Source organism: Gemmatimonadota bacterium (genome assembly GCA_040388535.1).
GTDB lineage: Bacteria > Gemmatimonadota > Gemmatimonadetes > Gemmatimonadales > GWC2-71-9 > Palsa-1233.
In genome coordinates, this window is the sequence record JAZKBR010000009.1 from 7,736 (window position 1) to 123,078 (window position 115,343).

116 protein-coding genes and 2 tRNA genes (1 of these 118 cut by a window edge) are annotated in these 115,343 nt (G+C 66.2%); 107 read left to right on the forward strand and 11 right to left on the reverse strand.

Annotation, left to right across the window (positions count from 1 at the left end; genetic code table 11):
• Positions 1–206, reverse strand: a 206-nt coding sequence (locus tag V4558_15905; GenBank protein ID MES2306986.1) for a hypothetical protein, incomplete at its 3' end; no start/stop codon positions are given.
• A 762-nt stretch (positions 207–968) separates the two neighbouring features.
• Between V4558_15905 and V4558_15910 the strand changes: the two genes are divergently transcribed.
• Both V4558_15910 and V4558_15915 read left to right on the forward strand, forming a co-directional pair.
• A complete protein-coding gene (locus V4558_15910) occupies positions 969–1,430 on the forward strand; it encodes a hypothetical protein (GenBank protein MES2306987.1) in 462 nt (153 codons plus the stop codon).
• Positions 1,431–1,477: 47 nt separating this feature from the next.
• Positions 1,478–2,062, forward strand: coding sequence for a hypothetical protein (locus V4558_15915; protein ID MES2306988.1), 585 nt, complete (start codon positions 1,478–1,480; stop codon positions 2,060–2,062).
• Positions 2,063–2,151: 89 nt separating this feature from the next.
• Here V4558_15915 and V4558_15920 read toward each other — a convergent pair whose 3' ends face one another.
• Positions 2,152–2,427 carry a hypothetical protein gene (locus tag V4558_15920; GenBank protein ID MES2306989.1) on the reverse strand — a complete coding sequence of 92 codons (276 nt, stop codon included), beginning with the start codon at positions 2,425–2,427 and terminating at the stop codon, positions 2,152–2,154.
• Between the two features lie 297 nt (positions 2,428–2,724).
• Positions 2,725–3,426 (reverse strand): hypothetical protein, encoded by a 702-nt coding sequence (locus tag V4558_15925; protein ID MES2306990.1) that lies wholly within the window; start codon positions 3,424–3,426, stop codon positions 2,725–2,727.
• A 324-nt stretch (positions 3,427–3,750) separates the two neighbouring features.
• Between V4558_15925 and V4558_15930 the strand changes: the two genes are divergently transcribed.
• From V4558_15930 to V4558_16070, 29 genes are all read left to right on the forward strand, one after another.
• The gene (locus tag V4558_15930; GenBank protein ID MES2306991.1) at positions 3,751–4,152 is read left to right on the forward strand and encodes a hypothetical protein; all 402 of its coding nucleotides are present in this window, start codon (positions 3,751–3,753) and stop codon (positions 4,150–4,152) included.
• A gap of 654 nt (positions 4,153–4,806) precedes the next feature.
• Positions 4,807–5,079 carry a hypothetical protein gene (locus tag V4558_15935; protein ID MES2306992.1) on the forward strand — a complete coding sequence of 91 codons (273 nt, stop codon included), beginning with the start codon at positions 4,807–4,809 and terminating at the stop codon, positions 5,077–5,079.
• Between the two features lie 296 nt (positions 5,080–5,375).
• Positions 5,376–6,515, forward strand: coding sequence for a hypothetical protein (locus tag V4558_15940; protein ID MES2306993.1), 1,140 nt, complete (start codon positions 5,376–5,378; stop codon positions 6,513–6,515).
• A gap of 2 nt (positions 6,516–6,517) precedes the next feature.
• Positions 6,518–7,636, forward strand: a complete 1,119-nt coding sequence (locus V4558_15945; GenBank protein MES2306994.1) for a 6-bladed beta-propeller — start codon at positions 6,518–6,520, stop codon at positions 7,634–7,636.
• The gene (locus V4558_15950; protein ID MES2306995.1) at positions 7,633–8,127 is read left to right on the forward strand and encodes a hypothetical protein; all 495 of its coding nucleotides are present in this window, start codon (positions 7,633–7,635) and stop codon (positions 8,125–8,127) included. Before V4558_15945 ends, V4558_15950 begins: the two co-directional genes overlap by 4 nt.
• 278 nt (positions 8,128–8,405) lie before the next feature.
• A complete protein-coding gene (locus V4558_15955; protein ID MES2306996.1) occupies positions 8,406–8,897 on the forward strand; it encodes an RDD family protein in 492 nt (163 codons plus the stop codon).
• A complete protein-coding gene (locus V4558_15960; GenBank protein MES2306997.1) occupies positions 8,894–9,547 on the forward strand; it encodes a hypothetical protein in 654 nt (217 codons plus the stop codon). Before V4558_15955 ends, V4558_15960 begins: the two co-directional genes overlap by 4 nt.
• Positions 9,548–9,752: 205 nt before the next feature.
• Complete coding sequence (locus V4558_15965) at positions 9,753–10,916, forward strand: hypothetical protein (GenBank protein ID MES2306998.1); 1,164 nt, start codon at positions 9,753–9,755, stop codon at positions 10,914–10,916.
• A 3-nt stretch (positions 10,917–10,919) separates the two neighbouring features.
• On the forward strand, positions 10,920–11,501 hold the full coding sequence (locus V4558_15970) for a hypothetical protein (protein MES2306999.1): 582 nt from the start codon (positions 10,920–10,922) through the stop codon (positions 11,499–11,501).
• Between the two features lie 40 nt (positions 11,502–11,541).
• A complete protein-coding gene (locus V4558_15975; GenBank protein ID MES2307000.1) occupies positions 11,542–11,937 on the forward strand; it encodes a hypothetical protein in 396 nt (131 codons plus the stop codon).
• A gap of 4 nt (positions 11,938–11,941) precedes the next feature.
• Entirely contained in the window at positions 11,942–12,331 is a 390-nt protein-coding gene (locus V4558_15980; protein ID MES2307001.1) for a VOC family protein, read from the forward strand.
• A gap of 593 nt (positions 12,332–12,924) precedes the next feature.
• A complete protein-coding gene (locus tag V4558_15985) occupies positions 12,925–13,176 on the forward strand; it encodes a DUF3565 domain-containing protein (GenBank protein MES2307002.1) in 252 nt (83 codons plus the stop codon).
• A gap of 100 nt (positions 13,177–13,276) precedes the next feature.
• Positions 13,277–14,371, forward strand: a complete 1,095-nt coding sequence (locus V4558_15990; protein MES2307003.1) for a YCF48-related protein — start codon at positions 13,277–13,279, stop codon at positions 14,369–14,371.
• Positions 14,372–14,451: 80 nt separating this feature from the next.
• Positions 14,452–14,853 (forward strand): hypothetical protein, encoded by a 402-nt coding sequence (locus V4558_15995; GenBank protein MES2307004.1) that lies wholly within the window; start codon positions 14,452–14,454, stop codon positions 14,851–14,853.
• Between the two features lie 57 nt (positions 14,854–14,910).
• On the forward strand, positions 14,911–15,972 hold the full coding sequence (locus tag V4558_16000) for a hypothetical protein (GenBank protein MES2307005.1): 1,062 nt from the start codon (positions 14,911–14,913) through the stop codon (positions 15,970–15,972).
• Positions 15,962–16,837 carry a carboxypeptidase-like regulatory domain-containing protein gene (locus V4558_16005; protein MES2307006.1) on the forward strand — a complete coding sequence of 292 codons (876 nt, stop codon included), beginning with the start codon at positions 15,962–15,964 and terminating at the stop codon, positions 16,835–16,837. The genes V4558_16000 and V4558_16005 overlap by 11 nt, the downstream gene beginning before the upstream one ends.
• A 135-nt stretch (positions 16,838–16,972) precedes the next feature.
• Entirely contained in the window at positions 16,973–17,377 is a 405-nt protein-coding gene (locus V4558_16010) for a hypothetical protein (GenBank protein MES2307007.1), read from the forward strand.
• A 32-nt stretch (positions 17,378–17,409) separates the two neighbouring features.
• The gene (locus V4558_16015) at positions 17,410–17,811 is read left to right on the forward strand and encodes a hypothetical protein (GenBank protein MES2307008.1); all 402 of its coding nucleotides are present in this window, start codon (positions 17,410–17,412) and stop codon (positions 17,809–17,811) included.
• Complete coding sequence (locus V4558_16020) at positions 17,795–18,211, forward strand: SgcJ/EcaC family oxidoreductase (protein MES2307009.1); 417 nt, start codon at positions 17,795–17,797, stop codon at positions 18,209–18,211. The genes V4558_16015 and V4558_16020 overlap by 17 nt, the downstream gene beginning before the upstream one ends.
• A 115-nt stretch (positions 18,212–18,326) precedes the next feature.
• A complete protein-coding gene (locus V4558_16025; GenBank protein ID MES2307010.1) occupies positions 18,327–18,767 on the forward strand; it encodes a Clp protease N-terminal domain-containing protein in 441 nt (146 codons plus the stop codon).
• 11 nt (positions 18,768–18,778) lie between these two features.
• Positions 18,779–19,180, forward strand: a complete 402-nt coding sequence (locus tag V4558_16030) for a VOC family protein (protein ID MES2307011.1) — start codon at positions 18,779–18,781, stop codon at positions 19,178–19,180.
• Positions 19,177–19,869: a hypothetical protein gene (locus tag V4558_16035; GenBank protein MES2307012.1), complete on the forward strand. Its 693-nt coding sequence runs from the start codon at positions 19,177–19,179 to the stop codon at positions 19,867–19,869. The genes V4558_16030 and V4558_16035 overlap by 4 nt, the downstream gene beginning before the upstream one ends.
• Complete coding sequence (locus V4558_16040; GenBank protein MES2307013.1) at positions 19,870–20,394, forward strand: DinB family protein; 525 nt, start codon at positions 19,870–19,872, stop codon at positions 20,392–20,394.
• A 44-nt stretch (positions 20,395–20,438) separates the two neighbouring features.
• Positions 20,439–20,870: a hypothetical protein gene (locus V4558_16045; GenBank protein ID MES2307014.1), complete on the forward strand. Its 432-nt coding sequence runs from the start codon at positions 20,439–20,441 to the stop codon at positions 20,868–20,870.
• A 39-nt stretch (positions 20,871–20,909) separates the two neighbouring features.
• On the forward strand, positions 20,910–21,299 hold the full coding sequence (locus V4558_16050) for a hypothetical protein (protein MES2307015.1): 390 nt from the start codon (positions 20,910–20,912) through the stop codon (positions 21,297–21,299).
• A gap of 136 nt (positions 21,300–21,435) precedes the next feature.
• Positions 21,436–21,753: an HPF/RaiA family ribosome-associated protein gene (locus V4558_16055; protein ID MES2307016.1), complete on the forward strand. Its 318-nt coding sequence runs from the start codon at positions 21,436–21,438 to the stop codon at positions 21,751–21,753.
• A 108-nt stretch (positions 21,754–21,861) separates the two neighbouring features.
• On the forward strand, positions 21,862–22,161 hold the full coding sequence (locus V4558_16060) for a hypothetical protein (GenBank protein MES2307017.1): 300 nt from the start codon (positions 21,862–21,864) through the stop codon (positions 22,159–22,161).
• Between the two features lies 1 nt (position 22,162).
• The gene (locus V4558_16065) at positions 22,163–23,347 is read left to right on the forward strand and encodes a hypothetical protein (GenBank protein ID MES2307018.1); all 1,185 of its coding nucleotides are present in this window, start codon (positions 22,163–22,165) and stop codon (positions 23,345–23,347) included.
• 9 nt (positions 23,348–23,356) lie between these two features.
• Positions 23,357–23,872, forward strand: coding sequence for a GNAT family N-acetyltransferase (locus V4558_16070; GenBank protein MES2307019.1), 516 nt, complete (start codon positions 23,357–23,359; stop codon positions 23,870–23,872).
• Here V4558_16070 and V4558_16075 read toward each other — a convergent pair.
• On the reverse strand, positions 23,869–24,345 hold the full coding sequence (locus V4558_16075; protein ID MES2307020.1) for a DUF1203 domain-containing protein: 477 nt from the start codon (positions 24,343–24,345) through the stop codon (positions 23,869–23,871). The genes V4558_16070 and V4558_16075 overlap by 4 nt on opposite strands.
• Positions 24,346–24,452: 107 nt before the next feature.
• Between V4558_16075 and V4558_16080 the strand changes: the two genes are divergently transcribed.
• Together V4558_16080 and V4558_16085 are read left to right on the forward strand one after the other, a co-directional pair.
• A complete protein-coding gene (locus V4558_16080; GenBank protein ID MES2307021.1) occupies positions 24,453–25,967 on the forward strand; it encodes an FAD-dependent monooxygenase in 1,515 nt (504 codons plus the stop codon).
• A 17-nt stretch (positions 25,968–25,984) separates the two neighbouring features.
• Positions 25,985–26,992 carry a glycoside hydrolase family 43 protein gene (locus V4558_16085; protein MES2307022.1) on the forward strand — a complete coding sequence of 336 codons (1,008 nt, stop codon included), beginning with the start codon at positions 25,985–25,987 and terminating at the stop codon, positions 26,990–26,992.
• On the opposite strand, the gene V4558_16090 is transcribed toward V4558_16085, so the two are convergent.
• Positions 26,922–28,421 carry an alpha/beta hydrolase-fold protein gene (locus V4558_16090; protein ID MES2307023.1) on the reverse strand — a complete coding sequence of 500 codons (1,500 nt, stop codon included), beginning with the start codon at positions 28,419–28,421 and terminating at the stop codon, positions 26,922–26,924. The two genes, V4558_16085 and V4558_16090, sit on opposite strands and share 71 nt — an antisense overlap.
• A 106-nt stretch (positions 28,422–28,527) precedes the next feature.
• Positions 28,528–29,673 carry a GGDEF domain-containing protein gene (locus tag V4558_16095; protein ID MES2307024.1) on the reverse strand — a complete coding sequence of 382 codons (1,146 nt, stop codon included), beginning with the start codon at positions 29,671–29,673 and terminating at the stop codon, positions 28,528–28,530.
• Between the two features lie 146 nt (positions 29,674–29,819).
• On the opposite strand from V4558_16095, the gene V4558_16100 reads away from it, so the two are divergent.
• From V4558_16100 to V4558_16130, 7 genes are all read left to right on the forward strand, one after another.
• Positions 29,820–30,647 carry a class I SAM-dependent methyltransferase gene (locus V4558_16100; protein MES2307025.1) on the forward strand — a complete coding sequence of 276 codons (828 nt, stop codon included), beginning with the start codon at positions 29,820–29,822 and terminating at the stop codon, positions 30,645–30,647.
• A 23-nt stretch (positions 30,648–30,670) separates the two neighbouring features.
• Positions 30,671–30,901: a DNA-binding protein gene (locus V4558_16105; GenBank protein ID MES2307026.1), complete on the forward strand. Its 231-nt coding sequence runs from the start codon at positions 30,671–30,673 to the stop codon at positions 30,899–30,901.
• A 99-nt stretch (positions 30,902–31,000) separates the two neighbouring features.
• Entirely contained in the window at positions 31,001–31,252 is a 252-nt protein-coding gene (locus V4558_16110) for a hypothetical protein (protein ID MES2307027.1), read from the forward strand.
• 49 nt (positions 31,253–31,301) lie between these two features.
• A complete protein-coding gene (locus tag V4558_16115) occupies positions 31,302–32,138 on the forward strand; it encodes a 3-keto-5-aminohexanoate cleavage protein (GenBank protein MES2307028.1) in 837 nt (278 codons plus the stop codon).
• A gap of 1 nt (position 32,139) precedes the next feature.
• Positions 32,140–32,784: a GNAT family N-acetyltransferase gene (locus tag V4558_16120; GenBank protein MES2307029.1), complete on the forward strand. Its 645-nt coding sequence runs from the start codon at positions 32,140–32,142 to the stop codon at positions 32,782–32,784.
• 102 nt (positions 32,785–32,886) lie between these two features.
• Positions 32,887–33,366 (forward strand): polymer-forming cytoskeletal protein, encoded by a 480-nt coding sequence (locus V4558_16125; protein ID MES2307030.1) that lies wholly within the window; start codon positions 32,887–32,889, stop codon positions 33,364–33,366.
• Positions 33,363–33,710, forward strand: coding sequence for a hypothetical protein (locus tag V4558_16130; GenBank protein ID MES2307031.1), 348 nt, complete (start codon positions 33,363–33,365; stop codon positions 33,708–33,710). Before V4558_16125 ends, V4558_16130 begins: the two co-directional genes overlap by 4 nt.
• Positions 33,711–33,715: 5 nt before the next feature.
• On the opposite strand, the gene V4558_16135 is transcribed toward V4558_16130, so the two are convergent.
• Entirely contained in the window at positions 33,716–33,994 is a 279-nt protein-coding gene (locus V4558_16135; protein MES2307032.1) for a GNAT family N-acetyltransferase, read from the reverse strand.
• A 127-nt stretch (positions 33,995–34,121) separates the two neighbouring features.
• On the opposite strand from V4558_16135, the gene V4558_16140 reads away from it, so the two are divergent.
• The 59 genes from V4558_16140 (at position 34,122) to V4558_16430 (ending at position 101,530) form a co-directional block, all read left to right on the forward strand.
• A complete protein-coding gene (locus tag V4558_16140; GenBank protein MES2307033.1) occupies positions 34,122–34,490 on the forward strand; it encodes a hypothetical protein in 369 nt (122 codons plus the stop codon).
• 87 nt (positions 34,491–34,577) lie between these two features.
• On the forward strand, positions 34,578–35,141 hold the full coding sequence (locus tag V4558_16145; GenBank protein ID MES2307034.1) for a sigma-70 family RNA polymerase sigma factor: 564 nt from the start codon (positions 34,578–34,580) through the stop codon (positions 35,139–35,141).
• Between the two features lie 2 nt (positions 35,142–35,143).
• Positions 35,144–35,782: a hypothetical protein gene (locus V4558_16150; protein MES2307035.1), complete on the forward strand. Its 639-nt coding sequence runs from the start codon at positions 35,144–35,146 to the stop codon at positions 35,780–35,782.
• Positions 35,783–35,793: 11 nt separating this feature from the next.
• On the forward strand, positions 35,794–37,428 hold the full coding sequence (locus V4558_16155; protein MES2307036.1) for a HEAT repeat domain-containing protein: 1,635 nt from the start codon (positions 35,794–35,796) through the stop codon (positions 37,426–37,428).
• A complete protein-coding gene (locus V4558_16160; GenBank protein ID MES2307037.1) occupies positions 37,425–38,522 on the forward strand; it encodes a UPF0147 family protein in 1,098 nt (365 codons plus the stop codon). Before V4558_16155 ends, V4558_16160 begins: the two co-directional genes overlap by 4 nt.
• 115 nt (positions 38,523–38,637) lie before the next feature.
• A complete protein-coding gene (locus V4558_16165; protein MES2307038.1) occupies positions 38,638–41,136 on the forward strand; it encodes an ABC transporter permease in 2,499 nt (832 codons plus the stop codon).
• A gap of 132 nt (positions 41,137–41,268) precedes the next feature.
• Positions 41,269–41,868: a DinB family protein gene (locus V4558_16170; protein MES2307039.1), complete on the forward strand. Its 600-nt coding sequence runs from the start codon at positions 41,269–41,271 to the stop codon at positions 41,866–41,868.
• Positions 41,869–41,962: 94 nt separating this feature from the next.
• Positions 41,963–44,236, forward strand: coding sequence for a hypothetical protein (locus V4558_16175; protein ID MES2307040.1), 2,274 nt, complete (start codon positions 41,963–41,965; stop codon positions 44,234–44,236).
• On the forward strand, positions 44,233–45,219 hold the full coding sequence (locus tag V4558_16180; protein ID MES2307041.1) for a hypothetical protein: 987 nt from the start codon (positions 44,233–44,235) through the stop codon (positions 45,217–45,219). The genes V4558_16175 and V4558_16180 overlap by 4 nt, the downstream gene beginning before the upstream one ends.
• Positions 45,216–47,612, forward strand: a complete 2,397-nt coding sequence (locus V4558_16185) for a hypothetical protein (GenBank protein ID MES2307042.1) — start codon at positions 45,216–45,218, stop codon at positions 47,610–47,612. The genes V4558_16180 and V4558_16185 overlap by 4 nt, the downstream gene beginning before the upstream one ends.
• Positions 47,609–48,373: a DUF4159 domain-containing protein gene (locus tag V4558_16190; protein ID MES2307043.1), complete on the forward strand. Its 765-nt coding sequence runs from the start codon at positions 47,609–47,611 to the stop codon at positions 48,371–48,373. The genes V4558_16185 and V4558_16190 overlap by 4 nt, the downstream gene beginning before the upstream one ends.
• A gap of 15 nt (positions 48,374–48,388) precedes the next feature.
• Entirely contained in the window at positions 48,389–49,423 is a 1,035-nt protein-coding gene (locus V4558_16195) for a MoxR family ATPase (GenBank protein MES2307044.1), read from the forward strand.
• A gap of 7 nt (positions 49,424–49,430) precedes the next feature.
• Positions 49,431–50,333 (forward strand): DUF58 domain-containing protein, encoded by a 903-nt coding sequence (locus tag V4558_16200; GenBank protein ID MES2307045.1) that lies wholly within the window; start codon positions 49,431–49,433, stop codon positions 50,331–50,333.
• Positions 50,333–52,393: a BatA domain-containing protein gene (locus tag V4558_16205; GenBank protein ID MES2307046.1), complete on the forward strand. Its 2,061-nt coding sequence runs from the start codon at positions 50,333–50,335 to the stop codon at positions 52,391–52,393. Before V4558_16200 ends, V4558_16205 begins: the two co-directional genes overlap by 1 nt.
• The gene (locus V4558_16210; protein MES2307047.1) at positions 52,390–56,034 is read left to right on the forward strand and encodes a DUF4175 family protein; all 3,645 of its coding nucleotides are present in this window, start codon (positions 52,390–52,392) and stop codon (positions 56,032–56,034) included. The genes V4558_16205 and V4558_16210 overlap by 4 nt, the downstream gene beginning before the upstream one ends.
• A gap of 118 nt (positions 56,035–56,152) precedes the next feature.
• Positions 56,153–56,929 (forward strand): sigma-70 family RNA polymerase sigma factor, encoded by a 777-nt coding sequence (locus V4558_16215; protein MES2307048.1) that lies wholly within the window; start codon positions 56,153–56,155, stop codon positions 56,927–56,929.
• A gap of 88 nt (positions 56,930–57,017) precedes the next feature.
• The gene (locus V4558_16220; GenBank protein MES2307049.1) at positions 57,018–57,899 is read left to right on the forward strand and encodes a hypothetical protein; all 882 of its coding nucleotides are present in this window, start codon (positions 57,018–57,020) and stop codon (positions 57,897–57,899) included.
• The gene (gene fahA, locus V4558_16225; GenBank protein ID MES2307050.1) at positions 57,896–59,191 is read left to right on the forward strand and encodes a fumarylacetoacetase; all 1,296 of its coding nucleotides are present in this window, start codon (positions 57,896–57,898) and stop codon (positions 59,189–59,191) included. The genes V4558_16220 and fahA overlap by 4 nt, the downstream gene beginning before the upstream one ends.
• Positions 59,188–59,706, forward strand: a complete 519-nt coding sequence (locus V4558_16230; protein ID MES2307051.1) for a GNAT family N-acetyltransferase — start codon at positions 59,188–59,190, stop codon at positions 59,704–59,706. The genes fahA and V4558_16230 overlap by 4 nt, the downstream gene beginning before the upstream one ends.
• Positions 59,703–60,341, forward strand: a complete 639-nt coding sequence (gene pdxH / locus V4558_16235; GenBank protein ID MES2307052.1) for a pyridoxamine 5'-phosphate oxidase — start codon at positions 59,703–59,705, stop codon at positions 60,339–60,341. Before V4558_16230 ends, pdxH begins: the two co-directional genes overlap by 4 nt.
• 13 nt (positions 60,342–60,354) lie before the next feature.
• On the forward strand, positions 60,355–61,242 hold the full coding sequence (locus tag V4558_16240) for a cation diffusion facilitator family transporter (protein ID MES2307053.1): 888 nt from the start codon (positions 60,355–60,357) through the stop codon (positions 61,240–61,242).
• The gene (tilS, locus tag V4558_16245; protein MES2307054.1) at positions 61,239–62,552 is read left to right on the forward strand and encodes a tRNA lysidine(34) synthetase TilS; all 1,314 of its coding nucleotides are present in this window, start codon (positions 61,239–61,241) and stop codon (positions 62,550–62,552) included. The genes V4558_16240 and tilS overlap by 4 nt, the downstream gene beginning before the upstream one ends.
• A gap of 1 nt (position 62,553) precedes the next feature.
• A complete protein-coding gene (gene hpt / locus V4558_16250; GenBank protein MES2307055.1) occupies positions 62,554–63,087 on the forward strand; it encodes a hypoxanthine phosphoribosyltransferase in 534 nt (177 codons plus the stop codon).
• Positions 63,087–65,072 (forward strand): ATP-dependent zinc metalloprotease FtsH, encoded by a 1,986-nt coding sequence (gene ftsH, locus V4558_16255; GenBank protein ID MES2307056.1) that lies wholly within the window; start codon positions 63,087–63,089, stop codon positions 65,070–65,072. Before hpt ends, ftsH begins: the two co-directional genes overlap by 1 nt.
• Before the next feature lie 71 nt (positions 65,073–65,143).
• Positions 65,144–66,241 (forward strand): dihydropteroate synthase, encoded by a 1,098-nt coding sequence (gene folP / locus V4558_16260; protein ID MES2307057.1) that lies wholly within the window; start codon positions 65,144–65,146, stop codon positions 66,239–66,241.
• Between the two features lie 71 nt (positions 66,242–66,312).
• Positions 66,313–68,601, forward strand: coding sequence for a DUF2723 domain-containing protein (locus V4558_16265; GenBank protein ID MES2307058.1), 2,289 nt, complete (start codon positions 66,313–66,315; stop codon positions 68,599–68,601).
• Positions 68,602–68,644: 43 nt separating this feature from the next.
• Positions 68,645–69,328: a YggS family pyridoxal phosphate-dependent enzyme gene (locus V4558_16270; protein MES2307059.1), complete on the forward strand. Its 684-nt coding sequence runs from the start codon at positions 68,645–68,647 to the stop codon at positions 69,326–69,328.
• On the forward strand, positions 69,325–72,546 hold the full coding sequence (gene ileS, locus V4558_16275; GenBank protein ID MES2307060.1) for an isoleucine--tRNA ligase: 3,222 nt from the start codon (positions 69,325–69,327) through the stop codon (positions 72,544–72,546). Before V4558_16270 ends, ileS begins: the two co-directional genes overlap by 4 nt.
• Positions 72,543–72,926 (forward strand): TraR/DksA C4-type zinc finger protein, encoded by a 384-nt coding sequence (locus V4558_16280; GenBank protein ID MES2307061.1) that lies wholly within the window; start codon positions 72,543–72,545, stop codon positions 72,924–72,926. The genes ileS and V4558_16280 overlap by 4 nt, the downstream gene beginning before the upstream one ends.
• Positions 72,910–73,422: a signal peptidase II gene (lspA, locus tag V4558_16285; protein MES2307062.1), complete on the forward strand. Its 513-nt coding sequence runs from the start codon at positions 72,910–72,912 to the stop codon at positions 73,420–73,422. Before V4558_16280 ends, lspA begins: the two co-directional genes overlap by 17 nt.
• The gene (locus tag V4558_16290) at positions 73,419–74,417 is read left to right on the forward strand and encodes an RluA family pseudouridine synthase (GenBank protein MES2307063.1); all 999 of its coding nucleotides are present in this window, start codon (positions 73,419–73,421) and stop codon (positions 74,415–74,417) included. Before lspA ends, V4558_16290 begins: the two co-directional genes overlap by 4 nt.
• Positions 74,410–74,772, forward strand: a complete 363-nt coding sequence (locus tag V4558_16295) for a chemotaxis protein CheW (GenBank protein ID MES2307064.1) — start codon at positions 74,410–74,412, stop codon at positions 74,770–74,772. Before V4558_16290 ends, V4558_16295 begins: the two co-directional genes overlap by 8 nt.
• 20 nt (positions 74,773–74,792) lie before the next feature.
• A complete protein-coding gene (locus tag V4558_16300) occupies positions 74,793–75,158 on the forward strand; it encodes a response regulator (GenBank protein MES2307065.1) in 366 nt (121 codons plus the stop codon).
• Positions 75,155–76,657 (forward strand): chemotaxis protein CheW, encoded by a 1,503-nt coding sequence (locus V4558_16305; protein ID MES2307066.1) that lies wholly within the window; start codon positions 75,155–75,157, stop codon positions 76,655–76,657. The genes V4558_16300 and V4558_16305 overlap by 4 nt, the downstream gene beginning before the upstream one ends.
• Positions 76,658–76,746: 89 nt before the next feature.
• On the forward strand, positions 76,747–77,367 hold the full coding sequence (locus V4558_16310; GenBank protein ID MES2307067.1) for a chemotaxis protein CheC: 621 nt from the start codon (positions 76,747–76,749) through the stop codon (positions 77,365–77,367).
• A 1-nt stretch (position 77,368) separates the two neighbouring features.
• Positions 77,369–78,511 (forward strand): tetratricopeptide repeat protein, encoded by a 1,143-nt coding sequence (locus V4558_16315; protein ID MES2307068.1) that lies wholly within the window; start codon positions 77,369–77,371, stop codon positions 78,509–78,511.
• Positions 78,512–78,517: 6 nt separating this feature from the next.
• Positions 78,518–79,441: a DUF4388 domain-containing protein gene (locus V4558_16320; GenBank protein ID MES2307069.1), complete on the forward strand. Its 924-nt coding sequence runs from the start codon at positions 78,518–78,520 to the stop codon at positions 79,439–79,441.
• Positions 79,434–80,183 carry a hypothetical protein gene (locus V4558_16325; protein MES2307070.1) on the forward strand — a complete coding sequence of 250 codons (750 nt, stop codon included), beginning with the start codon at positions 79,434–79,436 and terminating at the stop codon, positions 80,181–80,183. Before V4558_16320 ends, V4558_16325 begins: the two co-directional genes overlap by 8 nt.
• The gene (locus tag V4558_16330; protein ID MES2307071.1) at positions 80,183–80,536 is read left to right on the forward strand and encodes a roadblock/LC7 domain-containing protein; all 354 of its coding nucleotides are present in this window, start codon (positions 80,183–80,185) and stop codon (positions 80,534–80,536) included. Before V4558_16325 ends, V4558_16330 begins: the two co-directional genes overlap by 1 nt.
• Before the next feature lie 20 nt (positions 80,537–80,556).
• Entirely contained in the window at positions 80,557–81,003 is a 447-nt protein-coding gene (locus tag V4558_16335; GenBank protein ID MES2307072.1) for a hypothetical protein, read from the forward strand.
• Positions 81,003–81,602 carry a GTPase domain-containing protein gene (locus V4558_16340; protein ID MES2307073.1) on the forward strand — a complete coding sequence of 200 codons (600 nt, stop codon included), beginning with the start codon at positions 81,003–81,005 and terminating at the stop codon, positions 81,600–81,602. The genes V4558_16335 and V4558_16340 overlap by 1 nt, the downstream gene beginning before the upstream one ends.
• A gap of 6 nt (positions 81,603–81,608) precedes the next feature.
• A complete protein-coding gene (locus V4558_16345) occupies positions 81,609–83,609 on the forward strand; it encodes a DnaA/Hda family protein (GenBank protein ID MES2307074.1) in 2,001 nt (666 codons plus the stop codon).
• A complete protein-coding gene (locus tag V4558_16350) occupies positions 83,609–85,231 on the forward strand; it encodes a DUF4388 domain-containing protein (GenBank protein ID MES2307075.1) in 1,623 nt (540 codons plus the stop codon). Before V4558_16345 ends, V4558_16350 begins: the two co-directional genes overlap by 1 nt.
• Positions 85,228–86,064 carry a tetratricopeptide repeat protein gene (locus V4558_16355; GenBank protein ID MES2307076.1) on the forward strand — a complete coding sequence of 279 codons (837 nt, stop codon included), beginning with the start codon at positions 85,228–85,230 and terminating at the stop codon, positions 86,062–86,064. Before V4558_16350 ends, V4558_16355 begins: the two co-directional genes overlap by 4 nt.
• A gap of 50 nt (positions 86,065–86,114) precedes the next feature.
• Complete coding sequence (locus V4558_16360; GenBank protein ID MES2307077.1) at positions 86,115–86,993, forward strand: hypothetical protein; 879 nt, start codon at positions 86,115–86,117, stop codon at positions 86,991–86,993.
• Between the two features lie 12 nt (positions 86,994–87,005).
• Positions 87,006–87,197, forward strand: a complete 192-nt coding sequence (locus V4558_16365) for a hypothetical protein (GenBank protein MES2307078.1) — start codon at positions 87,006–87,008, stop codon at positions 87,195–87,197.
• Between the two features lie 12 nt (positions 87,198–87,209).
• Positions 87,210–87,283 (forward strand) — tRNA-Val (locus V4558_16370).
• A 78-nt stretch (positions 87,284–87,361) separates the two neighbouring features.
• On the forward strand, positions 87,362–89,062 hold the full coding sequence (locus V4558_16375) for a hypothetical protein (GenBank protein MES2307079.1): 1,701 nt from the start codon (positions 87,362–87,364) through the stop codon (positions 89,060–89,062).
• Between the two features lie 48 nt (positions 89,063–89,110).
• Positions 89,111–89,184: transfer RNA gene (locus V4558_16380), tRNA-Asp, on the forward strand.
• A 57-nt stretch (positions 89,185–89,241) separates the two neighbouring features.
• Positions 89,242–90,156 carry a 16S rRNA (cytosine(1402)-N(4))-methyltransferase RsmH gene (rsmH, locus tag V4558_16385; GenBank protein MES2307080.1) on the forward strand — a complete coding sequence of 305 codons (915 nt, stop codon included), beginning with the start codon at positions 89,242–89,244 and terminating at the stop codon, positions 90,154–90,156.
• 13 nt (positions 90,157–90,169) lie between these two features.
• Positions 90,170–90,427: a hypothetical protein gene (locus tag V4558_16390; GenBank protein ID MES2307081.1), complete on the forward strand. Its 258-nt coding sequence runs from the start codon at positions 90,170–90,172 to the stop codon at positions 90,425–90,427.
• Positions 90,427–92,394: a penicillin-binding transpeptidase domain-containing protein gene (locus tag V4558_16395; GenBank protein MES2307082.1), complete on the forward strand. Its 1,968-nt coding sequence runs from the start codon at positions 90,427–90,429 to the stop codon at positions 92,392–92,394. The genes V4558_16390 and V4558_16395 overlap by 1 nt, the downstream gene beginning before the upstream one ends.
• Positions 92,395–92,405: 11 nt before the next feature.
• Positions 92,406–93,839 carry a UDP-N-acetylmuramoyl-L-alanyl-D-glutamate--2,6-diaminopimelate ligase gene (locus V4558_16400; GenBank protein ID MES2307083.1) on the forward strand — a complete coding sequence of 478 codons (1,434 nt, stop codon included), beginning with the start codon at positions 92,406–92,408 and terminating at the stop codon, positions 93,837–93,839.
• Complete coding sequence (gene murF, locus V4558_16405) at positions 93,836–95,191, forward strand: UDP-N-acetylmuramoyl-tripeptide--D-alanyl-D-alanine ligase (GenBank protein MES2307084.1); 1,356 nt, start codon at positions 93,836–93,838, stop codon at positions 95,189–95,191. The genes V4558_16400 and murF overlap by 4 nt, the downstream gene beginning before the upstream one ends.
• Positions 95,192–95,197: 6 nt before the next feature.
• Positions 95,198–96,325 carry a phospho-N-acetylmuramoyl-pentapeptide-transferase gene (mraY, locus tag V4558_16410; protein MES2307085.1) on the forward strand — a complete coding sequence of 376 codons (1,128 nt, stop codon included), beginning with the start codon at positions 95,198–95,200 and terminating at the stop codon, positions 96,323–96,325.
• Entirely contained in the window at positions 96,322–97,623 is a 1,302-nt protein-coding gene (gene murD / locus V4558_16415; GenBank protein MES2307086.1) for a UDP-N-acetylmuramoyl-L-alanine--D-glutamate ligase, read from the forward strand. Before mraY ends, murD begins: the two co-directional genes overlap by 4 nt.
• Positions 97,620–98,768: an FtsW/RodA/SpoVE family cell cycle protein gene (locus V4558_16420; GenBank protein MES2307087.1), complete on the forward strand. Its 1,149-nt coding sequence runs from the start codon at positions 97,620–97,622 to the stop codon at positions 98,766–98,768. The genes murD and V4558_16420 overlap by 4 nt, the downstream gene beginning before the upstream one ends.
• A complete protein-coding gene (murG, locus tag V4558_16425; protein MES2307088.1) occupies positions 98,765–99,859 on the forward strand; it encodes an undecaprenyldiphospho-muramoylpentapeptide beta-N-acetylglucosaminyltransferase in 1,095 nt (364 codons plus the stop codon). Before V4558_16420 ends, murG begins: the two co-directional genes overlap by 4 nt.
• Before the next feature lie 36 nt (positions 99,860–99,895).
• A complete protein-coding gene (locus V4558_16430) occupies positions 99,896–101,530 on the forward strand; it encodes a D-aminoacylase (protein MES2307089.1) in 1,635 nt (544 codons plus the stop codon).
• 1 nt (position 101,531) lies between these two features.
• Here the strand turns inward: V4558_16430 and V4558_16435 are convergent, their stop codons facing one another.
• Genes V4558_16435 through V4558_16450 form a run of 4 tightly spaced genes read right to left on the reverse strand, consistent with a single transcriptional unit; the run spans position 101,532 to position 105,896 of the window.
• Positions 101,532–104,090 carry a hypothetical protein gene (locus tag V4558_16435; protein MES2307090.1) on the reverse strand — a complete coding sequence of 853 codons (2,559 nt, stop codon included), beginning with the start codon at positions 104,088–104,090 and terminating at the stop codon, positions 101,532–101,534.
• Entirely contained in the window at positions 104,090–104,911 is an 822-nt protein-coding gene (locus tag V4558_16440) for a hypothetical protein (GenBank protein ID MES2307091.1), read from the reverse strand. The genes V4558_16435 and V4558_16440 overlap by 1 nt, the downstream gene beginning before the upstream one ends.
• Positions 104,908–105,363 carry a DUF4402 domain-containing protein gene (locus V4558_16445; GenBank protein MES2307092.1) on the reverse strand — a complete coding sequence of 152 codons (456 nt, stop codon included), beginning with the start codon at positions 105,361–105,363 and terminating at the stop codon, positions 104,908–104,910. The genes V4558_16440 and V4558_16445 overlap by 4 nt, the downstream gene beginning before the upstream one ends.
• 26 nt (positions 105,364–105,389) lie before the next feature.
• Positions 105,390–105,896 carry a hypothetical protein gene (locus tag V4558_16450; protein ID MES2307093.1) on the reverse strand — a complete coding sequence of 169 codons (507 nt, stop codon included), beginning with the start codon at positions 105,894–105,896 and terminating at the stop codon, positions 105,390–105,392.
• Positions 105,897–106,329: 433 nt separating this feature from the next.
• Here V4558_16450 and murC point away from each other — a divergent pair, with 433 nt between their 5' ends.
• The 8 genes in view from murC to ftsY are tightly spaced (at most 32 nt apart) and all read left to right on the forward strand, a layout consistent with a single transcriptional unit that may run on beyond the window.
• Positions 106,330–107,703: a UDP-N-acetylmuramate--L-alanine ligase gene (gene murC, locus V4558_16455; protein ID MES2307094.1), complete on the forward strand. Its 1,374-nt coding sequence runs from the start codon at positions 106,330–106,332 to the stop codon at positions 107,701–107,703.
• Positions 107,700–108,380, forward strand: coding sequence for an FtsQ-type POTRA domain-containing protein (locus tag V4558_16460; GenBank protein ID MES2307095.1), 681 nt, complete (start codon positions 107,700–107,702; stop codon positions 108,378–108,380). Before murC ends, V4558_16460 begins: the two co-directional genes overlap by 4 nt.
• Positions 108,377–109,633 (forward strand): cell division protein FtsA, encoded by a 1,257-nt coding sequence (gene ftsA / locus V4558_16465; protein ID MES2307096.1) that lies wholly within the window; start codon positions 108,377–108,379, stop codon positions 109,631–109,633. Before V4558_16460 ends, ftsA begins: the two co-directional genes overlap by 4 nt.
• A gap of 32 nt (positions 109,634–109,665) precedes the next feature.
• Positions 109,666–110,862, forward strand: coding sequence for a cell division protein FtsZ (gene ftsZ / locus V4558_16470; GenBank protein MES2307097.1), 1,197 nt, complete (start codon positions 109,666–109,668; stop codon positions 110,860–110,862).
• Positions 110,862–112,130, forward strand: coding sequence for a M23 family metallopeptidase (locus tag V4558_16475; GenBank protein MES2307098.1), 1,269 nt, complete (start codon positions 110,862–110,864; stop codon positions 112,128–112,130). The genes ftsZ and V4558_16475 overlap by 1 nt, the downstream gene beginning before the upstream one ends.
• A gap of 15 nt (positions 112,131–112,145) precedes the next feature.
• Positions 112,146–112,877: a 1-(5-phosphoribosyl)-5-[(5-phosphoribosylamino)methylideneamino]imidazole-4-carboxamide isomerase gene (hisA, locus tag V4558_16480; protein ID MES2307099.1), complete on the forward strand. Its 732-nt coding sequence runs from the start codon at positions 112,146–112,148 to the stop codon at positions 112,875–112,877.
• Complete coding sequence (locus V4558_16485; protein ID MES2307100.1) at positions 112,874–114,655, forward strand: hypothetical protein; 1,782 nt, start codon at positions 112,874–112,876, stop codon at positions 114,653–114,655. The genes hisA and V4558_16485 overlap by 4 nt, the downstream gene beginning before the upstream one ends.
• 15 nt (positions 114,656–114,670) lie before the next feature.
• A protein-coding gene (gene ftsY, locus V4558_16490; protein MES2307101.1) for a signal recognition particle-docking protein FtsY crosses the window boundary here: on the forward strand, positions 114,671–115,343 show its 5' portion. It continues 245 nt past the right edge of the window; 673 of the gene's 918 nt are visible here — the first part of the coding sequence; its start codon is at positions 114,671–114,673; its stop codon lies off the right edge, out of view.

Sequence of the window (115,343 nt, forward strand, 5' to 3'; positions counted from 1 at the left end):
CCACCGCCGTCGCCCGGGGTCGCCGAAACCCGGTGGTGCCGCGCTCGCGCGGCACCGGTTTCCGATTCGCGGGGAGTCTGTTCGCGCCGCACCTCCGTCGCTCCGGGCCTCACGCCGTGGGCTGCCTCTTCGCAGCTGTGGAGTCCCGACGGCGGTTCGAGCTGGCGACGGTAGAGCTGGTGCGCGGCGCCTCCAATGCTCCTCACGCTTCGCTCAGGACAAGTGCTGCGAGGCACCCACGACGCGAGGCCCGCGAAGATCTGTCGTGAGGGGAGCTGTCGCCCCGGACCGGTGACTTGGCGAAGAGAACCGGGTGCAGAGCCTGGCCCGCGCATCCTGGCCGGAGCGTGATACTAGGACTTCGTCGCGGGCCCTGGGGCCCCCGAAGTCGGATGGGCAGGACCGCAGACGAAGCACGCAGATCGACTCGCTCGGGCCTCACGCCGTGGGCTGCCTCTCCGCAGCTGTGGAGTCCCGACGGCGGTTCGAGCTGGCGACGGTAGAGATGGTGCGCGGCGCCTCCAAGGCTGCTCCGAGGCACCCACGACGCGACGCCCGCGAAACTCCGTCGCCCCGGACCGGTGACTTGGCGGGTGCATCGTGACGCGACGCCTGGGGCCTCCGAAGTCGTGTAGTCCCCGACACTCGCGTCGCGCAGCCAACTGCTCGGGCGTTACGCCGTGGGCTGCCTCTCCGCAGCTTGTGGAGTCCCGACGGCGGTTCGAGCTGGCGACATTAGGGCTGGTGCGCGGCGCCTCCAAGGCTGCTCCGAGGCACCCACGACGCGACGCCCGCGAAGCTTTGTCGCCCCGGGCTGTCGGCCCCCCCCCGGTGGTGCCGCGCTTGCGCGGCACGCAGGCCGGACCGCAGAGGGAACGCGCTGATCTGAGGTCTCCCCGAGTATTCTCAAGTGTCAGCCAGCGTTCCCAGGCCACTCCCCCAGGTGATCAGGTCCACGAAACATGAGGATGATCGCCGACCGCACCGTCGCCGTCGCTGCATTCGTCATCTCCGGTTACACCGTGAGCTGGTTCGACCACACCGGCGCCCAGCCGCGTCCGAAGCACACGCCGATGACGGCCATGGAGTTGGAATATCAGCGACGAGACGAATCAGTCTCCCGCGGTGACGCGATGCTGATGATGCTTTTCCTCGGCGCCGTCCACTTGGCGCTACTGTTGCTGTTCACTCGACGCTGGGCCGCGGTCGGCTTGTTCCGTCGGTTGGTGGCTTCGGCCGTGGCCGGTGCCGGTGGCTATCTGTTGCTGCTCGGCGCGATTCTTTGCTTCCGGCCGATCTATGCTGATCCGCTCCAGTCGATCTACCTCTTTGCCGTCCTGTTGGCGCTGCCGACAGTGGGGATGACGGTGCTGACGGCCGAAGGGCTACGTTGGCGCATGTGCGGAATAGCCGCGCTGGCCGACGAGTGAGATGGCAATGGTGTTCCCGATTTCTTGCGCGAAATGAGGCGCCTGCCGTGCTCGCCGCGCTCTGCTGCGCATGCGGCGGCGCACGCCCGGTTTCCGTGCCGCATCCAGACGGTGGTGTCCCGGATTCTGTGGCGTTCGAGCTCGCTGTTCGTCGCGTGTGGGAGAGTGCGGTCACCGATTCCGCCTCCCTCGAGGTCGCGGTGCCCCCGCTCGGTGGTGACTCCAATGCCACCGACCCGTTGCTGGTCGCGTCTACTGATGCCGCGACTGCCCGCCGGTTTGCCGAGGCAAGGCGACGAGTGCTTCATCGCCTCGGTGTCAGGGAAGGGGTGATCCCCTCCGCGGCGGATTGCCCCAGGATGCCGGTGGAGGCGGATCGGAAGACCAAGTGCCCGGGGACCGAACTACAATCACTTGTCGTCGGGATTCCTCGGAGCGGCGGGGCGTATTTCCCTTTTGGTGGGTATGACGAGCGCGAGAAGGGCCGACTGCTCGGCGAATGGGCCGTCCGCGTGATCATCGTCTATTCGACCCCAGGGGGGTCGCATCTGACTGGTGCTGATGTTGTTATCCGGCGTGAGAAGGGCCAGTGGATGTTCCAGCGGGTGATCGTGCTGTTCACCGACTTCTGACCGCGAAACATTCCCGTCGGGTTCGCGGCGACCGATTCGCTGATGGTCCGGACGGGAGTCGAAGCAGCGGAGGCAGAGCTCTCTACCTGCTACTTCGACCCCAGGACTCCACCAATGACGGCACCAACTCCTGCCCCAATGAGCCCAAATACAATCATTGCTCGTGCCGCAGAGGCATTCTCGGGCGCCTCTTCGTGCCAGATACGATGTCCCCCATACGCCCCGAGCGCTCCCCCAATCACCGCGCCGATGATCCAGCCGTTGTTACGGAATCGACGCACCGGCATCGATGGCGTCGTTGGTTGCCTCACTTCGGCCAGCGGGCGTAGCCCGACCGCCGCGGTGTGTGCACGGGGACCCGGCATCGATTGAGCGCCGAGCGGTTGGGACAGCACGACCGCGATCAACAGCAGCAGGCTGCTTCCGATGCCTCGGGAGTTGGTGGCGATACCGAATGACCTGAGCGTGAGCGAAGTCCGACGGAGGGTTGGGCCCAATGGTCCCTGCGAGAAGTGGGGGAAGTGTGAACCAAGGTCCGTCGTGCGGTGGTGTCAAGTGACGGTGATTGTCGCCGGCAAACGAGCGAAGGAGCGGAGGTTGAGCTCCGCTCCTTCGACTGCGCAGCCCGGTCGGGCTGCTGGCTCAGGATGACAGCGCGCTGACTACGCCGCCTTCTCCGCACCAGGCGCCGGCGCGGGAGTAACTGCCTGCGCCTCCTCCTTGCTCTTCTTCACAAACGGCCCGAGCACGTTCCGAGCACTCTCCCACGCCGCGAGGTTCTCGGCGTCGCCGTTGTAGCGCGTCGCCATCAGCCCATCGAGCACGCCGACCAGTGCGACACACTCTTCGGTGACCGCGGTGAGATCGGCGCGGGCACCAACGTGGCCGACGCGACCGCTGTGCGCCGTGCTGGTCGCGGCATCGAATTGTTCGATGGCCTTGGTGAGCTCGGGGATGAGGGTATCGCCGAGGCCGAAGGGGAGGAGGAGATCGGTGCGGGCGGTGGCGCCGGCGAGCATCGACTTGGCCGCGGTGAGGAAGGCGCGGTTGGGGATGTTGGTGCGCGGCATCACGATCTGCCCGGCGAGTTCCGGGTGGGCGCGGGTCGCGAGGCCGGCGACGCGGGCGAGGTGGCGGAGCAGCCGCTCGTGCATCGTGTGCCGGAGATCGGCGCGGCGGGCGACGGCGGCACTCTCACCACCGACGCCATCGAGCTCCTGGATGGCGAGGGTGTCGGCGCGAGCGACGCGCTCCTCGAGCCGAGTCACGATGGTGGTGTACCCGGCGTCGGTGGAGGCGTGGGTGCGCGCGAAGTCGAGCGCACGGGCCGCCATCGACAGCTTCCTGCGAATCTTGCCTTGCATACGATCCTCCTGGGGGGATGACACGCTCGTCGGGGGGCGTGGCCACGTCATTGAATTGAGAGGGATGCTGTCGGCGAAAACCCGACCGTCGTCGACGGCGGGAGGGAGTGCGACGGTCGTGCCACGCGTGCGCGGATGACGGACGGGGGGGCTAAGTCGTTGTGAGTATTGAGCAATGCGGCGAAATGGTTGGACAGGATGATGGATGGTGGATGATGGATGGTGGAGGGGTGAGTGTCCTTGACGAAGGACAGAGTGACCGGAACGATGGACAGGGTTGCGGTGACGAATGGGTCGAACAGAATGACGGATGACCGATGATGGATGACGGATCGGTCGGATCGGATGACGCGCGGGGTGGATCGCGTGACGGAACGCCCGGAATTGTTAGCGCGCGGGGTGGAATTGTTAGCGCGACGGGTGGATCGCGTGACGGACGGGGTGGTCGGCTTGACGCGGGGGCTGGGTTGCGTGACGCGCGGGGTGGTCGGCGTGACGAAACGGGTGGAATTGTTAGCGCGAGGGGTGGAATTGTTAGCGCGCGGGGTGGTCGGCTTGACGCGGGGGCTGGATCGCGTGACGGACGGGGTAGATCGCGTGACGGACGAGAGTGGCGGCGTGACGGACGGGGTGGTTCGCGTGACGAGGGAGGGTGGCAGCGTGACGGAACGGTTGGATCGCGTGACGAAAGAGGGTGGCGGCGTGACGGACGGGGTGGTCGCGTGACGGGAGAGGGTGGCGGCGTGACGGACGGGGTGGTCGCGATGACGGAAAAGGGTGGCGGCGTGACGGAGGGGGTGTTCGGCAGACGGAGGGGGTGGGTCTTGGGTTGGTTGGGAGTGTCGCGTTGTAGGGCGGTATAGCAGTATGGCCGAGGAGATCGAGGAAGGAGCCGTTGAGGTTCGCTCAATCACCGACCAGTCTACCTTTCCCGAGAGCCTCCCGGTCAACCCCACCAGGGACTGTAGAATGTCATTGTCCTTCACCGTGCTCCTCTTCCAAGTGATCGCTGCCGCTCCTGTTGCGAGCCCGGCGCGACTCGTTGGTGACACGCTGATCCTGAGCGACATCGGGGTACGCTTCACCGTCCCTCCACTTTGGATGGGCCGACCACCCGCGGGCGTGACCGGCTTTGCTCCCGGTCCAGGTCGGTGGGGTTGCCAACTCTCGGATCGGGGCCCGCTAGCTGAGAGAGTTCTAGTTCAGCCATCACGACTGCGCGAGCTCGGACGGGGCCTCTTCGGCCCACTGCAGTCATCCCAGAGCGCACTGGACTCGCTTGTTCCTCGATCTGCACTCGTCGCGCACGTTGGCGGATCACCGTTCAACGGTCAGTGTATCGCACCTCAAATTCACTTGTACGTTGTTGACTCGGCTCGCGTGACTCCGTCGACTTGGCTTGCACGGGCTGGTGCTGCAATCGGGGTCCGGATCAAGTCCGTTGAGCGCAGCCAGGCGGATTCTGCGGGCTGGCAGATTCTGCGCTTCTCGTGGGTGGAGGACGACACCGACTTCATTCACCCCGAGAGCATGCAAGTATGGATCCGGAGAGTTGGCGCACGCCTGTTGGTGCTCGGCATGATGGACCCCGAATTGCAAGCGCGTGGTGATGCCTTCGAGTTCGTCTCGTCGATGAGGGTGTCCGGCCCGTAGCATCTCACAGGCGCGTACACGCCGAGGGTAACTAGGGCCGCTCACGCTTGCGGTCCTATCGTCCGCTTCGATCTGATTGACCCACCTGGCCGCCTGATCGCGACGGCCATGGCACCCCTATGGCAACCATTGCCATACACGCCGATTGTCCTCCGAAATGACCCCATGCACTGGCTCACCGAAAACGAGTGGGGCGAACCAGCGGTGCAGGCCTTCCAAGTGGCGAAAACCCCATAGAACCTGTAGTCTGATTGCATCCCGCTGGTGAGGTGCGAGTCCCCCACTCGGAGTGCTGGATGCATTTGCCTGCTCGTCGCCTGCTCCTCGCGGCTCTCCTGACTGCCTCGCCCGCCGCGCTTCTGGCCCAGGAACTCGTCTGCCACGCCGGCGCGAAGAACGCAGCCGCCCCTACACTCGGCCGCGTCGAAACGTGGCCGGCGCTCAAGACCGAACTGTTCATCGGCCCCGACGCACGCGCAACGCTCTTCTCCGACGGCAGCGCCGCCATCATCGATCGCGCCCGGAGCGAACTGGTCCGCATCGACCGCAAGACTGGCCAGGTGAGTGTCCTCGCGCGCAAAGGCGAGGGCCCGCTGGAGATCAAGGCCGCCATCGCGGTGGTCGCCGGCCGCGGTGATTCCGTCGCCGTCATCGATCTCGGCAATCATCGCATCCTTCGCGCGACTCGCAGCGGTCCGCTCGCCACAACCCAACCTTACAAGTTTGCGGGCGCGACCGTGCTGCACGGCATACTCGGCACCGATCTCGTCGAAGTGATCCGGGGCCGAGGCACCCGCGGCAAGGCAGAAGCGGTGGAGCTGAACATTCGGTCGCTGGGAGCCGACAGCGCGCTGGCTCTTCGGACTGTCAAGCTGTCCGATCCGCCGAGCGACGTCGGCATCTTCACGCAAACCGGGATCGGTGCCCGCATCGGCACGTCGCAGCTCGCACTTGCCACGGGCGCGAGTGGCGATGTCAATCTCTTCGGATTGCGCAGCGGTCCGGACCGAGTGGTCCACCTCGAGATCGGCGCTCCGATTCCGACGAGCTCGAGCATGGCGACGCGACTGGTGACGCTGGCCTCCTCACAGTTGCCGGTGGCCTCCCGGCAGGCGATGGTTTCCGGGATCCTGCAGAATGTTCCCACCAACCCTACCTATCCGTTGTTCTCCCGGCTGGTGATCGGCACCGCCGGCAACTTTTGGGTGCAGCGCACCTTCGTCGGGGACGACGCGGGCACGGTGACACCACCAGTCACCTTCTCGCTCAATGACCTGAGTGGCTTTCGCTGGGAGCAGTTCTCCCCGACCGGAGCGCGGTTGGCCGACTGCACGATGCCGACGGACTGGCGAGTGCTGGCAGCAGATGCAGGGTGGGTGCTGTTCGCGCAGGACGACGCTGAGAACACGAGGCTCTTTACCTGGCGCGTGAGGTAGTGGTGCCGGCACGCTGCCAGGGAATTGCCGCTGTTGCGACTCTGCTCGCACTCGCCTCCTGCGGCAGCCCCAAGCTCTCCCCTGACGAAACCGTCGAGTGGCAGGCGCACCCTATATATGAGGTAGGCGCGGCGGGTGCCGGGTCGGTGGAGTTCGGTTCGGTCAGCTCGATCCTCCTTGGCCCCGATGGCGCGTTGTATGTCGTCGACCAATGGAAGTCGGCGATCTCGGTCTTCGATACCACCGGTCGTTTCGTCCGGAACATCGGCCGAGTGGGGGCAGGGCCGGGCGAGTACCGTGATCCGTATTCGATCGCGTGGATGGGGAAGAGTCTCGCCCTCCTCGATCCGCGCAACGCCCGCCTCGGGCTCTTCGACTCGGCAGGCAACTGGGTCACGTCGTGGCCGGCGCCGGGGATCTCGGGTGGGCAAGTCATCCGGCTCTACCGGACGCCGCCGACCGCGTGGCTCTTCGCGCCAGGACACGACGCCTTCAGCGGCACCTTCGTCCAGTACAGCGCCACGGGCTCCAGGGCCTCAACCCGTGTCCTGACGCTCGATGAGCCGCCGAGCCAGGGACGTCGGTGCGTACGCCCGGACAGCGGGACGAACTACTTCTCGCAGCCCTTTGGCGCGACACTCCTCCAGATCCCCGCGGGCGGCACCATCCGCGCACTCGCGCTCACGTCGGCCTACCGCATCGCCATCGTCGGCGCCCTCGGCGACACCCTCCGGGTGATTTCGCGCGACACGCCGCTCGCGCCGATTACCGATTCGGAGTGGACCGCAGCGAATAGCGACTGGGTGAAGTTCCGACAGGAGTGGCCGACGGCAACGTGCGATGTCGGGGAGTTCTCGCGACCGAGCGCCAAGCCGCCACTCGTTCATCTCTTCATCGACGATGTCGGTCGGCTCTGGGTCGAGCGCGCGACACCCACCGGCCCACGATACGATATCTTCTCGACGACCGGGATCCTGGTGGCCACGGTGACCGGGTTGCCGTCGTCAGAAGGGATCGATCCGACGGTGGCTGGTGACAGAATCGCGTTCGTGGGTCACGATTCGACGGACAATCCGATGGTGCGGGTGTATCGGGTGGCGACAGGAGTTCAGAAGCAATGACAAGTCTCACGAAGACGAAGGCCGTTGTTCGCATCAGTCTCGCATCGGGCGGGTTCTGGGCGGTGGGAGGCGCGTGCCTGGGGCTGGCGCTCGTCGTGGCCACGGGGCGACTCTCTGTAGGGGCGTTGCCGGGGAAGGTGCTGCTCATCGCCGTGTGCGCCCTCCTCGCTGGCATCGTGGGTACGCTCGGTGGCGCGTTGTTCTCGGTTGCGATCGCGGCACAAGCCCGGCCCGACAAAGGCGTCGTCCTCACGACGTGGCGCGCGTTGCTCGCCGGCGCCTTCGGCGGCCTCGCGCTGATGCTGCTCCTGCGGCTCGCCATCCGTCCGTTCATCACCATCCCGATCCCGCCTTCCACGGTCATCGGCACGCTGCTCTCGAGCGTGTTCTACGTGGGCTGCGGCGCCTTGACCGGTGGGGTGCTCCTCGGCGTCGCCCGGCGGGCCCGGGTGACGGCGGGGGAGGATGCGCAGGATCAGATAGGGCCGTAACAACCGGACGGACAGCCGGGGGCGACGAAATTCTGTCGCCCCGGGCCTTTCCTTTTCATCGAGTACCTCACACGCGACGCCTGGGGCCTCCGAGCCAGTCCAGTCCCCGACCGCAGACCAAGCACACAGGTGCGCGACACGAGCTTCGGGGACTACACGACTTCGGAGGCCCCAGGCGTCGCGTCTGCCAAAGGTCCTTCGACTTCGCACCCCTCCGGGGTGCTCCGCTCAGGATGACAACCCGGGGCGACGATCTTGCGGACAGGCTAGATATCAGCATGACAGATCCCGGTCCCGTATCACCCGCCGAGGCCGAGCGCTACTACGCCTCCTTCCCGCGCCGCCTCAATGCGCTCTCGATCGATCTCCTGATCCTGATCGCCTACAGCGCGGTGATCTTCGCGATTCTCCCGGCAGGTTCCGCCCAGTCGCCGCTTAGGCCGATTCTCGCCGTGCTCTGGTGGGGAGGAGTCTTCCTCTACGAGCCACTCACCGTGGCTTTCCTCGGCGGCACCTTCGGCCACCAGCTCCAGAACCTCCGCGTCGTCGATAATCGTACCGGCGGCAACATCGGCCTGCCCAAGGCCGTGGCGCGGACGCTCGTGAAGATGCTCCTCGGCATCTTCTCCTTCCTCTCGATGTCCTTCTCGAAACGACATCAGGCGATCCACGACATCCTGACGCATTCGTCGGTGCAGCTGCGCGATCCCGGCAAGGCACAGCCGACGCACTATGTCGTCGGCCCAAAGGCGGGGAGCAGCAGCACGTGAAGCGAGGGCTCCTCGTGCTGTTGTTCTTTGTGGCTTCAAAGCACCTGGCGGCGCAGCAATGCCCGCGCGGGATCGACTACGTGACAACCTTCGGCAGCGACACTATCAGCGTGGAGCACGGCGAATTCCGGAGTGACTCGCTGGTGGGAAGCCTGCTCGGCATGGGCGGCCCGAACCAGTGGAGTTTCGTCCGCTACGAGGCCGTCTTCGGCGCCGATGGAATGTTCCGCGCCTTCGGCCAGGCGATCTGGCCCATCGCCGGAGACAGCGTCAAGGCGCCGGCGCAGGTGAGCGTGGTCTCCTTCGGCCCGCGCACCATTACCGCCACCGTCACCGATGTCAGGCGCGGCGCACAGGTGCAGACCGATTCTGTTGCGGCCGGCACGCTCCCATATATGGACAACGTGCCGTTCTTTCTCGCTGCAATCGTGCGCAGGGTGGTGCTGCTGCAGCGAGACACGGTGCTGATTCCGACGCTCTGGCTGCACACGGGAGGGCATCAGGAAGTGTTCACCGTGGTGAAGCGCGGTGCCGATTCGCTCCAGATCACGACGCCACGGGTGAGTTGGCGAGTCGCCGTGAGCGATGGGCGGCTGCTGGGAGCGTTTCGGAGTGATAGTGTGAGTGTGGCGAGGGGGGCGTGCAGGTAGACGAGAGACGAGAGACTAGAGATTAGAGACTAGAGACTAGAGACTAGAGACTAGAGACTAGAGGTTGTCATCCTGAGCGAAGCACCCCGCAGGGGTGCGCAGTCGAAGGAGCGGAGCGACAGCTCAGCCCTAGCGAGCGCGACCTCTTTTTCGTATCGTGAACTGTCCCGTCACATCACGCGAGCCCCCCTGCTCGGAGCTTCGATTGTCCCTCGCTGCGTCCGCCTCATCGCTCCGCGCGAATCTTCTGCGCCACTCGCTCCTCCCCGCCATCATTGCCTTCGGCCTCCTCCAGCCCGCCTACCCGGTCATCAAGGTCACGGGCGAGCCACCGATCTGGCGCCTTGAGCCGCTGGCCCGTATCGTCTCCCCCGATGGCGTCGGCTTCACGCAAATCGGCAGCGTGCTGCTCGATCCGCGTGGCGGGCTGTTGATCGTCGATCGCAAGGAGCAGGTGATCTATCGCTACGATGATGGCGGCAAGATGCTCGGCACCATCGGCCGCGTCGGCTCCGGGCCCTCCGAGTTCAGGGTGCCGTATGCACTCGGCTGGCTCGGTGACGAATTGATGGTGTTCGACCCGGAGAACGCGCGGATCCTGCGCTGGACGCGCGAGGCGAAGTACCTCGGCCAGATCACGCTGATGAGCAGGGCGGCCGGGGTGACACCCGTCTTTCCGTCCGCCGATGGTCAAGTCTGGTTGCGGCAAAGCGGGCGCGGACCTTCGGGGAATCGTCAGCAGAATTTCACCCGGTTCCCGGGGACCGGTCGAGGCGACACGATCTGGCTGCCCTACAATCCTCCCACCAGGAGTCCCAAGGTACCGACGGGCGGGAACGGGTTTGTCGTCTGTAACATCGGCGGAACGACGACGGAATTCGGCTCGCCGTTCAGAGAGCCGATGGCGCATCGCGTGGTGAGCGGGCAGAGCGAACTCGTGGAAATCAACAGCGTTGGCTATCAGCTGGCGGTGATGAAGTCATCAGGCGATACCATCCGCGTGCTGGAGCACGTCGTTGCCCCGGTGCCGATCAGCGAGGCGGAGTGGCAGATGGGGTTGAAGGACTACAAGGAGTGGTCGGCTGAAAATCCCGCCGCAACGTGCACCGGTCGATTCATACGCCCGGTTGCCAAGCCCGCCATTCGCGATCTCGCCACTGATGACGGTGGTCGTGTCTGGGTCGAGCGTTACATGCGGACGGGCTTCCAGTGGGAGGCGTGGCAAGGGGACAAGATCGTCGGGGCGTTTGCGATGCCCGACAGCGCCAGCAACCTGAACACGGCATTCGGCGGCGATCGGGTGGCGTTCGTGCGGTACCGCGAGGAAGATGGCGGGAGTGAAGTAAGGTTGTACCGGATCCGGCGGTAGGCGATGCTGCAGCTTCTGCGTCAGATCAATGGTATCGCCGAGATGCTGTTCGCGGCGGGCATCGTACTCGTGGTGGGGGTCGGGATGATTGGCGGGCGACGCGGGCTGCGTAATCCGTGGGTCTACATTCCTTTGTCCTGGTCACTGACCGCGCTTTGCTTTGCCTTCTTCATGGCGTACCGGAATGATCTCCCCGACCCGGGTACGACATACCATCGACTCTACGCTTTCCCTGGCCTCTTCACGTTCGTCGTGAGCTCCATCCTGGTTGGGCCGCTTGTTGCGTTGTGGGCCGGGTTCCGTCGAGGTAGCCAGATCGACAGGTTGATCCACGCCCACGAGTTTCCGGTCGACCGCGAGCAATTCTTCGAAGACGCCGAGCGGTATCGTGACACCGTGCGAGCACGTGCGATCGGAATGGTCACCCGCGCCGATCTTGAGGCTCTCCTCCCGCTCGTGCGCCAGACCGGCGGTGCTCCAGGCTATGACTGGCTCACCGTGGACTGGGTGCAGGAGCAGCTGGCTGCGCTGCCGAGCCCGGATGCCGTCGCGGCGTTAGCGAGCCGCGCGAGGTTCAGCGCCTGAATCCGAGGCTATCTTCGAAGGCCACTCCCCTGGAGCCCCAATGAGTCGTCGCTTCCTTGTCGCCATGCTGATTTGTGCTGCAGTAAGCGTTGCCTGTTCCGACACCCCCACCGCGAGCGAGGGAGGCGTTGCGTTCATCCTCGTGACCGGACCGGTCAGCTCCGGGGCAATTGCCAAAGCGAGACTCGTCAACAACAGCGAAGCCAGAATCGAGGTTGGCGCGATCGGTTGCGAAATCACGACCGATCGTCAGGAAGCCGGAGGGTGGACTGAGGTGCCGCGCGGGGATGGCGTCTGTCCCCTGCCAGCGATCTTGATTCCGAGTGGACGCTCCTACTCGTTCGAGTTCGCGGCGCCAGCGACTGCGGGCACCTTTCGGCTGCGGACATCGTCGGGGGCCACGACGATCCTGTCACCACCCTTCCTCGTGAAGTAGGAGCATGAAACCCACCTTCGAAAAGGCCTTCGGTTACCAGGGCGACGCTCTGGATCTCCCCGTCGCCGATGTCGCGGCCGCGCTGCCGTTCTACACGGCGGTGCTCGGATTTAATGTTGCGTCCGAGAGCGACGGGCCGCCGAAGCGGGCCGTGCTTGAGCGAGATGGGATCCAGATGGCGATAGTCGAGAACGGCGGGGATCCTACGCAGGACGGCTGCGCCTTTCACGTGACGCAACTCGAGCTGCTGTTCGAGGAGTTCAAGGCGAACGGGCTCGACAAGGTGTCGGCCAACTTCGACTACGAGACGCACGACGGCAACCGCTTCAAGGTGTTCTATGTGGTGGCGCCGGATGGGCTCTGCTTCTGGTTCGGGGAACGCCAACCGGAGTGAATCCTTTGCGGGGGTAGGGTGAGATGCCGCACATGACGACTCGCTCGGGAGCCGAATGTACTGTTCGCGAGCCACAGGCGATCGCGAGTCGGTGGACGCTGCTGGGGCCGTCCCAATGATGCGAATGAGCCGACTCTTGATTGTGAGCCTCCTGTACGGATGTGCTCGCAACCCGGCACCGAGCGATATCCAGCCAAGCGAGCGTGCGGCAGCGGGGTGCTACTCGCTTGCGGCCGGTGAGTGGATCGGGTCGAATGAGGCACTACTGCGCGCGCCGGCATTGAAGTTCCCCTTGCCGCGGCGAATCCGACTCTATGCTCAGGAGAGCGAGGTGCCGCTTCTCGGTCACTTGCGTCTTGAGCCCCAGCCGCCAAGGGGCAGTGTTTACCAGTCGGCAACGTGGCGCGGGGGGCCGGACAGCCTGGTGCTTGAGTGGTCGATGGAGGGCGGGCTCGGAACCCCGCTATTGATTGTCACACTCGTTCCGCACGGAAAAGTGTATGAGGGGCGACAAAATGCCGAGTCCGACTACATCATTCCAGTGCCATACCGAATCGTGACTGCGCGCCGCACCTCGTGCGGCAGGTGAGCAGTTGAACCAGCCCATCAAGACCTTCCACCAGGACCACGAACAGCACTGGGTCGCCGAGTTGGCGTGTGGCCACAGCCAGCACGTGCGGCACGAACCGCCGCTGATGACGCGGACCTGGGTGCTCACGCCGGAAGGGCGCGCTTCCCACCTCGGGACGACGCTCGACTGCAGCCGCTGCGACGAGGAGGATGCCGGTATCCGCGGACTCTGTGAGGAGGGGGCTGAGGAAGTGCGCGTGCGCCCCGCGAAGTGACCGCCGTCCCCCGAGCGAGGTCAATCCGGATAGTACGACACTCCCTGGGGGGACAATGCGTGTATCAGGTGTGCGGGCGCGGAGCCTCGTGGGGCTCGTGATGTTGCTTCTGTCGGGCGCGGTGACGATGGCGCTGATGAGCTGCAGCTCGCCGTCGCAGCCAACGACGCCACCGCCGCCACCCCCGCCGCCACCGCCACCGCCGCCACCTCCACCGCCACCGCCGCCACCACCTCCGCCGCCACCGCCGCCCGCGCCGGCCGGCACATGGGCGCTGATGCTCGACCGGCCGATCACGTCGAAGTATGAGGGGATCGCGTTTCCGGATTCACTCAACGGCTGGCTGATCTCGGATCGTGGTGACATCCTGCATACCGCCGATGGCGCGGTCACCTGGAACCTGCAGGCCAGCGGTCGCGGCTTCCTGCGGAGTCTCGATTTCCTCGATACCAGTCGTGGCTTTGCGGGCACGCTCTCGGGCGTGCTCTATCGCACCACCGATGCCGGCGCGAACTGGGTCGATATCACCGCGAGTCTGCCGAAGGCGCCGATCGGCTTCTGCGGCATCGCGCACGTGGGGAACACGGTGCACGTCGTGGGGCGCTACCAGAATGCGACCGACTATTTCCGCTCGATGGATGGCGGCGATAGCTGGGTGTACCAGAACCTCAACGCGTTCGCGCAGGGGCTCGTGGATGTTGTCTTCCTCGACGCGCAGACCGGCTTCATTGGCGGGATGGGGCCGAACGCCGTTGCGGGTCAGGGGATGCCGACCATTCTCAAGACGACCGATGGTGGCGTCACCTGGCGGACGGTGTTCACGGGCGAAGGCGCGATCGGTTACGCCTGGAAGATCTTCCCCATCACCTCACAAATCCTCTACGCCTCGCTCGAGAATTTCGACGGCACCAACCGGGTGGCGAAGTCGGTGGATGGTGGCGAGAGCTGGAATGTGCAGATCGTGGCGACGGGACAGGTGCTCGGCACCGCCGGTGGCTTGCAAGGGATCGGCTTCCTCGACGCGAATACCGGCTGGGTCGGCGGGTTCATCACCGGGATGTTTCGGACCACGGATGGCGGGGCCAGCTGGAGCAAGGTCGACCTGACGAGCGCGCTGATCAATCGCTTCCGGCGGCAGGGGAGCACGCTGATCACCGCCGGGACGAAGGGTGTGCTCCAGTACCGTGCGCCTTAGGCGTTCCTCTGGCGGGAGATAGGGGAAGCGGGTAACGTGAAGCGGGTCACCCATTCCCCTCTGCCCGCCGAGATCAGACTATGCGCTCCTTCGCTTCCGAACTTCGTATTGGACTCATCGCGGGTGTGGCGGCCGGTGCGGTCGTCCTCGGTGGACCGCGCCTCGTGACCGCTCTCAACGGCCGGAGCGCGTGGGATGATGTCGCGGCCCCGGCGCTGGGCGATCCGATTGCCGCCGCACGCGCCGCCATCGCGAAGGGCGACGCCGAATTCATCGTGGTGCAGTCGCCGACCGAAACCACGATCCCCGGACTCGGCGCCGCGGGAATCACGCCCACCACGTTGCGTTCCTACCGGATGTATTCGCCGGCGTCGACTGGTTTGCGGGGTGCGCGGTGGACGGCGTTCGAGGCACGGGTGCTGCCTTATGCGGCGGCATACAACGCCGTGGTGGAGACGGCGAGGTCGAGCAGGAGCAGCTGATCACACGCCGCAGCTTCTGCTCTCCGTTGCACGACTTCCCCCACGTCGGAGCACGCCTTGCACTCGATCCGGATTGCCCCGCTCCTCCTTGCGGCAGCTGCGCTCTTCGCGCCTCTCGCGTCGGCGCAGTCGTTGCCGGCGCTGTCGCTCGATCATCCGAAATGGGTGTCTGCCGAGTCGTTCACCTCCGTCAGTGCTGTCCGCGAGCTCAAGGGCGGCGAGATTGTCGTCGCCGACCAGAGCGACGTCGGCGTGTACCTCCTCAGCGCGGTGGGGACGAATCGCCGCAAGCTCGGCCGGGCCGGTGCAGGGCCAAATGAATACGCGAGTCCCTCCGAACTGATTCGACTACCCGGCGACTCGACCTTACTGCTCGATTTCAATGCGCGGCGCTACCTGATCATCGACCCGGTGGGGCGGCTGGTCGCGACGACGCCATTCCCGGCGGGCGCCCCTGACGGTCTGTCGATGATGCGAGGTGCCGACCACGAGGGGCGGATCTATTTCCAGGCGACTGGGTTTGCGGAGTCACCCTCTGGGCTGGTGGCGATCCAGCGGTGGGATCGCCGGAGTGGTCGAGTCGATAGTCTCGCGGTCGTTTTGGTCGCCAACCCGAAACCTTTCGAGCGGACAGTCAACGGGCACACGGTGACCATCCGCCAGCTGGCGCCGTATGCACCGGTGGATGACTGGGCGGTCGCGCCGAGCGGGCGGTTGGCGCTGATCCGGGAGTCACCCTACTTGGTAGAATGGCGCGAGCTCGACGGACGGACAGTTCGCGGGGCCGCGGTGACCGCTGTGCCGGTCGCGGTTACTGATGCGGACAAGAAGGTGCGTGAGCCGCGCGGGCCGCCATTCACGCTCAACTATCCTGCGACCAAGCCGGTGATGCGTGTGGGCTACGCCGTCATCGACCCGGAGGACCGGGTTTGGGTACGTCGGAGCCAGAGCGCCACGGCAACGCAATCGGAGTGGGACATCTTCGATCGCACGGGGAAGCGGCTCGGTTCCAGGATGATTCCCTCGAACATGCGCATCGCTGCATTCACTGCGCGAACCGTCTATGTGGTTCGTCGCGACAGCGATGATCTCGAGTGGCTCGAGGGGTATGCGCGGTAGCTTCTTGCTCGCAGGGCTGATCTTCCTGACTCCGGCCCTGGTTGCGTCTCAGGCATCGCCCGGGGTGCGCTATCGCTCGGCGACGATCGACCAGCGGGGCGAGCTCGTGATCGTGTCGCGCCAGGGGCGCGCGATCCGCGTCCCCAAGCGGGGGAAGCAGACCTCTTTCGGCTCGCCGGAACTCTCGGCCGACAGTACTGCCGTTGCGGTGCCGGCACTCTTCGCCAACTGTTGCACCTCCTATGACATTCCGCTCGAGCTAGTGGTGTACGCGGCGGGGCGGACGCACCGATTCACCGGGGACGGGTTGCCGATCTTCCAGTGGGGCTTTGTTGATGGCGGCAGGCGCGTCGCCTTCGGGCAGGAGCCGGTGCATTTCGGTTGTGAGATCCACTACGAGTTGCACGATGTTGCGTCGGAGAAGTTGGTGGATTCGGCCGATGTGCCGGAGCCGTGCGGGCAGCGGCCGGATCCCGTCATTGGGGAACTCCCGGCGTGGGTGGCGGGGTTGAGGGCGGGGAAGGCGGAGCCGGATTCATCTGACCCGACCGTCCCGAAAACGATGGCCCTCCTCACTGGCACCGTCCGCGACGACCGGGGCAATGTCATCGCTGGCGCCGCCGTAGTGCTCGTTTCGGTCCGAGTCGGCACCGTCACTGATGCGCAGGGCCGCTACACGCTACTCACCCCTGGCACGCCGGATTCGCTGCGCGTTTCTGCGGCAGGCTGGGCGACGGCGACAGGCGCTCTTCCTCGGCTGCAACTGGGGACGCGAACCGAGCTGTCGGTGCGGCTCAAACGACCGACCAGGGTGCCGGTGATCCGCGGCGCCGCACCGCTAGCGCCCCGGACCGGAAGCCAGTAACGTTCATCCGTGCCACAGGTGTAGTTCGGGCCCCCCTGCTTCGAGCGTACCGTGATCGACACTCCGGGTCGTCCCTCCAAATCAGTCGCGTCTTCCGCCGTTGATCGGCGTTCTCCCCCCTCACGAGGTTCCGCCATGCGTGCCCTGCTCCTGGTTGCTGTGGTTGGACTGGCCGCCGTCTCCCTGATGGCCGCGCGTCAGCCGCTGCCGCACGACGGTTTCCAGGTCAGCGTGGAGCGTACGAGCAGCGGCTGGCGCGCGCGCTGCGGTGCCGGGTGCAGCTGGAAGGAACTCTCCTCCGTCTGCCCCGGCGATTGCCGCACCCTGATCGATGCGAACGGGGTGGTCTCGAATGTGAAAGAGGAGAAGACCGACGCGGCCTTCGGCTTCGTCATTACCCGGACGCGGAAGGGATGGCAGGCTGAATCGATTGCCGGCACCAGCTGGAAGCAGGTGGGCTGGAGTTGCTCCGTAGCGTCGTGCCGGGCGAGTCTCGATGCTGCGGGGGTGACGGTAGTGCCGCTCTTCCGGCTCTTCTAATGACCAGCAAACCCTCGACTTCGATCCGAGGGATGCTCCTCATCGGGGTCGTCTACGGCCTCTTCTTCACGCTCGACAGTTTGGTGAGGAAACTTTTCGGGATCGATTCGATGGCGGGGATGGTCGCCATCCATCTCGGCGCCGCCATGCTCGCCATCTCGACGATGTTCCTGTTCGGGATGTTAAAGCCGGACAGGCTGCCGGAGGTCGAACCGATCCCGAAGCGAACCGCTTTTACCATCGTTGTGGTCGGCCTCGCCGTGGTGGTGGTCGCCACCGCGTTCTTCAGGGAATGGTGGCTCGCGATGGAAATGGTGGCGTTCCTTGCAGTGCTGGTGGGCGTCGTAATGTACATGCAGCTCTTCAAGCCGACCTGGGCGTCGGCCTCTGCCCCGCAACCCTTACCCGCAGATTCCCGTGACCTCTCCGATTGACGCCGCCGACCGTTCTGCCATCGACGCCATTGTCGCAAACCTGCAGCGTGCCTGGAACGCTGGCGATGGCGATGCCTTTGCGGTGCCGTTCGCCGAAGATGCCGACTTCGTGAACGTGCGCGCGGACCATCATCGCGGGCGCGGCGCGATCGCGGGTGGTCACAACGGGATCTTCCGGTCGATCTATGCCGGGAGCACGGTGGCGTATCAGGTGAAGAGCGCACGACTGCTCGCTGGTGATATCGCACTCGCCCACGTGCAGGCCGAGTTGAACGTGCCCGCCGGGCCGCTCGCCGGAAAGATCAACGCGCTCTTTTCCGCCGTGCTGCGGCGCACGGCGAGTGGGTGGGAGATCGTGTCGTTTCACAACACCGCGCTTCCGGCGGAGATGTCGCGGTGAGGTGAGGCCTGTGCTGTTCGGCACGAGATTGTCATCGTGTTGCAATGAGAGTGCGACGGCCCCGTCAGGGAGTCGGCATAGCTTGATGGCAACTCGCTGACTCCGAGGTGCCACGATGGACGGCTACAATTTCAGTGCTGCGGCCCGCCGCGTGATCTCGGCGGCCCATCTCGAAGCGGCGGCGCGCGACCACGAATACATCGGCACCGAGCACCTGCTTCTCAGCGCGATCCGGAGGCCGGACGAGGGCGCGGCGCTGTTGCTGGGCCGACTCGGCGTCGACATCCACGCGCTGCGGATCGCGATTGAGGAGCTGGCACCTTCGGGAAAGAAGCCGCTCGATCCCGACCGCGAGCGCCCCTGGACTTCAGGCGGGCAGAAGGTGCTCGAGTTTGCGATGATGTACGCGAGGGAAGAGGGTCGAGTCGAAGTAGACCCCGGGCATCTGCTCGTCGCGTTGCTGCGAGTGGAGAAGGGAATTGCGGCGCAGGTGCTTCGCCGTGCGGGCGTCAGCGCGGAGCACGTCGTGGCCGCCCGCGCGCAGGCCGCCAGCTAGCGGAGGGAAGTGTGCCGATCCAGACCGGGGGCGTTGCCCCACTGATTCAGGTCTTCGATATGCCGATCTCGGTCGCATTCTATCGCGACGTCCTCGGTTTCACGATCGTGGGGCAGTCGGCGCCCGGCGACGATTTCGACTGGGGCCTCTTCCAGCTCGACGGCGCGGTGCTGATGCTCAACACCGCCTATGAGCGCGACGAGCGGCCCGCGGCGCCCGATCCGGCGCGCATCGCCGCGCATCAGGATACCGGCCTCTACTTCGGCACACCCGATGTCGACGCCGTCTACGAACATCTGCGCGGGCACGGTGTGAAGCTCGCGCCACCGATCATCGCGCCGTACGGCATGAAGCAACTCTACCTGCGCGACCCGGATGGCTATGTGCTCTGCTTTCAGGCACCGGCGACGTGAAGCGCGCGCTTGCGGCGCTCCTGATCGTCGTCACGGTTGCCAACTCTCCGCGGGCCGCTGCGCAGGCAACCACGCCCCTCCGCCCTGGCCGTGATTCACTCACGGTGAGTCTGGTCCGGGGTGCGGATACGGTGAAGACCGGGTGGATCCGTGACGAACTTCTCCTTCGCAACGAGAGCGGAGTCGCCACCGTCGTGCGGAATTACGAGACTCAGGACCGGGTACTCGGCAATTCCGTGTACACGGTGCGCGATCGGCTGAGTGATCTTCGCCCCATCAACGCCAGCGCGCACACCTCGCGCGGCGACCTCACGGTCAAATTCGGCCCGTTGCTGGCTTCAGGGTGGCTGCGTTCGCCGTCGGGGGATTCGATCCCGCTGACCGTCGTGCTGCCGCCCGATGCCATCAACTCCTCGACCTTCGACCTGCTGATTCGCGCCGCGCCGCTTCGCGCCGGCTGGGCACTCGACGTCCCCGCCGTGATCGCCGAGTCGGGTGAGGTCGTCCAGCTCACCGCGCACGTCGCAGGAGAAGACGTGATCGACGGTGTGACTACCTGGCGCGTCGAGGGCGTCTTCACCGGCATGCTGGTGACCTTCTGGGTCGCCAAAATTGACCGTCATATGGTGCTCCAACGGATGGCGCCGCCGGGTGGCTTCGTCATCCTGATCCGATCAACGGGGAAGTAGATGGAGTTCGAGCTTGCCGCTGGCATCGCTTTGCTCGAACGTACTCCTGCCACGCTGCGGGCGATGCTCATCGGGCTGCCCGCGGAGTGGGTCAATGCCACTGAAGGGCCCGAGAGCTGGAGTCCGTATGACATCCTCGGGCATCTCGTCCACGGTGAACAGACCGATTGGATCCCCCGGGCAGCCATCATCCTCGCGCAGGGGAGTGACCGTCGCTTCACCGTGTTCGATCGCTTCGCGCAGTTCCGAGAGAGTGAGGGGAAGACAACGACCGACCTGCTCGATGAATTCGACGCGCATCGCAAGGCGAGTCTCGCCACGCTCTCTGGTTGGCAATTGACCGAGGCACAGCTGACGCTCGAAGGGATCCATCCCGAGTTCGGGCCGGTGACCCTGCGCCAGCTCCTTGCGACCTGGGTCGCCCACGACCTCGGCCACATCGCCCAGATCGCCCGCGTGATGGCGAAGGAGTATCGCGAGGCAGTAGGACCGTGGCGCGCGTATCTGCCGGTGCTTGACCGATGAGCGTCGTATCACCTTTCGCCGCGACGACGTCGCCGTGAGTCAGAATGAGTAACGGTACACGCGCAGGTCTTTTCCGAATCAATCTCTTGCTGGTGGTGCTGGGTGCAGTTGCCGGCGCTCTTGCCGGAATCCCGCTCACCTGGCTCGGGAAGATCATCTCGGGCGCGCCGGAGCCGGCCACGCTTGCGACCTATCTCTGGAACGCGCGGGCGATGGCGGTGATGGGGGCGGTCTTTGCGCCGCTACTCGCCTGGTCGACGATGCGTCGGGTGCCGCTGTGGCGCGCTGCGCTCGAGACCGCCGCTGGGGGACTGGTTGGCGCAATCATCGGGATGATGCTGGCCTCAGGCGGATTGATGCTCTTCCTCGCCGGGGCGGGCATCTCCCTCTCCGCGTGGCGCCTCAATCGGGCGTATCCGGAGCGCATGCGTGTCGGCGACGGGAATGCCGATGAGACACCGGCAATCGGAGCATGACATCGTGTTCAACGACTCGTACGTAACGGTACTCGACCGATGACCGCGCCTCGCGCGGCCGCGGCGCTTGCCTTGACGACCCTCGCCGGTGCCTGTCACCAGACTCCGCCGGTGATGTGCACGATGGAGTTCCGGATGGTGCAGGTCGTCGCGGTGACCGAGGCGGGAGTGCCGGTGAGCGGCCTCACCGTGCGCGACAGCGTCTTGCGCACCCGGCACGGTTTCGGGGTTGAGCAGGGGAGCGGCCTTGCGCCCGGCGGCTACCTCGTCTTCAGCGACAACGAGCGTCGGGAACTCGGCGGCAAGCGGGAGAGTGTCCGAGTCATCGGGAGCGACGGCGGGCGCGGATTCGCGGCCGACTTCGTCTTCGAGGCCGATGCCTGTCATATCAGCAAGCGGAGCGGGCCGGACACGGTAATCGTGAGGTAATTCCAGCTGGGGCAGAGCAGGCTCGATGGGACTGTGTGGGCATCGCCGTGGGGAGCGTCAATGGGAGCACAACCCTGCCGACTGTGCGATTCCCTCACCATCGAGGCCTCGCGAGGCCCTCGTGGAGCACCCCGCCATGCATATCCAGCTCAATACCGATCACAACATCAAGGGCACCGAGGCACTCACCGAACAGATTGATGCGTCGGTGTCGGAAATTCTCAACCATGTCGGCTCGCAGGTTACCCGGGTCGAGATTCACCTCAGCGACCTCAACGGCGACACCAAGACCGGCCCGAACGAGATCCGTTGTCTGATGGAGGCTCGCCTCGCCGGTCACCAGCCGATGGTGGTGAGTTACGAGTCGGAGAGTGTGATGCAAGCCGTCGATGGCGCGGCCCACAAGCTCAAGACCGTCCTCGAGAGCACCCTCGCCCGGCTGGCGAGCCGCTAGCTTTCGGACCGAGTATTCACCTGCGAGGTCGCCCTGCCGCTCAGCAACACTCAGATCAGTGCGCTCGCCTGGCTGGCCCTCGGGATCCACCTCATCGTCGGGACGTCGGTGCTGCGCCATCGCAGCCCGGCGTCGCAGCTCGCGTGGGTGAACCTCGCCATGGGCTTCGCGGTCCTCGGCTACTGGGGACGCAACTGGTTCAGCTACCTCTTCCGCGGCATCACCTGGTATCTCAGTGATCAATGGCTGCCGGCGTATGCGCTGGTGGTCTGCGTCGTCGCCGGCCTCACGCTCCTGGGGCGCTATCAGGCAACGGCGTTCCACTGGATCGTCTTCGGTGTCAATACGGTCGTGCTGCTCGGTGCAGCGCTCTTCCTGACCTTCTTCCGGATGACGAGGTTGATCTAGGGTGAATCAGTCGCGCCTGCTCCTCTCCTTTGCCCTCTGTCTCGGGGCCTGCAACTCAACGCCCGCCGCCCGCACCGATAGTGCGCGGTCAGGCCGGGTGATTCGTCTCGCACCACTCGACAGCACCACCGCTCCCCAATGGACCACCGAGCCAGTGTTCACGACCCTCGGTCGCAACGCGCTCCTCGCGGGAGTCGGCTATAGCGTGCGGGCGGTCTTCGCGCCCGATTCCACGCTCTGGGTTGCCAACGCCAGTGAAATTGTCGTGCTGCATCGCGATGGCGCACTCGCACGCACGGTAGGCCGCGCGGGCGACGGACCGGGTGAGTTCCGCGGGATCCTCTCCCTCGGCCTCGGCGGTGATGGCACCATCTACGCGAGCGAACTTGGGAGCGGGCGATTCACGCGACTGCGGACGTCAGGGGGCGTCGCTCAGTTCATTCCGCGTATTACCAACGCCTCAGCGGGGCGCGAGAACGAGCCGGTGACCGCGCTCGACGACGGCCGTTCCCTCGGCATAACGTGGCAGTCGCGTCCGAATGTGAATGTGTCGGATGGGATCGTCGACGGACCGTATCACCGGGAGCGGGTCACCCTCATGGCATACGATTCCACCGGTGCGGTCGGCGACACGCTCGGCGTATGGCCTGGCCTGCAGCGGAGTGCAGGGCTGCCGATCCGATTCGCGCGCGGAGTGGTCTATGATGGCCGAGGGAATCGAACGGCGATTGGTGTGAGTGACTCGGTTGACATCACCTTGTTTGATGGGGCGTCACTCGTGCGGCGGCTGGTAGGGCCTGCATCACTCAGAGCGGTCACGCCAGCCGATCTCTTGGCATGGCGCGAAGGGGTCAAGGCTGAGATGCAGGATCTCGCGGCCTTTCTCATCAAGGCGAACGACGAGGGGCCCGCGGTGGCGACGCTGCCGACGGTCGGTGGTGTGGTGATCGATGACGAGGGAAATCTCTGGATCGGAGAGTTCGCGGTGCCGAAGCAGGCTTCGCGACGGTGGCATATCTACTCTGCCGAAGGAAAGGCGCTGGGTGTGGTGGAACTGCCCGCGCTCGCGCCGGCCTTCCTGACGACCCATACCGAGCTGCTCGACGTCGCCCAGGGTCGTCTCGCGCTGTTGCGCGAGATGCCCGATGGCGAGCTGGTCGTGGAAGTCAGGAATATCCGGCGTTAGCATTACTGAATGATCGACGAAGCCAGTGTAACCCTCGATGTCGCCACCCCCAGCGACCAGCTCCTCCTCGCAAACCTGCTCGAGCTCTACATCCACGATTTGAGTGCGGCCTTCCCCGACGTGGTGCAGGGTCCTGATGGCCGCTTCGGCTACAAGTGGCTGCCGCTGTACTGGTCGGAGCCGGATCGCCGGATGCCTTTCATCATTCGACATAGGGGTACGGTGGCGGGTTTCGTACTGGCGACGCGCGGGTCACCTTCGTTCGACGACGCGGCAGTGCTCGATGTTGCCGAATTCTTCGTCTTGCGGCGCTTTCGGCGCGCTGGCGTGGGGCGCGCGGCGGCTCGTCTCCTCTGGCAGCGGATGCCGGGGCACTGGGTGGTCCGGGTCTCCGAGGGGTCGCCTGGGGCGTTGCCGTTCTGGCGAGAAGTCATCGGCGAGTTCAGCGGTGGGAGCGCCATGGTATCGGTCCGACCAGGCGATCCCCATCCCCAGCACGTCTTCGATTTCGTGAGTGCAGGCTAGCTCGCAACGGCGGGCCCGCGATTGACTCGCGCGATGTGACACCCGGCTTCGCCGTGCCGCAGATAGAGGTGGTCGACATCGGGCTGATCCAAGAGCCGCTCGATGACGGTTTCGATTCCGTCACCAGTCGCTCGTTCCGTTGCTACGACCCGACTCCTCGGGGCGCGCGCCTCGAGAAAGAGTGGCAGCGAGCGGAGACCCGGCGGGAAGCCCGCGCCGGTGTAGCGGGTGCAATCGTGGGCGTGGATGAAGACGGGGCCCGGCGCGCCGAGGCCACCGGCTTCTGCGGGGCGGTAGGTGAAGAGCAGCCGCTCGTCGAGGCCGACCTGGAAGAGATCGAGGCAGGCGCGGCAGGGTCCGGTCCCCTTGGCCACTTCGCGCACGGCAGGGTGGCCGTACTCGGGCGAGCGGAGGGTGGATCGGACTTCGCGGGTGAGGTCATCGGGGAGGCCGGTCAGGTGGAACGCCATCATTGCATCGGATCCTGAAAGAGTGTGCCCCAAGTATTCTTCGAGTGCGCGGGTGCGGCCACCGCGGAATGGACGGGTAATTTCTCCCTAGCCTGAGAGCTCCCCATATCGTGACCGTCCTCATCGTCGGCGCCGGCCCTACCGGCCTCGCCCTCGCGCTCTGGCTCACGCGCTTGGGCGTCGCGGTGCGCATTATCGACAAGACGGCGGAGCCAGGGACCACATCGCGGGCACTCGCGGTGCAAGCGCGCACACTCGAGTTCTATCAGCAACTCGGCTTCGCCGACCAGGTCGTCGATGCAGGACTCGAAATCGCCGGGATCAACCTCTGGAGCCGCGGGAAGCAGGTCACTCACGTGCCGCTCACCGGCCTCGGCGCCGGACTCTCCAGGTTCTCGTTTCCGCTGATCTATCCGCAGGACGCCCACGAAAAGCTGCTGATCGCCCAGCTCGCCTCACTCGGTGTGCACGTCGAGCGCGAGACCACGCTGCTGCGATTCCGTGAGCACGCAACGGGTGTCAGTGCGACGATCGGGCACGCCGACGGCCGCGAGGAGGAGATGGAAGCGGCGTACATCGCCGGTTGCGACGGGGCACACTCCACCGTGCGCGAGGCGCTCGGGATCGGCTTTCCCGGCGGCACCTACTCGGGATACTTCTACGTCGCCGACGTCGAGGCTGGCAACCAGGCGTATCCCAACCAGATCTCGGTGGACATCGACGATGGGACATTCCTCGCCATCTTTCCGCTCACGTCCAGCGGGCACCTGCGGCTCATCGGCACGGCTCCGGAACAGCACGGCCGCGCACTGACATTCGATGACGTGAAGGGGCGCGCCGTCGACTCGATGCAACTCGATATCGCGGCGGTCAACTGGTTCTCGACCTATCGCGTGCATCATCGCGTTGCCGACCACTTCCGGAGCGGTCGCGCCTTCCTCCTCGGCGACGCCGCGCACGTCCACTCGCCGGTGGGCGGGCAGGGGATGAACACCGGTATCGGTGACGCTGTGAACCTCTCGTGGAAACTTGCGAGTGTGCTCAACGGCAAGGCGGCCAGCTCACTGCTCGCCAGTTACGAGCCGGAACGCATCGCCTTCGCACGTTTGCTGGTGGCAACGACCGATCGTGCCTTCACGGTGGTCACCGATCCGAGCGGCTGGGCGAACTTCGTCCGGCTGCGGCTCTTTCCATTGGTGGCGCCGTGGATCACGCGGATTCCGGCCGTACGCCGGCGTCTCTTCCGCACCGTCTCGCAGCTGATCGTCAGCTACCGCGACAGCGCGCTGAGTGCCGGTGCAGCAGGCGAGGTACACGGCGGTGATCGCTTGCCCTGGGTCGACCTCGGTGGCGGACGGGACAACTTTGCCCCGCTGCAGTCGCTGGGCTGGCAGGTACATATATATGGACATGTTCCAGATGCGCTCCGGGCCGAGTGCGGCGCGCTTGGGCTGAATGTGCACGGCTTCGATTGGGAGCCGAAGATGGCGGAAGCCGGCCTGAAGCAGGCGGCACTCTATCTGGTGCGCCCGGATGGCTACGTAGGACTTGCCGACGAGCAGGCCGATCCAGCAACACTCCGGCAGTATGTCGAAACTGTCCGCAACATCAGGAGTCACTCGTGAGCCGTCGTCATCTCGTTCTGTTTGCCGCGCTCCTGCTGCCTGGCACCCGGGCCGAGGCGCAGCAGCCACTCCGCTCGGGGAATCCCATCCTGAAGGGGTGGTACGCCGATCCTGAAGCGCATCTCTTCGAAGGGCAGTACTGGATCTACCCGACATATTCGGCGCGCTACGGGCAGCAGACCTTTCTCGATGCCTTCTCATCGAACGATCTGGTGACCTGGACGCGGCACGAGCACGTGCTCGATACCGCGAATGTGAAATGGGCCCACAAGGCGGTGTGGGCGCCATCGATCATCGAGAAGGAGGGTTGGTACTACCTCTTCTTCGGCGCCAACGACATCCAGAGTGACAGTGCCCTTGGTGGCATCGGCGTGGCGCGATCGCGCTCTCCATCCGGTCCCTTCATCGACTATCTCGGCAAGCCGCTCATCGACAAGTTCCACAACGGCGCGCAACCGATCGACCAGAACGTCTTCCGCGACAAGGATGGCGCCTACTACATCCTCTATGGCGGCTGGGGGCACTGCAACATCGCCCGGCTCAACAACACCTTCACTGGTTTCATCCCCTTCGCCGATGGCACGGTCTTCAAGGAGATTACACCGAAGGGGTACGTCGAAGGGGCGTACATGCTGCTCAAGGACGGCAAGTACTACCTGATGTGGTCGGAAGGGGGGTGGACCGGGCCGGACTATGCGGTGGCGTATGCCATCGGCACTTCACCTTTCGGGCCGTTCGAGCGGGTCGCGAAGATCCTGCAGCAGGATTCGACTGTGGCACGCGGGGCAGGGCACCACTCGGTGCTGCACGTACCGGGATCGCCGAAGTGGTACATCGTCTATCACCGGCGCCCGCTCGAGGAGACCGACCGCGATCACCGGGTGGTGAGCATCGAGGAACTCCACTTCGATGCGAAGGGGATGATCGAGCCGGTCATTATTACCCGCGCCGGAGTCAGCGCGGACCCGATTTCGATCGGTGGAAGGCGAAATGCAGCCGCGGGTAAGGCTCGCCCTCAGGACTGATGTTGCCAATTCCCCCGAAGCGTTGCTCACCCCGAAGGCCTTCACCCAGGGCCTTCGCCTCGAACAGGACGACGGCACGGGGGCGCATTCCATTCATGAAGCCGTAAGTGAAGCCGCCAGGGGTCATCTTGAGATAGGTCCAGCGCTGGACGAGCTCTCGACCACTGGCATCGTGATTGATCGTTTCCCCGACCAGGCGCCCGTCCTTGACGCTGATGCGGAGGCGCTCCCGACCGTCGTGGGTCTCTTCCTCACCCATCCAGAGGTCGCCCTCCCATTCGCCGAGATATGGCTTCATTGCTTCAATCGGCGGGAAGGGCGTGGCGAGCAAGCCCTCGATGGTTTCGGCCGGTGCTGTCCGCTGCGAGAGGGCGGCGATCCGCGCACGCTGCGCCTGGTCATCAGCGGGAACGCCGTACCCACGTGAGTACAACTCGTAGGCCGCTTTGCTCTCGTTCGCACGACCCTCGGCGAGCAAGTCGTGGTACACATCGTTCAGCAGCTTCTTCGGGGGGATGATGGCGGCACCGAAGTGCGAGGCCAGGGTGGCATAGTATGGGAGCGCCCGGGTCGCCGGCGAAGTCGGAGCGGCGATCATGGAGTAGTCCGCAAAGAGTTCGCGCAGGCCGAGGTAGGCGGCCGGCATCACCACGGACTCGTGCGACTCGTGGACCAGATGCTCACGGTGTAGTAGCCAGTTCGCGGGTGCGGCCCTGGTCAGCGCGCTCCAGGTGGCAGCAGACCAACCGTAGCGCGCTTCGAACGAGGCATAGCGGAGCGCAGGGCCCTTGGCGGCGGCCCGGGCGGTGAGACGCTTTGCAATCCAGTTGTCGCCGAGCGCAACCGGTGTATCGATCGCAAGCACACAGAGAAAGGTTGACCTCGTCGCGGCAAGCCAGGTGGCAAGAATTCCCCCGGACGAATGCCCGATGAAAGTGCGAGGCAATCCCCCGCGAAATTGACGATCGACGGCCGGCAGCAATTCGCGTTCGATGAAGTCCAGGAAGCGGTCACCGCCTTCATGCGTCGTGCTGCCACTCACCGAGAGACCGGGTGGCGTCAGGTCACGGAGCCGGTTGGAGTTCTCGATGCCGATCAGGACCATCTCCGGTATCTGGCCGGTCAGGGCCAGTTGGGAGCTGACTGCCATCACCGGGGCCAGATTGAGTTCGCCGTCTACGACGACTGCCACCGGGTACCTGCGGCTTGCGCCGGTCTTCTCGTATGACGCTGGAAGCGCGACGAAAATGCGTCGGGTCTCCTTGAGTATTGCGGAATTGATCAGGAATGCCCGAGCCGCAGGCGGCTGGCTGCCGGGGATGGCGCCGCGAGGGTCGACAATCAGGGCTGGCCCCTGTTGGGCTGTTGCCGACCCCAGGATGGTGGGGCCGACGGTCACCAGGAACGCGATCAACAGGGTCAAGCGCATGCGTCGTCCTCGAAGTGGGTGAGGAAGGGACGCGCCTCGGCCGGCCGGAGGGCAATGGTGGGGTGACGAATGCGCGGAATTCGGGGGTGAAAGGAGTCGAGGTGCGCTACGACGACAGCTGGTTCGCGTAGGCCTCGACGATCTCGACCCGGTTCTTGCCCGCCGCTTTGGCAGAGTACATCGCACTGTCGGCCCGCTGGAGGATGGCGTCGGGATTCAGGTCGGCTCCGTCGAACAGGGTCCCGCCGATCGAGCAGCTGCAGACGTCGATTTCGAGAACCCCGTCATCGGCCGAGCCTGTCGTGCCGAGGTGATACGGTTGGGAGAGCACTGCGCTGAGGTTCTGGCTTACGGACCGCAGGTTGACCAGCGCTTCGTCCCGGTTGCGGCCGAGGTGACTCAGGACCACCACGAACTCATCGCCGCCGAGTCGCGCGGCCATCTCCATCGCACGAATCGAGGCCAGCAGGCGCTGGGCAACTTCCTGGAGCACGAAGTCGCCGCACTCGTGTCCGTGGACATCATTGATCGTCTTCAGGTTGTCGACATCGAGGAACAGCACGCCGCCGTACTCCCCCAGGCGTCGGCTCGCGAGGAGCCGTTCAGCCAGCCTTTGCATGATGCGCCGCCGGTTGGGGAGCTGAGTGAGCGGGTCGATGCCTGACAGGCTCTCGAGTTCGTGTTCGTTCTGATGTGTGGCGAACTCGCCGAGCCATGCGACGAAGAGCACGGTGAAGATCATCGTGCCGAGGTAGCCGGCCTTGAACGCCGCAATAGTCTGTCGGGGCAGGACGAAGAGTGACGCCTCGGGATCGACGCCGACATAAGCCGACCAGGCGAAGGCACCGATGTTGAGGACGACCAGGAAGGCGGTGCTGCGCCAGTCGCGCAACGGAAAGATCGCGATGGCGATCATCGCGATCACGATGAAGATGTAGTGGAGGCCGAGGAAGGAGCCGCTCACCAACGCGACCGTGGCGCCGACCATGCCGGTCAGGGTGAGCGCGATCGCCCAGCGAGCGATGGTGTACTCCCCTCGCCGGTTGAGCCAGGGTGTTCCGCCGGCGATGACGAATGCCGGGAGGTGAATCGCCGTGGACCGGATCAGGGCGGCATTGCCGCTCACCAGATAGGCGATGTCAAAGCCGAGCATGAAGAGGATCGCGAGGAGGGCGACCGTATTGACGTAGAGGATCTTGCGGCGGAGTGAAAAACTCTGGGTCCGATCGGCGCCCCAGTAGAGCCAGGCCATCAGCCGATATCCCAACATGAGCGCGTCGTTCCGGGGTAGGAGTGTACAGAATCTACACGCCTGCGGGGCCGCTGTGCGCCCGCCGCACCGCATTCTCGTCCCCCGGGAAATCGCCGACAGGCCCCACTCCCGAGCCGAGACCTGCCATGATCCCAGCGATCACTGATGCCGACCCGATGGCTGCGCTCAAGGCGCGCCTCAAGACGATGTGGGAATCGGGCGACTACAGTCACTTCGCCCGATTCATGGATCCTGGTGCCCAGGAATTTCTGGAGCGGCTTCAGGTCGCGCCGGGCACCCGGATGCTCGATGTGGCGTGCGGCGCGGGGCATCTCGCGATCGCGGCTGCCGAGGGTCGCGCGGAGGTCACCGGAATCGACTTCGCCTCGAACCTGATCGGCCGGGCACGGAGCCATGCAGCAAGTGCCGGCGTGCAAGTACGGTTCGACGAGGGCGACGCCGAGCACTTGCCGTACGCCGATGGCGAGTTTGACCTGGTCGTGAGCCTCATTGGGGCCATCTTTGCCCCGCAGCCCGACCGGGTCGCGGCCGAGATGCTGAGGGTCTGCCGTCCTGGCGGCAGGATCGTGATGGCGAACTGGACGCCGGAGGGCCACATCGGTCAGATGTTCCGGATCCTGGGCGCATATCTGCCGCTGTCCCCGTTGATGCCATCGCCGATGAAATGGGGTGACGAGTCGACGCTCCGCTGGCGGTTGAGTCGGGGGACGACCTCCCTCAAGGTGACCCGTCGGATGTATCCGATGCATTTTCCGTTTCCGCCGGCCGAGGTGGTCGAGTTCTATCGCGAGCACTACGGCCCGGTCAACCGCGCATTTGTCTCACTCGACAGCATCGACCAGCAGGACCTGCGATACGATCTCGAAGAACTCTGGACGCGTCACAATCGTGCAATCGACGGGAGCACCGAGGTGCAGGCGGAGTATCTTGAGGCGGTGGCGGTGCAGGGGTGAACTGTGGTCTTCATGGAGGACCCATGCCTTCTAGAGCAGCAACCCATCCCAACGCGGCGGCTTTTCCGCGCGGCGTCTCCGGCCCCGCGCTGCGTGCACTGCACAACGCCGAGATCGCCTCCATGGCGCAGCTCACGCAATGGCGCGAAGCCGACCTCACCAGACTGCATGGGATGGGCCCCAAGGTGATGGGAATCCTCAAGGCGGCGCTGGCGGAGCAGGGGAAGTCGTTGAAGGGAGTCTCTAGTCTCTAGTCTCTAGTCTCTAGTCTCTAGTCTTCCTTCCCCCTTTTCCCTTCTCCTATGCTCCCCTTCATTGCAGATTGAGACATGCCCTCACCGGAGTCAGTGCCGATGCTTTCTCTCGTCGTCTGGGCGATGCTGACCGGAATGGTCACCGGCGGCGTCTGGGTGGCGATCGTACTCAAGCAGCATCAGAAGAAGCTCGAGGGGTATCAGCCGGAACTGCTCTCCAGGATGGAGGAGCGGCTCGAGATGCTCGAGAGCGTGGAAGGCAGGCTCGCCGAGATGGAGGAGCGCCTCGATTTCACCGAGCGCGTCATCAAGTCCGACCCGGAGCCACCGAGGCTCCCGCCGCAATCCTGATTGTTGCCTCAGCTGCTGACGTCCTGTCTTTCCCTCTGGAGCAGTCCTGATGCCCCATCGCTTTCTCCTGAACTTCACTCCGACGGGGATGATCCCGACCAAGGCGATGACGCCGCACGTGCCGATCCTGCCGCACGAGATCGTGACCCAGGTCGATGAAGCCGTCGCGCTTGGCGCGAACATGGTGCACCTGCACGCGCGCGATGCGACGACCGGCAAACCGACCTACCAGAAGGAGATCTATGCCGAGATCGTGGGCGGGGTGCGCGAGCGTCATCCGGAGCTGGTGATCTGTCTGTCGACCAGCGGTCGCGATTTCCCGGGCTTCAATGAGCGCTCCGAGTGCCTCGATCTCACCGGCGACCTGCGCCCCGACATGGGCTCGCTCACGCTGAGTTCGCTCAACTTCAATGCACAGGCGAGCATGAACTCGCCCGACATGATCCAGTCGCTCGCGAAGAAGATGCAGGACAACGGGATCAAGCCCGAACTTGAGGTCTTCGATCTCGGGATGATCAACTACGCCCACTACCTGATCAAGAAAGGGTTGATCACGCCGCCGTACTACTTCAATCTCATCCTCGGCAACATCGCGTGCGCCCAGGCGAACCTCCTCTCGCTCGGATTGATGATCAAGGAGCTGCCGGCCGAGTCCTTCTGGAGTGTCGGCGGCATTGGTGACTCGCAGCTGCGGATGAATGCGATCGGTATCGTCGACGGCGGCGGCGTGCGTGTCGGGCTCGAGGACAATATCTATCTCGACGACGCGCGAACGAAGCTCGCGACGAATGCCCAGCTGGTGCGTCGTGTCATCGACATCGCCACGGTGATGGGCCGCACGCCCTACTCGCACGGCGAGGCGAGGGCCGAGCTGGGGTTGCAGTAGGGTGGCGTCGCGGATCGGACAACTCGTCCGGAGCGCTCGCGAGCAGGGCGTGGTCATCACCCTGCGACATCTGCGCCGGAAGGCGGGGATGCGCTTCGAGCAGTTCTACTGGGTGCGGGAGCTGTTGCCCGAGGCGATCCCTGAGGCGTACCGCCAGATTCCGGAGGGCTACGAGCTCGTCACGCTTGACGACCGCGACTTTGAATCGCTTGGTCGCTGGCAGGGCAGTGGCGAGAATGCCTCCCCGGAGCTGATGCGCGAGCGCGCCGGTCAGGGACACACCTGCCTCGGGATGAAACGGGGCGGGGAAATCGTCGCCTTCACGTGGTTTGCGCTCGACCGTACCCAGACAGTACTCTATCCGAAGGAGATGGCGCCCAACGAGGCGTATCTCTTCAACTCCTATGTGTTGCCGGCCGAACGTGGGAAGAACCTCGCCGTGATCATGCGGTATCAGAGCTACCAGGTGCTTCGCACACTGGGTCGCGATACCCTCTACAGCATTACGGTGAAAGCGAACACGGCGTCGTGGCGGTTCAAGCAGAAACTCGGGGCGCAAAAGGTGTTCTTCATGGTCTACCTCTGTCCGTTCAGGGGCGTGGAATTCCGATGGACCCTGAAGCGATATTCGCTCGCGACGTCTTGATCTGCATCGCGATCGACCGATACGTGCAGTGAGGGCGCCGCGAAGCGTCTCCCTTTTTCTGGACTGATACCGCGCAGTACCCTCCGACAGGAGCAGTGCCCCATGCCGATCTGGAAGGAACAGACCCCTACTCGCAAGGAGCCGACCCCGATGCCACCAGAAGCCGCACCGGCGCGTCCCGTGGCGCCGACCGCCGACCTTTCGATGCCATCCTCGGCGCCCGCGCGGCCGATCGGTCGCGAGGCGAAGGAGTCGATCATTGCCGCCGACCTGACGATTGAAGGGAAGATTGAAGGGAGTGGCCACGTTCGCATCGCGGGCAAGTTCAAGGGCGACGTGAACGTGCAGGGCAACGTCACCATCGAACATGGCGCCAAACTCACCGGCGGCGTGCGCGCGAACACCGTCATCATCGCTGGAGAACTCGAAGGCAATATCGAGGCGGCCTCGCGAGTGGAGCTCGTCGAGAGCGGCATCCTCAATGGCGACCTGAAGGCGGGCTCGCTCACCGTCGCCGCTGGCTCGCGGATGCGCGGACAGGTGGAGTTCGGCTGGGATGAGAAGGGCACTTCCCACTCATGAGCACCGCGCGCCCGGGCGCACCGGGGGCAACCCGTACCTGTCCACACTGTCGCGCCACCATTCTCGAGAGTGCGGCAGTCTGTCCCTCGTGCAAGCATCATCTGCGCTTCGACCCCAAGGCAGCGGCCCGTGCCGCTGCCGCGGCCACCTCGACACCACTCAAGGTGGTGGGGACGATCACCCATCCCGCCGGGGCGGACCCGGCGGAGTATTCGGTTGTGGTATCCATCAGCAATGAGAAGGGCGAGGAGATTGCGCGGCAGGTCGTCGGCGTCGGCGCGTTGCACCCTCAGGACAAGCGTACCTTCACCCTCGCCGTCGAGTTGTTCGGCACCAATTCCTGAGTGCGCTAGCTGGCCGCCACGAGGTCGAGTTCCTCCGGGTGGCGCTTGAGCCAGCTCTGGACGAACGGACAGGTCGGAATCACCCGCAGTCCCTGCGCTCGCGCATGGTCGAGGGCGGCGCGGGCAAGGTCATTCGCGACCCCGCGACCGCGCAGTGCAGGATCGACCTCGGTGTGGAGCAGATCGATGACTCCGGGGCCAGCTTCCCGATAGGCCAGCAATCCTCTCGCTTCCCCCTCCGTCACCACGAACCGATGCCGGGCCTCGTCGTGAACGACTTCCATCGTGCACCTCCTCGATTCGAGTCTTCCCCAGAACGATAGCCTCCCCGCCGCGCTTGCCCGCAGGGACCGAAGGGCGATAGGATGCCGGAAGAGACGCTGCCATCCCCCGGGGTCGAGGTCGCACCTGATGCCGTTTACGCACGAGATGACGCCGACCCTGATCCGGCTCGACTTCACGGGGACGGTCACCAATGAAGATCTCCTCAGGGTAGGCGCCGTCGCGGCGGAGCTGGAAGCGGGGCTTGCCGTGATCCCCGGCCGGATTGTGGACTTCACATCGTCCGAGGGGCTCGCGATCTCCTTCAACGGCATCCTGGCCCTGGCCGAGACGCGGCGAGCCCGGCGCTACCCCAATGCCTTCAGGACTGCGATCCTGGTCAAGAACGATGGCCAGCGCGGCTTCGCGAGGATGTTCCAGACCCTGATGAGTCACTCCCAGGTTACCGTGGAGATCTTCGACACCGCCGAGGCCGCCTTGGCCTGGCTCGCCGAGTAAGCGGACGCCGCTCCTGTCCCGCCTGGGCGCCCGAACCCTTTTGGGGAAGCCGGTGTCCAACCCCTCCAGAGCATGCTCACTCCCGTGATGGCGCCCAGTCCGCAGGTGGGCGACGACGAACGGTCGGTCATCGCCCGCACTATCGGGGGCGACCGCGCCGCGGCCCGCGCCCTCTATGACGCGCACGCCACGCGTGTCCACTGGCTGGCCTACCGGATCTGTCGTGACCGCGACCTTGCGGCGGATCTGACCCAGGACGTCTTCGTCCAGGTGTTTCGGAAGCTGGAGAGTTTCCGGGGCGAGTCGGCCTTCAGCACCTGGCTGCATCGGGTGACGGTGACGACCTGTCTCAACACGCTGCGGAAGGTCAACCGGCAGCGGTCACGGGAAGCGGAGCTCGACGACACGGTGCAGCAGATGCCTGCCCGGGTCGAGGGACTCGGACATGATGTTCGTGAGGCGCTCGCCCGGGCGATCGACGCCTTGCCGGAAACGTTGCGAGTCGCGCTGGTGATGCACGCGATCGAGGGCTTCACGCACACCGAGATCGGGGCGACCCTCGGCATCGCGGAAGGCACCAGCAAGCGAAGAGTGTTTGATGCACGGGCCAGGCTGCGCGAAGCTCTGGCAGATCATCAGGAGGAGTTGTGACGATGGACGAACGACGGCTCGATGAATTGCTCACGGAAGCGAAGGGGACCTATCGGGTGCCACCCGCGCCACCGCTCGACGAAATCTGGCAACGCGTCGAGGCCGAGGCGTTCGCGGACGCGCCGGTACGATCGATCCGGAGCGCTGCGGGCTGGCGCCGGACGCAGTGGGCCGGGTTCAGCGGGGCCATCGCGGCGGCCCTCCTGATCGGTGTCTTCATCGGCCGGAAGAGTGCGCCCAGTGCGGTGACGCCGCAGGTGGCTGTGCTGGCGCCCACCACGCCGCGTGCGGCCTCGACCGATCCGTATCAGCGCGCCACGGATGAGCTGCTCGGCCAGTCGGCGGTGTTGCTCGCTTCGTTGCCGCAGGAAGGTGGCCGTTCGGATGCCGATGTCCGCTTCGCCGACCAGGGTGCCCAGTTGCTGACCACGACTCGCCTGCTACTGGACTCGCCGGTGGGCGGCGACAGCAGGATGCGAACACTGCTCGAGGATCTCGAACTCGTGCTGGTGCAGGTGACGCGGATCCGCTCGCAGCACCACCAGGACGACCTGTTGCTGATTCACGACGCTCTCGACCAACACGATATCGTGCCGCGGATCCGTTCCGCCGTGGCGCGCAACGCTCAGCGCTTCAACTAGAGGACTCGACGATGCATCGCTCCCTGTACCCGCTGTCGTTGCTGCTCGCGACCGCTCTGCACGCTCAGACGCCGGTGCGTCCGACCCGGCCAGCGCCGACCCCGGCCCCGGCGCCGCGTGCCGCAACGGTGATTTCCACCGAACCGTTCACGCTGCGCTACGAGCTCGATCACGCCCTTGCGCTGTCGAGCGATGCATACACCTCGATCGAGGGGCTGCGGAGCTACTCGCTCTCCAACAGCATCAGCAGCGCGCTTGCGTATGCCGACGCGAGGTATTCGTTCAACGATCTCGCGCCGATCTCGTACAGCTACTCGTTCGATTCCTTTCGTGAATCGCCGCGCGCGTCGTGGGCGCCGGATGATCCGGCCGACTCGGTGTACCGGGCAGCACGCGAACAGCTCAATCGCGGTGACTACCGGCGGGCGGCCGCGTCCTTCGCCGAGATCACCCGGAAGTTCCCGTCGTCGGTCTATGCGGTGGATGCACCGTACTACCAGGCCTTTGCGCTGTACCGGATTGGCGGCACCCCGGAGCTGCAGGAAGCGCTGAGCGTTCTGGCGAATTTCCAGCCGCAGGAGAATCAGCGGAAGGCACCCGTCAACTACAGCGGCAACGGGCCGAATCCAGTGACCACCGTGAACTGGCGTTCCTCCACCTCGCGCGGTGATGCCGATGCACTTGCCGCGCGCATTGCTGGCGTACTGCAGAGCCGCGGCATGGGTGACAACGCGGCGGTCAAGAAGGCCCTCAGCGCTCGCGGCGATGCCTGCGATCGCGAGGAGCAGTCGGTCCGGGCCGAGGCATTGAGCGCCCTGATGCAGAGCGATGCCGCCGCCGCGCGGCAGATGGCGACGAAGATTCTCGCGCGCCGTGATGAATGTTCGGTACAGATCCGCCGGTCGGCGCTCTTCCTCGTGGGTAACCAGAACGATGAAGCTGCCACCGCGACGATCGTGGGTGTTGCCCGCAACGACCCCTCGATGGATATCCGCACCGAGGCGGTGACCTGGCTCGGCCGGTTGCCTGGCGATGCGGCGCTCACGGCGCTTGAAGAGATGGTGCGCAGCGATACCGGTCGGATCCAGCGCGTCGCGGCGAGTGTGCTTGCCTCCAGTTCCAATCCGCGGGCGCGAAACGCGATGCGCGGCCTGATCGAAAAGAATGACGCGCCGGAGTCGCTCCGGATGGCGGCCATCGACGGGTTGCGTGGAGACCGGATGACGACCGAGGATGCTGCGTGGCTGCGGTCCATCTACCCGAAGATGACCAGCGCTCGGGTCAAGGAACGGATCGTGTATTCGCTGAGCCGGGTTGGCGGCGACGCCAACGTGACCTGGCTCACGAACATCAGCCGCAATGAGGACGAACCGATCGATGCCCGGCGCCGGATCATCGCGGTGCTCGGCGAAACGATGGATATCGCAGCGCTCGCCAGGCTCTATGATGCCTCGGCGCAGGGCGGGGTCCGCGAGACGCTGATCCAGGCGCTCGCCAACCGCAAAGAGCCGGCGGCGGTGGACAAGCTCATCGACATCGCCCGGAACGGGACCGATCCGGGGATGCGCCGGATGGCGATCTCGGTGCTCGCCCGCAGCAAGGATCCCCGCGCCAACAAACTCCTGCTGGAGCTCCTCGACAAGTGAACACTTCTCTCCGCTTCCTGGGGCTGGCCGCGATCGCTGCGGCCATTGCCCCTGCCGCAGGCGCGCAGACGCTCGAGCGTCGCGTCGCCGGTGCGGCCGACGGGCCGGTCCAGTTTCACTTCGCAGCGCGTGACGGTGTCTGTGGCAACGGCCGGAACTTCATGCGCGCCGAAGATGGCGGCTACTACATGTCGTACAACAACGACGGCAATGGCCGCGATGCCTGCGCCGTGGGGCCAGTCCGCGTAGTCGTGGCGCGGGCTGGCAAGGAAATCGTCAAGATCGAGACCTACGCTGGCCCGCTGGCAAACGACCCGGAGGGCGGCGCCGACCTGGGCGCCGTTTCCACGCGCGAAGCGGCGGCATATCTGCTCGGCCTGGCTGGAACACTGGAAGGGCGGCCGGCGCGCGACGCGATGCTCCCGGCGATGCTCGCCGACAGTACCCAGGTCACCAGTACGCTCCTGGCGCTGGCCAAGGACCAGTCACGGCCCCGCGATGTGCGTCGCAGCGCAATCTCCTGGCTGTCGCGCCGGCGGGAGGAGTCTGGCGGTGTCGGTGCAGCTGGTGTGGCGCGGGCGCTCGATCAGCTGGTCCGCGACCGGAACGAAAACGAATCGATCCGCACCGCGGCACTCACCACCGTGTCAGGTCTCGATCGTGGTGAAGGAATCCCGACGCTTGTGACCTACGCCGGCGATGCGGACAGCTGGCTTGCCAAGCAGGCCTTCAGCTCGCTCGCGCGGAGTGGCGATCCGCGAGCCCGGCAGTTCGTCCGTGCGGCGATCAAGCGGACGGACCTGACGGAGGAGAGCAGGGTCACGGCGATCCAGGGGATCGGCGGCGAGCAGGCCACTGGCTCGGATATCAGGCTGCTGCGCGACCTCTATCCATCGCTCAACAGCGACCGGGAGCGGGACGCCGTGCTCTCGTCGGTGGCCAATGCTGGCGGCAACGACAATGCGACGTGGCTGCTGGCGATCGCGAAGTCGCCCACCGAGCCGGCCAATCGACGGAAGCGGGCGGTGTCCTTGCTCTCGCGCTCGGACGACCCGCGGGTCAAGGACGCGCTCAAGGAGCTGATCGAGCGCTGATGCGGCCGTGGTTGTGGCGAACCAGGCGGGGGCTGTAGCGAAAGCTGCGGCCCCTGTTTCCTGTTGCAACCAAATCCCCAGCTCGTGCGTCAGAGCATGAGGACCTCGAAAGGACATGTCTGTGGGAAACCTGAAGCTCGCCTTCCGCCTGCTGTTCAAGACCCCATTTGTCACTGCCGTGGCGATTGCCTCTCTCGCCCTCGGGATCGGGGCCAACGCCGCGATCTTCTCGCTCATCGACCAGATGCTGCTGCGGCCGCTTCCGGTGGTCGAGCCGGACCGGCTGGTGAACTTCAAGTCGCCGGGGCCGAATCCGGGCTCGCAATCGTGCAGCCAGATCGGTGATTGCGATGAGGTCTTCTCGTGGCCGATGTACCTCGACCTCCAGCGAGAACAGAAGGTCTTCACGGGCATCGCCGCGCACGTCAACTTCGGCGCGAACTTCGCCGCCCACGGCCAGACGGTGAATGGCGACGGGATGCTGGTGTCGGGTTCCTACTTCCCGGTGCTCGGCCTTGTCCCGACGCTCGGTCGGTTGATCGGCCCGGACGACGCCAAAAACCCGGGTGATGGCCAGGTCGCCGTCCTCAGCTACGACTACTGGCGCGGCGCCTTCGGTGGCGACGCCAACGTGCTCGACCAGAACGTCACGGTCAATGGGCAGTCGCTCCGGATCATCGGCGTCGCTCCCCGCGGGTTCAGCAGCACGTCCCTCGGCGTTCTCCCCAAGGTATTCGTGCCGATCACCATGCGCGGATCGATGAACCCGGGATGGAAGGGGTTCGACAATCGTCGCAGCTACTGGGTGTATCTCTTCGGCCGACTGAAGCCGGGCGTTGCGCGTGAGCAGGCGGCAGCGTCGATCAACACGCAGTACAGCGCCCTGCTGAACAATGTCGAGGCTTCGTTGCAGCAGGGGATGAGCGAGGCCACGCTGGTGAAGTTCAAGGCCAAGAAGATCCTGCTCGACCCGGGCTCGCTCGGGCAGAGCTCGGTGCGCAAGCAGACCACCACGCCCCTCTCGATGCTCTTCGGCATCACCGGGCTGGTGCTGCTGATCGCCTGCGCGAATATCGCGAATCTGTTGCTCGCGCGTGGTGCTTCCCGCTCGGGTGAGATGGCGGTGCGCCTTGCCATCGGCGGAACGCGGGCGCAGCTGCTCAAGCAGTTGCTGACCGAGTCGCTGCTGCTGGGCGTGATCGGCGGCATCGTCGGCCTGGGCGTCGCGGTACTCACACTGCGTGGCATGACGGCGATCCTGCCCCAGCAGGCGACGTCGACCTTCGAGCCGCACCTCGATGTCACTGTGATCGCCTTCACCGGCATCCTGGCCGTGGTTACCGGATTGCTCTTCGGACTCTTCCCGGCGCTCCACGCGACCCGCCCCGATCTGATCTCGACCATTCGTGAGCAGGGTGGCCAGCCCTCTGGCGGTCGCGCGGCCACTCGCTGGCGCACGACGCTCGCGACGGCACAGGTCGCCCTCGCGATGGCGCTGCTCGGCTCGGCCGGACTCTTCGCCAAGAGCCTCGCCAATGTCACCAGGCTCGATCTGGGCGTGAAGGTGGATCAGGTGGTCACCTTCGGCATCTCGCCCGAACTCAACGGCTATACCCCCGAACGGTCGCTGGCCTTTTTCCAGCGGCTCGAAGATGGACTCGCCCAGACGCCGGGCATCTCCGGCGTGGCCGCAGCGATGGTTCCCTTGATGGCCGGGAGCAACTGGGGGAACGACGCGCACGTTGAAGGTTTCCCGAAGGGGCCTGACGTCGACAATAACTCGCGCTACAACGAGGTTGGCCCGGGGTACTTCAACACCGTCGGGATGAAGATCCTGAGTGGTCGTGAGTTCACGCGCAGCGATGTGCTCGGTGCCCCGAAGGTCGCCATCATCAATCAGGCCTTCGCGCGCAAGTTCAAGCTTGGTGCGAACCCGATCGGCAAGCGGATGGATCAGGGCAATGACAGTCTCGATATTGAAATCATCGGACTGATTCAGGATGCGAAATACAGCGACGTCAAGGCAGAGGTCCCGCCGGTCTTCTTCATTCCGTACATGCAGGACAAGCGGGTGGGGTCGCTCAATTTCTACGTGAAGGGCGGGGCCGACCCGAAGGCGATGATGCCGGTCATCAACCGGGTCGTGCGACAGCTCGACCAGAACCTGCCGGTCGAGCAACTCAAGACGATGCCGCAGCAGATCCAGGACAACATCTTCCTTGATCGTTTCATCTCGATCTTCTCGGCGACGTTCGCGCTGCTCGCCACAATCCTGGCCGCCGTCGGCCTCTATGGCGTGCTTTCGTACACGGTGTCGCAACGGACTCGCGAGTTTGGTGTCCGGATGGCGCTCGGTGCCGATCCGGGCAGGGTCCGGATGCTGGTGCTGCGTCAGGTCGGGATGATGACGCTGATCGGTGCCGTAATCGGCCTGGTGGCTGCGATTGGCCTGGGCCGCGTGGCGCAGTCAATTCTGTACAAGATGGAAGGTGCCGATCCCGTGGTCCTGGTCGGTGCCGTGGGAGTGCTGGCGGTCGTTGCGCTCGGGGCGGGACTCGTCCCGGCGTATCGGGCCTCCCGGCTCGATCCCGTGAAAGCCCTGCGGTACGACTGAACGGGGTGAAACTCCGGAGTGTATTGGAGTCGTCAGGAAGGACGGGCGGGGGTGCGAAAAGGCGCCTCCGCCCGTACCCTTGATAGTCCGGGCTCGTCCCCACTCCTCTTCCTGTCTGAGGGTCTCCGCATCATGTACCAATCGCACAGCGCCCGCCTCGTCTCCGCTCTGGCCAGCGCGACCTTGTTTGCTGCAGTCGCCGTGCTTCCGGTGGCAGGGCAGGATGTCGGGGCGAATGCATCGCCCGCGATGCTCCGGAGCGAATACCTGAGCAACATGAAGGATGTGGAGGAGAAGGTCGTCGGATTGGCCGAGGCGTTTCCGGAAGAGAAGTACGCGTGGCGGCCGGCGCCCGGAGTGCGCTCTGTCTCCGAGGTCCTGATGCACATTGCCTCGGAGCACTACGTCTACATGCCGATGACGGTGGGGGCGGCGCCACCGGCAGACCTCAATATGGGGACCGGCAAGGCCGCTCTCACTGCGCTCGAGAAAGTCACTGCCAAGGCCGAGGTGATCCGCCACCTGAAGGCGTCTTTCGCGTACCAGCGGACGGTGCTTGAGACGGCGGACGCGAAGATCGCCTCCGGGAAGATTGTCTCGTTTGGTCAGGAGCACAGTGTCGCCAACCTGTTCAACGAATACATCGCCGACCAGCACGAGCATCTGGGCCAGCTGATCGCCTATGCCCGGATGAACGGGGTGGTGCCGCCCTGGTCGAAGAAGTCGAACTAGATCTGCACAACAATCCGGCCCGGGCAGGCGTAGTACTCCTGTCCGGGCCATCTCTATTCCGGCCCACGCCTCGGGGTCGTTTCTGGCACAATTCGTGGAATCCATCGCAACGGCGCTGTTCAAGTATTCCCCCAGGCAATTCTCCCAGGGGGAAGTGACCTTCTCGCCCGTCGTCCCGCCGGTACTGCTGGCGGTGCTGTTGCTGGTGGCGCTCGTCATCGTGGTGCGCTCGGCCGGTGGGCTTGCTCTCCAGACGCGAGATCGGGTCGTGCTCGGCGGACTTCGCGCTGTTGCCTTCATCGTGCTGGCCCTCTGCCTGCTCCGACCTTCGCTGGTGCTCTCGCGGGCGGTGCCACAGCGCAACGTCCTCGCGGTGGTGCTCGACGACTCGCGCAGCATGCGGCTACCCGATGTGGCCGGGGTATCGCGCCTTGCGGCCGTACGGCGAACCTTCGCTGATTCTACGGCCCTCGTCCGGCAACTCGCCGACAAGTTCGTCCTCCGCTTCTTCCGATTTGCCGGAAATAGCGGGCCGATTGTCGGCGCATCCGCGCTCACGGCGACGGGAACACGGACCGACCTTGGGACAGCGGTTGGAAGCGTCCGTGCGGAGTTGGCCGACCTCCCACTCGCCGGCGTGGTGGTGGTGTCCGATGGGGCCGACAACGCCGCTGGTGATCTCGAAGCACCGCTGCTCGCGTACCGCGCCCGTAAGGTGCCGATCTACACGGTCGGGGTCGGAAGTGAGCGCTTTACTCACGATGTCGGTGTCGAACGCTTTTCGCTCCCCTCTTCGACGTTGCTCGGCGGTGGTGTGCAGGCAGAGGTCCTCCTCAGTGCCCGTGACATCGCCGGAGACACAGTTCGCCTGGCGGTGGAAGCCGACGGCCGGATGGTGGCAAGCGAGGTGGCGGTCGTGCCCGCTGGCCGAGACGTCTTCCCGGTCGCATTGAGGGTACCGCCGCTCCCGGCGGGGCTGCACCGGATTTCGGTGCGCGCACTGCCGATGCGCGGCGAGGTGATCACCGAAAACAATTCCGCCGACGCGATGCTCCGCGTCCGGCCGGCGATGGAAAAGGTCCTCTACGTCGAAGGCGAGCCCCGACCAGAGTTCGCCTTCCTGCGACGCGCCATCTCCGGTGACAGCGGCATCCAGCTCGTGGGGCTCCTGCAGAGCGCGAAGGGGAAGTATCTCCGCCTCGGCGTCGACGACTCCCTCGAACTGCGCGACGGTTTCCCGTCGCGACGCGAAGATCTCTTCCGCTATAAGGCGATCGTACTTGGCAGCGTGGAAGCCTCGTTCTTTACGGGAGATCAGCTGCGCATGCTCGGCGACTTTGTTTCGCGTCGGGGTGGGACGATCATCGCGCTCGGCGGTCGCGGGTCGTTTGCCGAGGGGGGATGGAGCGGTACCCCGCTCGCCGACGTGCTCCCGATCGCCCTGGATGCTCGTGCCGCCCGCGCGTCCGATACAGCAGTCGTCGAACTCACGGTTCATCCGACGGCGGCCGGGTCCGTGCATCCGGCGCTCCGCCTGGGCGCCACATCTGCTTCGCTGCGACGCTGGGACTCGCTGCCACAACTCTCGGCCGTCAACCGCTTTGGTCCGCTGCGAGAAGGTGCGACGGTGTTGCTGACGGGGAAGCCCGCCAACGGCGCGGACGTTCCCGTGCTGGTGGTGGAGCGCTACGGCCGCGGCATGGCAGCGGTGCTCGGTGTGCAGGATTCGTGGCGGTGGCAGATGTCGCCGCGGCTCCCGGTCGAAGACCAGAGTCATCAAGTGCTGTGGCGGCAGTTGCTGCGCTGGTCGCTCGACCAGGTGCCCGAGCGCGTGGAAGTGACGGTGACCCCGGATCACGCCGACCCGGGCCAGGCAGTATCGATTCGAGCGCGGGTCAGTGATGCCGGATACTTCGACGTCAACGATGCGGTGGTCTCCGCTCAGGTCACTACGCCTGGTGGCGTGCAGCGCGATGTTCCTCTCGAGTGGACCCTTCACGATGACGGGTCGTACGCGGGGCAGTTCGTCGCCGAACAGCTCGGCCAGTACGAGCTCACGGTCATGGCACATCGCGGAGCTGATACGATGCGCTCGACGGTATCGGCGCTAGTCGCTGATACGACTGCAGCTGATGTAGGCCGGGCGGAGTTGCGCACCGGGCTGCTCACGCGCCTCGCCGAGGCCACCGGCGGGCGCTACTACCCGCTCAGCGACGTCTCCCGGCTGGTTCGGGATGTTGAGTTCACTTCGGCCGGTATCGCAGCGCGCGATGCGCACGACCTCTGGGACATGCCGATCGTGCTGATCGTGCTGGTGTTGTTGCTCGGTGCCGAGTGGGGCTTCCGCCGCTATCGGGGACTCGCGTGAAGTCCGGCGTGCTCGCTGGTGCGCTGCTGGCGCTGATGACTGGGCCACTCGCGGCCCAGGCGACTCACTTGCTGGTGGTGACCGGCCTCAGTGGTGAGCCAGGGTATGCCGCACAGTTCCAGGCCGCGGCCGATCGGATCGTCGAGGCGGCCCACACGTCCTGGAAGCTGGCGGACTCATCGATCTGGCTGCTCACCGAAGCAGGGCCGGCGCAGCCTATTGCGATGCGGGGGCGCTCGACGCGTGAGGGTGTGACTGCAGCGGTCTCGGCGCTGGCTCGTCGTGCCGCGCCAGGCGATATCGTGCTCATCGTGCTGATCGGTCACGGTAGCGGCGAGGGGACGACGTCACGCGTCGACTTGCCGGGGCCTGATGTCACCGCAGCGGAATATTCCCGCCTGCTCGAGAATTTCGCGAAGCAGAAGGTCGTGTTCGTCGTGGCCGCGAGTGCGAGTGGCGACTTCGTCCCGGTGGTCGCCGGGGCCCAGCGGGTCATCATCACGGCGACGAAGGTGTCCTCCGAACGGAATGAATCACGCTTCGCGGAGGAGTTTGCCCGCGGACTGGGAACCGGCGAAGCCGATGCCGACAAGGACGGCCGGATCACGGTGCTCGAGGCCTTCTCGTTCGCTCGATCCACCGTCCGCGCTTACTACGACACCAAGCAACGTTTGCTGAGTGAGCACGCGCAGCTGGACGATGACGGTGACGGGAAGGGAAGCGATAATCCGGCCGCAGCATCGAGTGGGGACGGCGGGCTCTCACGCCAGATCAGTTTTGGTCCGCCACGCGGTAGCAGTGACCCTCGCCTTGCCGCACTGGCGGGGGAACGGCAGCGGATCGAGAGTGATGTTGCCGCTCTCCGGGCGCGCAAGGCAACGACCGATTCGCTCGTCTACGACGGGGAACTCGAGCGACTCCTCCTCCTGCTCGCCGAGAAGACGCGCGAGCTCCGCGCCCTTGAACGGAGTGGTCCGCCGTGAGGGCGTGGGTAACGGCGCTATCGGCCGGCGCCGCCCTGGCCTCGAGTGCGAGCGCGCAAGCGCCAACCCTCGCAGCGGCCGATTCGCTCTGGGCTCGGGGTCGACTCGCCGCCGCAGACTCCGCGTTCAGCGCAGTGGCGAAGAGCGATGGCCCGGCCCACCGGGTCGCAACGGTGTCGCTCGCGGAGATCGCCGAGCAGACCGGGCGGCGAGATCGCGCGCAACTACTGGCGACGACCATCACGACCGAATACGAACGCAATGGTGGCAACGGCTGGAGCGCGAACGATCTCGTGGCCCTCGGCCGCGCCTGGGTGCTCCTGAGCGCGGCGCGACCTGATGCGGTGCGCCAGGCACTCGCGGCGTTTGACGCGGCGGCGGCACGGGATGCAGGCAACACTGATGCACCGCTCAGGGCCGCGGACCTCCTGCTCGACAAGTTCAACGCACCGGATGCCAAGGAAGGCTTCACCGCCGTGGCGCGGCGCAATCCCGCGAACGCCCGGGCACAGTTGGGCCTCGCGCGCGTGATGGTGTTCGAAGGAAAACCCGAAGCGACCAACGCGACCGAAAAGGCGCTGGCGCTCGATTCGACCCTGGTGCCTGCAGCGCTTCTGCTCTCCCGATTGCACCTGGAAGCCGAGCGCTACGATACGGCCGCGGCCCTCGCTCGGCGCGCGGTGGCATGGGATGCCTCGGCGGTCGGTGGCTGGGCGCTGCTCGGCACCATCGCCTGGCTGCACGGCGACACGGCAGCGTTCAACCGTGCGCAAGCCGCCGCCCAGGCAATCAACCCGAATTCGGCCGAATTTCTGGCCGAGGTGGCCGAGGCCGCGGCCCGACACCGACGATACGGCGATGCTGCGCGGTTCGGGGCGATGGCGGTGGCCCGCGATTCGAATTCGACCCGGGCCCTCGCCGTGCTCGCGACCAACGAACTGCGGCTGGGGCAGATGCCAAGCGGGCGTCGCCACGCCGAGCGCGCCTTTGCCCTCGACCCGTACAATCTCTGGCAGAAGAACACGCTCGATCTGCTTGATGCGATGCAGACGTTTGTGACCATCGAGTCGCCTCGCTTCCGGGTGATCGCGCCGCCGCAGGATGCGGAGTTCCTGCGACTCTATCTGGTGCCACTGCTGGAGCAGGCGTACGACACGCTCGCATTACGCTACGACTACCGCCCACCGACACCGGTGCGACTGGAAGTATTCCGGCGCCACGCCGACTTCTCTGTGAGAACGGTTGGTCTCACCGGGCTTGGTGCGCTCGGCGTGTCGTTCGGGGGCGTGCTCGTGATGGACGCGCCGGCGTCTCGGCCGCCGGGCGAATTCAACTATGCCTCGACGGCCTGGCACGAGTTGACCCACACCTTCACGCTGGGGCTGTCGGACAATCGAGTCCCGCGCTGGATCTCAGAAGGACTTTCCGTGCTCGAGGAGCGTCGGACCCATCGTGGCTGGGGAGCCGATGTGAGTCCCGAGTTCCTTGCGACCTTCAAGGCGGGGCGACTGCGGCCGGTGAGCGAGATCAACGAAGGGCTGGTGCGTCCGCGCCACTCGGCGGAGATCGGCTTTAGCTATTACGAGGCTTCGCTCGTCTGCGAAATGATCGAGACGGAGTTCGGAGCGGAGGCACTACGGGCCTTGCTACGTGCGTTCCGCGACGGCCGTGACACTCCTGTAGCGTTCCTGCAGGTGTTGAAGCTGACGCCAGCCGCGCTGGAGCAGCGCTTCTCCAGCTATGTGAAGACCAAATTTTCGGTCGCGCTCGCCAGTATTGACCCGTGGGATGGTAGCGGCCCGCCGACCGGCGAATTCGTGACGACGCTTGCGGCTGCGCACCAGGCGGCCGGGGCGGGGCAAATCGTAGTGGCGCGTCAACTCTTCGAGCGCGCCGACAAGCTCTTTCCGGGGTATGCCGGGCCCGATGCACCGGCGATCGCCCTCGCAGTTCTCGACAGCAGCAACGCCCTCGCGGCAGCCGCGCGACTCGCGACGGTGACTTCGCGCAATGAGACCGCACTCGAAGCGAACCAGCTTGAAGCGCGTCTGCGACTTCGCGGCGGAGATGTGGCGGGGAGTGCTGCGGCGCTGGAACGGCTGATCTACATCGATCCGCTCAATCCGACCGTGCACCAGGAACTCGCCGAGCTGGCTGAACGTCTGATCGACTGGCCCCGTGCGGCGCGCGAGCGGCGCGCGATCCTGGCGCTGGGGCCCGCCGATCGTGCCGAGGCGCGGTATCAGCTGGCACGGGTGCTCGCGAAGTCCGGCGATCGGCCGGGTGCCCGTCGGGAAGTGCTGCAGTTGCTGGAACAGGCGCCGGGATTCGAAAAGGCACAGGAGCTCCTGCTCGAGCTGCGTGGAGCCACACCATCGGGAGGGGCGCAATGATTCGGGGAGCGTTTGTCGGGATGCTGGCGGCCTTGGCCGTGGCGTCAACCGCGTCAGCGCAGGGGCGCGGTCGCAACCCACCGGTCACCATCGAGGACAATGCGCCGTACGATGGCCAGTTCACGTTCGCGCGGATTCGCTACACCCAGGCACTGAGCGGCGGCTTCGGATTCGGGGGCGGGCGAGGGCCCACCTGGCTGCACGACTATCCTCGGGGCGAGCGACACTTCGCGAAGATCCTCAGCGAACTGGGCACCATCCGGGCCCGGATCGGTGGCAGCGTGATCCTCGCTCTCGATGACCCGACGATTTTCAAGTACCCGGTGATCTACATGTGCGAGCCGGGGTACTGGAGTCCCAACGACGCCGAGATCAAGGGGCTTCGGAGCTATCTGCTCAAGGGTGGCTTCATGATCTTCGATGACTTCCGGGGCAGGGACTGGGACAACTTCGAAGAGCAGATGCGCGCGGTCCTCCCCAAGGCCCGGTTGATTCCCGTGCCGGAGTCGCATCCGATCTACGATTCGTTCTATCGCATCAATCCGAAGCTGGTCGTGCCGCCGTACGGCAACTTTCCACCAGAGTTCTACGGGATTTTCGAGAACAACGATCCGAATGGCCGCCTGATGGTGATGGTGAACTACAACAACGACATCTCCGAATACTGGGAATGGTCCGATGAAGGGCTCTTTCCGATCGGTCCGTCCAATGAAGCGTACAAACTCGGCGTGAACTACGTAGTCTATGCTCTCACCCACTGACCCAAAGGACCACGCGTGACCACCACTCCTTCACCGACCGGACTCGATCGCCTCGATGATGCGGCCCTCGCCGAGCGACTTCACGCTGCGAGTGGACGGATCGCCTCCGAGCTCCGCAAGGTCATCGTCGGTCAGGATGCTGTCGTCGAGCAGGCGTTGATTGCACTCTATGCCGGCGGTAACTGTCTGCTGGTCGGCGTCCCGGGTCTGGCCAAGACTTTGCTGGTGCATTCCCTGGCCCGCGCGCTCGACTTGCGCTTCAACCGGATCCAGTTCACGCCCGACCTGATGCCCTCCGACGTCACAGGCACCGACGTCATTCAGGATGATCCGGCAACCGGGAAGCGTGGCCTCGCGTTTCTCCCCGGTCCGATCTTCGCGAACGTGCTCCTCGCCGACGAAATCAACCGGACGCCACCCAAGACGCAGGCCGCACTGCTGGAGGCGATGCAGGAGCGACGGGTGACGGTGCAGGGGCGGACTTATGATCTCGAGCCGCCGTTCTTCGTCTTCGCCACGCAGAACCCGATCGAGCTCGAGGGGACCTATCCGCTTCCGGAAGCGCAGCTCGATCGCTTCATGTTCGAGGTGTTGCTCGACTATCTCCCCGAGGAGGATGAGGTGGAGGTGGTCCGGGCCACGACGTCCATTCCGCCCGAGGCGATCACGCCGGTCGTTTCTCGCGAGGAGATTCTTGCCTTCCAGCGCGTGGTGCGACGCGTACCGGTTGCCGATGTCGTAGTGCGGTACGCCGTCAAGCTGGTGCGGATGACACGACCGACCTCCGAGGGTTCGCCTGATTTCATCCGGCAGTGGCTCGCCTACGGCGCGTCGGTGCGTGCCGCGCAGGCGCTCATTCTTGGCGGCAAGGCGCGCGCGCTGGTGCAGGGGAGGACCCATGTGGAGTTCGAGGACGTGCGAGCGCTGGCGCGGCCGGTCTTCCGTCATCGCATTCTTCGGAATTTCCAGGCCCAATCCGAACGGGTGACGCCGGATGATCTTGTCGAACGCTTGCTGAAGGTTGTCCCGGTGCCTTCGTCGGGATTGTGAGCCTCAGGTGACCGGGATCGCCCCAGCCACCCTCCTCGACCCTGGTGTGCTAGCGCGCATCGGCGACTTGTCGCTGCTCGCGCGCACGGTCGTCGATGGTTTCCTGCACGGGCTGCATCGCTCGATGCGGATCGGATCCTCTTTCGACTTCGCCGAGCATCGTTCGTATCAGCCTGGCGACGACCTCAGGCGGATCGACTGGCGCCTTTTCGGGCGAACGGACAAGTACTTCCTGAAGACCTATGAAGCCGACACCAATGCAGACGTGCTCTTCGTGGTCGATGTCTCCGCCTCGATGGACTACGGCAGCGGGCCGGTCACCAAGTTTGCCTACGCCCGCTTCCTCGCCGCGTCACTCGCCTGGCTAGCGCAGCGGCAGGGCGATCGCGTCGGCCTCGCGACAATCGGTGGCGACCTGGTCGACGTGGTGCCTTCGTCGACGCGACATCTGCAACTGATTCTGCATACCCTTGCGCGCACTGTGCCGGGCGGGGCCGGGCAGTTGCCCAGGGGGCTGGAGCGGGTCGCCCGATTCCGGGGGCGATCCGGGGTCGTGGTCGTCATCTCCGATTGTTACGAAGAACCTCCGGTGCTGGAGAAGACTCTCGGCGCCTTGCGCGCGCGGGGACACGATGTCGTGGTGTTCCATATTCTCGATCCGGCCGAGCGCGACCTGCCGTGGGAAACAGCTGTGACCTTCGAGGACGCGGAGAGTGGCGAGCGACTGCCGCTGCTTCCCGAGGAGTTGCGGCCGAAGTATCACGCGCTGATGGCGGCGCACCAGCAGGCGCTGCGCGATGGTCTTGCGCGCAACCGGGTTGACTATGTCCCGGTCACGACCGATCAGCCGCTCGATGCGGCATTGCACAGTTACCTCGACCGGCGGATGCTCGCCGCGCGGCTCCGCTGATGCCATTCGGCTTTCTGCTGCCGGCATTCCTCGCGGGGCTCGCGGCGCTTGCCGTTCCGATTGTCCTGCACTTGCGGCAGCGGGAGCGGGAGAAGCCGCAACCCTTTCCCTCACTGATGTTCCTCTCGCGCATTCCGATCCGGACGGCGCAACGGCGGCGAATCACCGATTGGCCACTCTTGCTGTTGCGGGCCCTGGCGCTGGCGCTCCTGATCGCGGCATTCGCGAGGCCCCTGCTGCGGGGCGGCGCGACTGCGACAGGCGCGCCGGGACGCAACGTCGTCATCCTGCTCGACCGGTCGCTCAGCATGGGGCACCGTGAGAGTTGGAACCCCGCCCGGGATTCGGCACATCGGGTGATTGCGGCGTTGTCGCCACGAGATCGAGTTGCGCTGGTGACTTTCGACGAAGAGGCTTCAGTCCCCCAGCCCTTCACGACAGATCACGCTGCCGCGGCGGCGGCGCTCGATCGACTCGTACCAGGTGCCCGTGGGACGCACTACGCCGCCGCATGGCGTGCCGCGCGACAGTTGCTCGGCAGCGATTCGACCGCCGCGGCAGAACTGGTGATGATCACTGATCTGCAACTGGCTGGTGGCGGCGCACCTGAAGGGGTCGCGCTGCCGGCTGGTGTGACGCTCCGTACCATCGCTGTCGGCCCGGCGACGGCGGCCAATAGTGCCGTTGCAAGTGTTGAAATCGAGCAACGTGCGGGTGATGGGCGCGGGAGTGTCGTTGTTGCGGCGCGGATTCGTAGCTTCTCCCTGCCATCGCCGCGGAAGGTCAAGGTGACGCTCACGCTTGGTGGCCGGATCTCCGGCACGCGCGACGTGACCCTTCCGGTAAACGGCAGCACTCGCGTTGCCTTTGATCCGGTGCCGCTACCGGCCGGCGATCTGCCAGTGAGTGTCGCCACCGAGCCGGACGCACTCGCTGCGGACGACGTGCTCAATGCGGTCATTCCAGCCGAAGCGGCACGGCGAGTCATTCTGGTGACGTCACCGGATGCGGCAGCGGAGGAAACAGCGTTCCTCGAGCGAGCGCTGACCATCGGCACCGACCCGAGGATCGCGATCGAACGCCGGATCTCCGGCACGATCGATCCCGTCGGATTGCGCGGTGCAGCCGCCGTGATTCTCTACGATGTCGCCCCGCCCTCCGGAGCGGGAGGCGCGGCGCTCAGTGCCTGGGTCGCGGCCGGCGGTGGCGTGGTGATCGCAACCGGGCCTCGACTCGCAGCGCGCGGCATCGACGGTGCCTTCTCACCCGGCCGGCTGCGAGGCATTGCTGATCGTAGCGCCGAGCGAGGTGGTTCGCTGGGTGAACTGGTGGAGGAGCATCCGATCTTCAGCGCCTTCCGCGGTGGCGCAACCGCAGCGCTCGGAAGCGCCCGGTATCTTCGCTACGCACGGGTCGAAGCGCAGTCGGGGGCCCGGGTGCTCGCGCGCTTTGATGACGGACTCCCGGCACTCCTCGAGCGCCGGGAGCAGTCGGGAAGGGTCTTGCTGGTGGCGGCACCACTCGACGATCGCGCCGGCGACTTCCCTCGTCAGCCTGCCTTCCTCCCCTTCGTGCGCCGGCTGGTGCTCTATGCGGCGGGCGGCGACGGCGCACCACTCTGGCATACCACCGGCGCGGCCTGGCGACCTGGCCTCGCCATTCCCGACATGGTGGTCGCGTCCCCTTCGGGTGAACTGCTGCGTCCGGATAGCGCCCACGGTGGCGCGATTGTCCTGACCGAAGCTGGTGTCTATTCGGCCTATCGCGAACGCGCGGTCGGGGCACCCGCGGCAATCGTCGCCGCGAACGCGCCAGCCGGAGAGTCCGACCTTACGCGGCTGAAGGCAACGGATCTGCTCCTTGGTGTTGCGGACAGCAACGCCACGGCTGCCACGCGCGGACCACCGACATCGGCCGAGCTGGAACAGCGCCAGCAACTCTGGCGAATCTTTCTGATGGTTGTCGCACTATTGCTGCTGGTCGAAACGTGGCTGGTGGGTCGTGGCTGGCGCGCGAGCGCCGGTCGCATCGTTACCGTGCCTGATGGAGGTGCCGAGTGAGCAACATCGACGCTGGAGCGCTGCGCCAAGCCCTCGCTCATCTGCGCGGGCATCGTCGACGTCGACTCCTGCTCGAAGGGGCAGTGGCCGTCGCGGTTGCTGTGCTGCTGGCATTGGGTGCGGGGCTCCTGTTGAGTGAGTTGCTGGGTGGTGGTCCTGCTGCCACGCTCGCGGTGCGAGTCGTGGGCTGGCTCCTCCTCGCGGCCGCTGTGATTCGTTTCGTGATGTTGCCGGTGGGCCGACGGGTCGACGATGACCGCCTCGCGCTCTACGTCGAAGAACACGCCCCCGAGGTGCGCCAGCTGCTGGTGAGTGCGGTGCACGTGGCCCACGACACGTCCGGGCAACCGGCTTCTGCGCTCGATGGTCGCGTCGTGGCGCGGGCTCTCGCCGAAGTCGATCGCCTCGAGCAGGGCGCCGCGATCGAGCGGCCGCGGGTGCGGCGCGCCGCCGGCGCTTTCGGCGCAGTGATCGCGGTTGCGGCCCTGCTTGTCTGGCTCGGCCCTGCCGCGCTGCGCGACGTGGCGCGCACACTGTTCGTGCCCTGGTCGGCGGCGGCCGAGGTGCCAGTGCGGGCCGTGAGCGTCACCCCCGGCAATGTGAAGGTCGCAAGGGGCGCCGCACTCGATCTCAAGGCGGAGAGCCGCGGCTTCATTGCCGACGCAGCCGAGCTCGTGCTGACAGCCGACAGCGCTGTCGAGCCGGTGCGGATGGCAATGCTCCGGGACTCGGCCAACTCCCGCTTCGGGGTGCGGATCTTCGACGTCACCAGGGATGGCAGCTATTACGTCGAAGCCGATGGCATCCGGTCGCCGACGTTCCGCATCACCGTCACCGATCTTCCGGCCGTCAAGCGGCTCGGCGTGGAACTTCATTTTCCGGCGTATACCGGGCTCAAGGTCGACAAGGTCGAGGATGGTGGAGATATCGCGGCAGTGAAGGGGACCAACGCAATCCTCAAGGTCGACGTCTCGCTGCCGGTGAAGAGTGGCGCACTCCATTTCGATGACGGCCGAACGCTGCCGTTGAATGTGGCGTCCGATGGCTCCGTCACGGGGTCCTTCCGGGTCGAGCGGTCGGGTTTCTACCGTGTCGACCTGGTCGCCCCGGATGGCAGCGAGGTCACCGGCACGGTGCAGTACGCCGTCGAGGTTCTGGAGGACCACGCGCCGTTGGTGCGGGTCAGCGATCCCGGTCGCGATACCAAGGCCACTGCCACCGAGGAAGTCTCGCTCGGTGTCAGTGCCACGGATGACTTCGGCGTCACCGGTGTCGAACTGAAGTACAGCGTCAACGGCGGGCCCGAACAGCGGGTCCTGCTGGCCGACAGCACCCGGGCGCGTGGGGCGGAGTTCCGCGCTTCGCACACGCTCTTCCTCGAGGAACTCGGACTCAAGCCGGGTGATCTGGTCGCGTATCACGCCGAGGCACGGGACGGCGCCGGGAACAAGGCGTCGAGCGACATCTACTTCATCGAAATCCGACGCTTCGCCCGCGACTACAAGCAGGCGGAGCAAGGCGGCGGTGGCGGCGGTGGTGGCGGGGGCGGAGGTGAAGGCCAGCGCGCGGGGGCGCTGCCGGGGCGCCAGCGAGACATCACGGCCGGCACGTTCAACCTGTTGCGCGACAGCAGCAAGACCTCGGACCAGGTGCGGAAGGAAAACCTCCGGACGCTTGCGATCGCCCAGGAAAAACTCAAGGACGAGGTCACCGATCTCGCTGAGCAGGTCAGGACACGCAACGTGGCCTCGCTCGACTCGACTTTCGCGACAATCCAGAAGGAGCTCGAAGCCGCGGCGAAGGAAATGGGCGAATCGGAGAAGGCGTTGAAGGCCGGCACTCCGCGCGAAGCGCTCGGTGCGCAGCAGCGTGGCTTGCAGCACACGCAGCGTGCTGATGCCGCTTACCGCGAAGTCCAGGTGCAGATGGCGCAACAGGGTGGTGGCGGCGGCGGAGGCGGTGGTGGTGCCGAGGCCAAGGATCTCGCCGATCTCTTCCAGCTCGAGACCGACCGGCTGCAGAATCAGTATGAGGCAGTGCAGAGCCAGAGTTCCACCGCTGCGGCGCAGCAGGTCGACAGCATCGCCGAGCGCCTGAAGCAGCTGGCGGCCCGGGCGCAGCAGGAAAATCAGCGGATGGAGCAGCAGGCGCAGCAGATGCGTGAACGCCTCGGTCGCGAAAGCGGCAGCGGTGGCGGCGGTGGGTCACAGCGCGAGTTGGCGCGACAGGTGGAAGAAGAGGCGCGTCGCCTGGAACGGCTCGCGCGGGAACAGAAGTCGGAGCCGCTGGCACAGACCGCGCAGCAGCTGCAGCAGGCGGCCGATGCGATGCGTCAGTCGGGAAGTGGTTCTTCGGCAGCCGGAGCCGCGGCAGCCGAACGACTGCGTGCCGCCTCGCGTTCGCTCCAGAATGCGCGGAGCAGTGGCAGCGAGGATCAGGTGCGGTCGCTCGCCGACAAGGCCCGCGAGCTGAGTGCGCGGCAGCGTGACATCGCCAAGGACGTAGGGGCGTTGCCTGGCGCCTCGCCCGCCGACAAGGCCGCGCAAACCAAGGCGCTCGAGGAGCGGAAGGACGCGCTCCAGTCCGCGGTCGAAGGACTGCAGCGCGATGCCGAACGACTGGCCCGTGATACCCGGCGGGAGCAGCCTGCGTCGGCCGCGGGACTGAGCGAAGCCGCGGGCGTGATTCATGACGAGCAGATCCCCGAACGGATCAACTACAGCAAGGGCCTCATGCGGAATGGCGCACCCGACCAGACCCGAGCGTTCGAAGAGGCCATCGGCCAGAAGCTGGACAGTGTGGCGAGTCGCCTGAGCGCGGCGGCAGGAGCGATCGGAAGTTCGCCGGGGCGCAAGCAGGACAAGGCGCTGGAGCAGGCGCGCGAACTGGTGCGAGGGTTGGAGTCGCTGCGCGACCGACGCGGCGACGGCGCCAAGCCCGGGAGTGAGGGGGAGGGGCGGCCGGGTGAACAAGGCCAGGGGCAGGCTCAGGGGAAGGGTCAAGGAGAACAGGGCCAGGGCAAAGGCCAGGGGCAGGGCCAAGGGCAGGGACAACAGGGTCAGGGTAAAGGCCAGGGTCAAGGGCAGGGTCAGGGCCAAGGGCAGGGTCAGGGTCAGGGCCAGGGTCAGGGCCAAGGGCAGGGCCAGGGTCAGGGTCAGGGCCAAGGCCAGGGTGGTGAGGGAGAGGCGGGCTCAGGTCGCGGTCGGGGGCAGGGCGGTCGCGCCGGCGACAACCGGGGTATGCCGGGTGGGGCGGTTGACGGCACCCCGGGCGGCGACGCGTCGCCCCGTGGCGGATCTCAGGGCGAGCCGCGCCAGCTATCGCGCGAGGCCGGGGTGCGTCGTGAGCAGGCCGAGGCATTGCGGCGCGAGGTGGCCGGACTGGGTGTCGAAACAGGAGATCTCGACCGAGCGATCGCCCAGCTGCGGGAGTTCGAGCGGACCTCCGGCAATGGCAATCCTCAGGGTCTCGACAAGTTGCAGGAAGCAATCATCGCGGGGCTCAAGAATTTCGAATTCGGGCTCTGGCGTAAATTCTCGACGGCCGACCACCCCGCACTTGGGGCTCCCGGAGCGGTTCCTCCGGGGTATCGCGCGCAGGTCGATGAGTACTATCGGGCGCTGGGGCGCCGCCCGCGCTGAATCCGGGCGAAGGCGCATCACATCTGGCTTCCGGGGCGGTGTAGGGCGGGCGCAACGTCGCAAAGATTGGCAGTTTGGTGGTGTGCGGCGTGGTGCATCTCTTGCGTGACTTTCGAGCATGCCACCACTCCAGCCTCGCGCACAAACTCAGACGACAACGGACGCACTCTGGCGCCGTTGGCGCGACGCCGGGGATGTCGACGCCCGGCGTGAACTGCTCGGCCGCTACCTCGGGCTGGTACATCACGCCGCCCGGGAAGTCGCTCCTCGCGTTCGAGATGCGGTCTCGCTTGAAGAGCTCGTCTCGGCCGGCTCTCTCGGACTGCTCCAGTCGATGGAAGGCTTCGACATCGACCGCGGCCTCGCCTTCTCGACGTTCGCCATGCGACGCATCCGGGGAGCGATTCTGGATGAACTCCGCGCCCGCGACCCGCTTTCGCGGACCGATCGCGCCCACGCCCGGCAGCTGGATGCCGCCTCGGCCGAGCTTGAGCAGCGGTTCGGGCGCCCCGCCACCGCCGGTGAACTCGCGCTCCACATCGGCGTCGACGACGGCACCATCCACCGCTGGCGCGAGCGCACCTCAAGCGCGGGGCCGGTCTCCCTCGAAGGGGAACCGGGTGGCCGAGTGCTCGCGGACCGGCTGGGAGACGATGGCGGCGAGCTGATGCACGGTCTGGTGGAGCTCGACGAACGCAATGGTGAGCTGCGCGCGGCACTCGACGCGCTCCCGCGTCGCGAACGTCTGGTGCTCTGCCGCTCCTACCTCGAAGAGCGCCCGCTCCGGGAAATCGCCGAGGAGCTCGGCGTGACGGAATCGCGGGTCTGCCAGCTTCGGTCGCAGGGCCTGGCCCGGCTCCGTCGCATCCCGCGACTCGAGCTCGTCAACGAATGACCCGGCGGTATTTGCCGCACGGTTGAGCCGCCGTTGATGATCCGCGCTTAGATTCCCGCCTCATCCTGTTTCGGGTTGTGGAGGGGGTATGCGCACGGTATTCCGGGGGATCGTCGACTACGCCGGCCTCTTCCCGCCCGCCAGCCTGGGAATGGCCGAGTCAATCCTCCAGTTCGAGCAATACCGTCGCTCCCCCGATCGTGCAATGCTCGGGCGGTTCGTTGTCGCGGCCAGTCGACTCGAAGAGTTTGGGGGGGAGTTCCTCCGCCTCGCGCTCACCGCCGACCCGGCCGATCCATGGCGCCTCTCCGCGGTGACGGGCGCCCTCCTCCCCACGGAAATGGATCGTGTCAACGCCTTCAAGGCGGTCTGGGATGCGCGTGGTGTCATCGTCGATGCGATCGAGCACCGGGTGGCCAATGCTGGTCAGGTGATCGTGGTGAACGAGATTGTGCCGCCAAGCTTCGTGCGCTTTCTGGAGGTCCCGGCCGAGGGTCCGTACGGCCCGTTGGTGAAGGCGATCGGAGGGATCGGCGCGTTCGGCAAGATCCGCACGGGCGGAACCTCGCCGGAGCTCTTTCCGTCGCCGGAATCGCTCACGCAGTTTCTGATCGCATGCACCGTGCAGCGAGTTCCTTTCAAGGCGACTGCCGGACTGCACCATCCGTTGCGCGGCTCATTCCCGCTCACCTACGACGCGCACTCCGAGCGATTCGTGATGTACGGTTTCGTCAATGTCCTGCTGGCCACAGCGGAACTGATGCGCGGCGGTGAGGGTGAAACCGCGCAGCAGATTCTCGAAGAGGATGAGCCGTCGGCCTTCGCGAGTTCCGCCGACGCCATCGCCTGGCGTGATTCGCGCTACTCGGGCGACGAACTCGCACGCGTCCGGCGTGAACTCTTTCTCGGCTTCGGCTCCTGTTCCTTCCGCGAGCCGGTCGACGAACTGCGCGCACTGGCGGTCGCATGAGCGAGCTTGATGTCACGCACGACGCATCACGCCGCAGCTGGGTGCCGAGTGCTGCCGGTCACGCGGAATTCCCAGTTCAGAATCTTCCGTTCGGTGTGAGTGCGACCGATGCGGCTTCCGGGCATCTGCTGGTCGCCATCGGTGATGAGGCGCTCGACCTCCCGGCGGCGCTTGCCGCGGGTTGGGGTGCGGATCTGCCAGGGCATTTGCAAGCCGCGTTACAGGCGAGCGATGTCAACCCGCTGGCGACCCTCACGCCAGTGGACTGGCGCGCAGTGCGCCGTGCACTCTCCGACGCGCTCAGCGACGAGCACTGGGCACCCAGGCTCACGCAGGCGCTTCGGCCGCAACGATCGCTCGCGATGCAGTTGCCCATGACTGTCCGCAACTACACCGACTTCTATGCGTCGATCCATCACGCCACCAATGTCGGCTCGATGTTTCGCCCCGATAGCCCGTTGCTACCCAACTACAAGTGGGTGCCGATCGGCTATCACGGCCGGGCGTCCTCGATCGTCATCGACGGCACGCCAGTACGTCGGCCCAGTGGTCAGCTCAAGGGCCCCGATGCCGAGCGTCCGGTCTTCGCCCCGAGCCGATCACTCGACTACGAACTCGAGCTGGGCCTGGTCATCGGCGGCAACAATGCCATCGGCTCCGCAGTCACCGCTGCCGATGCGGCCGCGAGACTGTTCGGAGTGGTCCTGCTGAATGACTGGTCGGCGCGCGACATCCAGTCGTGGGAGTACCAGCCGCTGGGACCCTTTCTCGCGAAGAACTTTGCCTCAACGATCTCCCCATGGATCGTCACGGTGGATGCCTTGCGTCCGTTCCGCGTGGTGATGCCCGAGCGTACCGGCAATGATCCGTCGGTGCTCGACTATCTCGTGATCCGTGACGACGCCACCTGGGCGATCACCCTCGACGTGGAACTCCGCAGCGCCGCGATGCGCGAGCGCCGGGATCCCGCGTTCCGGGTGAGCCGCGGCGAGTTCGCGGACGCGATGTACTGGACTCCCTCGCAATTGGTCGTGCACCACGGCAGCAACGGCTGCAACCTGCTGGCTGGCGACCTGCTCGGGACGGGCACGATTTCCGGACGCGTTCCGGAGTCTCGCGGGTGTCTGCTCGAACGCACCTGGCGCGGTGCCGAGCCACTGACACTTCCCGACGGCACGCAACGCCGCTTTCTCGAGGATGGCGACGAGCTCTCGCTCCACGCGCACGCCGAGCGTGCCGGAGCAGTGTCCATCGGCTTTGGCAGTTGCGGTGGTGTGGTGCTGCCCGCGTGACTGCCCGCGTGCCAGTGACGGTGAGTCATCTCGAACTTGTCGGTCCGACGGCCCTGCGACCCAGTACCGCGAGCAGTGACGGCGCCGTCTTGCGGCGGATGCAACCGCCCGAGGCGGCAGCAGTGGCCGCCTCGATGTATCGCTCGGTCGGTGGTGACTGGCATTGGCAGGACCGTTTGCCGTGGACCGCCGAAGACTGGGCCAGCGAGATCCACCGTGATGGTGTGGAGATCTGGCTGTTGTCCGACGGCGCTGCTGACGTGGGCTACTGCGAACTTGAATTGCTTGGTGATGTGGTCGAGATCAAGTATTTCGGCCTCACTGCCGCGGGGATGGGGCGCGGGCTCGGAGGCTGGCTGCTCACCCGCTCGGTTCAGCGCGCGTGGGAGCTCGGGGCCGCGCGCGTCATCCTGAATACCTGCACCCTCGACGGCCCCGCTGCCTTGCCAAACTATCTCGCGCGCGGGTTCCGGCTGGTGCGAGTGGAACACCAGCTCCGGGAGCTCCGCCAGTGAAGATCAGCGAACTCCGCCGTGACTACGCGCGTGCCGCGCTAGATGAGGTCAGCACCTCCCTCGACCCGCTCGAGCAGTTCAGCCGCTGGTTCGCTGAAGCGCGACAGGCGGATCTGCTCGAAGTGAACGCCATGACGCTCGCGACGTCCGATGCCACGGGTCGCCCGAGCGCGCGCATCGTGCTGCTGAAAGGTGTGGATGCTCGTGGCTTCCTCTTTTTCACCGATTACCGGTCGCGGAAAGGCGAGGAGCTGGCGCAGAATCCGCGCGCGGCGCTGGTGTTCCACTGGGCCGAACTCGAACGGCAGGTCCGGATCGGTGGCGCGGTGGAGCGATTGAGCGGTGAGGAATCGGCGAGCTACTTCCATAGCAGGCCCGAAGGGTCGCGCATCGGCGCCTGGGCCTCGCATCAGAGCGCGCCGCTCAAGGACCGTCGCGAACTCGAATCGAAGGTCGAGGAACTCACCGCAGCGTTCGCGAACGGCGAGATCCCGCTGCCCCCGTACTGGGGCGGCTTCCGTGTTGTGCCGGAGGAGATGGAGTTCTGGCAGGGGCGGCCGAGTCGCCTGCACGACCGAATCACCTATCAGCGGATCGGCGATGGTGACTGGGTCCGCGGACGACTCTCACCATGATGGCATCTCGGTGGTGACGCGTTCGGCGCCGAAGCTCGCCGATGGCGCCCGCCTCGCGGCCGCGGGCGTGCTCGTCAACGCGCTGCTGGCGATCGTCAAGGGCGTCGCCGGCATCCTCGGCAATTCGTACGCGCTCATCGCCGATGCGGTCGAGTCAGTCGCGGACATTGCCGGTTCGCTGGTGGTGTGGGGTTCACTCCGTCTCTCCGCGAGATCCGCAGATGACGATCACCCGTACGGCCACGGCAAGGCCGAGCCACTCGCTGCGGCCGCCGTCGGGTTGATGCTCTGTGGTGCGGCGCTCGGCATCGCGGTGAAGGCGGTCGATCAGATCCGGGATCCGCACCACGCGCCGAAGCCCTACACCCTGCTCGTGCTCATCGGGGTGATGGTTGTGAAGGAGTTGCTCGCGCGCCGGGTTTTCCGTGTCGCAAGCGACGTCGAGTCCCAGGCAGTGCACGCCGATGCCTGGCACCATCGCGCCGACGCGATCACTTCCGGCGCGGCGTTCATCGGCATCTCGGCGGCGTTGATTGGCGGCGTGGGCTACGAGTGGTGCGATGCGGCCGCGGCGATGCTTGCTTCGGCAGTGATCGGTGTCAACGCCGCGTTCATCCTGCGCCCGGCCGTACACGAACTGATGGATGGCGCCCCCGACACCTCCCTGCTGCATCGGGTGGCCGAGGCCGCCGAAACGGTCGATGGCGTCCAGATGATCGAGAAGTTGAAAGCACGCAAAGTCGGAACGCGTTACTTCGTCGATCTGCATGTCCAGGCCGATCCGGCAATGTCGCTCCACGATTCGCACATCCTCAGCGGTTGCGTCAAGACGGCAATCCGCCGGGCGGTGCCGTCGGTCGAGAACGTGCTGGTCCATATGGAGCCGTTCGAACCAGTATGACACTTGTCACGCGAGTCGGCGCGGCCCTCGATCGACTCTCGCCGCCCGGGGCGACCTGTCTGGTCGCGGTTTCGGGTGGCCCCGATTCGCTTGCGTTGCTCGACCTGCTTCACCTCTCGCATGAACAGCACGGTCGCCCTCTTGTTGTCGGTCATATCGACCACGGCATCGCCCAGGGAAGCGCCACGGTGGCCGATTCCGTCGAACGGGCCGCAGCGGAGCGTGGTATTCCGTTCCATCGCGTCCGACTCGAACTCGGGCCCTTGGCATCGGAAACCCGCGCCCGGGTGGCTCGTCGAGCTGCACTGGAGGAGATGGCAACCAATTGCGGGGCGGGCGTGGTCGTGCTCGGCCACCACGCCGACGATCAGGCCGAGACGGTGCTGCTGCGGGTACTGCGCGGCAGCGGTCCGGCCGGACTGGCAGGAATGGCGGGCCGCTCGGGTATCTGGGTCCGGCCGCTGCTTGGTGTTACCCGGCGCGAATTGACCCACCATCTCCGGCATCGAGGCTTGACCGGATGGACCGACCCCGCCAATAGCGACCCACGGCACCTCCGTTCCTGGCTTCGGGGGAGTGTCCTGCCGCTGCTGCGCGACCGGCTCCCCGACCTTGAGGCGAGGCTCCTCGAGACCGCTCGGCAAGCTGCGGCCGCCAGAGCCGGCTGGGATGACATTCCGGCGCTCCTTCCAGCGCTCGACCTCCGGGCAGATTCTGACGCGATTTCCGTTGCCGCTCCCCCCCTGTCGGACTATCGTTCAGGCGTGCGTCACGCCGTCCTGGCAGCCCTGGGGCGGCGGTTCGGCGTCCCCATCGGCCGGCGTCGTCTCGCGGCGATCGACCAGCTGCTGCAGGGAGGTCAGGGGAGCGTGTCGCTCGCTGCCCGTTTCGAGGCGGAACTGTTCGATGGGCGCCTGACGTTCAGGATTTCAGCGAGGCCGATGCGGCAAGCGGTTCAGCTGGAGGCGGGGCGCCTGATTCGCGTGGGTTCGGCCGAGTTCAAGGTGAATGAAGGAATGGCGACGCCCAGCGACCGTGGTGGCTGGAGTGCCGAGTTGGTCAGCGGGAAATATTTCGCCCGCGCGTGGCAACGAGGCGACCGGATTCGTCCCCTCAAAGGACAGGGCAGCCGCGCGGTCTCGGTCTTGCTTCGAGAAGCACGAGTACCGGCAGGGCGTCGGCCAGAATGGCCGATCGTTGCCGAAGTGGCCAGCGCGACGATCGTGTGGGTACCGGGCATCTGCCGAGCGGATGCGTGCATTCCAGAACCAGGAACCAAGGCCCTGCATGTCGACTGTGCTCTCGCCTGAAATGAAGCGCCGCGCAGGCGGCCGTGAACTGCGGATCGTCCTCGATGAGGCCACGATCGCCGATCGGGTGCGTCAGCTCGGCTCCGAAATCACGGCGGCATATCCGGATGGTGACCTGCTGGTGCTCGGGCTGCTCAAGGGAAGCTTCATCTTCCTGAGCGACCTGGTGCGACAGATCGACCGTCCGCTGCATCTGGATTTTCTGGTGGCGAGTTCATACGGCAGCGGCACGGTGTCGAGCGGCACGGTGCGCCTGCTTTACGACCCGGAGACGCCGCTCGAAGGGAAGCACATCCTCATTGTCGAGGATATCATCGACAGTGGGCGGACGATGATCCACCTGTTGAAGTTGCTTGAAGCGCGCAACCCGGCCTCGGTGGCGGTGTGCGCTCTGCTCGACAAGAATCTGTTGCCGGAGCCGATCCCCCAGATGCGCTGGGTGGGCTTCCCGGCACCGCCCGCCTTCCTGGTCGGCTACGGCCTGGATCACGCGGAAGACTTTCGCCATCTCCCGTTTATCGGTGACCTGATCTGATGCCAGACCGCAATGTGCCTCGCCCGCCGTCCAACAACCTGGGTGCCATGAGCAAGACGCTTGCTCTCTGGGCGCTCGGGGTGCTCATCGTGCTGGCGTTGTTCCAGTACATGCAGAAGCAGCGCTCGCCCAGCGAGTTCACCTACACCGAATTCTCGCGCCAGCTCGACGGCGGCAACGTCAGCGCGGTCGAGATCGTCGATGGCAAGGTGCTCAAGGGCGAGTTCCGCACGCCCGTCCTGCAGCAGACACGTCAGGTGAAGGTCTTCACCGTGCTGCTGCCGGTGGCGAATTCCTACGAGTTCATGCAGCGCCTCGAACAGGCTGGCGTGAATATCACGGCGAAAGAGGCCAAGGGCGGCCTCACGCTGCTGTTGCTGCAGGCGTTGCCGTGGGTGGTCATCATCGTGATCTGGTGGTTCCTCTTCCGGCAGATGCAGGCCGGCGGCAACCGCGCTTTCGCCTTCGGGAAGTCCAAGGCGAAGCTCCTGACCGGCGATACGCCCAAACTGACATTCGCCGATGTCGCGGGCGCCGACGAGGCGAAGGTCGAGCTGCAGGAAGTGATCGAGTTCCTCAAGGATCCGCAGAAGTTCACCCGCCTCGGCGGACGCCTCCCCAAGGGCGCCTTGCTGGTGGGGCCTCCGGGCACCGGCAAGACGCTGCTCGCGAAGGCCGTCGCCGGTGAGGCCGGGCGTCCCTTCTTCTCGATGTCGGGCTCCGACTTCGTGGAAATGTTCGTGGGTGTCGGTGCCTCGCGGGTGCGTGACCTGTTCGAGCAGGGGAAGGCGCACGCCCCGTGCATCATCTTCATCGACGAAATCGACGCAGTCGGGCGGCATCGCGGCGCAGGCCTCGGTGGCGGTCACGACGAGCGCGAGCAGACGCTCAATCAGCTGCTGGTCGAGATGGACGGCTTCGAGTCGAACGACGGCGTCATCCTGATCGCCGCGACCAACCGTCCGGACGTCCTCGATCCGGCGTTGCTGCGGCCGGGCCGGTTCGATCGGCAGATCGTGGTCGATGCACCTGATGTGAAGGGGCGCGAAGGGATCCTGCAGGTACATACCCGCAAGATTCCGCTCTCGGCCGATGTGCAGCTCGGCACCATTGCGAAGGGCACGCCGGGCATGGCAGGTGCCGATCTTGCGAACCTTGTCAACGAAGCCGCTCTCCTGGCCGCGCGGAACAACAAGTCTGCGGTCGATATGAGCGACTTCGAAAACGCCAAGGACAAGGTCATGCTTGGCGTCGAGCGACGTTCGCTGGTGCTGACCGAAGAGGAAAAGCGCCTGACCGCCTTCCACGAGGCCGGGCACGCCGTGGTCGCAATGAAGACGGCTGGGAGCGACCCGGTCCACAAGGTCACCATCATTCCGCGCGGACGAGCGCTGGGCCTTACGGCTTCGCTGCCCGAAACCGATCGCCACAACTACACCCGCGACTGGCTCATTGGCTCCCTCGCGATGTTCTTCGGCGGTCGCGCTGCCGAAGAAATTGTCTTCGGCCATGGTGCGGTCACGACGGGCGCTGGCAACGACATCGAGCGGGCGACCGCGCTGGCGCGTCGGATGGTCACCCAGTTCGGGATGAGCGATGTCATCGGGCTGATGGCTATCGGCGAGCGCGAGCAGGAGGTCTTCCTCGGCCGTGAGTTCGGCTCGCGCCGCGAGACGTCGGAGCAGACGGCGCAGATGGTCGATGGTGAAGTAAAGCGCCTGATCGACGAGGCCTATGCCACGGCGATGCGCCTGGTCACCGAGCATCGGGATCTGCTCGACCGCATTGCCCTCGCGCTGCTCGATCGCGAGACGATCGATCGCGAGGATCTCGACCTGCTCGCGCGGAACCAGCCGCTGCCGCCGCGCGCGACGCTGCCACCACCGCCACCCCCGACGACGCCGTTTGCGGCGCCGCGGAATGAATCCAGCGGCATGCGCGCTCCAATTCTGGGGGCCCCGCCGGCCGAACCCGCCGGCGCGTGATCGTTTCTCCACTCTCGGGTCGCGGCACCGCGATCCGTGACGCCCTCCTGTCCCACGGATGGGAGGGCGACGTGTGTCGGCTCACCGCCTCGGGGCTCGAGGGTGCCGCCTTCCACGTCACCGGCCTCAGCAGCGACACCATCGAAGCAATGCTGATGGTGTCCGCGCGCCTCGGCCTCGAGCTCATCACTGGCGACGACTGGATCATTCTCGCGGGGGCGCGCTCCCGACTCGGCGCCTTTGCGCGGCCATGGGTGCAGCCCGAGCCGGTGCGCGAGTTGGCGAATGCGATCGGGATGGCGATGCCCGCGGAGCCGAGTGCCGGGTGGCGCCACGCCGGCGGGGTGCAGTCGCTCGCGCACGCCGTCATCATCGGAGTGGTCAACGTCACGCCGGATTCGTTCTCGGGGGGTGGAGTGCAACTCTCTGCGGAGGATGCGCTGCGCGAGGTAGATGCTCTGCTTGCCGGCGGTGCCACGATTGTCGATGTCGGTGGGGAATCCACTCGACCCGGTGCCGTGCCGATCGATGCAGCCGAAGAGCTGGATCGCGTCATTCCGGTGATCGAGGCGATTGTCGCTCGTTTCCCGTCGCTGCCGATCTCGGTCGATACCGTGAGGAGTTCGACTGCACTCGCGGCACTCGATGTCGGCGCGGTCATCGTCAATGATGTCACCGCGGGCCGGCATGATCCGACGTTGCTCGCGGCTGTCGCTGCACGTGGAGCAGGGGTCGTGCTCTCGCATTCGCGTGGTGCGCTGGGTGATCTCGCGTCGTATCGGCATGCCGAGTACGCTGGCGACGTGACCGATGCGGTGGCTCGTGAGCTGGCTGTGGCGCAGGCGGCGGCGACGGCAGCGGGGGTTGTGCCAGAGGCCATCGTCCTCGATCCCGGGTTCGGCTTCGCGAAGACGCCGGAGCAGAACTTCCACCTCCTTGGCCAACTGGACGCGATTGTCGCCCTTGGTGCTCCGGTGCTGGTCGGGCCTTCGCGCAAGCGATTCCTGGGCGACGCCACCGGTCGTCCGATCGATGATCGTGAGCGTGCGACCGCGGCCGTCTGCGCCCTGGCGTATGACCGTGGCGCGAGACTCTTTCGACTGCACGACCCGGCGGCGTCACGAGACGCGCTCGCGATCGCGGCGGCGCTGCATCGGGGCGTCACCTGATCGAGGAGCGCCCACCATACCGCGCCGCCGGGCTCGCAGCCGCGCTGGTCCTGCTCGGCTACCTGCTGACACTGGCGCCTTCGGTCACCTTCTGGGATGCTGGCGAGTTCATCGCCGCCGCCCGGACACTCGGCATCCCGCATCCGCCCGGCACCCCACTCTTTGTCCTCATCGCCCACGTGTGGGGGGCGTTGCTTCCGTTCGGCGAATACGCCTGGCGACTCAATCTGCTGAGTGCGCTGTGCGGCGCGGTGGCGGCCGGATGCTGGTTTCTTGTGGCCGCCACGAGTCTTGAGCGGATGAATCAGGATGTTGGTGAGGCTCCCCGTCGGGTGATCGCACTGGGAGGGGGTGGGGCCGCGGCGCTCCTCACCGCGTTCACCTTCACGACCTGGCAGAACGCCGTCGAGACCGAGGTCTACAGCATCGCGATGTTGTCGATCGGGCTCGCGGCTTGGCTCGCCGTGCGCTGGCGCGCAGTTCGCCAGACCACCCACGGTGCGCGGCTGTTGTTGATGATGCTCTATCTCGGTGGCATCTCCATCGGCAATCACCTGCTCGCACTGCTGGTCGGACCGGCGCTTGTGGCGGGGCTGGTCGCAGAGGCACGGTGGCGCCCGCGCGCAACGCGAGAGGAAGCGGCGGCAGAGTGGACCCGGATTGCCGTGGTCGCAGCTGTGTGGGCCTTGCTGATCGCGTTCGGACTGGGAAGCGCGGGACTGACAGCGTTTGCCGGGGGGCTTGTGCTCGCGTCGGCGGTCTTCGCGGTGCGGACGCGACAGTGGACTTTTGTGGCCACGGCGCTGCTGATCGCCGTCGTCGGAATCACGCCTTACCTCTTCCTGCTCATTCGTGCGCGCCAGGCACCGTGGCTCAATGAGGCCGATCCATCGACATGGCACGCGCTGCTCGGCGTGATCCGCCGCGAGCAATACGCCGTCCGCACTCCGCTCGACGATCCGACCATCCTCCACGGTGCCAACAATCCTGGGCGGACGCTCACGATCTTCGGTTACCAGATGGCGAACTACGTCCAGTACTTCGACTGGCAATGGGCCAAGTCGATCGGCGTGACGATCGCTCCCTCGGTCGGTCGCCTGCTCGTTACCCTCGGGGCGTTTTCGCTTGGCCTGCGTGGCGCGCGCGCGCAGCATCGGAGTGATCGCCCGGGCTTCTGGCTGCTCTTCGTGCTGTGGCTGGTGACCGGCATCGGGCTCGTGGTCTACATGAACTTCAAGCCCGGGGCGACAGTCGGGTACGATCTCTGGCCCAACGGCAGCGATCACGAGGTGCGTGAGCGAGACTACTTCTTCGTCGCGAGCTTTGTGGCGTGGGGCGTCTGGGCCGCGATCGGTATCGCCGATCTGGTGCGATCAATCATGCCGCGAGTACGCGGTGCTGCCAGGACGGCGACAGTCGCGCTCTTTGGACTCGCCCTGGTACCGCTCGTACTCAACGCCAGGGCGGCGACGCGCCGGAGTGGGCCAGAGGCGACACTTGCGCGTGATTTCGCCCGCGCACTGCTGCAGTCGGTGCCACCGGGCGGGATTCTCTTTACCTGGGGTGACAACGACACCTTCCCGCTCTGGTATGCCCAGTCGGTCGAGGGAGTGCGGCGCGACGTCACCGTGGTCTGCCTCGCGCTGGCAGAGACGCCGTGGTACATGCGCTCGATCCGCGATGCGAAGCGTGAGCCGGTCGATCGCGCCCGACTTGCCACGGTGTGGCGAGACGCGCTGGAGCCTGCGCCTGGCGGACCGCTCCACGACCTCAGCGATGCGACCATCACGGCGTTCACGCCGCAGCGGACGGGGCAGGACCTCGAAATGCCGCTGCCGGATGGGCGCTCGATTCACATTCCAGCGGGGACCGCGATCTACGGGAAGGACTTCGTGGTCCTCGCCATTCTTCGTCAGAATGCTGGCCGGCGACCGGTGGTCTGGTCGGTCACGGCCGCAGTACAGCTCTTCGGACTCGGGCCACAGCTGATCCAGCAGGGGCTCGCGGTGGGGTTGCCGCTGGCTCGCCCCGACAGCATGGCGCTGGCCGCCGGTCCGGCTGCCGGCCCCGGCGGGGCGCCGCTCGATATCGCTACCACGCGACGGCTGATGTCTGAAAGCTGGGATTTCCAGACCCTCTTCGCGGGTGATGTCGAACGCCTCGATGCCAACATCCGAGGGATGGCGAGCACCATCGCTCTACCCTACGCGCAGGTAGGCGTCGCCCTGGCCGCCCGGGGTGACACCGCGGGGGCGATTCCCGCCCTTGAGCGCGCCGCCCGGCTGACCTCCCAGCCCGGGGTCCAGGCCGCGCTCGACCGACTCCGGAAGGGCCCGGAAACCCCGCTCGGCCGACCCTGAAGTCACCCCTTTCCGGAACCCTCCCCGGTTAGATTTACCGGCTATGTCAGAAGCGGCCCTGGCCGACCGACTGGCCGAAGTGCGGGCCATCCTCGCCGGGCGCAAAGCGGCGGGCGGGTGGCAGCACGACCCCAGGATCATCGCTGTCACCAAGACCCACGGATCCGAAGCCGTCCGGGCAGCCGCAGGGGCGGGTCTGACGATGGTGGGTGAGAACCGCGTCCAGGAAGCGCTGCCGAAGCAGGACGCCACCGCCGACATCGCCATCGAGTGGCATCTCATCGGTGGTTTGCAGCGGAACAAGGTGCGTCACGCGGTCGGTCGCTTCGCGATGATCCACTCCATTGACCGGGTCGAACTCGCGGAAGAGATCCATCGGCGCACTGATCCGACGCGCAAGCAGCCGGTGCTGGTGCAGGTCAACTGTTCCGGTGAAGCGCAGAAGGGCGGCGTCGAACCATCCGAGTTGCCATCGCTGCTCGACAGTCTGCGCCACTTCGACCGGCTGCAGGTGCAGGGCCTGATGACGATGGCCGCCTTCACCGATGATGAGCGGGTGCAGCGCGGGACCTTTGCGCTACTGAGAACCTTGCGTGACACGATGGTGAAATGGGGCCACACCCTGCCGGAACTCTCGATGGGAATGTCGGGCGACTATCCGGCAGCGGTCGAAGAGGGTGCCACCTTGCTCCGCCTCGGGACCGTGCTCTTCGGTGCCCGTGAATGACCCGAACCCGTGATGCCGTGACCGATCGCACTGCCACATCTGCTCCCGACGCGCGCCGCTGGCCGATCTGGCCCGAGGGCGGCGCCGACGCGCTCGAGCGCGAACTGCTGGCGACCTGGGACCGCGAGCAGCTCTTCGCCCAGGTGCAGGCCGCCAATGCGGAACTGCCGGGGTTCGTGTTCTACGAAGGGCCGCCGACAGCCAACGGTCGTCCCGGCATTCACCATGTCTTCGCCCGCACCATCAAGGACCTGATCTGTCGTTATCAGGCCCTGCTCGGCCATCGCGTCACCCGCATCGCGGGGTGGGATACGCACGGACTGCCGGTCGAACTCGAGGTCGAGAAGCAGCTCAAGTTCTCCGGCAAGAAAGACATCGAGGCGTTCGGAGTTGCCGAGTTCAACAAGCGCTGCCTCGAAAGCGTCTTCACGTACAAGACGGAGTGGCAGGAACTCTCGAATCGTACCGGCTACTGGCTCGACTACGACAACGCGTATGTGACGTACACGAAAGAATATGTCGAGTCGGTCTGGTGGCTCCTCAAGCGGCTGTACGAGCGCGATATGCTCTATCGCGGCCATCGGGTCCTGCCCTATTGCCCCCGTTGCGGCACGGTGCTGTCGAGCCACGAATTGGCACTGGGGTACGACGAGGTCCGGGACAAGTCGATCTACGTCACCTTCCCGCTTGATGACGACAGCCATCGTGAGCTGGTGGTCTGGACCACCACGCCGTGGACCTTGCCCAGCAACGTCGCCGTGGCCGTTCACCCGGATCTCGACTACGCCGAAGTGCAGGCACCGGCACATCCGGGCCGGATCTTCGTGCTCGCGCTGGCCCGGGTCGAGAAATCGGCCGAGTGGCTCGGCGAGGGCGTCGAGGTGATTCGCACCATCAAGGGGAGCGACCTCGCCGGGCTGCGCTATCGCCGACCGCTCGATGTGGTGCCACTGCCGAGCGACAAGGCGAGCCAGATCGTCGTGGCGGGTGATTTCGTGACTGCCGATGACGGTTCGGGCCTGGTCCATATGGCGCCGGCGTTCGGCGCCGATGACTACGCGGCGGGACAGACGCACGGCCTGGCGTTGCTGCGCCCCGTGGCAGCCGACGGAACATTCGTCGGAACCACCTGGCCCGAACTCGAAGGGAAACTGGTTACTGCGGATGAGACCAACGAACTCATCATTCGCCGGCTCAAGGAGCTCGGGCGGCATCTGCGCACCGAGCAGTACGTGCACACCTATCCGCACTGCTGGCGTTGCCGCAGCAAGCTGATCTACTACGCTCGCGATTCGTGGTTCGTGCGCACGTCGGCAGTGAAGGGACGGATGCTCGAACTCAACGCCGGCATCGCCTGGCATCCTCCCGAAGTCGGCACAGGTCGATTCGGGGAGTGGCTCGGCAATAATGTCGACTGGGCCCTCTCGCGCGATCGCTACTGGGGGACGCCGCTGCCGATCTGGGTCAGCGATCGCGATCCGTCGTACGTTGAGGTCATCGGTTCGCTCGAGGAGTTGCGCGAGAAGTCGGGATACGTCGCCACGGGCGACCTCGACGTCCACAAGCCGCTCGTCGATGAGGTCACCTGGCCGGCCCCTGGCGGCGGCACCATGCGACGTGCCCGCGAGGTGATCGATACCTGGTTCGATTCCGGAGCGATGCCGTGGGCGCAGTGGCACTATCCGTTCGAGAACAAGGAGCAGTTCGAGGCGCACTTCCCCGCCGATTACATCTGCGAAGGGGTCGACCAGACACGCGGCTGGTTCTACTCGATGCTCGCGATTGGCACCACCGCCTTCGACGCGGCGCCGTATCGCAACGTGATCGTGAACGAGCTGATCCTCGACGCGTCCGGGCAGAAGATGTCGAAGAGTCGCGGCAACGTCGTGGATCCGTGGGCGCTGGTCGCCGCGCACGGCGCGGACGCGGCGCGTCTCTACCTGCTGATGGCGTCGCAGGTGTGGCAGCCGCGGCGTTTTGACGAGCGCCAGTTGGTCGAGACGGCCGGCGGTTTCCTCAATACGCTACGCAACACCTACCAGTTCTTCGCCCTCTACGCCGGGAGCGCCGAGGGGGCGCCGCCGGTGCCCGAGCGACCGCTTGCCGATCGCTGGATCCTCGGGCAACTCGACGCGACCACGGCAGCGGTCCGTGCGGCGTTCGACGACTACGATGTCACCACCGGCGTGCGGGCGATCGTCGACTTCGTCTCCGACGACCTCTCCAACTGGTACGTGCGGCTCAATCGGGCGCGCTTCTGGGCCCCCGATCAGGACGCCGACGCCGCCGCGGTCGCGACGCTCCAGGAAGTGCTGACCACCGTGGCGGTCCTGCTTGCCCCGGCCGCGCCCTTCGTGAGCGACTGGCTCCACCGGGCACTGCAGGGGACGTCGGTGCATCTCGCGCGCTTCCCGGTCGTCCACGGACGTCACGACGCCGGTCGGCACCTCGCGATGGATGCGGTCCGTCGACTCGCTTCACTCGGCCGGGCCGCGCGGGAAACCGCATCGCTCAAGGTCAGGCAGCCGCTTGCCCGCATCAAGGTGGCGGTGCCGGCAGCCGTGCGTGGCCCGGATTTCGACGCCTTGCTGCCCTTGCTGGCGAGCGAAACCAATGTCAAGGCGATCGACGTCGTATCGTCGGACGAAGATCTGGTGCGACTCCGCGGGAAGGCGAACTTTCGCACCCTCGGCAAGCGCTTCGGGGCCGAGGTCAAGGCGGTGGTGGCGTACGTTGCCACCCTCACGCGCGAGCAGCTGCAACAGCTGGAACGCGGTGAGAGCGTGCCCGGGAACTTCGAGATCTTCCCGGAAGATGTCGTGGTGGAGCGGGAGGTCGTGACCGACTGGCCGGTGGCGAGTGAAGGAGCCTACGTCGTGGCGCTCGATCCGATGGTCACGCCGGAGCTGGCACGCGAAGGGGTGGCGCGGGAAGTCGTGAGCCGGCTGCAGCGACTCCGGAAGGACGCGGGGTTCGATGTCTCGATGCGGATCGAGGCATCGGTTACCGGCGACGACGGGGTGCTGGCGGCGGCCCGTGAGCACGCCGAATACATTGCTGGCGAAACGCTCGCTCGCGAGCTGATGGTGGGTAGTGCGCTGGTGCAGCCCGACCGGGTGGAGTCGGTCGTGATCGACGGACAGAATGCCGTGCTCGCGGTACGGCACATCGGGGACGGCCGGACCGCTTCCGGCCCAGAACGTGTGGATGAATCGTGACCAAGACTCAGCTGAAGCACCTCGAGGGACGGCTGCTCGAGGAGCGCACCCGCGTGATGAAGGAACTCGGCTACTACGACGAGGCCTTCAATTCGACGTTGCAGGGGTCGGACGGCGATCTGTCGTCGTACTCTTTCCATATGGCCGATCAGGGGACCGACGCCATGGAGCGCGAGAAGCAGTATCTCTTCGCATCGCAGGAAGGGCGCTACCTCTGGCACCTGAACGAGGCGCTTCGCCGGCTGTACAATCAGCCAGAGAAGTTCGGCAACTGCCATCAGTGCGGCACCAAGATCGATTTCGAACGACTCGATGCGCTGCCGCACGCGCGGCTCTGCATCTCTTGCAAGGAGAAGGAAGAGGATGGCAAGCGGCGCTGATCGACGGCCCCCGTTCTGGGGGCTGGTGGCAATCGTGGTCGTGCTCGACCGGATCACCAAGATCCTTGCCGAGCGCGCCCTGGGCGCTGGCGAGAGCATTTCGGTGGTGGGCGAGACGGCGCAACTCCGTCTGGTACACAACCCCGGCGCGGCATTCGGACTGAATCTCGGCGACTACTCGCGCTGGATCTTCATGGTCGTGGCGATGGTCGCGATCGTCTTTCTCTTCCGGATGTGGCGCGAGACGGCCGTGGCCGATCGCCTGCGACTCTATGCCCTCGGCTTCGTGGCGGGAGGTGCGGCAGGGAACCTGATTGATCGCTTCATCTCGCCGCGCGGCGTGGTGGATTTTATTGATGTAGGGGTCGCGGGGCTGCCGCGCTGGCCGACCTTCAATGTTGCCGACATCGCCGTCTCCTGCGGGGCCGTGGCGCTGGCGCTGTCGCTCTGGCGCGAGGACGCGCGGCGAGCAGCAGCCGTCGTACCGCCCACTTGAACCTCTGCGTCCTGGTTGAAAGTACCGAGCGGCTCGACCGCTTCCTCGCCGATCAATTGCAGATGTCGCGGACCGTCGCGGCCCGCCTGGTGGCCGACAAGGCCGTCACGGTCAACGCCGTGGTCGCGCGCGCTTCGCGGCTGATGCAGCGCGGCGATCTGGTTGAAGTCACCTTTCCGGAAAACGAAGCGCCGCGCACCTTCACGCCCAATCCGATCGGGCTCACCGTCGTCTACGAAGACGACGATCTCGCGGTTATCGATAAGCCCGCGGGGCTGGTCGTTCATCCTGCTCCCGGTCACTGGGACGACACGCTCGTCAATGCGCTTGTGGCGCGTGGCACCACGCTCGCCGGCGGCGCTGAAGGCCGGCCAGGGATCGTGCACCGACTCGACCGTGAGACGAGTGGTCTCATCATTGTGTCGAAGACCGAGCTCGCCCATCGTCGCCTCGGCGCGATGATCGCGGCACGCAAGGTGGCCCGGGTCTATGCCGCGCTCATCTGGGGCCACCTGGACGAGCCGAAGATCACCATCGATGCGCCGCTCGGGCGCTCGCCGCGCGACCGCAAGCGGATGGCGATTCTCCCCGATGGTCGCCCGGCCAAGACGGACGCTTTCGGGATTGCGCATCTCGGACCGGTCGAGGTGGTTCGCCTCGAGCTCCACACCGGTCGGACCCACCAGATACGCGTCCACCTCGAATCGATTGGTCACCCCATTGTCGGTGATCCGGTTTATGCCGGCGGTGGCTGGAAGCGCATTTCCGGGGTCGGGCGGGCCCAGGCCAGGCACCTCGATTCGCTGGCTCCCCGGCAGGCACTTCACGCCGCGCTTCTGGCGTTCCGCCATCCCATAAGCGGGGAGCCGATCCGCCTGACCTCTCCCTGGCCGGTCGATCTCTGGCCGTTGCTGGAGACGGCCGCCGGGCCAGGGGTGTTGCCGTCGCGGGAGGAAGCACTCACTGCCATCGGTTTCGAGACCCAGCATGGCTGAGGAGCTCCCGGCCGTTGCCGGACTGGTGGTCCGGGTGGCAGGGGTCCGCTGGTTCATTCCGGTCGCGGGAGTCGTGGAGGTCTTGCGGGATGCCCTGATCATCCGCGTCCCTGGTGCGGTGCCGGCCGTGCGCGGGATGGTGAACCACCGGGGCCGGATCATCACGGTGGCGGACCCGGTCCGGTCGCTCGATCTTCCGGGAGATGCGGGTGGGGCGGGGGAACTCGTCGTGGTCGAAGCGGAAGGCCGCCGCTTTGCCCTGGCCGTCGATGGTGTCGTGGAACTGAACGCCGAGCCGCGCACGGGGCTTGCAACATTGGATCTGATTCAGGTCGCCCACGCGATCTTTGCCTGACACTTGTCGCCGGAGGACCGATGGCCCAGCGGATTCTGATTTGTGACGATGCCATCTTCATGCGCACCATGATCGCCGACATCCTGACCGGGGCCGGCTACGAGATTGCTGGCGAAGCCGAGAGCGGTTTGCAGGCCGTTGAACGCTACAAGGCGCTCAAGCCTGACCTCGTCACGATGGACATCGTGATGCCCGATATGGGCGGCATCGACGCGGTCCGCGCCATCTGCACCAGCGACCCGAGCGCGAAGATCCTGATGTGCAGCGCGATGGGGCAGCAGGCGCTGGTGGTCGAAGCAGTGCAGGCAGGCGCCAAGGATTTCGTGGTGAAGCCGTTCCAGCCGGCCCGGGTACTCGAAGCCGTCAAGCGCGTCCTCGAGGGATGACCGACGCGCGGCGGGCGCGCTACGTCGCGCTCTTCGCGGCCGAAGCCCGCTCGATGCTCGGCGGGGCACGGCGCACGATGTCGGCGTGGTTCGACACGCCGACCGACACCAGCCACGCCGAAGAAGTGTTCCGCGTGTTGCACACCATCAAGGGAATGGCCGCCTCGCTGGATTTCACGGCGGTGTCCGACCTCACCCACACCACCGAGTCCTCACTGGCCACGGTGCGCGAGGGCGTACGGATTCCCGACCGCAGCTGGCTGCGTGAGCTCGAGCGCGGCCTCGACGATATCGCAGCGGCGTGCGAGCGCGCGGTGGTGGGTGAGGGCGGGGAAGCGGTGGTCGGGATCAACGCTCCGGCGGCGCCGCGCATTGTCCGCGTCGATATCGACCGACTCGATGCGCTCTTCAGCGACCTCGGCGGGCTGGTCACGGCGCGGCAGGACCTGGAGCGCCACGCCTCGGCCGACGCGCTTTCCCCGGTGGCGCGTGCCGCCTCGGTGATGGCGCATCGACTCGACAATCTGCAGGACCGGATTCTTCACGTTCGCCTGGCACCGCTCACCGAAGTCTTCGAGCGGCTGCCGCCACAGATCCGGGACCTCGCGCGTCAGCTGGGCAAGGAAGTGACGGTCGAAGTGTCGGGTGAAGGGCTCGAGGTCGACCGGGCCGTCCTCGACCAGCTGCCTGAACCACTGATGCATCTGATTCGCAACGCGCTCGATCATGGCGTCGAAACGCCGGACGAGCGTCGGGCCGCCGGCAAACGCCCGACTGGACGGCTCACCGTGCGAGCCCGGCGTGATCGCGATGCGGTGGTGGTGGAGCTGACGGACGACGGTCGCGGGATCGATCGGGAGAAGGTGGCCGCGAAGGCCCGCAGCCAGGGTATTCTCGAAGAAGGGTCGACGCTGTCCGATGATGGATTGTTGGCGGTACTGGCCCGGTCGGGCTTCTCCACCGCCACTGCCGTCACCGAAGTCTCGGGGCGCGGAGTCGGACTCGACGTGGTGGTGTCCCGATTGCACGAAATCGGCGCGGCCCTCTCGTTGACGACCGTGGCGGGGAAGGGCACCGTCTTCACGCTGCGGCTGCCGATGCGACTCGGCATCGTTCGGGCGCTGGTGACCGGCATCGGGGAGGAGCGGTACGTGATGCCGTTGACGCATGTGGCGGAGCTGATTGCCTGGGACCCGGGAGCGATTCGGCAGGTCGATGGCCGCTCGGTGATCGAGCACGATGGCGACACGATTCCGGTGGTCGATCTGCGCCGACTGCTGTTGTATCGGGGCGAGGTCGCACCGGGGCGCCGGCCGGCGGTGGTTTTCGAGGCGAACGGGCAGCGTGTCGCACTCCTCGCCGATGCGGTGCTCGGACAGGTCGATGCGGTGGTGCAGCCGCTTGAGCGACCGAAGGGGATGCCACGCTGGATTACGGGCGCCGCGGTGCTCGACAATGGCAGGCCAGCGTTACTCCTCGATCTGGCCAGTGTTGTGTAGGTATCCATCATCCATCTTCCCTGATCCTTCGCGGATGATGGATGATGGTTGGTGGAGGATGGATGGTCTTTCTTCAGCCTGGAGTTGGTATGGCTTCGTCGGATGATATCGAAACGCTGCGGCGCGACGGATTGCGCGAAGTCGCCACGATTGGCGCAGGGCACGCCGCGACGGCGCTCTCGCAGCTGACCGATCGCCGGATCATGATCTCGGTGCCACAGGTGCGTCGCGTCAACTACGGCGAAGTCCCCCAGATGCTGGCGACCTTCGGCGATCACGTCGCCGTCGTGTCGATGCGGATGCTCGGGGATCTGACCGGCCGGGCGCTCCTGACATTCGGCGAGCAAGATGCCACCCGGCTCTGCGATCTGATTCTTCGCCGACCGGTAGGCCCGCCGCGCGCGCTCGGCGAGCTGGAGCAGTCCGGCCTCAAGGAGGTCGGCAACATCGTCTGTTCGGCCTATCTCACCGCACTGAGCAACTTCATGGGGATGATGCTCCTGCCATCGGTGCCATCGCTCACGGTCGGGCCGACCGCGCTTGCCATCGCGTCCACGGTCGACCCCAACGAGAGCGTCAGTGACCTCCTCTTCTGTGTCGATACCGCCTTCCGTGCCGAGGGCAACGAGAATCCCTTGACCGGGGCATTCCTGTTGATGCCCGACCACGCCTCGATCAAGGCGATTCTCGAGGCAATCCGGCTCGACTAGCATGACGGCGCCCCGACCGCGCGACGCCACGATCGTCGCTGCGCTGGTGCAACGCCTCGGTGCCGCCGATGCGGCGACGCTGACCAACCTCGCGTGGTTCGCGGCACGGCGCGGCGCGATGACGATCGCTCTCGACGCCGTGCGGCATGCTGTGACGCTTCCCGGGGCGCCGCGCGCGGCATGGCGAACGCTCGAGCGCCTCGCCGTGGGTCGCACCGACCAGCTGCTGCTGGCGCTCCCCTCAGGCCATCCCTCGAACCAGAATGCTCACAGCGTAACCCATCCGCTCGCGGCTGCGGTCGCGGCGCACTCGCAGGGCGCGTTTGCGGTGGCGGAGGCGTGCTACTGGGCTGCCACCAGCGACGGCGCCGACGCCCCTGCCGCGTGGAACGGACTCGCCGTGCTGCACGAGGAACGGGGTGAACGTGCCGCGGCCGACGAAGCGTGGGGCCAGGTGGCGCATGCACCGGCCATCGCGACCATTCACGACCGGGCCCTCTCCTGGCACCGACGCGGCGAGACTCTGGGCGCACGTGCCCTGCTTCGTGATGCGCTCGCCGCCTTTCCAGGTGCTGCTCCGCTGCTTTATCTCGCCGGCTATCTGGCGTACCTGGGTGGCGAGGCCGCTGCCTCCGTGCCGTTGCTGACGGCCGCGGTCGCCGTTGAGCCGGCGATGGCCCGCGCCCATTTCACGCTGGGCCTCGCACACGAACGCCTCGGCGCGCACACCCTTGCGGTGGAAGCGACGCGACGAGGGTTGCAGTGCTCGCCGTGGTTCGTCCCGGAAGTGTGGCTGCTCGAGAACGGCCGGCGCGGCGAACTACTCGAGGTTGCCCCGGAGCGGTCTGCCGGCACTGCTGCCGCCACCGATGAAGTGTTGCTCGCCCTCGGCCGCTCGCTGCTTGAAACGCTGCACCTCGGCGAGGCGCTCGCCGTCTTCGATCAGGTGCTCGTGCGTCAACCTGCGCACACGGCGGCGCTCTTCCATCGCGGTGTCGTGCTCGCCAAGCTCCGCCGCTACTCCGATGCACTCGCGGATTGGGAGGCCGTCGGACGGGCTGACGGCGAGAGTGTCCTCGGGGCGATGAGCAAGCGCCACGCACGTTCGGCGCGCGAACTCGCGACCCTGTTCTCGGGAAGCTAGGGCGCGATGCACGGACCGTTGAGTGAAATTTCTCTCGTGGAAGTGCTGCAGCTGCTGCAGCGTGGCCAGCGGAGCGGTACGTTGCGGGTCACCGGCCCCGATCCGACGGCACCGCGCACGCTCTGGCTGCTCGATGGTGTTGTCGTGGCACTCGAGCCGGAAGCGAGCGATGCAGCGGTCGATGAGGGGTTGATCGCCCGAGCGCTTGCGAGCAACGATCCGGAAGATGGTCCGGCGACGGTTGCACCCTCGGTGCGCGATGCCCTGCGCTCTCGACTCGCGAGTGCGGCGCTCGGTGCAATGCTGCACTGGTCTCGCGGGCGTTTCGATTTCACCGAGGGCCCGGTACCGCCGGGGCCACTGAATGTGTCGCCCGATGCGCTGGTGCTCGACGTGGTAGAGTCCGAGATGCGTCGCGTGGACCTCGCCGGCGAGCTGGACGAATTCCGCGCGGTGCCCGCCTTTGCGCCGGCAGACCAGCTCGCAGCTGGCGAACTCCCCACCCTCGACCCGCTTGACTGGCGCCTGCTGGATGCCGTCGACGGCATCCGCAACGTCGCGGCCCTCGCCGCCGCCCTCGACGAGCCGCTTGATGCCGTGGCCGCTCGCGTTCGGGCGATGCAGGGCGCCGCTATACTTCAACTCGCCGCTGCGCCGGCCGATGTCTCGCTGGAGGCACGTGCTGCCATCGAGGCAGGGCGGTATGATGACGCCGCGCAGTTGCTGCGCGCGCGGGTCGAGGCCGTCCCTGGCGATGGGGAGGCGTGGCGGACCCTCGGCCTCGCTGAGGTGGGGGCGGGAAGGTTCGATCGCGCCATCGGCGCGTGGGAGGCGTGGCGTGCGGCAGATCCGACCCGGGCCGACGAGGCTGCGTCGCTGACCCGCGCCGCCCAGACTATGGTGGAGGCGCTTCGCGACAGCCGTGACTGATTCGACTCCGAGACTTCCCAGCACCACGCAGGGCCTCGCCTTTCTCGATCTCGGCGAGCGCCTGCGTCAGCGCGGCCAACTCGAAGCTGCCGCGACGGTGGCCATGGCCGGACTTGCTCGGTACCCGGCACTGGCGGATGCGCACGACCTGCTGGCGCGAATCCGCGCCGACCAGGGGGAGGATGCGCCAGCGATCAGCTCCTGGCACGCCGCGCTTGAAATCGAGCCCGCTCATGTCGGCGCGCTCAAGGGCCTGGCGTTCATCGCCTTCCGGGCCCGGGATATGGTCACGGCCGAGCGCCACCTCGAAGCCGCCGCCATGCAATCGCCGCACGATAGCACCATCATCGCAGCGCTCGACCGCGTTCGTTCGGCAACCCCAGGGCCGTCGGCCGAGACGTTCCGTCTCGACGAACTCGGTAGTGGGCTTCTCCTCTTCGATGCGCAGGGAATGCGACTCACCGGTGGTGTCGGCCCTGGCACTGGCGAACCCGAGGCGGATGCCGCAGCAGCCGAGGCCTCCGGGCTGGCGCGGGAAGCAATCCGCGCGACGCGATTTCTCGGACTTGGGGCCTGGCAGCATCTGGTCCTTGAAGGTGCCGACGCACGCGTGGCGCTGGTGAGCATTGATGCGGATGCGACGCTGCTGGTGCGCCGCTCCGCCACCACGCCTCCCGGCCGGCTGCTCGCCTCGACTGCGCGCGCGGCTGATGCGGCCCGCGAATGGCTGGGCCACTCCTGATGAGCATTCCACGCTGGGAAGGGATGTTGCGTGAGATCACCGGCATCGTCGGGGTGCGCGGCGCGCTGATCGTCTCCTCGGATGACGGGCTCGTGGTCGCGGAGTCGGCGATGGACGGCCTCGAGACGACCGACGTGGCGGCGTTTGCCGCATCAGTCATTTCTCGCGCTCAGCGTACCGCACGCGCGATGCATTGTGCGCCGCCAACTCGGGTACACATCACCGCCGAATCGGGCACCCTCTTCGCGGTGGCCGGTGCCGACCCGCTCTGGCTCGTGGCGGTAACCGACACCACCGTTGAGCTCGGTCGCCTTCGCCTCCTCCTCGGTGATCTGGCCGTGGTGCTGACCTGATGCGCGTATTGGAGCCGTGGGTGGCAGACCCGCTCGCCGAATTCCTGCGCGAATCATCGGCGCGACTCGCGCTGGTGATGACCAGCTCGGGGCAGGTGATCGCGCAGCACGGCTTCACGCGCTCACTCGACGTGATGGCAGCCGCTGCGCTGGGCGCCGGCATTCTCGCGACTACCGGTGAACTCGCCAACGTCGTCGGAGCCGAGCACGGGTTCGGGGTCATCGTGCATCAGGGGCAGGCGCAAGGCGTCTGGCTGGCGGGCTTCGATACTCCCCGTGGTCGCTGGATCGGGCTGGTGGTATTTGGTCGCGAATCGTCGGTCGGCCTAGTGCGACTCTTTTTCACGCGGTTCACCGAGCGTCTTGTCGCCGCGGCCCCGGTCACGGTGCCGGTGCGCGAAGTGCTCGCTGAGGGGTTCGAACGCGAACTCGACGAGTCGCTTCGCGCGCTCTTCGGGCGGAACTGATGGCGCGCATCGTGGTTGACCGCCAGGAAATCACCGCCACGCTGGTCGTCTTCGGTGCAGCGCGCGTCGGCAAGAGCTCCATCCTGCGCTGTGTCCAGGATCGCGTGGCGCCGGCACGAATCGGCGAGCGATTTCCGCTCGGCTCGCCGCCATCGGGTGTGCCGCTGCTCGACTGGCTTCCGCTCGATCTCGGCCGCATTTCCGGCTGGCAGGCACGAGTCAACTTGTATGGCGTCCCGGCCGAACGGCACGCCGACGCCACCCGACGACTCGTCCTCTCCGACGCCGACGGCATTCTCTTCGTGGTGGACAGCCAGGCGGCACGCCTCAACGAGAATGTCGACGCGTTGCGTGCGCTCGAGGGGCAGCTGCTCGATCGGGAAGGTGACTTCCGCGATGTCCCGCTCGTCCTGCTCTATAACAAGCAAGACCTGCCGGCCGAGATGATCCTGACACCAGATGCGCTCGGTGAAGCGCTGAACTTCCGTGATGCACCGAGCTACGCCTGCGATGCGCTGCGTGGCGTGGGCGTTCTTGAAGCACTGCACACCGGAGTCACCCGGATGATGCGACGGATCGCACCGTCGCGTGCCGGGTAGCCGCCGATGCTGAATCCCAATTCCCGATTTGCCTCGTTCGTCGTCGGGTCGTCCAACCGGCTCGCGGCCACGGCCGCCAAGGCGGTGGCCGAGGCCCCGGGCGCGGCCTATAACCCGCTCTGGTTCTATGCCCGGCCCGGGCTGGGCAAGACGCACCTGTTGATGGCAATCGGTCACGAGGCGCAGGCGATCGATCCGTCGCGCACGGTCGAGTATGTCACGGTCGATGACTTCGTCGAGGCGTACCACGCCGCGCTTGCTGCCGGACAGGCTGAGGCGTACCGCCGCCGCTTCACCGAGGCCGATCTGGTCCTCCTGGATGATGCGCAGTTGCTTACCGACCAGCGTGAACTGCAGAGCGAGCTCCTCCGTCTGATCGATGTGCTGATGGCAGGTGACCGGCAGATCGTGCTGGCCGGCGATCGGCCACCGGAAGAGATCCAGTCGCTCGATGAACGCCTGATCCGTCGCTTCTCGGGTGGTCTCGTCATCGACATCGGCGCCCCCGATTACGAAACGCGACTGGCGATCCTCTCGCGCCGCGCGCAGGAGCGGCACGTCGGCTTCAGCACCGAGGTGCTCTCTGCCGTGGCGGAGTTGCCAATCACGACCGTGCGAGAGCTCCTCGGCGCGCTCAATCGGCTGATCGCCCAGCAGGCAGTCCAGAGCTCGCAGCTGAGTGCCGCAGAAGCACGGCAGCTGTTGGCCGGGCTCGGCCACGTCAAGGCAGAAGAGCCACCGTCGCCCGCCGAGTTGCTGTCGTCAGACGCAGGCTTCTCGCCGGCGAGTGCGGCCGAAGTGCGCACTGAATTGCCGGCGGTCACGGCGGCCGGCGGCGACGAGTTCTCGGATTTTCTTTCGGATCTCTCGGCGGCGGTCTCGCATCAGGTCGATCGCTGGCGTCAGCGAGTCACCGAGGCCTCGTTGCGCTATGTGGGCGAGGGGTTCCGGAACACCCGGCTCGAGTCCCTGCTCGCCGGCGAGATGGGAAGCGATCCCGAGGTCGCCCTCGAGGAGTTCGAGCGCGACGTCGAGGCGCTCCGCGCCTTGCAGCGCGAACTGAGAGAGCTCGCGCCATCGCTCCTCGGTGCGGGAGCGTTACACGACCCGGATCGGCTCGCCGAAGCTGAAACCCTGGTAGCCGAAGCGCGCGAGGCGGGTGAACCTCTGCCTGGCCCGATGGCGCGCTACACGCTCGAACTCTTTGGCGAGGGGCCCAGCACGCGCTCGGTCGTGGAGGCGATGCGCACGGCCGCTGGTGCACCGGGGCAGCGCTATAACCCACTGGTGATCGTCGGGCCGGCGGGCACCGGCAAGACGCATCTCCTGCATGCCTTCGGGCACGCCCTCCGCGCATCGGGGCTTGGTCGCGTTGCCGTGTTCGATGCCCAGCAGTTCGTGGATGGGCTCGTGGCCGCCCTTGGTGACGGCACAATCGCGCGGTGGCGGCAGCGTCTCCGTCGCGTCGACGCGCTGCTACTGGACGATGTCGGTGTCTTCGCCGGCAAGGAGCGCAGTCAGGAAGAGTTGTATCTCCTCTACAACCTGTTGCTCGAGTCCGGGCGCCAGATGGCGTTCACGGCGAGTGCGCCACCTGGGCAGCTCGAGGGCTTCGAGCCGCGGCTGGCGACACGACTCGCCGGCGGGATCGTTCTCGAACTCGGGCCCCCCGATCGCGAAGCCAAGCTGCACGAGGTTGCCCGACTGCTCGGCACGGCGGCCGAGGATGGTGACCTGGTCGAGTATCTCGCGGCACGCCCCGCTGCTTCGCTGCGCGACGTGCAACAGTTGCTGCAGCGCCTCACGGCCGCGGCCGAGGAACGGCACGCGACCCTCACGCTGGCCCTCGCTCGCACGTTGCTCGAGGGGTCGCCGGTGGATGGACCGCGACCACCGCGACGTGGCAACGGACTCATGGCGCCTGGGAGTGGCGCGGTTCGTTCGCGCGAGAAGATGGTCGAGATCTGGCCCGATATTGCCGAGCGCCTGCTTGAGGAATGGCGCTGATGGCAATCAAGGGCTCGCTCAAGGAGGCCTCGCTCCCCGATGTGGTGCAGTTGCTCTATCTCGGCCGCCGCACCGGTTGCCTGTCCGTCGCCAACGATCGCAACTTCGCGTCGATCTGGCTCGACGACGGCTGGATCGTTTTTGCCGGCATGGTCTCGCGTCCCGACCGACTCGGCGAGCGACTGGTGGCCGCGGGGAAACTCACGTCGGAGCAACTCGAATCGGCGGTCGCGACGCAGGCGTCGTTGCCCGGTCATCGGCTCGGCGCCGTGCTGGTCCAGCTGAACTACCTCAGCAACGCCGAGCTCGAAGGCGAGTTGCGCCGTCAGGTTGAGGAGACGGTGTACACGCTCTTCACCTGGGCCAGTGGCACCTTCTCGTTCGAAGCCGGCATCTCGCCTGATGATGCCGAAGGAACGGTGCGACTCAATCCCGAGGGCCTGCTGCTCGAAGGTGCGCGTCGCGTCGATGAATGGAGTGTGATCGCCAAGAAGATTCCTTCGCTTGATGCGGTCTTCGCGCTCGAGGGCGAGGGAGATATCGACCTCAAGGGCGACGCCACGCTTGTCGACATCGAGCGCCGGGTCCAGCCGCTGATCGACGGTGCGCGAACGGTACGCGAAATCATGGAAGCCACCGGCCTCACCGATTTCGAAGTCTGCCGCGCACTGTTCGGCCTGACGACGGCGGGGCGCCTGCGCCGGGTGGCAACGGCGGCGCCAGTCGTACCTCGGCAGGGAAATGCGCGGCTCGAAGAGCACCGCAATCTTGGTGTAGCGTTCTACCGCACCGGGATGCTCACCGAGGCCGAGCGCGAGTTCAAGCGGGTCGCCGAACTGCGCCCCGGCGATGGCGAGCCATCGTTTCAGCTCGGCCTGATCGCCTTGCGACAGGCCCGGTGGTCCGATGCGCTCGACCAGTTCCAGCGTGCCATCGAGCGCGCCGGACCACGGCCGGCGTTGTTGCACAATCTTGCGCTTGCCCTGGAATCGCTCGGCCGGGTTGACGAAGCGGATGCTGCGCTTGCCGATGCCGTCCAGCTCGATCGCGACGATCCGCGTCTCTGGACTGGCTGGGGACTGCTCGCGCTTCGTCGGAGTGAGCCTGCGAAGGCCCTCGAACGCTTCGCGCGGGCCCGTGACCTCCTTGGGTCGCGCCGGGCCCCCGCACACTGGTACTGGGGTTGTGGCTGGGCTCAGGCGCTTTCCGAGGCGTGGCAGGACGCGCTGGCCACCATTCGCGATGGCGTTACCGCTTATCCCGACCACCCAGTGCTGCGGACGACGCTCGGCGTGCTGCTCGAAGGGACGGGCGAAGTAGGTGAGGCGGAGGCGCACCTGCGCCATGCACTCGGTGAAGATCCGACGATTCCGCAGATTTCCAAGAATCTCGGCGACCTCCTCTACCGTGCCGGGCGCTGGGATGAGGCAGAGGAGTCGTACGAGCGTGCCGCGAAGCTCGCACCATCGCTCGGCGATGACCTCTATTTCAAGCTCGGCAACCTCGCCTGTCGTCGCGGCGACATGAGTACCGCGCGAGGCCACTGGGCGGCGGCACTCGCGCTCAATCCTGAGCATGCCCTGGTCCGCGCGAATCTTGCCGGCTCCGGTGCGGCGTCGTGAGTCCCGATCTGCTGGGCCCGATGCGCGCGGAATACCAGCGTCTCAACGAGCGGCTCGCCACGCCGATGGCGCCGCCAGAACGCGATGCTGTCCGCGCAGCGATCATCGCCCTCTTCAAGGAGGCCGACGGGCTGCTCACGGAGGTTGCCGCGTTCAAGGAATCGATTCGCGCACTGGTCGATGGCTTCAAGTCGCTGCCGGTGGATGCTCCCGCGACGATCCGTTACGACCATATCGGCGCCTCCACTTCCATGGAGCGTGGCTGGAGTGACCTTGCCGGGGCGCGCTGGGTCAACGCAGAGGGACATTTCCGCGAGGCCGTCGCCCGAGACCCTGGCAGCACTGATGCCCAGGCATTGCTCGGTTGGTCGTTGATGCATCAGCAGCGCCACGACGAAGCACTGCAGTACTGCCTCCAGGTCCTGATGCGGGAAACGGAGCACGGGCTCGCGCGCGTCGCGCTGGGTGTCATCTGCCTGCGGAAGGGGATTACTGGCGAGGCGATGGAACATCTCTCGCGCGTTGCGGGACGTCCCGGGGATGCCCGGGCAATTCTCTACGCCAATTACTGGCTCGGGGTCGCCTACATCGAGCGGGAGATGGACACCGACGCGGTGGAACTGCTCCGGCGCGCGGTGGCACTGGGGCCGAACCTCGCCGAGGGGTGGGCCGACCTCGGGCGGGCGCTCTGGTTTCGCGGCGAACCAGATTCCGCCCGCGCGGCCTGGGCGACCGGAGCGGCCGTTCGGCACTCGCCGTTCTCGGAGCGAAGCGCCACTCTGCTGGAGGTCACCAAGGCCGGAGGAGTGCCACCACGTTCCGCCTTTCGCTGAGCCTGCTCCTGGCGCTCCAGAGCCAGGCGCCCCAGCTGGCGGGGCCGCCGATGCCCGAGCTGCGCATCGAAGTCGGGGATGTCACCGTACTGGTGGACCGGAAGCACGCGGCGCTGGGGACCGAACTTGGCGAGGCGGCGGGGCGGGTTCGCGACTGGTTCGGGCTGGGTCGACTCGACCTCGGTGAACTCGTCCTGGTGGTGGTGGCGGACACTGGCGCATTTGGTGGCTGGTCCCGGGGCCGCGTCCCGGCGTGGGGAGCCGGCCTGACACTGCCCGGCAGCCGCCTGGTCGTGGTGCGGGTCGATGCCGGCGACCCGCTAGGGACCCTCTGGCACGAACTGGCGCACGTCGCGCTCCACCAGCAGGTCCGGGGTCGGGTGCCGCTCTGGTTCGACGAGGGTTACGCCGTCCTGGCAGCCGGGGAGTATGGTCGGCTCGCCGGCCTCCAGCTGAACCTTTCGGTGGCATCCGGGCGGGTGCCGACGCTACGGGCGCTTGACGGGGCCCTCCGCGGCAGCAGCGGCGACGCCGAGGAAGGGTACGCGCTGGCAGGCTCGGCCGTGTCCTACCTCGCCCGCCGGCACCCCAGCGGCTCCCTGGTGCCGCTGATGGAGCGGCTCAAGGCCGGAATGCCGTTCGACGAGGCGGTCCTGGCCACCACCGGGCTGAGCGAAGATCGCTTCGACGAGGCGTGGCACCGCGAGGTCCGCAAGCGCTACAACTGGCTCATCTGGCTCGCGACCGGTGGGGCCTGGCTGATTGTGACATTGTTGCTGGGCTGGGCTGCAGCCTGGCGGCGACATCGAGATGCACCACGCCGTGCCGCCCTGAACGAGGGATGGGTGATCGAGGAGCCAGATAACGAGGAGATTACAACTGCCGAACAGGCGCCCAATCGGCTTGACCGAGGGGACTCTGGCGGCTAGCCTCCTCAGCTTATGCCATCTACTGACCAGGTCTCCGTGCCGTCGTCGACGCTCTTCACGCGCCGCAATCTGCTCCTGATCGCCGTGGCATTGGCGAGCATCGGAGCGGGGTATGCCGTACTCGTCGGTGGTTCGCCTGGTGCGGCTGCCGTGCTGCTGGTCGCTGGATATTGCGTCCTCTTTCCCTTGGCGTTGCTGGCCTGAACTTCAGGACGAGGGCGAATAGCTCAGCTGGTTAGAGCGCCTGCCTTACACGCAGGATGTCGGGGGTTCGAATCCCTCTTCGCCCATCCGCAACGTGTTGGAAGCGTGGGCCGTACCCGTCTTATAGTCTGAACCTCACGGAGGTAGCTGGGATGTTCCAACAGGTGTCGTCGCTTGTTCTTCTCGCCGTCCTGACCACGGCCGTGCCCGCTCCCGCAATGCAAATCCGCGGGACGATCAGCGGTGGCACACGGCAAGTGCCCAAGACGCTGGTGTTGATCGCGAATCCGTTCTCTGCGTCACCTCCGGATTCCGTGGTCGCCGTTGCGATCGGAACGGCGGCGCGTGAACGTCTCGATAAGACGGTCGGCACCGACTATCGCATCATCACCCGCAAGGAGATGAACGATGCGCTGACGACCTACGGCTACGGCACAGACGCGATCCTGACGCCACTGTCGGCAGGCCAACTCGCGCGGCAGCTGACGTCACGCTACTTCATCACCTCGACGCTCTCGAAGTCGGGCGGCAACATCACGGTGACCGCGCGTCTGGTCGGTTCCAACATCGACGTCGGTCAGGTCGTGACGGTGACGGGGGCGGCTGGTCCTGAGGTGGGCAACAAGCTGGGCGATGCACTGACTGCGGTGATGAAGGCGATTGCCGACGCGAAGAGCTGCAGCGATCTCGCCGCGACCAAGCCGGAGAAGGCGATCGAATCGGCCAACAAGGCGCTCAAGGTCGTCCCGAATTTCGGCCTGGCCGAGTGGTGTCTCGCCGAGATGGCGCTGAAGAAGGATTCGGTGGGTGCCGAGGCGATCACGCACCTGGGCAATGCGGTCAAGGGCGACCCGCTGTCGCTGGTCGCGATGGACCAGATGGCGCAGATCTACCAGAAGAAGTCCGACAGCGTCAAGGTGATCGAGACCTACCAGGCGATGCTGCGCGCGGCTCCGACCAACAAGCCGTTGCTCGAGACTGCATTCAAGCTCTTCCTGCGGTACGGCAAGCCGGAGTCGGCAATGTCAGTCGCCGATGAGGGGATCAAGCAGGATCCGGCGAACCCGGACTGGTTCGACCTCAAGAGCAACGTCTGCTTCGTGAAGGAAGATTACGCCTGTGCGGTCACCGCGCTGGAACAGGTATTCGTGGTCGACAGCACGCGTGCGGACACGGCGTACTTCAACAAGATCCTGTACGCCGCAGCGCAGAAGCCCGACACGGCGAAGTATCTGGCGTTCGCACTTCGTGCCATCAAGCGGTTCCCTGACAACGCGGGACTGCTGGAAGAGGCGGGGAAGGCGTACGCCATCGCGGGGCAGACTGACTCCACCGTCGCGGTGACGCAGCGGCTGGTCAAGATCGATCCGAGCAAGACCGACGCGGTTCTGCGCGTTGTCAAGCAGCTTTTCGATGCCAAGAAGTCGCACGAGGCGATCCAGTTTGCGCCCCAGATCAAGCAATTCGGGGATGAGGACGCGAAGAACAATTTCTCGAACCTGACGTTGCAGGCAATGCAGGCGGCTGCGGGCGCCAAGCCGCCAGAGAGCGCCGCTCTGATCGAGATGGGCGAAGCGTCACTCTCTGTCGGGCCGACGAATCCGAACATTCTCGTGTTCACAAACTATTTCTATGCGGTTGGACTCCAACCGCAGCTCAGTGAACTGGCCACGACGTCGCGCGCGCAGAAGTCCTGCGAGCTGGCCAAGAAGGAACAGGAACTGCTCGCGAAGCTGGAGCCGGCGGTCACGCTGGCAGCGTCGAGCACCAACACCGGCGTGGCGGCCTATGCGAAGCAGCTGTTGGCCTCGGTGGTTTCCGAGAAGCCAGCCGTGACCCAGATGATCGGCTCCTTCTGCAAGTAACACTTCCCCCGACGGGGCAGCTTCTATATATTCGGCGGCTGTCCTTGGGGGGCTGTAGCTCAGTTGGTTAGAGTGCCGCACTGTCACTGCGGAGGTCGCGGGTTCGAGCCCCGTCAGCCCCGTCCCGCTCGCCACCCCGTCCGTTTTACGGACGGGGTGGTTTGTTTTCCGGAACCCTCATGACCAACCCGCTCCTCCACGTCCCCGTGCTCCTCGAACCGATCCGGGCTCGCGCCCTCGGCTCGAAGCGCGTGGTAGACGCCACGCTGGGCCACGGCGGCCATGCGGCGGCCTTCCTCGCTGACGGCGCCAAGGTCCTCGGCATCGACCGCGATCCCGACGCCATCACGACCGCTCGGGCCCGGCTCGGGGAATCCGGGATCGAATACCTGCAGGCCGCCTATGCCTCTCCGGAGGCGCTCGCAGCAGTGGCCCGGTTCCGGCCGGGGTTCATCCTGCTTGATCTCGGTGTCTCCTCCCGGCAACTCGACGAGGCCGACCGCGGCTTCACCTTCCGGGCCGGGGCACCTCTCGATATGCGGATGGGCCCCGACGCCCCGACCGCTGCCGAGTGGCTCGCCGAGACCGAGGAGGGGGAGCTGGCGGATGTCTTCTACCAGTACGCCGACGAGAACCGCTCGCGGCGGCTCGCAGCCGAAATCGTCCGGCGCCGGGGGAACGCCCCTTTCCTGGTCAGTGACGATCTTGTCAACGCGATCCGCGGAGCCCTCGGCCCCAAGAGCGGCCCCCCCGACTTCGCCCGGATCTTCCAGGCGGTCCGGATCGCCGTGAACGAGGAACTGACCGGACTGGAGGAGGCGCTCCCCGCCTTCCGGGACGCTCTAGTACCTGGCGGTACCCTCGCGGTGATCAGTTATCATTCGGGCGAAGACCGGTTGGTGAAGGGAGCGTTTCGTGATTGGGGTTCGGGATGTGTCTGCCCCCCCGGGTTGCCACAGTGCGTCTGCGGTCGCGAGCCGCAGGGTCGCGCCGAACCTCGCAAGGCGATCGTTCCCGATCAGGCAGAACTGATCGCCAACGTACGTTCCCGCAGTGCCAAGCTACGCTTCTTCCGGATCAATGATGCAGGTTAGGGGACGCCACCTGGTGCTCGCCTGGACGGCAGTGTTCCTCGCTGTCGCCGGAGTCATCGTGTCACGCGACCGCCGCGCGTTCGCGCTGCAGGGCCGCCTGCGCACGCTTGACGATCACGTCAGCGCGCTCATCTCCGATCGCGACCGTCTTGCCGCGACGATTGCCCGCCTCTCCACGCAGGAACAGCTGCAACCTCGAGCCGAGGCCATGGGGCTTCGGATCGCCTCCGATTCGGAAATGGTCGCGCTTCCCGTCACGCCGGCGCACTGATGGCGAAGCCCGCAGCGCGGATCGTCGTGCTTCAGGCGCTCCTCGCGCTCGGCGGCGCAGCCGTGTTCTGGAAATCGTTCCGGTTGCAGGTGGTCGAGCATACCACCTGGAAGGCACGCGCCGAGAAGTACCGCTACAAGACATCGCCGGTGCCGGCGCCGCGCGGCCGCATCTACGATCGCAATGGCGTGCCGCTCGCGGTGACGGATGAGGGCTACCGCATCGCGGTGGCGCAGAATCAGCTTGTCGATACCGCCAAGGTGATGGCGCTGCTGGTGACGAAGCTCGGCATCCCGCGCGAACAGGTCATCAAGGAATTCAGCGACAACGACGCCTTCTTCAATACGCTCTATTCGGCGAGTGAAGTCGAGCCGATCCGGCGCATCAAGGGGGTCTACCTGATTCCGGTGCGTGAGCGGACCTATCCGGTCAAGTCGCTCGCGACGCGCCTGCTTGGTCGGCTTGATGACCAGGGTAAGCCCTCCGGCGGCGTGGAGCGCATGCTCGATTCGTTGCTTGAGGGCACGCCGGGTGAGGCGCGCTATCAGCTCGATACGCGTGGCCGGGCCGTCGAAGCCCCCGACTCACGGCTCAAGGAGCCGAAGCCCGGGCGCGATGTCTACCTCACCATCGATCGCAATGTGCAGGCGATTGCCGAGGGCGCACTCCGGCGCACGGTTGAAACCAGCCAGGCGCGCGGCGGCGATGTCGTGATCCTCGACCTGCGCACCGGCGAACTGATCGCCATCGCTTCGTTGCGGAGCGATCCGGTGACGCACGAGGTCCAGCCCTCGGCGTCGGCGATTGTGGAGCCGTTCGAGCCCGGCTCGACATCGAAGATCTTCACGGCCGGCGCCGTGCTGCGCTTTCACGGCGACACCGCACCGGTGCCTGGGATGGGGGGGATCTGGAGAATGCCGGTGAGTGGACGGAGCACTCGCACCATCGAGGACGAGCACAAGACCACCGATCTTCTCACCCTCGGCCAGACGATCAAGTTCTCGAGCAATATCGCGATCTCGCAATTCTCCCGGCGCATCAGCGGAGAAGAGCAATACCGCGCGATTCGTGACTTCGGCTTCGGTACGGTGCCGGGGATCGGCTTTCCTGGTGAATCGCCAGGGGGGATCGCCTTGCCGGCGACGCGTGCGAACATGGCATTCACCCAGCCGTCGTGGGCGCAGGGCTACGAGTGGACCACCACCGCGCTGCAGATGGCCGCTGGCTACGGGGCGATTGCCAACGACGGCGTGCTGCTGGCTCCGCAACTGCTGCGCGAGGTGCGCGACGGGAGTACGGGCCGAGTGCTGTACCGCACGAAACCTCAGGTGCTGCGCCAGGCGATCGCGCCGGAGATCTCGCGGCGACTTCGGGAATACCTCCGACTCGCGACCGACAGCGGCGGAACCGGCACACGTGCCCAGCTCGATGTCTATTCGGTGATTGGCAAGACCGGCACCGCGAAGATGGCGCCCTACGGCCCAGGGAACTATCGCGCTTCGTTCGCGGGAATCTTCCCCGGCGATGATCCGCAGTGGGTCGTCTACGTGATGATCGACCACCCGACCGCAGGGTCGCATTTCGGTGGCTTCGTGGCGGCGCCTGCCGTGCGGTCGATGCTGCTGCAGGCACTGGCTGCGTCGTCCTCGCCGCTCGATCGCAGCCGGATCACTGCGGAGGCGGCAGCGACGCCACCGGTTGCGAGAGCGGCAGCATTTCCTGAATCGGTCCCGGTCGAACGGGTTCGACTCCCGCTGTCGGCGCCAGCCCACGCTGCTGCGGGCGCCGCGGTGGCGATGCCCGCGCTCGCAGGCTCATCGGCTCGCGAGGCCGCATTCACACTGCATCGGCTTGGCCTCGAGGTCCGGCTCACCGGTCGGGGTCGAGTGCGTTCCACCATTCCTGCGGCGGGCGACACGCTGGCCCGCGGCGAAACCGTCACCGTCTACGCCGACTCAACCCGATGACCTTGCAGCAGTTGGTCGCTCTGCTCCGCCGCCACGATCTCGTGATCGAAGCGCCCGACACCGACGTGCCGATCGAAGGGATCGCGGTCGATTCCCGACAGGTGAAGCCCGGGGTGCTCTTCATTGCCGTGCGCGGGTCGGTCGTCGACGGCCACAGCTATATCGCGAAGGCGATCGCGAGTGGCGCAGCTGGCGTGATCGCGGAGCAGGGGAGTACGGTCGGCGTGCCACTCGTCGTGGTGCGGGATGGCCAGCGTGCCGCGCGGCTGCTGGCGGAGGCGTGGTACCGCTCGCCGGCAGACTCGCTGCAGCTGGTGGGCGTCACCGGCACCAATGGCAAGACGACGACGACCGCCCTGATGCGCCACTTGCTCAACGCCGTGCACGATTCCGGAAGCATTGGCACCCTCGGCGCGTTCGACGCGAAGAGCCGCCAGGTGCCATCCACGGCGGGCTCCCTGACGACCCCAGGGCCGCTCGACCTGCAGGCGACGCTTCGGGCCCTGGTCGATGCGGGGGTGCGGCGCGTCACGATGGAGACGTCGTCTCACGCGCTCGATCAGGGACGGCTCGACGGCCTCGCCTTCGCAGCCGGCATCTTCACCAATCTCACTCGCGACCATCTCGACTATCACGTCACGATGGAGCAGTACCTCGCCGCCAAGCGTCGACTCGCCGACCTCGTCACCAGCGACGGCGTCCTGTCGGTGAATGCGGATGATCCGGCGTGGCAAGGGCTGCACGCCGACAAGCGCACCATCACCTGGGGGCTCGCTCCAGATGCTGCCCTCCGGGTCGAGGATGTGATGTCGGTCGCGGCGGGATCCAGGTTCACCCTGTCGGGACGGTTCGGCAAGGCGGAAGTGTCGATTCCATTTCCCGGTGACTTCAACGTCGCGAATGCGGCGGGTGCAGCTGCTGCCGCACTCGGCCTCGGCATTCCCCTCGCGACCGTGGTCGAACGCCTTGCCTCTTCGCCGCAGGTACCTGGGCGAATGGAAAAGATCGTGGACGCGCCATTCCACGTCCTCCGCGACTACGCTCACACACCAGACGCGCTCGAGCGGGCGCTTGCGACGCTCCGGCCACTGACACCGCGTCGCCTGATTGTGGTGTTCGGATGTGGTGGCGATCGCGACAAGGGGAAGCGACCGATCATGGGGAGGATCGCGGCCGCCGGTTCGGACCACGCCATCGTGACCTCCGACAATCCGCGCACCGAGGATCCCGATCTGATCATCGATGACATTGTGGCCGGGATGCCGAAGTCCGGCTGGGAACGCGAGACCGACCGCTACGTTGCCATCGCGTTGGCGGTAGGGCAGGCCGGGCCTGGCGATGCGGTGCTGCTCGCGGGCAAGGGTCACGAGACCTACCAGGTGGTCGGCACTGAGAGTCTGCCGTTTGACGAGCGTGACATCGTGCTCGGGCTGCTCGGTCGATGAGCGTCCGCTTCACGGATGCGTGGGTCCGCGCCGCCCTGCACCTCGCGGGCTCTGCGGATGGTGGCTACGGTGCCGTCGTCACCGATACGCGTGAGATGATGCCCGCGGCACTTTTCGTGGCGCTGCGCGGAGAGCAGTTCGATGCCCATCGCTTTCTTGAGCAGGCGCGCGATGCTGGCGCCACCGGCGCGGTGGTGCTCGAGGGAACTCCGGCGGTACTCGGCCTCAATCTTTACCCGGTGTCGGATACACTCCGAGCGCTCGGCGACCTCGCGGCCGCCGCACGCACTCAGATGACGGGGCCCGTCATTGGCATCACCGGACAGAATGGCAAGACCTCGACCAAGGAGATGGTGGCGGCAGTGCTTGCCACCCGGTGGCGCACCCACAAGACACGCGCCAATCTCAACAACCTCATCGGCGTGCCACGCACCATTCTCGAGGCGCCGGCGGACACCGAGGCGCTGGTGGTGGAGGCAGGGGCAAATCTTCCCGGTGAAATCGCCCGGTACCGCGAAATCATCTCACCCGACATCGCACTGGTGACGAATGCCGGGGCCGGGCATCTCGAAGGGTTCGGTACGGTCGCTGGTGTGGTGCGGGAGAAGCTCGCCCTCACGCGCGAGGTGCCTCTCGCGATCGTGGGAACCACGCCGCCGGAACTCGCACCGGGCGCCCGTGAGCGGGGCGCCAAACGCGTGATCACCGCCGGCCTCGATGGCGCCGAGATCCACCCGACGAGCGTGGAAATCAGCGCCGATGGGCGACCGATCGTCTCCATCGATGGCCGAACTTTCACCCTCGCCGCGCGCGGCCGGCACCAGGCCGGTAACGCGATGTTTGCGTGGGGTGTCGCGCGAGAGCTGGGACTCGACCTCGATGCCGTCGCGCGATCGCTCGAATCATTCACGGTACCGGGCGGACGCGGCGAATTGACGCAGGTCGGCTCGCTCACCTTGCTCAACGACAGCTACAATGCGAACCCGCAGTCTTTCGCGACGGCGATCGCGCTGGCGCGGGAGCTGAGGCCTGGGAGACGACTGGTGTTCGTCGCCGGGACGATGCGGGAACTCGGCACCGACTCGGCGCAGCTGCATCGCGATGTTGCCGCTGAGCTCGCGTCGCTCAAGCCCGACCTGCTCGCGCTGGTCGGCGATTTTGTGCCTGCGTTCAGCGGCTATCGCGCGGGCTTCGGGGGTACCCTGCTGGAGGCGCCCGACGCCGAATCGATGGGCCCGCTCCTGGCGGCAGAGTTGCGGGGCGACGAACTGGTGGTCCTGAAGGGTTCGCGGGGGGTCACCCTCGAACGTATTCTTCCCGCGATTCTCCCCCGCGCCGCCACGACGACCTGAGGCCAGATGCTCTACCATCTTCTCGCGCCCCTCGGCAAGTCGAACCTGCTGTTCAACCTGTTCAACTACATCTCGTTCCGGGCGGCGGGCGCGATGGTCACGGCCCTGCTGATCGCCTTCGTGGTCGGGCCGGGGATCATTGCCAAGCTGCGGGAGCTGAAAGTCGGTCAGGTCATCCGCGCCGAAGGGCCGGCGACGCATCAGGTCAAGCGTGGCACGCCGACGATGGGCGGACTCATCATCATCGCTGCCACCGTGATCCCGACGCTGCTCTGGGCGCCGGTCACGAACCGGTTCGTGCTGGTCACGGTCATCGCGATGCTCTGGTGCGGCGCCATCGGCTTCATCGATGACTACCTCAAGGTGGTGGAGGGGCGTCCGCGCGGTCTCGTGGCCAAGTGGAAGCTGATCGGGCAGGTCTCCTTCGGTATCACGCTGGGCGTGATGCTGGTGAAGTTCCCGGTGGTGCCACCGGCCACCATTCCGGCTGCGGCGACCACGGTACCGTTCTTCAAGTATCTCCTCGTGACATTCGCCCCATGGCTCTACGTGCTCTTCGTGACTGGCGTGGTCACCGGCTTTTCCAATGCGGTCAATCTCACTGACGGGCTCGATGGGCTCGCGACAGGGCTCTCGATGATCGGAGCCTGCGCATTCGCGTTCTTCGCCTATGTTCTCGGCCGAATTGATACCACGGGCTACCTGAACCTCTTCTACTTGCCCGGCTCGGGTGAGCTCGCCGTTTTCTGCGCTGCCCTGATGGGCGCCTGCCTGGGTTTCCTCTGGTTCAATGCCCACCCCGCGAAGGTGTTCATGGGTGACACTGGATCGCTCGCGCTCGGTGGCGCGTTCGGGACGATGGCGATTCTCCTCAAGTCGGAGTTCCTGCTCGTCATCGTCGGCGGCGTCTTTGTGGCCGAAGCGGTGTCGGTGATGCTGCAGACCTCGGTGTACAAGTACTTCAAGCATTCGCGCGGTCGCGAGTACGCCGATTCCCATCGGGTGTTCCGGATGGCGCCGCTGCATCATCACTTCGAGAAGCTTGGCTGGGCTGAAACCACCGTTGTGGTCCGGTTCTGGATCCTCGGAATCTTCTGCGCGCTGGCGGCGCTCGCCACACTCAAACTGCGATGAGTCGCCTCACTGTCTGGCAGCAGGATCGCCGCGAGGTTGCGGTGGCCGGCTTGGGGCGCAGCGGGATGGCTGCGGTGCGACTGCTCGAGTCGCTCGGCATCGCAGTCTATCCTTCCGATGCCGCGCAGGAGGGGCACGATCTGCTCCGCATCGCGAAATGTCAGGCGCTGATCCTTTCGCCCGGCATTCCCCCGGAAGCTGAGGTGGTGCGAACGGCGCTGGCTGCCGCTGTGCCCGTGCTCGCCGAGGCGCAGCTCGGCCTCGATGCGCTCGCCGGGATCCCGTACGTCGCGGTCACCGGCACCAATGGCAAGACAACCACCACAGCACTCGTCGACCAGATCTTCCGCGGCGCGGGGCGGGCGAGTGTGGCCGCTGGCAATATCGGTCTGGCGCTCTCCGCGGTCGCGCTGCAGGAGCCGCGTCCCGAGTGGCTGGCGGTCGAACTCTCGTCTTTCCAACTGCACGATATGCCCGATCTGGCTCCGACAGTTGGCATCCTCACCAACCTCGCCGCCGATCACCTCGATCGCTATCCCGGTATCGACGCGTACTATCTCGACAAGGCCCGGCTCTTCACCAACGCCTCACCATCCTCGATCTGGGTGAGCAACCTCGATGACCAGGATTCGCGGGTGATGGTCGGCGGCGTGCAGGGGCGACACCTCGCGTTCACGACGCGCTCAGGTGCAACCGCCGACGCCTGGTTCGATCACGAGGCACAACTGTTGATGCTTGCGGGCCGAGCGCTGCTGCCGCGAAGCGAGTTGCCGCTGCTGGGCGATCATAACGTGGCGAATGCCCTCGCGGCTTCGCTCGCGGCGCACGCGACGGGCGTAGGGCACGAGGCGATTGCTGCAGGCCTGCGAGCCTTCCGCGCCCTGAGTCATCGGGTCGAGCCGGTGCGCGAGGTTGATGGTGTGCTGTGGATCAACGACTCGAAGGCCACCAATATCGCATCGACGATGGTTGCGCTGCAGGCAATGACGCGCCCCTATGTGTTGCTGCTTGGTGGCCGTCACAAGGGTGAGCCGTACACCGGACTCCTTCCTGCACTGAAGCCGCACTGTGTCGCAGTGGTGGCCTACGGCGAGGCCGGTGACCTGGTCGAGGCGGATCTCGCGGCGAGCGTCCAGGTGGTGCGCGCTGGCGCCTTCGAGGAAGTTGTCGCCGTGGCCAAGAGGCTCGCGCCCAGAGGCGGCGCGGTGCTGCTCTCGCCGGCCTGCTCCAGCTACGACATGTTCAAGAACTATGAGGAGCGCGGCGCGACGTTTCGCCGGCTCGTCGAGGCGATGTGAGCGGCCCGTCGGTCCGTCACCCCGGTGAATTCCGCTGGGAGACCCGGCTGCTCGCCGTGGTGACGCTCACGCTCACGGGCTTCGGTGTGGCGAACTGTCTCGCAGCCGGCACCTATCTCGCCACCTCCTATCGCGAGGCAACGCAGCAGGCGCTCGCCGCGCTGGTGGGCGGCGTGGTCTTCATCATCGCGGCCTACACTGACTACCAGCTCTGGCGCCGCCTCGCCAAGCCGCTGCTCTACGCCACCCTTGCGGGACTGATCGTCCTCGCGATCCCCGCGCTGATCTGGCGGAAGGAACGAGCGCCGGGGTTTGTCGAAGCAATCGCCCCGCTGAAGCTTGGCGCGAGGCGCTGGCTCCGCCTCGGCATCCAGCTCCAGATTTCAGAGATTGCGCGCTTTACGCTCGCAGCCTGGGTCTCGATGCGGCTCGCCGAAATGGGAACGAAGATCCGGAACCTGCGAGAAGGCTTTCTGCCGATCGTCGGTGTGATTGCGGGAACTGCCGGCCTTGTTCTGGTTGAACCTTCGGTGACAATGGCGGTCGTACTTACTGCGACCTGCATCGCGATTGTGTTCACGGCAGGTGCCAGGATTCCACATCTGTTGGCACCGGTGGCCATCGGGCTGGGCGGGCTCGCCGCCATCATGGCGATCGATCCGGTGCGCGCCAAGCGGTTGCTGGCGTTCTCCGAGCCATGCGCCGCGATCGATCAGGTCTGCAATTCGCTGATCGGTATCGGGAGTGGCGGGGTCACCGGCCTCGGGTTCGGCCGCGGGAGCGCCAAGCTCGGGCACTTGCCGTTCAGTTACTCGGACTTCCTCTTCTCGGTCGTCGCCGAGGAATGGGGCTTCGTTGGCGTGATCTTCGTGGGGATCTGCTTCGGGCTCTTCTGCTGGATGGGTTTCCGGATAGCCAAGACGGCGCGCGACCCGTTCGGCACTTTCCTGGCTTCGGGGATCACTCTTGGCATCGGCGTGTCCGCGTTCATGCACGCGGCCGTCGTCACCAATCTGATGCCGGCGACGGGGCTCACGCTGCCCTTCATGTCGGCCGGGCGGGTCTCCCTCATTCTCTGCCTCTTCTCGGCCGGAGTACTGGTGAGCATCGGGCGACGGCGGGGTCGGCCCGCGCGAGAGAAATGACGACGATTCTCTTTGCCGGCGGCGGGACTGGTGGCCACCTGATGCCCGCGCTTGCGATCGCGGCAGAGGTGGGCCGACTGGAACCGTCATGGCGCCTCGTGTTCGCCGGAGCGACACGAGGCATCGAAGCTGCGGTGCTTCCGGAGCGAGGGCTACCGCATCGACTCCTTCCGCTGGAACCGTTCTACCGGCGTCAGTGGTGGCGCAACGCGCGCTGGCTGGTGCAGGGGCCGCGATTGGTTGCAGGAGTGCGCAGCCTGCTCCGCGACGAACAGCCCGCTGCCGTGATCGGTACTGGCGGCTATGTGAGCGGACCCGTGGTGTGGGCGGCTTCGCGGCAGGGCATCCCGACCGGCATCCTCGAACTGGATGTCCACCCCGGCTTGGCGACGCGAATGTTGTCGAGCCGGGTGCGGGAAATCTGGACGGCGACGCCCGAGGCGATCGAGGCGCTCGCTCCGGCGGCTCGTGCGCGTGCGATGGTGACCGGGGCGCCGATCGTCCCGCCGGACGCTGAACGGCGCGGCGCAGCCATGCTGCGCTTCGGACTCTCCGACCAGCGACCGGTGCTGGTGGTGACCGGCGGCAGTCAGGGCTCCCTCGCCATCAATCGCCTCGTTGCAAGCTGGCTCGGCGCCGGAGGGGCGGCAGAGGCGCACGTGATCTGGGCCACGGGGCGAGCGACGTATGAGGAGTTTGCGGCGCTGCACCATCCGCCGCACGTTACCGTGACGCCGTTTCTCGAGCCGATGGCCGATGCCTGGTCGGTCGCCGATCTCTGCGTTGCACGGGCGGGAATGATGACGATAGCCGAACTCTGTGCCTGGGGAATTCCCTCGGTACTGATTCCGCTACCGACCGCGGCGGCCGATCATCAGACGCGGAACGCGTCGGCGCTCGCGAGTGCAGGCGCCGCTGTCCTCCTCCAGCAGGGCGGGCTTACCGCGCACAAGCTCGGCGAGACGCTCGACCACCTACTCATCGACGGAAGCCGTCGCGCAGCGATTGCTACCGCGGCGCGATCACGGGGAAGACCCGAAGCGGCCGCCGCCATTGCCCGACGCGTGGTACAGCTCGCCGCGCAGGGGTAATCGCACCACCCACGCAGCAACCCGGAGCGCGTTCCGATGTCGAACTCCCGACGGTCCTTTCTTGCTTCCAGTGGCTCGGCCCTCTTCGCCCTCGGAGCATTTCCGCGAATTCCCGTGCGGCGCGCCACGTGGGACATCGTGATTCGTGGTGGCACCGTATACGATGGCCTGGGGCGTGCCGGGGTGGTTCGCGATCTGGCGATCGCGAATGGCCGCATTGCGCGCATCGCGGCGCGGATCCCCGAGCGAGGGAAGGAAGAGTTTGCGGCACGCGATCTCGCCGTGGCGCCGGGTTTCATCGACATTCACTCCCACGGAGACGGATCGCTCGAGCAGGACCCCCGTGCCGAGTCGCTCATCCGGCAGGGTATCACGACTATCGTTGCGGGCCAGGATGGTGACTCTCGCGCCGTCGGTATCGACGATCGCTCGTTCACCTCGATGTTTGCTGCGCTCGACAAGGGAAGGCCCAGCGTCAACGTCGCGGCGATGATCGGGCTCGGCTCGGTGCGTGGCAAGGTCATCGGGGCAGGGGATCGCCCCGCGACGTCGAGCGAGCTGGCCGAGATGACGGCGATGGTCGAGCGAGCGCTGGTCGAGGGGGCGTGTGGTGCCTCGAGCGGACTTGAGTACACGCCTGGAGCATTCGCGTCCCGCGAGGAACTGATCGCGCTCTGTCGGCCCCTGGCGCGTCGCCGGCTGCCGTACGCGACGCACATGCGCAACGAGGACGACCGACTGCTCGAGGCGGTCGACGAAGCGATCGCCGTGGCCCAGGGCGCCGGGTGCCCATTGCAGATCTCGCACCTCAAGACGCAGGGCCCGGCCAATTGGGGCAAACTGGATGCCGTGTTTGCGCACATCGACACCGCACGCCGCGCCGGGCTCGATGTCGCCTTCGATCGATACCCCTACCTCGCCTACCAGACCGGGCTCACGAATCTCTTTCCCGTCTGGAGTCGCGACGGCGGCACTGATGCGTTTCTCGGGCGACTCGCCGACAGCACAGTTGCACGGCGGGTACGTCAGGAGGCGCTCGCCAAGGTGGCGTCGATCGGGGGCTGGGAGAACGTCCTGGTGACCGGCGTGCGCGCGACGCAGGACAGCGTGGTTGTCGGCAAGCGCCTCGGCAGCGTGGCCCAGGAACTTGGAGTAGACCCGTTCCAGCTCGCGATGGACTTGCTGCGGCGGAGTCGCGGCAATGTCGGCATGGTGGGCTTCGCGATGAGCGAAGCCAACCTTGAGCGGATCCTCGCTCACCCGCTGGGGATGGTGTGCAGCGATGGCGGAGCGGTGGCGATCGATGGACCCACCCGCCGCGGTTCACCGCATCCGCGATCGCTGGGAACCTTTCCGCGCGTGCTCGGGCGTTACGTGCGGGAGCGCAAGGTCCTCAGGCTTGAGCAGGCCATCCACAAGATGACGGCTCAGCCGGCAGCAAGGGTGCATCTCGCCGACCGCGGACAGCTGGTCGTGGGAGCGGCTGCCGATGTCGTGCTGTTCGACCCCGCCACAGTCAACGACAAGGCGACCTTCGAAGCGCCGTTCCAGTACCCCGTCGGGATCGACACAGTGATTGTGAACGGCACCGTGGCACTCCATGCTGGCGATCGCGTCGGCAGTGGCCGCGGCACTTCACTCCGACCGATCGCGGTAGCCCGGCGCCGTTGAGTCAGTGCGCGGCTGTGGCGCGCGGCTCGAGACGGAGCCGCACGCCGTCGACGATCGCGCCGTCGGGGCTCGTGACGATCCGGATCGGCACTGCCGCGGAGGTCATCGCGAGGAGGTCGAGTTCGCCCGCATCGGGCGTAAGGGTCCAGGTTCCTGGTCGCAGCCCTACCGCATAGAAGCCACCGTCCACGAAAGTGCGCAGCGAGATTCGTTCCGCGCTCCCGGCGCGTGTCAGGCGCAGCAGCAGGCCGGACACTCCGGCACCATCGTTTCGTTGCACCGTGCCTTCGACCACACCGCCGACAGACAAGGGCAAGTCGAGCGTGACAAAGCGATTCGCCGAGGGGGTCACCATCGCCTCGCGAAACGGCGGCACCAGATACGGCGCTGACAACGAGGTCGTGTCGATCGACACGCGCGTCGCCGTGTAAGGGGTGAGGTCCCAGATGTTCCAACGGCCATCGGCATCGGTCGTTGTCGCGACGCCCGCCGCCACCACGCGCAACCCGGCAACCCCTTCTTCCGAAGCAACGCAGCGGCCGTCGCCATTGGCGTCGATGCAGGCACGACCGGAGAGTCCGCCGCGCGAGAGCGCGGGCTGGGCGCGCGTGACGACACGATTGCGTGTGGCGTCGACGACCAGGGAGCCCTGCACGCTCTGCTGGACCGAGGCGGTGCGGCTCTGGTCTATCGACGTCGTGGTACGGAACGATGGCAGGTCACCGACCATCAACAGGGTGAAGTGGGCACCGCGCTGGCCAGCGCGCCACGATACACCGGTTTCGATCCGGACGTTCCGGCTTACTCCGACGCCGGTCGCGAGGCGGAACTGATCGCTCCCGGCCAGACTGGAGAAATCGATTCCCGCGCGAATGGTCGCCCGTCGCAGGATCCCCGAACCGAGTGACGCGGCGAAGGCGTCGAGTCCCGCGGTGAGCGACCCCGTGCGCGGACCGCTGCCGCTCCGGCTCTGGTCGGCACGGACGGAAGCCAGCCATTGCAGCCGGCCGATGCCGGTCGAGAGCGCGATGCGGCCCCCGACTGCGCTGCCGTCGCCGCTGCGGTACCGCTCGAGATTGGCGTCGAGCGATGTCGCCCCATGCCGCCAGCCGATCGTCGCTGTGACCTGGTCTCGACGCGCGAGTGGTGTGAGCAGGGGATCGACTACACTGGTGTCGTATTGTGCCGCGGTGAGCGACGTGCGAAGCGAGCGCGTGGGCGACCAGGTCAGCGTCGCCTGGGTGACGGCGCGCGAGACAGTCGTCAGGTCGACATCGAGCCCGGGCGTCACCGCGCCGTAGAGCGCCAGGTAGGGATGCGAGAGACGGCCCGCATCACCGCGCCAGAATTGCTCAATGCCGGCGCGGGCGGTCCAGCCGCGATGCACGCCGAGGCGCAGGTCTGCGTTCAGCGTCGCATTGCAGCGGTCGCTCCGACACGCGCCGGCAGAGAGACCCCAGATCAGCTGACCACTCGCGACCGCATCGGGATGGACACCCCATGCCCGGGAGAAGCGTCGCACTTCGCCGAATGGGCCGTACGCGACGAACTCCACCGCGTTTTCGCCATACTGGACGGGCACATCGAGCCGGAAGCGCCCCGAGGCATCGACGGAGTCTTCGGCAACGAGCCGGCCGCCGCGCCACGCTTCGATGTCCCACCCCGGCGCGATGTTGCCACCGAACGGCAGCAAGCCGTAGTCGTCGGGGCGAGCGAGCGGCGCATTCGAGACCGCAAAGCCGCGCGCCGTGCGCGCGTGGGGCCCGGTGGTGACCGCATCACCGATGGCCAGCTGGGCGATCCCCGTTGCCGACGGCCAGGCCTTGAGCCAGCTCGCGTCCACTCTCTGACCGCCACCCGCGCTGTGCGAAAGTGTTGCGGTGATCCCGCCACCGAGCAGCTCACTGCCACCACCGAGATTCCAGCTGGCATCGCGCGTCGAGAAGTGCTGTAGTGGCGATTCGACTGCGTAGTCGATCACCAGCCCGGAAAGGTGCGATGGCGCCGGGGCAATCGCCACCGGGGTCATGGTCGCATCGTCGGCGAGTGCAGCAGCCTGGCGAAGGGCATCGCGCCGGGCACGCTGCGCAATTGGCAGCGCGTCGGGGTCGAGCAGCGTCACCGTGAGGTCTTCCCAGTCGACCTGCAGGTCGGTGCCGATCAACCCGCCGAGAAACCGGCTCGAGATGTAGGGCTCGCCGCCGAGGACGGCCGACGAGCCTGCTGGAACCCGCACGCCTCGCTTGCTGTGCTGGTTCGGTGCCGGCGCGAAGTCGAGGATGACCCATTCGCCTGTGAGGGTGGAGCGGAACGTGAGCCGCGACGGTCCGAGATCGGTGGCCGCAATCTCGGCGAGTCGCAGCACCTCATGGATCGGTAGCAGTGCATCGCCGCTGCGCCGGTACGCCGTCATCGTCTTGCTGGCGAGCCGTCCGATCCGGACTTCGACCAGCGTCGCCTCGTCCGGAGTCGCGGTGGTCGTGTACCGATTCCCCTGCTGGGCAGGCAAGCCTTCGGCTGCCCCCGCAAGGAGGGTCAGTACTACCAACCACCGGAGCATCAGAGGAGAATGTCGAATTCAGCGCGAACAGGGGGCGCCTGAATCAGCGCGCCGACATCGGCATCCGGGCGTTCGGTCCGGGCTTCGAGGCGGAGGCGGTAGTGACCTGCGCCAAGGCCGGCAGACGGGAACTGCAGGCGAGGCTCAGCCGACTGATAGACGGCGATCGGGAGTCGGCCTTCGCGCACAACGCGCCCGGCGCTGTCGACCAGCGTCGCGTGTACCTGGCCGATGAATGCGGCATTGCCATCACGGTGCATCAGGAGCCGGAACGCCACCGAGTCCTCCAGGCGCGAAGCGGAGGCAGCATCAAATGAGAGTGAGGTGGTCATTGGTCCCTTGCGATAGTAGATCGGCAATAGCGTGCGGACTTCGAGAGCGAGGCCGACCTGGATCCCGGCCGAGTCGGTGCGCTCGACCGGCGTGCTGGCAGCGCGGGTGGTGACGGCAAGTCGTGCCCAGTATTCGCCGCCCGACAACTCCTGCGGCGGCCGGGCGAGCAAACGGACGGTCTGGCGTGCGAGCGGGGGCAGCGTGAACCGCCGCGGATACGCCGTGATCCAGCGCGAGGCCGACCCGGTGGTCGAGTCGTCGAGACAGCGGAGCGTGAACTGGCCGGTGCTGTCGGTCACTGGAAAACCGTACGCCGTGCCGACGGTGACTTCGATCGGCAGCGCCCCGGGGTTGTAGAGCGTGACCGTGCTCGAACGCAGCCGATCATCAATGACCACGGCATGCGGGGCGATACTGGCGCCTTGCGCGGCTGCAGCGGATGGCGCTGCGGCAAGGAGGGCGAGTGTCCAGCGAGTGAATCGAGTCACTGCAGTACCGCCACGGTCAGTGTAATGGTGCCGGTGTAGACACCGGATTGCTGGTTGTTCTTCGGTTGCACGGTCCCGCCGATCTTCACGAAGATGTCCGGCGACGTGGTGTAGCTGTATGTCTTGCTGCTGCCGGGATTGAACGTCGTCGTGGTACTGCCGGTGCCGATCGTCTGGATCGCAGCTGAGGTCGATGAGTAGGCGACTTTCAGCGTCGCACCGCCGCTCTTCACCAGCGTGGTCGGCAGCGTAAACGTGAGCCGAACCTGTCCGCCTACCCGATGCCTCACATAGAATCGTCCTGCGTTGACCGCGTCGGTCGGAGCGATGGTGCGATTCACTCCCGGTAGGTTGAACCCGAAGGTGAGTCCCTGCTGGCCCTGCACGGTGGCCTGGGCAACGCCGCGTTGCGTCATCGTCAACATGACGAGCAGCGCGACCAGAGATCTCACCCCACTGCGCGCGATCCACACCGAGGTCAGAAGTAGGCGACGGTGAGTGAGACTGTGCCGGTATACGCCCCGGCGACCTGAGCCGCCGTCGGCGAGACGGTCGCGCCGACGAAGACATACAGGTTGGTGGCGCCGCCGACGGTGGCGTTCGAGGCCGACGCCGACGGCGTGAAGGTGGTGCACCCCGAGGTCGTGTTGGTCGCATTCCAACAGCCATTCCAGCTGCCGATCGCGAGCGAGTTGGCGCCACTCGCCAGCGTCGTGGGGAGGGCGAAAGTCAGGGAGACGGCCTGACTCGCTTCAGCGACGATGTCGAACCGACCACTGGTGGCGGCAGAGACCGCGACGCTCTTGTTGACGCCAGGAAAGACATTGGCGAAATCGAGGTTCCGGGCTCCGGAGATGGTGATGGGGCGGAAGACCGTGGCGGTTGCCGTGATCGAGGCGCTCTGCGCAGCCATGGGGGTGGCCACAATGGCCAGGGCGAAGAGCGCGCTGATGCGCCGGCCAGCAGCTGCATAGAAATTCGACATTACGGTGTTTCCCTCTGAGACGTTGTGGGTGAAATAGCGTGGCGATACGGGGAGGCGCCGCGTTGTTAGACAGCAAGGGCAGGAGGTGTGCCGCGTCGAAATGGCGATAGTTAACATCCTACTAAACAATAACTTACGTAGTCTATCCACATCTGACATCGGCGACTGTCGTTAAGCTAAGCGTCTAGAAGGTCGACACTCGGCAAAAATTCGGAAAGCTTTAGCTGGTACCCTAAACTATTTGACAGCATCCGGTTGCATCGTTTTCCACAGCCCGCGGAGACCCCTCGCCCAGGGCACCGATGCTCACGTCGGTTCCGAATCGTGGTTTTTTGCGGTGATCTGCTCCCTTTCTCCTTTTTCGCGGTAGCACAATTGTCGAGAAGATTGACAGGTGAATCCGCCGAGGTAGATCGGTTATTCTTCGCGCCTCGTGGCTTCCCTCTTCGATCCGGCCGACCCCAGACCACTCCACTTCGTCGGAATCGGCGGGGCAGGGATGAGTGCGCTCGCACTTGCCGCGCGTCGTCGCGGCGTGGCAGTCACCGGTTGTGATGTCGAGGACACCGCCTTCGCCGATCTTGAGCGCGCGGGCGCGCGAACGCAGCTCGGTCCCGATGCCGCTCATATCCTCGGTGCGCGCGCGGTGGTCGTGACGGCCGCCGCCGCACAGGATCATCCTGAACTCGTCGCGGCGCGGATCGCCGGTATTCCCGTCGTCCCGCGCAAGGAAGCGCTGGCGGCCCTGGTCAATGGTCAGACGCTCGTGGCGATTGCCGGAACGCACGGCAAGACGACCACCACCGTGATGACGACGGAAGCGCTGCGAGCGGCCGGGCTACACCCTTCCGGACTCGCGGGTGGGCGAGTTGGCTCCTGGGGCGGCAACGCGTTGCTGGATGGCGACACGCTCTTCGTCGTTGAAGCGGATGAGTACGATCAGGCCTTCCTGACGCTGCAGCCGACGATTGCCGTCATCAACAACGTCGAGCCGGATCATCTCGAGTGCTACGGGTCGGTCGATGCGATGGAGGGCGCCTTTGTCGAATTCGCGCGCCGCGCCGACCGGGTGCTCGTCGGCACGGCAGACCAGGGGAGCGATCGAGTCGCGCAGGCGATCGGGGCGAAAGCGTGGCGCTTCGGGGTCGAGCAAGGGGACATCCTCGTCGTACCGCGTGACCTCAGCGCGAGCGGGTCAATCGCTGACGTCACCTTTCCGGATGCCCAGCGGGTCACGCTTCACTTGCAAGTACCAGGCGTTCACAACCTTCGCAATGCGACGGCGGCGCTCGGTGTTGCCTTCGCGCTTCGTGCGCCACTTGAGCCGGTACTGACAGCGCTGCACGAGTTCGCCGGCGTCGGCCGGCGCTTCGAGCGGGGCGGCGTCGTGGCAGGTGTCGAGTTCGTCGACGACTACGCCCATCACCCGACCGAGCTGGTCGCCACGCTGGCGGCCGCGCGTCAGGCCTACCCCGACCATCGTCTTGTTGCTGTCTTCCAGCCGCACCTCTACTCGCGCACCCGCGAGCACGGCGAAGCGATGGGGCGTGCGCTCGCCGCGGCCGACCTTGTCGTCGTGGCCGATGTCTATGGCGCGCGTGAGCAGCCGATGGAAGGAATCACCGGCAAGCTGGTGGCCGATGCCGCCGTCGCCGCTGGTGCCTTCGTGCTGTATGAGCCGAAGCGGAGCGCACTCGCCACTGAAGTCGCCGGCTTGCTCCGCGAGGGCGATGTCGTCTTCACTCTCGGCGCGGGCGATATCACCAGGGTCGGTCCCGAGGTGCGGGCCATTCTGGAGGCACGGTGACGCGCGGCGTGAAGGTGCTGGTGGCTGCACTCGTGCTGGCTGTGTCCGCCACGGTAGCGGTTGCTGCGCCGCGCATCCTGCACCGCGCCCGTTTCTTCCGGGTCCACGAGATCGAGGTCACCGGCCTGCGCTATCTCGACCGGGATGAAGTCGTCCGACGTTTGTTGCTCGCGCGTGATGCCTCGATCGCCGATCCGATTGCTCCAATCCTCGCGGCGGCCGAAGCCATCCCAGGGGTGGTCGCGGCCTCGGTCGAGAAGCGGATGCCCGGCACGCTGCGCGTCACGCTCCTCGAAGCGACGCCGGTGGCGCTCGCGGCGCAGTCGGAACGACTCGTCCTGCTGGATCAGCGGGGGCGTGTGTTGCCGTTCGATCCGGCGCGTGTCCCCGTCTCGCTTCCCATCGCCGAGCCGGACTCGGCCACGGCGGCCGTGCTGACTCGCGTGATGACAACCGACACCGGCTGGTTCGCGCGGATCGAACGAGCGCATCGCGAGGGTGGCGATGTGCTCTTCGACGAGGGGCCACACCGGGTCCGCCTGCGCGTCGGTGCGACCGCCGCAACCCTCCGCGCCATCTCGGCGGTGCGCGACTACCTTGACCGCAAGTCTGTCAGTTGGCGTGAAATCGACGCTCGATATCAGGACCGGGTCTTTGTCCGGAAGGGTTCCGCGTGACCGTACCAGTGCAGCGGCTCGTCGCCGCAGTTGATCTCGGCAGCACCAAGGTGACTGGACTCATCGGTGAGGTGACTGGTGATTCCCGTTCCTGGGGGCTGCGCATCCTCGGCGTCGGCGTCGAAAAGTCGACCGGGTTGCGCCGCGGAGTAATCCGTGATTTCGAGGAAGTCGTTCGCGCCGTGCACAAGGCGATGACCGATGCCGAACGTGTCGCCGGGATCGAAGTCGGGACCGTCTATTGCGGGGTCGCGGGCGAACAGATCTCGCAACGTGTTTCGCACGGTGTGGCGAGCGTCCCTGGCAGTGAGATCCGGACCTCAGACCTCGCACGCGTCAATGACGTTGCCAGCAACGTTTCGTTCGGGCACGATCAGGAACTCCTCCACGCGATTCCGCACGACTATCGGGTTGATGGACAGCCCGGCTACGCCGATCCGATCGGGATGACCGGTGAGAGGGTCGAAGCCGAGGTGTATCTCATTACCGCCCGGTCGAGCGCGCTGGCTCACCAGCGGAAGGCGATCGAGAAGGCGGGGTGGCACGTCGGCGAGTTCGTCCTTGAGCCGCTGGCGGGGTCGCTGGCGGTCCTCAGCCCCGAGGAGCGCGAGGACGGGGTGGTGATGGTCGAACTTGGCGGCGGGAGTACCACTGTCGCCATCTTTCAGGGTGGCAAGCTGCGCCACTCGGCCTCCCTCCGTTTTGCCGGGGGACACGTCACCGCCGACCTCGTCCACGGGCTGCAGGTGACGCAGGCCGAGGCCGAGCGGATCAAGGAGACGTGGGGGGCAGCGTACGAGTCGGTCGTCTCGGAGAACGAGGTGATCGAACTGCCTGCGAGCGGGGTCCACCCTGCCCGGCATGCCCCCCGGCAGTTGGTCGCGCACATCATGCGGATGCGGCTCCAGGAAGTGATGGAGCTGGCCTTCGATGAGATTGCCCGGAGTGGCTGGGCCATGGCAGGGCTGCCGGGGGGGGTCGTCCTGACCGGGGCGGCTGCGGCGGCCCCGGGAATGATCGAGCTCACCCGCGATGTCTTCGCGGCGCCGGTCCGGATCGGCGTTCCGGCCGACGGATTGCGTGGGCTTACGGACAGGGTCGCTTCGCCGGGCTTCGCGGTACCGGTCGGATTGGCCCTCTACGGTGCACGTCAGGTCGCCCTCGGGGGCGGGTTTGGCGCCGGTGGTCGCACGTCACCGGCGGTCGAGCGGATGTTTGCGCCAGTAAAGCGGTGGTTGCAGGATTTCTTCTGACCGGTCCTCGGGGGGGCGGTATGGTCGATGGGATGATTTTCGAGCTCGAGGAGCAGTCGGCGCAAAACGCCCGGATGAAGGTCGTTGGCGTCGGCGGCGGTGGCGGCAATGCCGTGAACCGTATGATTGAGGAACACCTGGCCGGAGTGCAGTTCATCTCGGTCAACACCGATGCTCAGGCGTTGTCGGGCTCACGGTCAGACCTCAAGGTCCAGATCGGGAAGAAGCTGACTCGCGGGCTCGGTGCCGGGGCACGCCCCGAGATTGGTCGTCAGGCCATCGAAGAGAATCGCGACGAGGTGCTCGAGCATCTCCAGGGTGCCGACCTGGTCTTCGTGACCTGCGGCATGGGCGGCGGCACCGGTACGGGTGCCGCGCCGATCATCGCCCAGATCGCCAAGGACATCGGGGCGCTGACCGTCGGAATCGTGACGAAGCCGTTCCTGTTCGAGGGACGGAAGCGGATGAAGCAGGCCGAGATGGGGATCACGGAGCTGCGTCGAAACGTTGATACGATGATCGTCGTACCGAACGAACGACTGCTCGCCGTGGTCGGCAAGGGGATCCCGTTTCAGGATGCATTGAAGAAGGCCGATGAGGTGTTGCTCAATGCAACGCGGGGGATTGCGTCGCTCATCACCTCGACGGGCATCATCAACGTGGACTTCGCCGATGTGCGTACCGTGATGCAGAACGGTGGCGCCGCGCTGATGGGCACCGGCATCGGGCGGGGCGAGAATCGGGCACTCGAGGCGGCACAGCAGGCGATCTCGTCGCCACTGCTCGACAACGTGTCGATCAATGGCGCGAGCGGTGTCTTGATCAACATCATCGGCGGCGACGACCTGACGCTCGGTGAGGCAACGCAGATCAGCGAGATCATCCACGATGCGGTGGGTGATGATGCCCAGATCATTTTCGGTGCGGGCAGCGATCCGCGCCTGGTGGGTGAGGTTCGCGTTACGGTGATCGCGACGGGCTTCGATCGTGCCGTGACCGGAGAGCCGGTGGTGGAGCGGAGTGTGCCGGGGCAGGTGCTCCCGTTCACGCCGCGCCGGCCGCAACCGAATGTGGCTTCGACGCCGATTGCGCCGACGACCATACCGGCCGCGAGCACCCCGGCACCACAAGCGGTGCCGTTTGTCCGACCGGCGCCGCCCGCACGACCGGCAGCACCTGATGTGTCCGATATGGAGATTCCGACCTTTATCCGGCGGCAAATGGACTGATGCTTTCACGACGCGTACTCCAGCTTCCCATCGCCGTTGCCGTTCTCGGCGCGGCCGCGATGTTCGCGGTCCGCGGCGAATGGCCCTGGACGCGTCTGACTGATGTCCCGACTGCCCGCCCGATTGTGGTGACCAATCCGTTCCGGATTGTTCGCGACACGCTGCAGAGTGGCGAGACCGTATCGGCCCTGCTGGCACGTCAGGGCGTTACCGGCTTGAATGTCGCGACCCTCGCGAGCGTGGTGCGCTTCGATCCACGCCGGATCCGCGCGGGCCTCGAGTTCTTCGTGCGGCGCAATTCCGACACCGACGAGCCAACCCACGTTGAGTTCCGACCGACCCCGGAGCAGCGGGTGCGGTTCGTTCGCGCGTCGAGCGGCGAGTGGAAGGGTGAGGCGGTACCGATCTACTGGGCAACCGATACCATTCGGGTCGGCGCCGGGATCGAGAGCAACCTCTATGCAGCGATGGACCGCGAGGTCAGCGAAGCAACGCTCGATCACAATGAGCGGGTGCGCCTCGTCAACGAGCTGGCCGATGTCAACGAATGGACGGTCGACTTCTCGCGTGACATCCAGCCGGGCGATCGCTTCGCTGCGGTCGTCGAGCGGCTGGTCTCCGAAGAGGGCGAGGTCCGGTTCGGGCGCATCCTCGCCAGCGAACTGGTGCTCGGCGGCAAGACGCTCAATGCCTTCCGTTTCGGCGCAGCGGGCACGGCTGCAGCGTTCTACGATGGCGAGGGGAAGGCGCTGAAGCGCTCGTTCCTGGTGACCCCGGTCGAGTTCCGCTACATCTCGAGTGGCTTTTCGCGGGCACGCTTCCATCCGGTGCTCGGAATCATGCGCAAGCACGAAGGGCTCGACTACGCTGCCGCCACGGGAACACCAGTTCGCGCGGCCGGTGACGGCACGGTGCTGCGCGCCGGCTATGGTGGCGGCTACGGCAACCTGGTCGAGGTTCGTCACCGTGATGGCGTGACCACTCGGTACGGTCACCTCTCGCGCATCGCGACGGGACTGCACCCGGGGATGCACGTGACGCAGGGACAGGTCATTGGTCGCGTCGGGATGACCGGGCTCGCCACCGGACCGCATCTGCATTACGAATTCCGCGTCGACGGTGTCGCGCGAGATCCGCGCTCGATCAAGAGCGAGGCTGGCGCTCCGCTGCCGGGGAGTTCCCTCGCATCGTTCCGTTCCCAGCGCGATGTCCTGCTCCAGTTGCTCGGCCGCCGTGCGCCGGGCAACTCGTCGCCACTCGCCGGGTAGCTCCTCCGCATCTTGATGGACCTCTATCCTGCTATCGACCTGCGCAGTGGCCGCGTCGTGCGCCTGTCGCAGGGCGAGGCTGAACGCCAGACGGTGTATGGGAGCGACCCTGCGGCGCAGGCTGCCGCGTTCGTCGACGACGGCGCCCGATGGGTACACGTGGTCGACCTCGATCGCGCCTTTGGTGGTGGCGAGAACGACGCCGCGGTTGCGGCCATTGTGGGCGCGGTGGCAGGGCGTGCGCGCGTACAAGTCGGTGGCGGTGTTCGATCGCTCGCGCGCGCGGCGGCTCTGATGTCCCTTGGGGTCAGCCGAGTCGTGGTCGGCACGGCGGCGGTCGAACAGCCGGAATTGCTCGACGCCATGGTGAATGAAGTTGGCGCCAGGCAGGTCGCTGTCGGCATCGATGCGCGCGATGGCATCGTCGCGTTGCGCGGGTGGACCGAACTCTCGCCGATCCGCGCGATCGATCTCGCGCGGCGGGTCGCCGATCAGGGAATCGGGACCGTGATCGCGACCGATATTGCGCGCGACGGCATGCTCGGCGGGCCCGACATCACCGGATCGCTGGCCATCGCCGCGGCACTTGCAACGGCACCCGACCCAGATCTCATCGTTTCCGGCGGCGTTGCCACGCTTGATGACCTGCGCACCATCGCTGCCGCCGGACTCGGTGGTGCCATCGTGGGGCGTGCGCTCTACGAGGGCCGCTTCACGCTGCGTGAAGCGCTCGAGGCGGCGGGATGACGTTGCCGGTCATCGTCTCGCTGCTGGTCGCGCTGGTTGTCGGTGCGGGGACGGCGTGGTGGAGCTGGCGCGACCGGCTCGACGCCTGGCCGGAGCGCGTGGCGGCGTTCGCACGCGCGCTGGCGATCGCGGCCCTTGTGCTGCTCCTGCTTGATCCTGGTATTGCGGGCCGCGTGCTCGGCCGACGAGCCATTGTACTACTCGACAATTCGGTATCGATGCACGCCGCGGGCGGGCACGCGCAAACGGCGGCGGCGCTGGCAGCTACTCTCGGCGACACGACGACCTTTGGCGAACTCGCGCCGGGGGAGCCTGGCGCGCACGCAACGCTGGCCGACGCGCTCACTGGGGCGCTCGCGGGCGGGAGGCCGGTCGTTGTGGTCACCGACGGCGAGATCGCCGACACCGCCGCAATTCCTGCCACGACACGCGAAGCGATCAGCGTGCGCGTCACGCCGCGAACTCGCGGTCCTGATATTGCCGTCGTGGAACTCCGGGCGCCGGCGCGGTTGAGCGCCGGTGATACTCTCGCCATCGAAGTTGAAGCGATGCGAACTGCGGACGCGCCCGATTCGGTCGCGATCGAAGTACGCAACGGGAAGAGTGTCCTGCTGCATGGTACGATCCGCTTTGCCGGCGCCCTGCGTGGCAGGATACGCTTCAGTGGCGCCCTGCCGGCTGGTCTCTCGGGTGTGCAGTGGCTCGAGGTCGCGCGCGCCGGTGGCGCCGACGCGGAACCGGGCGACGATATCCGCTGGTGGCTCCTCACCATCACACCGACGCCCGGCGTCGTTGTGCTGGCCGCGACGCCCGACTGGGATGCTCGCTTCCTCTACCGCACGCTCCGTGAAGTGGTCGAGGTCCCGGTGCGTGGCTATGTCCAGCTCGAACCCGGTGCCTGGCGTCGAATGGATGACCTGCGGCGGGTCGCGGTCGCCGAAGTCACCGCGGCCGCGAAGAGTGCTGATCTGCTCGCTGTGCGTGGTGTCACCGCACCCTGGCAGACCGCTGGACGCGCACGCCTGCTCTGGGCGCCCGGAGAAACTTCAGGCGATTGGTACCTGGGTGCCGCTGGTGCGTCGCCGGTTGCGGGAGCGTTCGTCGGCGCACCGATCGATTCGCTCGCCCCGGCAAGTGCGGTCACTGTGCTCGACGCGCCGACGGGAACGGGCTGGGTCGGGGCGACCGCCCGTCTGTCGCGGCGTGGGGCCGAGGTGCCGGTGCTCGTGGGCCGCGATGGGCCCGGGGGGCGTACGGCCGTGCTCGGCGCTGATGGCCTCTATCGCTGGGCGTTCCGTGGTGGTGTGAGCGAGCAACTCTGGCGCGGGCTCATTGCCGGGACCGCCTCGTGGCTTCTGGCGGCCCCAGGCGTCGATGGCGCGCGCGCCTTGCCGGTGGCAAGTGTGACCGAGCGCGGCCGACCGGTCCGATTCCGCTGGACCGGTTCGGGTGCGGCCACACCGATTCCAGCGCGCCTCGACAGCGACGGCGCGACTCTTCACGATACCCTGCGTTTCGACGGGAGTGGTGAAGCCACCCTCGCGCTGCCGGTGGGTCACTATCGTTACACGCTTGATGGGGGAGGTTCTGGGGCGTTCGGTGTCGAACCGTTCTCGGTCGAGTTGTTGCCAGCGGCGATTTCCCTGCCGGCACACACTGCGACGGTTACACCGACTCCGCTCCCCCGTTCGCTGCGAGAGGCATGGTGGCTCTTCGCCCTCGCCGCGTTGGGCCTCGTGACGGAATGGCTGTTACGTCGGCGCTTCGGGCTGCGCTGACCAGGGAGTGGAGTAATGGCGCGAGCAATTGGCGGCAAGCTGGGAATCTGGCAGCGGATCAAGCGACTGGCGCTCACCGACGTGGGTGCACTTGCGCGCGGACTCAAGGCAGACGATCTCGAGCAGGTCGAGCGCGTCCTGCTCGAAGCAGACTTCGGCGTTCCTGCCACGCTCGAGCTGGTGGATTTTCTCGAGGGCGAAGTTCGCAAGGGAAAGGTCAAGAACGATACCGACCTGCACGCAGCGCTGGTGGACCGGCTCGCGAGCATGCTGGCGGGTAACGGCGATCCTGCGATGCTGGCAGCTCCAGCGAGCGGCCCCACGATCGTGCTGGTGATTGGTGTCAATGGTGTCGGCAAGACCACGAGCGTGGCGAAGCTGGCGTACCGGCTCTCGAAGCAGGGGAAGCGCGTCCTGCTCGGCGCGGCCGATACCTATCGTGCTGGCGCCATCGCCCAGCTCGAAACGTGGGCCGAGCGGCTAGGGATTCCTTGTGTCTCGGGGGCATCGGGCGGTGATCCTGCGGCGGTCGCGTTCGACGCGGTCGAAGCCGGAATGGCGCGCGGTGTCGACGTGGTACTGATCGACACCGCTGGCCGGCTGCACACACAGGAAGGGTTGATGGCCGAACTGAGCAAGGTAGTTCGCGTGGTGGCCAAGAAGCTCCCTGGTGCTCCGCACGAAGTGC

What these genes read in the sequence shown, in the direction of transcription:
- V4558_16165 (MES2307038.1), top strand. Translation starts at nt 38,638, where the DNA reads ATGTCTGTGGGAAACCTGAAGCTCGCCTTCCGCCTGCTGTTCAAGACC.
- hpt (MES2307055.1), top strand. Translation starts at nt 62,554, where the DNA reads ATGAAGCGCCGCGCAGGCGGCCGTGAACTGCGGATCGTCCTCGATGAG.
- V4558_16005 (MES2307006.1), top strand. Translation starts at nt 15,962, where the DNA reads ATGCGCGGTAGCTTCTTGCTCGCAGGGCTGATCTTCCTGACTCCGGCC.
- V4558_16125 (MES2307030.1), top strand. Translation starts at nt 32,887, where the DNA reads ATGCCGATCTGGAAGGAACAGACCCCTACTCGCAAGGAGCCGACCCCG.
- V4558_16010 (MES2307007.1), top strand. Translation starts at nt 16,973, where the DNA reads ATGCGTGCCCTGCTCCTGGTTGCTGTGGTTGGACTGGCCGCCGTCTCC.
- V4558_16270 (MES2307059.1), top strand. Translation starts at nt 68,645, where the DNA reads ATGTCAGAAGCGGCCCTGGCCGACCGACTGGCCGAAGTGCGGGCCATC.
- V4558_16435 (MES2307090.1), bottom strand. Translation starts at nt 104,090, where the DNA reads ATGCTCCGGTGGTTGGTAGTACTGACCCTCCTTGCGGGGGCAGCCGAA.
- V4558_15975 (MES2307000.1), top strand. Translation starts at nt 11,542, where the DNA reads ATGAGTCGTCGCTTCCTTGTCGCCATGCTGATTTGTGCTGCAGTAAGC.
- tilS (MES2307054.1), top strand. Translation starts at nt 61,239, where the DNA reads ATGACACTTGTCACGCGAGTCGGCGCGGCCCTCGATCGACTCTCGCCG.
- V4558_16140 (MES2307033.1), top strand. Translation starts at nt 34,122, where the DNA reads ATGCCGTTTACGCACGAGATGACGCCGACCCTGATCCGGCTCGACTTC.
- V4558_16305 (MES2307066.1), top strand. Translation starts at nt 75,155, where the DNA reads ATGACCGACGCGCGGCGGGCGCGCTACGTCGCGCTCTTCGCGGCCGAA.
- V4558_16205 (MES2307046.1), top strand. Translation starts at nt 50,333, where the DNA reads ATGCCATTCGGCTTTCTGCTGCCGGCATTCCTCGCGGGGCTCGCGGCG.
- V4558_16190 (MES2307043.1), top strand. Translation starts at nt 47,609, where the DNA reads ATGATTCGGGGAGCGTTTGTCGGGATGCTGGCGGCCTTGGCCGTGGCG.
- V4558_16360 (MES2307077.1), top strand. Translation starts at nt 86,115, where the DNA reads ATGCCCGAGCTGCGCATCGAAGTCGGGGATGTCACCGTACTGGTGGAC.
- V4558_16395 (MES2307082.1), top strand. Translation starts at nt 90,427, where the DNA reads ATGGCGAAGCCCGCAGCGCGGATCGTCGTGCTTCAGGCGCTCCTCGCG.
- murD (MES2307086.1), top strand. Translation starts at nt 96,322, where the DNA reads ATGAGTCGCCTCACTGTCTGGCAGCAGGATCGCCGCGAGGTTGCGGTG.
- V4558_16045 (MES2307014.1), top strand. Translation starts at nt 20,439, where the DNA reads ATGAGTAACGGTACACGCGCAGGTCTTTTCCGAATCAATCTCTTGCTG.
- V4558_16025 (MES2307010.1), top strand. Translation starts at nt 18,327, where the DNA reads ATGGACGGCTACAATTTCAGTGCTGCGGCCCGCCGCGTGATCTCGGCG.
- V4558_16365 (MES2307078.1), top strand. Translation starts at nt 87,006, where the DNA reads ATGCCATCTACTGACCAGGTCTCCGTGCCGTCGTCGACGCTCTTCACG.
- V4558_16220 (MES2307049.1), top strand. Translation starts at nt 57,018, where the DNA reads ATGCGCACGGTATTCCGGGGGATCGTCGACTACGCCGGCCTCTTCCCG.
- V4558_16450 (MES2307093.1), bottom strand. Translation starts at nt 105,896, where the DNA reads ATGTCGAATTTCTATGCAGCTGCTGGCCGGCGCATCAGCGCGCTCTTC.
- V4558_16115 (MES2307028.1), top strand. Translation starts at nt 31,302, where the DNA reads ATGCCCCATCGCTTTCTCCTGAACTTCACTCCGACGGGGATGATCCCG.
- V4558_16350 (MES2307075.1), top strand. Translation starts at nt 83,609, where the DNA reads ATGGCAATCAAGGGCTCGCTCAAGGAGGCCTCGCTCCCCGATGTGGTG.
- V4558_15940 (MES2306993.1), top strand. Translation starts at nt 5,376, where the DNA reads ATGCATTTGCCTGCTCGTCGCCTGCTCCTCGCGGCTCTCCTGACTGCC.
- fahA (MES2307050.1), top strand. Translation starts at nt 57,896, where the DNA reads ATGAGCGAGCTTGATGTCACGCACGACGCATCACGCCGCAGCTGGGTG.
- V4558_15970 (MES2306999.1), top strand. Translation starts at nt 10,920, where the DNA reads ATGCTGCAGCTTCTGCGTCAGATCAATGGTATCGCCGAGATGCTGTTC.
- V4558_16075 (MES2307020.1), bottom strand. Translation starts at nt 24,345, where the DNA reads ATGATGGCGTTCCACCTGACCGGCCTCCCCGATGACCTCACCCGCGAA.
- ftsH (MES2307056.1), top strand. Translation starts at nt 63,087, where the DNA reads ATGCCAGACCGCAATGTGCCTCGCCCGCCGTCCAACAACCTGGGTGCC.
- V4558_16070 (MES2307019.1), top strand. Translation starts at nt 23,357, where the DNA reads ATGATCGACGAAGCCAGTGTAACCCTCGATGTCGCCACCCCCAGCGAC.
- lspA (MES2307062.1), top strand. Translation starts at nt 72,910, where the DNA reads ATGGCAAGCGGCGCTGATCGACGGCCCCCGTTCTGGGGGCTGGTGGCA.
- V4558_15995 (MES2307004.1), top strand. Translation starts at nt 14,452, where the DNA reads ATGCGCTCCTTCGCTTCCGAACTTCGTATTGGACTCATCGCGGGTGTG.
- V4558_16150 (MES2307035.1), top strand. Translation starts at nt 35,144, where the DNA reads ATGGACGAACGACGGCTCGATGAATTGCTCACGGAAGCGAAGGGGACC.
- V4558_15980 (MES2307001.1), top strand. Translation starts at nt 11,942, where the DNA reads ATGAAACCCACCTTCGAAAAGGCCTTCGGTTACCAGGGCGACGCTCTG.
- V4558_16295 (MES2307064.1), top strand. Translation starts at nt 74,410, where the DNA reads ATGGCTGAGGAGCTCCCGGCCGTTGCCGGACTGGTGGTCCGGGTGGCA.
- V4558_16475 (MES2307098.1), top strand. Translation starts at nt 110,862, where the DNA reads ATGCTTTCACGACGCGTACTCCAGCTTCCCATCGCCGTTGCCGTTCTC.
- V4558_16015 (MES2307008.1), top strand. Translation starts at nt 17,410, where the DNA reads ATGCTCCTCATCGGGGTCGTCTACGGCCTCTTCTTCACGCTCGACAGT.
- V4558_16485 (MES2307100.1), top strand. Translation starts at nt 112,874, where the DNA reads ATGACGTTGCCGGTCATCGTCTCGCTGCTGGTCGCGCTGGTTGTCGGT.
- V4558_16320 (MES2307069.1), top strand. Translation starts at nt 78,518, where the DNA reads ATGCACGGACCGTTGAGTGAAATTTCTCTCGTGGAAGTGCTGCAGCTG.
- V4558_16170 (MES2307039.1), top strand. Translation starts at nt 41,269, where the DNA reads ATGTACCAATCGCACAGCGCCCGCCTCGTCTCCGCTCTGGCCAGCGCG.
- V4558_15910 (MES2306987.1), top strand. Translation starts at nt 969, where the DNA reads ATGATCGCCGACCGCACCGTCGCCGTCGCTGCATTCGTCATCTCCGGT.
- V4558_16040 (MES2307013.1), top strand. Translation starts at nt 19,870, where the DNA reads ATGGAGTTCGAGCTTGCCGCTGGCATCGCTTTGCTCGAACGTACTCCT.
- V4558_16430 (MES2307089.1), top strand. Translation starts at nt 99,896, where the DNA reads ATGTCGAACTCCCGACGGTCCTTTCTTGCTTCCAGTGGCTCGGCCCTC.
- V4558_16135 (MES2307032.1), bottom strand. Translation starts at nt 33,994, where the DNA reads ATGGAAGTCGTTCACGACGAGGCCCGGCATCGGTTCGTGGTGACGGAG.
- hisA (MES2307099.1), top strand. Translation starts at nt 112,146, where the DNA reads ATGGACCTCTATCCTGCTATCGACCTGCGCAGTGGCCGCGTCGTGCGC.
- V4558_16330 (MES2307071.1), top strand. Translation starts at nt 80,183, where the DNA reads ATGAGCATTCCACGCTGGGAAGGGATGTTGCGTGAGATCACCGGCATC.
- V4558_16095 (MES2307024.1), bottom strand. Translation starts at nt 29,673, where the DNA reads ATGGCCTGGCTCTACTGGGGCGCCGATCGGACCCAGAGTTTTTCACTC.
- V4558_16055 (MES2307016.1), top strand. Translation starts at nt 21,436, where the DNA reads ATGCATATCCAGCTCAATACCGATCACAACATCAAGGGCACCGAGGCA.
- V4558_16145 (MES2307034.1), top strand. Translation starts at nt 34,578, where the DNA reads ATGGCGCCCAGTCCGCAGGTGGGCGACGACGAACGGTCGGTCATCGCC.
- V4558_16155 (MES2307036.1), top strand. Translation starts at nt 35,794, where the DNA reads ATGCATCGCTCCCTGTACCCGCTGTCGTTGCTGCTCGCGACCGCTCTG.
- V4558_16100 (MES2307025.1), top strand. Translation starts at nt 29,820, where the DNA reads ATGATCCCAGCGATCACTGATGCCGACCCGATGGCTGCGCTCAAGGCG.
- V4558_15925 (MES2306990.1), bottom strand. Translation starts at nt 3,426, where the DNA reads ATGCAAGGCAAGATTCGCAGGAAGCTGTCGATGGCGGCCCGTGCGCTC.
- V4558_16315 (MES2307068.1), top strand. Translation starts at nt 77,369, where the DNA reads ATGACGGCGCCCCGACCGCGCGACGCCACGATCGTCGCTGCGCTGGTG.
- mraY (MES2307085.1), top strand. Translation starts at nt 95,198, where the DNA reads ATGCTCTACCATCTTCTCGCGCCCCTCGGCAAGTCGAACCTGCTGTTC.
- V4558_16345 (MES2307074.1), top strand. Translation starts at nt 81,609, where the DNA reads ATGCTGAATCCCAATTCCCGATTTGCCTCGTTCGTCGTCGGGTCGTCC.
- V4558_15950 (MES2306995.1), top strand. Translation starts at nt 7,633, where the DNA reads ATGACAAGTCTCACGAAGACGAAGGCCGTTGTTCGCATCAGTCTCGCA.
- V4558_16110 (MES2307027.1), top strand. Translation starts at nt 31,001, where the DNA reads ATGCTTTCTCTCGTCGTCTGGGCGATGCTGACCGGAATGGTCACCGGC.
- V4558_15930 (MES2306991.1), top strand. Translation starts at nt 3,751, where the DNA reads ATGACGGATCGGTCGGATCGGATGACGCGCGGGGTGGATCGCGTGACG.
- V4558_16050 (MES2307015.1), top strand. Translation starts at nt 20,910, where the DNA reads ATGACCGCGCCTCGCGCGGCCGCGGCGCTTGCCTTGACGACCCTCGCC.
- ileS (MES2307060.1), top strand. Translation starts at nt 69,325, where the DNA reads ATGACCCGAACCCGTGATGCCGTGACCGATCGCACTGCCACATCTGCT.
- ftsZ (MES2307097.1), top strand. Translation starts at nt 109,666, where the DNA reads ATGATTTTCGAGCTCGAGGAGCAGTCGGCGCAAAACGCCCGGATGAAG.
- murG (MES2307088.1), top strand. Translation starts at nt 98,765, where the DNA reads ATGACGACGATTCTCTTTGCCGGCGGCGGGACTGGTGGCCACCTGATG.
- V4558_16105 (MES2307026.1), top strand. Translation starts at nt 30,671, where the DNA reads ATGCCTTCTAGAGCAGCAACCCATCCCAACGCGGCGGCTTTTCCGCGC.
- murF (MES2307084.1), top strand. Translation starts at nt 93,836, where the DNA reads ATGAGCGTCCGCTTCACGGATGCGTGGGTCCGCGCCGCCCTGCACCTC.
- V4558_15920 (MES2306989.1), bottom strand. Translation starts at nt 2,427, where the DNA reads ATGCCGGGTCCCCGTGCACACACCGCGGCGGTCGGGCTACGCCCGCTG.
- V4558_16340 (MES2307073.1), top strand. Translation starts at nt 81,003, where the DNA reads ATGGCGCGCATCGTGGTTGACCGCCAGGAAATCACCGCCACGCTGGTC.
- V4558_16130 (MES2307031.1), top strand. Translation starts at nt 33,363, where the DNA reads ATGAGCACCGCGCGCCCGGGCGCACCGGGGGCAACCCGTACCTGTCCA.
- V4558_16300 (MES2307065.1), top strand. Translation starts at nt 74,793, where the DNA reads ATGGCCCAGCGGATTCTGATTTGTGACGATGCCATCTTCATGCGCACC.
- V4558_15990 (MES2307003.1), top strand. Translation starts at nt 13,277, where the DNA reads ATGTTGCTTCTGTCGGGCGCGGTGACGATGGCGCTGATGAGCTGCAGC.
- V4558_16310 (MES2307067.1), top strand. Translation starts at nt 76,747, where the DNA reads ATGGCTTCGTCGGATGATATCGAAACGCTGCGGCGCGACGGATTGCGC.
- V4558_15955 (MES2306996.1), top strand. Translation starts at nt 8,406, where the DNA reads ATGACAGATCCCGGTCCCGTATCACCCGCCGAGGCCGAGCGCTACTAC.
- V4558_16215 (MES2307048.1), top strand. Translation starts at nt 56,153, where the DNA reads ATGCCACCACTCCAGCCTCGCGCACAAACTCAGACGACAACGGACGCA.
- V4558_16090 (MES2307023.1), bottom strand. Translation starts at nt 28,421, where the DNA reads ATGCGCTTGACCCTGTTGATCGCGTTCCTGGTGACCGTCGGCCCCACC.
- rsmH (MES2307080.1), top strand. Translation starts at nt 89,242, where the DNA reads ATGACCAACCCGCTCCTCCACGTCCCCGTGCTCCTCGAACCGATCCGG.